Genomic DNA, 115343 nt, shown 5'->3' with positions numbered 1-115343 from the left:
CTGCACCGTTCACGACTTCTACTTTGCAACAGGAAGCCGCACGCAAACTCGGCTTCACTGTAGCACAAACGATGATGGTAGCTCAACGGTTGTATGAATCAGGACGTATTACTTATATGCGTACCGACTCCGTAAACTTATCGGAACTCGCCATCAACGGCAGCAAAGAAGCCATTGCCAATATGATGGGAGACAAATATGTACATCCACGCCACTTCAGCACCAAGACCAAAGGAGCACAAGAAGCGCATGAGGCTATCCGTCCCACATATATGGAGAATGCACAGATAGAAGGTAGTGCACAAGAAAAGAAACTATACGATCTGATCTGGAAACGTACCATTGCTTCTCAAATGGCAGATGCCGAACTGGAAAAGACAACAGCGACCATCAGTATAAGCAATACATCCGAGGCTTTCAGTGCCACGGGAGAAGTTGTGAAATTCGACGGTTTCCTGCGTGTATACAGAGAATCTTATGATGACGATGTGGAACAGGAAGATGAAACTCATCTGCTGCCACCGTTAAAGAAAGGTCAGAAGTTAGAGTATCAGAACATTACTGCCACTGAACGCTTTACACAACATCCACCCCGCTATACAGAAGCAAGCTTGGTGCGCAAACTGGAGGAATTAGGGATAGGTCGTCCTTCTACTTATGCGCCTACGATCTCTACCGTTCAACAACGTGAGTACGTAGAAAAAGGAGATAAAACAGGTGAGGAACGTTCATACAATGTAATTACTCTGAAGAAAGACAAAATCACAGATGCCACCCGTACTGAGATCACCGGAGCAGAAAAAGCAAAACTGCTACCTACAGATACAGGTACAGTAGTGACTGACTTCCTGACACAGTACTTCCCCAGCATCATGGATTACAACTTCACAGCCAGTGTAGAAAAGCAATTTGATGAGATTGCCGAGGGAGATACAAAATGGACGACTATCATGAAGACGTTCTATAAAACCTTCCATCCATCCGTGGAAAGTACTCTCGCTGCCAAAAATGCACACAAGACTGGAGAACGCATATTGGGAGATGATCCTGTTAGCGGCAAGCCTGTAAGCGTCAAAATCGGACGTTTTGGCCCTGTAGTACAAATTGGAAGTGCTGAAGATGAAGAAAAACCCCGCTTCTCTCCTTTAAAGAAAGGTCAATCCATCGAAACAATCACTTTAGAGGAAGCAATGGAGCTGTTTAAGTTACCTCGTACCCTTGGTGAGCATGAAGGCAAAACGGTTACTGTCAATGCCGGACGTTTCGGGCCGTACATTTATTACAGCGGAACTTATACTTCACTTCCCAAAGGCGTAGATCCGATGGAAATAGAATTGGAAGAGGCTTTGGAATTAATAAAAGAAAAAGCGGAAGCAGAAGCAAAGAAGCACCTCAAGAAGTTCGACGAAGAACCTGAGCTGGAAATCATGAACGGAAGATATGGCCCTTACATTGCTTATAAAGGCAGTAATTACAAAATCCCAAAGGATATCGTTCCGGAAGATTTAAACTTGGACGCCTGCATGGAAATCATCAAATTGCAGAGCGAGAAAGCTGCATCAGCTCCAGCTAAACCGAAACGAGGAAAATATACCAAGAAGAAAGCATAAAAGGATTATAAAGCAATCAGCCCCGGCATGACCAATACATTCCGGGGCTGATTATTTTTATAGATAGCTATTTTTACATTCTATCCGGCACTTCAATACCCAGCAAGCCCATGCTGATACGAACTACCTTCGCTACGTTTTCCGACAAAGCGAGACGGAAAACTTTCACAGCCTCATTCTCTTCACGCAGAATACTAAAATCATGATAGAACTGATTGTATTCTTTCACCAGGTCATAAGTATAGTTGGCAATAATAGAGGGACTGTAATCCGTACCTGCCTGCTTCACTACAGCAGCAAAGTCGGCTACCATCTGAATAAGGCCTTCTTCTTTCTCACTCAACTCAATACCAACAGGAATTTCAGCCGGAATTACAATACCGGCTTCAGCAGCCTTACGCATTACAGATTGAATACGCGCATACGTATATTGAATGAACGGACCTGTATTTCCATTAAAGTCAATTGACTCTTTCGGATTGAACGTCATATTCTTACGGGCATCTACCTTGAGGATGAAATATTTCAAGGCGCCCAAACCAACAATACGAGCGATATTGTCAGCTTCTTCCTGAGACAAGCCATCCAGCTTGCCCAATTCATTAGAAGTTTCTTTGGCAGTACTAATCATTTCTTCCATCAAATCATCAGCATCTACCACTGTGCCTTCGCGGCTTTTCATCTTACCTTCGGGCAATTCTACCATACCATAAGAGAAATGTACGAGACTCTTTCCCCACTCAAATCCAAGCTTGTCAAGCAGAATGGAAAGCACCTGGAAATGATAGTTCTGTTCGTTGCCTACTACATAAATCATCTTGTCAATAGGATAATCAGCAAAACGTAATTTAGCTGTACCTATATCCTGAGTCATATAAACAGAAGTCCCGTCAGCACGTAGTAACAACTTATGATCCAAACCTTCAGCAGTAAGGTCAGCCCATACGGAACCATCTTCTTTTTTATAGAAGAACCCCTTTTCAAGACCTTCCATCACCTTCTCTTTCCCTTCAAGATAGGTATTTGACTCATAATATATTTTGTCAAAACTCACACCCATTTTACGGTAAGTTTCATCAAAACCTTCATACACCCAGTTGTTCATTTTAGCCCAAAGCGCACGCACTTCCGGATCATTAGCTTCCCACTTCACCAGCATTTCGCGGGCTTCATTCATTAGAGGAGAAGCGGCTTCAGCCTTTGCTTTAGCTTCTTCTTCCGTCGCACCTTCAGACTGAAATTTAGCCATCAATTCCTTCACTTCAGCTTTATAGTGCTTATCAAAAGCTACGTAATAATCGCCTACCAAGTGGTCCCCCTTCTTTCCGGATGATTCGGGTGTTTCACCGTTACCATATTTGGACCAGGCCAGCATGGACTTACAAATATGAATACCACGATCGTTGACAATATTTGTTTTTACCACTTTATTGCCATTTGCCATCACAATGTTGGCTAAAGCATTACCCAGAAGATTATTACGTACATGTCCCAGGTGAAGTGGTTTGTTGGTATTGGGTGAAGAGTATTCGATCATCACCAACGGAGAATTATCCGTGGCAGCAACAATACCGTATTGCTTATCAACATGAATGTCATTCAACAATTCAATCCAGGCGGAAGAAGCGATAGTCAGGTTCAGGAAACCTTTGATCACATTGAATGCAGCTATCGAAGGCTCGTTAGCTTTCAGGTATTCGCCAATCTCCTGTGCTGTCTGCTCCGGTCCTTTCTTCGACATGCGCAGGAAAGGAAAAACTACCAGCGTGAGGTGTCCCTCAAATTCTTTCTTGGTTTTTTGCAGTTGCACCTGTGCGGCAGGCACGTCCTGTCCATACAGCGCTTTCAGTCCGTTGATGACGGACGCTACCAGTTTATCTTCTATATTCATGATTTAAAAGTATTTTCCGGGTGCAAAGATACTATATTTTGGCGAATTACGCGTTGCATCTGTACGGATAATAAAAAAGGAGACACCTCATAGCGCCTCCTTTTCTATTTTTCATTCATAGCCTTCCTTTATTCGATGGCCAAAGTCAACTCCATACCAGGTTTAAACTTAGCAACTCTCTTTGCAGGAATCGTAATGCTCTGTTTGGTAGAAGGATTAATGCCCAGACGTGCTGCTCTCTCTGCTACAACGAACGTACCGAAGCCAACCAATGATACTTTGTCACCAGCCTTTAGGGCTTTCGTGATTGCTGCCATGAAAGCATCTAATGCTTTCTTAGAATCCGTTTTTGTCAAACCGGACTCTGCCGCCATAGCGTTGATAAGTTCTGACTTATTCATAATACTAAAATTAAATAATTAATATGTTACACAAAAGATATCCGCATTAGTCATTCACAAACCTCTACAAAAATAGAGCAATATTTCTGAATATCAAATAAAAACATTAAAAAAAGATTGGATTTTGGCGAAAAATAAAGAATAGAAAGGCCTTTTTCTGTTATAGAACAGAATTTATTCGTATTTTTGCGACTCATTGAACGAAATAACAGATTATGAATGCTATACCAACAGTTACTAAGAACCTATTAATCATTAATGTACTGGTCTTTCTTGCGACCATTGTTGCTCAAAGTTATCATCTTGATTTAGCCCGTTATCTGGGACTTCATTTCTTTCTTGCCGATGACTTTAACGTAGCGCAACTTATCACATACATGTTCATGCATGGAGGTTTCACACATCTTTTCTTTAACATGTTTGCCGTGTGGATGTTTGGTCGCATACTCGAACAAGTATGGGGACCCAAACGTTTTTTATCTTACTATATGATATGTGGTATAGGTGCAGGCTTAATCAGCATGCTGGTAACCTACATACGCATTCAGGCTGCAAAGACCGGAATGAGTCCGGAAATGATTAACACCGTATATCAGGAAGGCGCTCAAATCATACGGGATAATATGAATTACACCTATCCGCCCATGGCAAATCTGAATGCTCTCTTAAACGGAGTTACCGTAGGAGCTTCAGGAGCCGTGTATGCCATTTTGCTGGGCTTCGGAATGCTGTTCCCCAACCAGCCGCTATTCATATTTCCGTTGCCGTTTCCGATAAAAGCCAAATACTTTGTTATCGGATATGCACTGATTGAACTGTACGCTGGTTTTGCCAACAATCCTAACGACAATGTAGCGCACTTCGCACACTTGGGTGGTATGATATTCGGTTTTATACTGATAATGTACTGGAGAAAAAAAGATAGAGGAAATGGGTACTATTATAACTGACCTTAAAGAAGCTTTTCGCAGAGGGAATATTTATATCCAGCTGATTTATATCAACGTAGCTGTTTTTGTAGTCACTACGCTGACGGAGGTAATTCTGCAATTATTCAATCGCAGCCTCGGCGGTGTGTTTGAATGGTTGGAATTGCCTGCTTCACTCACACAGTTCATCATACAGCCATGGTCACTGTTCACATATATGTTTATGCATGCAGGATTTTTACATATCCTGTTCAACATGTTGTGGCTATACTGGTTCGGAGCACTATTCCTAATGTTCTTCTCGGCCAAACATCTGCGCGGGGCGTATATCTTAGGAGGTATTTGCGGTGGATTATTGTACATGGCAGCCTTTAATATCTTCCCGTATTTCCGCCCGATGGTCGATTATTCATTCATGTTGGGGGCATCCGCTTCCGTGCTTGCTATCGTAGCTGCTACAGCGTACCGCGAACCTAACTACCCCATCCGGCTGTTCCTCTTTGGTACGATACGGTTGAAATATCTGGCACTGATTGTCATCGGTACGGATTTACTGTTCATTACATCCAGCAATGCGGGCGGACATATTGCCCACCTGGGTGGTGCATTGGCCGGACTCTGGTTTGCTGCCGGACTCAGTAAAGGAAAAGATATCACTGCCTGGATTAACAAAATTCTAGATGCTATCGTTTCACTGTTCAGCTTCAAGCCCCGCAAACCGAAGATGAAAGTTCACTATGGTAACAGCCGTCAGAAAGACTATGACTACAACGCCCGCAAGAAATCTCAATCCGAAGAAATAGACCGTATCCTCGATAAACTGAAAAAATCAGGATATGAAAGCCTGACCACAGAAGAAAAGAAAAGTCTTTTCGATGCGAGCAAACGATAGTACAGAAAAATGGGAATAAAGCATATTGGTAAATTCGTAGCCTATCTGATTTTAGCGGTTAATATTTTCTTTATAAGCTTGCTGCTTCTCACCGCTTACAGCCCGCACATCAAGCCGGTTGCTCACCCCGTAGAGTCCTGCTTCGGGCTGACATTTCCTATTTTCCTGGTGATAAACATCTGCTTTTTCATTTTTTGGCTTATTATCCAAAAGTATAAGTTTGCACTTTTTCCACTGGTAGCATTTCTTTTATGCTATTCACAAATACGAACTTATTTCCCGCTCAATTTCCACACAAGCAAATTACCTGAAAACAGTTTCAAGGTTTTGTCATATAACATCATGGGCTTCGACGGAGCCGTCAAAAAAGATGGCGAGAATCTCATTCTGAATTATCTGAAGAACAGCGGAGCAGATATCTTATGCCTGCAAGAATACCAAACGATAGAATCTCCCCGGTATCTCAGCCAGAAAGATGTGGAAAAGGCTTTAAAAGATTATCCCTATCATAACATCCAGATAGTGGGAAGAGGAAGCGGAAAAGGCCACACCAACCGGATAGCCTGCTACTCTAAATTCCCTATTCTTTCATCCCGTACACTGGACTATGCCAGTGAATACAATGGTTCAGTGGTTTATGAACTGAAAATGGGAGAAGATACCGTAATGCTCATCAACAATCATCTGGAATCTAACAAGCTGACTAAAGAAGACAAAGTAGTCTACGAAAGTATGCTCAAATCTCCTGAAACGGAAAAAGTTAAAAGCGGTGCACGCCTGCTCATCCGCAAGCTGGCAGAAGCATCCGCCATTCGTGCCCCACAAGCGGACAGTATCGCTCAGGAAATCGCAGCGTCACGATACCCTTATATCATTGTCTGCGGCGACTTTAACGATACTCCCATTTCTTATGCACACCGGGTCATTGAAAAAGGATTAAATGATGCTTTTACCAAGTCCGGCCGCGGGCTGGGTATCTCTTATAATCAAAATAAATTCTATTTCCGGATAGACAATATTCTGGCAAGCAAAAACCTTAAACCTTATAACTGTACGGTGGACCGTTCTATAAAAGAATCCGACCATTATCCAATCTGGTGTTATCTGAAGAAAAAAGATTGAAAACGAATCAATAATTAATACTTTATACCTAATACTTAAAACTTATGTTTAAGAAGTGTATTTTTATTTTAGCTACAAGTTGTATGATGTACTCCTGTACCACACAGACGGAAACTAATCCGTTCCTGACTGAGTTCCAAACCGAACATGGCGTACCGCCTTTCGATAAAATCAAACTGGAACATTATGAACCTGCCTTTCTGAAAGGCATTGAAGAGCAAAATGCAAATATCGATGCAATAGTGAACAACTCCGAAGCGCCAACCTTTGAAAATGTAATTGTTGCTCTTGACAATAGTTCCCCGATACTGGACCGGGTTAGCGCCATCTTTTATAACATGACGGAAGCAGAAACAACAGATGATCTGAAAGAATTATCTATTAAACTCGCCCCGACATTGTCCGAACATAGTGATAATATCTCACTGAATCAGGATCTTTTCAAGAAGGTTGATGCTGTATACCAACAGAAAGATGCATTGGGACTGACTACCGAACAACAACGCCTGCTGGAAGAAACCTACAAAGGTTTTGTCCGTTCCGGTGCAAACTTATCCCCTGAGAAACAGGCACGCTTGCGCGAAGTCAACAAAGAACTGTCTACATTAGGTATCAAATTCAGTGATAACGTGCTGAATGAGAACAACGCTTTCAAACTTTATATAGACAAGGAAGAAGATCTAGCCGGACTGCCCGACTGGTTCCGTCAAAGCGCCGCTGAAAAAGCAAAAGAAGACGGACAAGAAGGCAAATGGCTGTTCACATTGGGTAATGCCAGTCGTCTTCCATTCCTGCAATACTCTGAAAATCGTCCGTTACGCGAACAAATGTACAAGGCCTACATCAACCGCGGCAACAACAATGATAAAAACGACAACAAGAAGAATATTACAGACATCGTAAAACTGCGTCTGGAAAAAGCACAATTACTGGGCTTCGACTGTTATTCTAATTTTGTTTTGGATAATACGATGGCTAAAAATTCCACAGCTGTTATGGACTTCTTAAACAACCTGTGGAGCTATTCATTGCCAAAAGCAAAAGCCGAAGCTGTTGAATTGCAGAAAATAATGGATAAAGAAGGCAAAGGTGAAAAACTGGAAGCGTGGGACTGGTGGTTCTATACAGAAAAACTCCGCAAAGAGAAATACAATCTGGAAGAAGACGAAATCAAACCTTACTTTAAGTTAGAAAATGTACGCGAAGGCGCTTTCGCTGTAGCTAATAAGCTTTATGGGATCACTTTAACGAAATTGGAAGGTATCCCCGTATACCACCCTGATGTAGAAGTTTTCGAAGTGAAAGATGCAGATGGCTCACACTTGGGTGTTTTCTACGTAGATTATTTCCCCCGTCCGGGTAAGAGCGGCGGTGCATGGATGAGCAACTATCGCGAACAACAAGGTGCCATCCGCCCGTTGGTATGCAATGTATGCAGCTTCACACAGCCCGTAGGCGATATGCCTTCATTGCTGACTATTGACGAAGTGGAAACACTGTTCCATGAATTTGGTCATGCCCTGCACGGATTGCTGACAAAATGCAACTATAAAGGTATTTCCGGCACAAACGTAGCACGCGACTTCGTTGAGTTACCTTCGCAAATCAATGAGCATTGGGCTACCGAACCTGAAGTATTGAAAATGTATGCCAAACATTATCAAACCGGTGAAACTATCCCCGACAGCCTTATTGAAAAGATTCTGAATCAGAAAACCTTCAACCAAGGTTTCATGACCACCGAATTACTGGCTGCTGCCATTCTGGATATGAATCTGCATAATCTGACAGATACCCAGAACCTGGACGTATTGGCATATGAGAAAGAGGCCATGGACAAACTGGGGCTTATTCCGGAGATAGCTCCACGCTATCGTACCACCTACTTCAACCATATCATTGGCGGTTATGCTGCCGGCTATTACAGCTATTTGTGGGCAAATGTATTGGACAACGATGCTTTCGAAGCTTTCAAGGAACACGGCATCTTTGACAAAAAGACAGCCGACCTCTTCCGGAATAACGTTTTGGAAAAGGGCAACAGCGAAGATCCGATGACTCTTTACAAGAACTTCCGCGGAACGGAGCCACAACTGGAACCGATGTTAAAAAATCGCGGAATGAAGTAAAAACATTCCTATACGGAGGGAGTTAATTCTTTATCATGTGCAAATATTTGAGTTCCTTTTACTTCCGAATGTGAAAAAAAAACTATATTTGCAGCCTTGTACGCAACAGAAATTAATTAAAAAAGTAATCATAATAAACTAAAAGTAACATGCAAAACAAAGGATTTGTAAAGGTTTTTGCGGTATTGCTCACACTGGTGTGTGTGTTCTATCTCTCCTTTTCTTTTGTGACTCGCCATTATACCAATAAGGCTAAAGAGTTTGCAAAAGGCGATGTGAAAGTAGAGCAGGACTACCTGGATTCTCTGGCTAATGAGAAAGTATTCTTCGGCAATTGGACACTGAAACAGTGCCGAGAGATGGAAATCAGTTTAGGTTTGGACTTAAAGGGTGGTATGAACGTCATCCTCGAAGTTTCCGTTCCCGATGTAATCAAAGCATTGGCGGACAACAAACCCGACGAAGCATTCAATCAAGCATTGGCTAATGCTGCCAAACAGGCTATTAGCAGCCAGGACGACGTCATTACGTTGTTTGTGAGAGAGTATCACAAAATTGCTCCGGACGCACGTCTTTCCGAGCTTTTCGCCACTCAACAGTTAAAAGACAAAGTTAATCAAAAGACCTCCGACGCGGAAGTAGAAAAAGTACTGCGCACGGAAGTAAAAGCCGCCGTTGACAACTCATACAACGTACTCCGTACTCGTATCGACCGTTTTGGTGTGGTTCAGCCCAACATCCAAAGTCTGGAAGACAAGATGGGACGTATCATGGTGGAGCTTCCGGGTATCAAGGAACCGGAACGTGTAAGAAAATTACTTCAAGGTTCCGCTAATCTGGAGTTTTGGGAAACATACAATGCAAAGGATGTTGCACCTTATCTGCAAGCTGCTGATAACAAACTGCGTAGCATTCTAGCCAATGAAGCACCTGCTGACAGTGCAGCTGTTGACAGCACCGCTGCTCCGGTTGTAGCACAAGCTACCAGCACCGCCGACAGTCTTGCCGCTGCATTGAAAGGTGAAAACAAAGCACAATCCGTCGATCTTGCACAAATCAAGAAAGAACATCCGTTGCTGGCTGTACTGCAGGTTAATTCCAGCGGACAAGGTCCTGTTGTAGCTTATGCTAATTACAAGGATACTGCCGACATCAACAAATATCTTTCCATGAAAGAAATTCAAGCCGAACTCCCGAAAGACCTTCGTCTGAAATGGGGTGTTTCCGCTTACGAATATGATCCGAAAGGACAAACTTTCGAACTTTACGCTATCCGCTCAACCGAACGTAACGGACGCGCTCCGCTGGAAGGTGATGTTGTTGTAAGCGCTAAAGATGAATACGATCAGTTCGGTAAACCTGCCGTAAGTATGTCAATGAATACAGACGGTTCACGCCGCTGGGCACAGTTGACTAAACAAAACATTGGTAAGAGCATCGCTATCGTATTGGACGGCTATGTATATTCTGCACCGAATGTAAATACTGAAATTACAGGTGGTAACTCACAAATCACGGGTCACTTTACTCCCGAACAGGCAAAGGACTTAGCAAACGTACTGAAATCCGGTAAGATGCCGGCTCCCGCACGTATCGTTCAGGAAGATATCGTAGGTCCGTCTTTGGGACAGGCTTCTATCAACGCCGGTGTATTCTCATTCATCGTAGCATTGATACTATTGATGATTTATATGTGCTCCATGTACGGTTTCATTCCGGGTATGGTTGCCAACGGCGCATTGGTACTGAACATGTTCTTTACAATGGGGATCCTTTCATCCTTCCAGGCGGCCCTGACAATGTCCGGTATTGCCGGTATGGTGTTAGCTCTGGGTATGGCTGTGGATGCGAACGTGTTGATCTATGAACGTACAAAAGAAGAGTTACGCGCAGGTAAGGGTGTGAAAAAAGCCCTCGCAGACGGTTATTCTAATGCATTCTCCGCTATCTTCGACTCAAACTTAACGTCTATCATCACGGGTGTTATCCTGTTTAACTTCGGTACAGGTCCTATCCGTGGTTTTGCCACGACCTTGATTATAGGTATCTTGATTTCATTCTTTACCGCTGTGTTCATGACACGTCTGGTATATGAATACTTCATGAATAAAGATAAATGGCTGAACCTGACTTTCTCTTCCAAGATCTCTAAGAACCTGATGACGAATGTACATTTCGACTTCATGGGTAGAAATAAGCAATGGTTTACAATTACAGGCATTATCCTTGTTATCTGTATCGGTTCACTGTTCGTACGTGGCTTGAGCCAGAGTATCGACTTCACCGGTGGACGCAACTTCAAGGTACAGTTTGAAAACGCCGTAGAACCGGAACAAGTACGTGAGTTAATCGCCAGCAAGTTCGGTGATTCTAATGTAAGTGTAATTGCTATCGGTACCGATAAGAAGACTGTACGTATCAGTACAAACTACCGTATCGAAGAAGAAGGTAACAATGTCGATTCAGAAATCGAAGCATATCTGTATGAAACGCTGAAACCGGTATTGACGCAGAACATCACGCTGGAGACATTCATCGACCGTGAAAATCACACAGGTGGCAGTATCGTCAGCTCACAGAAAGTAGGTCCGAGTATCGCAGATGATATCAAGACTTCGGCCATGTGGTCTGTAGTTCTCGCTCTTATCGCCATCGGTCTCTACATCTTGATCCGTTTCCGCAACATTGCATATAGTGTGGGTTCCGTAGTTGCACTGACCAGTGATACATTAATGATTCTTGGCGCTTATTCATTGTGTTGGGGTTGGATGCCGTTCTCTCTTGAAATTGACCAGACATTTATCGGTGCTATCCTTACGGCTATCGGTTACTCTATCAATGACAAAGTGGTAATCTTCGACCGTGTACGTGAATTCTTCGGCTTGTATCCGAAACGTGACAGAAAGCAATTATTCAATGATTCGTTGAATACGACTCTGGCACGTACAATAAATACTTCATTGAGTACATTAATCGTGCTGCTGTGTATCTTCATCCTTGGTGGTGACTCTATTCGCAGTTTCGCATTTGCAATGATTCTCGGTGTTGTAATCGGTACATTATCTTCTCTGTTCGTTGCATCTCCTATCGCATATATGATGATGAAGAACAAAAAGATTGTTGAGCCTGCTGTTGAAGTAGCAAAATAAGAACTATATAGTAACAAAACAAAAAGGGAAGCCGAATAAATGGCTTCCCTTTTTTGTTTTGTAGTCCCGAGGGGAATCGAACCCCTATCTAAAGTTTAGGAAACTTCTATTCTATCCGTTGAACTACAGGACCAAAAACATTTGCGGTTGCAAAGATAAAGCATTCTCCCGATTTAACAAAGGCGAACGAATCTTTTATCGAGAAGTTAAAGAAATACAGTCTACACAAGATTTTATCAAAGTGTCAACCTAAATCAGCTACAAACAGTAGTATATTGGTGATCCAATCTTACATTTAGTCAACAGTTAGGCAACTAAAAATAAATGATAATATGCAACTTTTATTCGTTCAAGTCAGACACATAGTCAGAGTTTTGTTCACTCCAAATATCAAAAAACACTCATTTATCAATTCTTTTAGTACACAATCACAGATTAATTCGAAAAGATTTTGCCAAGTCGCATAACTTTCCGACATTTGCAAACGCATCTTTAAAAGCGTAGTACTTTTTGTAAGTACCCCAACCAACATAAGAACAGATTTTAAGTGATCCTATAAATTAATCATAGTAATACGAAATTATGGCAAACGACATGATGGTAAAAGAACTGGATCAAGTGGTAGTCCGCTTTTCCGGAGACTCCGGCGATGGTATGCAGCTCGCCGGCAACATCTTTTCAACAGTATCGGCTACGGTGGGAAATGACATCAGTACTTTCCCCGACTATCCCGCAGATATCCGCGCCCCGCAAGGTTCTCTGACCGGCGTATCAGGTTTCCAGGTACACATCGGCGCCAGCAAAGTATTCACCCCGGGTGATAAATGCGACGTATTGGTAGCTATGAACGCTGCCGCATTGAAAACACAGTATAAGTTTGCTAAGTCTACTGCTTGTATCATCATCGACACAGACTGTTTCCAGGCTTCCGATCTACAGAAAGCCGCTTTCAAGACTGACAATCCTATCGAAGAAATGGGTATCAAGCAAGACGTGATTGCTGCTCCTATCTCTCAAATGGTGAAAGATTGCCTGGCAGAAACAGGTATGGACAACAAAGCAATGCTGAAATGCCGCAACATGTTCGCTCTCGGTTTGGTATGCTGGTTGTTCAATCGTGACCTGAAGATTGCAGAAGATTTCCTTAGAGAGAAATTTGCAAAAAAGCCGGAAATAGCAGAAGCCAACATCAAGGTGATTCACGCCGGCTACGACTATGGTCACAATACACATGCTTCTGTAGCGCATACTTATAAGATAGAAAGTAAGATAAAAACACCCGGAATATACATGGATATCATGGGTAACAAAGCTACAGCCTACGGTTTCATTGCTGCTGCTGAAAAAGCAGGTCTGAAGTTGTTCCTGGGTTCTTATCCCATCACTCCTGCTACGGACGTATTACATGAACTTTCCAAACATAAATCTTTAGGTGTCATTACCGTTCAATGCGAAGATGAGATTTCCGGCTGTGCTACAGCTATCGGTGCATCTTTTGCAGGTGCATTGGCTGTAACTACCACTTCCGGTCCGGGTGTCTGCCTGAAATCAGAGGCTATGAACCTGGCAGTGATTACAGAACTTCCTCTGGTTGTTCTGAACGTACAGCGCGGTGGCCCTTCCACAGGTTTGCCGACTAAATCGGAACAAACTGACTTATTGCAGGCTTTGTTTGGCCGTAACGGCGAAAGCCCGATGCCGGTTATTGCCGCCACCTCACCGACAAACTGCTTCGATGCAGCCTATGCAGCTTGTAAAATGGCTTTGGAGCACATGACTCCGGTGGTTCTGTTGACAGACGGTTTCGTAGCCAACGGTTCCGGTTCATGGAAACTGCCGAATCTGGATACATATCCTGAAATCAAACCTCAGTATGTTACTCCTGAGATGAAGGATAACTATACTCCTTATAAACGCAACCCTGAGAACCAGGTACGTTACTGGGCCATTCCGGGACAAGAAGGCTATACTCATATCCTCGGTGGTCTGGAAAAAGACAGCAACACTGGTGCGATTTCTACCGATCCTGAAAACCACAATCTGATGTGCCACCTGCGTGCAGAAAAAGTTGCAAAGATTGCTGTGCCCGATGTAGAAGTACAAGGCTGTGCAGATGATGCAGACCTGCTGATTGTAGGTTTTGGCGGTACTTACGGACACTTGTATTCTGCTATGGAAGAGATGAACAAAGCCGGACAAAAAGTAGCCTTAGCTCACTTCTCTTATATCAACCCACTGCCTAAAAATACGGCTGAGGTATTGAAGAAATATAAGAAAGTGGTAGTTGCCGAACAAAATCTGGGACAATTTGCCGGTTATCTCCGCATGAAGGTAGATAATTTCACTCCGTATCAATTTAATGAAGTCAAGGGACAGCCGTTCGTAGTAAGCGAATTGGTGGCTGCCTTCACCGAGATACTGAAGAAGTGACAAGCTACAGGCTACGAGTAACAAGTACTGCCCTGAACAGACTTGTAGCTTGTAGCTCGTAACTCGTAGCTACTAAAAAACTTATCAACTTAAAACTTAAGAACATCATGAGCGAATATACAGCTAAAGATTTCAAAAAAGGACAACCTCGTTGGTGTCCGGGTTGCGGTGACCACTTCTTCTTGAACTCACTGCACAAAGCGTTGGCAGAAATCGGTGTTAAGCCTTGGGAAACTGCCGTTATTTCGGGTATCGGTTGCTCTAGCCGTCTACCTTATTATATGAATACGTATGCGATGCAGACTATCCACGGACGTGCTGCCGCCATCTCTACCGGATGTAAAGTAACCAATCCTAACCTGAGCGTTTGGCAGGTTTCAGGTGACGGTGACGGTCTGGCTATCGGTGGTAACCACTTTATCCATGCTATCCGTCGCAATATAGATATCAACATTCTGTTGCTGAACAACCGCATCTACGGTTTGACAAAAGGACAATATTCTCCGACGTCTCCCCGTGGCTTCGTCAGCAAATCCTCTCCTTATGGTACGGTAGAAGATCCGTTCCACCCAGCTGAACTCTGCTTCGGTGCCCGTGGACGTTTCTTTGCACGCTGTGTAGCTACAGATGGTCCTGGCACAGGAGAAGTTCTGAAGGCTGCCGCTAACCATAAAGGAGCCGCTGTGTGTGAGATTCTGCAACACTGCGTTATCTTCAATGACGGCACCTACGACTCTGTATACAACAAGGACGGACGTGCCAAGAATGCTATCTATCTGGAACACGGTAAGCCGATGCTTTTCGGTGAGAACAAAGAGTTTGGATTGATGCAGGAAGGCTTCGGACTGAAAGTTGTGAAGTTGGGCGAGAACGGTATCACAGAAAAGGATATCCTCGTTCATGATGCACACTGCATGGATAATACATTGCAACTGAAATTGGCTCTGATGGAAGGTCCTGACTTCCCGGTTGCTCTCGGTGTGATCCGCGATGTAGAAGCTCCGACTTATGACGATGCTGTAATGGAACAGATTGAAGAAGTATCAGCAAAGAAGAAGTATCACAACTTCAAAGAACTGCTGATGACAAATGATATTTGGGAAGTGAAGTAAGCAAATACAATATTCTTTTTCAGTAAAAGCCTCATTACCGCTGCTATTATATAGTACGGTAATGAGGCTTTTTGCGAAGGACGAATCTGCTTATTAGAGGGATTAATTCATTACTATAAGGTTATGAATATAATTTTAGGCGCGGATTACGCGGATTCTTTTCCTGTAATATAGTGTGATAGCGCAGCCATTAATCCGTGTAATCCGCGTAATCCGCGCCTAAATCATTATCAGCATTTAGTTCATTACTGTACCATTCTTAATTAATCCCGCCAACAGGTAATCCCAAATATCATATATAATTTTGGGATTATAATCCTAAATATCATATATAATTTTGGGATTTAAGTATTAAAAGCCTATATTTGCCTTGAAATAAAGTAAGATGAAAGAGATGATACAAAGAAGACTTCAGCCGGTAATTGAGAGTAAGCTATTCAAAGGAAAGGCGATTATCCTGATCGGTGCAAGACAAGTAGGAAAAAGTACACTATTTAATCAAATCACTCAAGGACGAAAAGAAGCAGTACTGACATTGAACTGCGACGAACCGGAAGTGAAAGAGATGTTAGCCAACATCAATACCTCCGAACTGAAAATGCTGATCGGCAACAACAGAATTATCGTAATAGACGAGGCACAACGTGTATCAGAAATAGGTTTAACCCTAAAACGCATTACAGACAATTTCACCAACGTGCAGCTTCTCGTCACCGGTTCTTCATCGTTTGAATTACAAAGTAATCTGAACGAACCTCTCACAGGACGAAAATATGAATATCACCTCTATCCCATCTCTACGGCAGAATTATATGACAGCCAAGGTTTATTGCCAGTCAAACAAATGTTTGAATCCCGGCTTATATACGGTTCTTATCCGGACATTATCAATCATACTGATGAGGCTAAAGAATTATTAATGAACATAGCCAACAGCTACCTGTATAAAGACCTGTTGGCAATGAACGAGATACGCCGCCCCATACTGCTGGAAAAGTTACTTATCGCCCTTGCCCTGCAAGTAGGCAGTGAAGTATCCTATAACGAAGTAGCGCAAACCATCGGGACCGACAACAAAACCGTAGAAAAATACATCGACTTATTAGAGAAATGCTATGTCATTTTCCGCCTGAATGCTTTCAACCGTAACTTACGAACAGAACTCAAAAAGAGCAAGAAAATATACTTTTATGATAATGGCATCCGCAATGCCGTCATCCAGAATTTTGCACCGCTATCTCTCCGCCAAGACACAGGCGCTTTATGGGAGAACTTCTTCATCAGCGAACGCATCAAAGCAAATCATTACAACGGGAATTATGCAAAAAGCTTCTTCTGGAGAACCACTCAACAACAAGAAATAGACTATATAGAAGAAGCAGACGGCAACTTCACCGCTTTTGAAATGAAGTGGAATCCTAATAAACGTCCAATCACCTTTCCATCTCCTTTCTTGAATAATTATCCGGTCAAAGAGACTGTAGTCATTACGCCAGAGAATTATCTGGAATGGGTTATGTAAGTACAGAGTCATTACCTTGAATAAAATAAGGGAAAAGAGGTATAGTAGACACCTCTTCAGTTATAGAACAAAAAGATAAGTCAATACAGCACAGTTCCATTAAAGGGAACGAGCGTTTCCACAAGAGGAAAACGGAGTTCCCATTAGGAGAAAACAAGAAACAACAGAACTGACTGACATTATCGGAACTTCAATTTGATCCCTGCAATTCCAGAAGGAGTATTAGAATAACTGTGCTTTCTAAGTTTTCCTGTCCTTTCCCTTTGATAATAAAAGAATTAATGTATATCTGCATCAGGCATACATTAACCTTTAGCATCACTGTTCTATGGGTAGAAGATTAATCTTTGACCGGTTTTCCCAGCAAGCTCTCCAGACCTTGCACCGGTATCGTGCCGTAATGTTCAGTCCCACCTGTAGAATAACAATTTAAAAGAACGTGATCCGGCTTGTCTGTAAAAAAATAGACAGGCCCGGTCACGCTCATATACGACAAGAGAATATCAATCCTCCGGATTAGCCTCTTCGTTCTCCGCCGGCAACGGCAAAGAAACAGTAAATTCGCTATATTTCCCTTCTATACTCTCCACACTGACATACCCTCCATGCTCCCGGGCTACATTCATCACATAGTTCAGTCCCAAACCGAAACCAGATACTTTCTTCTTCTCATCCTCATTCCGGGTAATGACGCGTTCAAACTTATCAAATACAATCCGTTGAGCCGCAAGCGGGATACCGATTCCATTATCCCGCACCCTGATCTGAATATACTGTCCGGAAAGGCAGGAAGTAATCTGTATATCTATTGTATCCTTAGAATACTTCACAGCATTATCTACCAGGTTACTTAAAGCCTCTTTCAGATACTCCTCATCAGCATAAGCTCCCTCTGCCTGCAAATCAACCTGAAATGTGATAGACTTTTCTGCCTTAGCCGTGAACGTGTGTACCAACTCATCCACCATAGGACGGAGTTGAATCCAATTCTTATCCAACAGTAATTGTCCATGTTCCAGTTTAGAGATAGTCAGTACTTTATTGGCCAGTGCAAGCAAATGTTGAGCTTCCGCCTCCAGTATATCGAAGTGTTTTTCTTTCTTCTCAGGCTTACTATCTACCTTTCCACTACGAAGCACTTTAAGCCCAATCAGGATGGAACTGATCGGATTCTTCATGTCGTGAACCATAGCAGAAGAGAAATCTTCACGCATTCGTGCCAACTCATCCTGCCGGCGGATAATATCCACCTGCTTACGTATGGCAAATAATAGAAGTCCCAAAGCCACTATCGTTCCGAAGAACATATAAAGCAGTTTGCCGATGAACCCGGCACGAAGATTCTGGATATAAGCATGTACTCCCTGAGCGTCATTCACAGGACATACAAAGGTATAGTGTTGCTCCAACAGTTTCCGATAATCAGAAAAATATCGTAAATCCTGTTTCAATACGATAGAATCACCGTATAAAGGTACCGTATCCAGGCGAAACTTGATCCGCTTCAAATCCACTTCATCCAGTTCATTACGGAAAAAAGCAGCCAGATCCTTAGTTTGTCCGGCTTCAAATGCATCCGTCGCACGGCCGTAAGCTTCGTGGATATTACGTATCACTTGCTGCCGGTTCAGTCCGAAACTTCGTCCTACCCAATTTCCAAGCAAGTACAGGACAGCTGCTGTTGCAGTTATTGTAAGAAGTATATAATACGACTTTTTCATCAAGCATTCTATATTTCAGGCAAATATAGATAAACTTTTCTTTCCACCTTAACATAAAGATAACATTCTGATAACCTAAATTAATTTCATACTCTTGTTATCTTTGCAGCGTAGAAATCAGTAAAAAGGAATTATGGAAAAGAAAGAAGCAAATAAGGAACCATTCAACCGCCCGGATGGAGTGGAAGTGAAACTCACAGCAAAGTCTATCAACATAAGAGGATTTCTGTTTTTCTTCATTCTGTTCCTGATAGGTAGCTATCTGTTTGTTTATGTATGGGATGAACCTTCATCCTATAGTGCCGGTCGTTTATTGGGTACCTCTGTAAAAGGAATCAGTAGTCCCCAAGTTATGCTTTGCATATTTTTACTCCTCGTGTTTTATATACTAATCCAGGCAGGGATTCTTTACTGGTTTAGCGGAAAGGATAAAAAGCTCCTACACTGGCATTTTGACTGGACTGGAGTAGGATTTTCTCTGACTCGTCCTATTCCATTGAAGTTCTATCGGGTATCCTTATTATTACCGGGCATCTTATTGGGAGTGATGCCTACAATCCATGGATTCTGTACAGGAGAGGCCAATATATTCTTCCTGGGACTATTCGGTATTCTGGGTGGTACGGGAGATTTTCTTTTTTGGTACAGCCTTCGTGCCTTTGATGACGAAGACCTGCTACTGGCCGGTAAAAAAGCCTTTCAGGCCACTATTATAAAGCGCAATTACGGAAAGAATGACTAAAGATTCCAAATCACCATTGTAATAAAAATCATCTCCATACCTTCTGCAACCAAACCATTAGGAAGCATTCCTAAACAAACAGGCAATCATCTGTCTTTACCCTAGATCTTTTTGCATTCCACACTAAGCCTTATTGGGTATTAACCTTGATCAAGCGGCCGGTTAACCTTGGTTGACGAGCCTATTAATCAAGGTTAATCGGCCGGTTAACCAAGGTCAACACCTGATTATTCCTAAGCTAAATGAGATATTTCACTGATTATAAACAGAATAACAGCTGATGTAAAACAAATGAATGCCCCATTCCGTTAAGGGCTGATTATAGACCAAAACCAGGACGAAACACACAGTGAGAGTAACCCACTTACCCTCACACAGGATTTTTTACTACCACCACACTTAACATCCTAATTATTATTGATCTATCCCCAAAGTGAGGGTAGTGAGGGTAGATTGGGGAAACTTTTTATTGGTATCTATTCCTTTTCGCCGAATGCCAAATCTCCTGCATCTCCCAGTCCCGGAACAATATACGAATGCTCATTTATCTCCGGATCAATGGCTGCACACCAGATTGTAGTCTTGTCTTCGGGGAGTGTTTCAGCAATGTGTTCCACAGCCTGACGGCTGGCAATGATAGAAGCGACATGTATCTCCGCCGGATGCCCCTTCGTCAGCATAGCCTGGTAACTCAACTCCATACTGCTACCAGTTGCTAACATTGGGTCTGTAATAATCAGCGTCTTTCCGTCGATGCGCGGTGAAGCAATATATTCAATATGAATATCAAACTTCAGCGTATCCTTATATTTCCGGTAAGCGGAAACGAAAGCATTTTCCGCACCGTCAAAGTAGCTCAGAAAGCCCTGATGGAAAGGCAACCCGGCACGCAAAATGGTGCTTAATACCAATTGATTATCCGGAGTTTGCACGGGTGCTATCCCCAGCGGAGTCTGGATATTCTTCTGAGAATAAGCAAAGTCCTTACTCATTTCATAGGCCATAATTTCCCCGATGCGTTCAATGTTTCGGCGGAAGCGAAGGCGGTCGCTTTGTACTTGTACATCCCGGATCTCGGCAATATACTGGTTCAGGATGGAGTTTGTCTCGGCAAAATTGATAATTTTCATGATGTGATTTGAATTAATATGCGCAAAGTAAACGATTTCTTGTGCAATTTGCAACATTCAGTTTGCAGATATTGTTATGGAGTTATAAAAGACTTCTCATTAAAGAAAAATTTCTCTAATCAGGTGATTGTTTCGAAAGAAAATACTACTTTTGTACGCGAAAAACAAGGGACTGTTCGGAATATGGCTTAATTCATACCGGTTTCCTTCCCCCTTGAGATAGATAAAGGTAAAAAGAATTAGCAAGAGATAAATAAACCAAATACCAAAATTTTAAATCATTAAAAGAAATGGCAAATTTAGATTTAAGCAAGTACGGTATCAAAGACGTGAAGGAAATCATCCACAACCCGTCTTATGATGTACTGTTCGCAGAAGAAACCAAACCAAGTTTGGAAGGTTTTGAAAAAGGTCAGGTAACTGAACTGGGTGCTGTAAACGTAATGACAGGTATCTATACCGGTCGTTCTCCTAAAGATAAATTCTTCGTTATGAATGAAGCCAGCAAAGATTCTGTATGGTGGACTTCAGACGAATACAAAAACGACAACAAACCTTGCTCTGAAGAAGCTTGGGCTGACCTGAAGGCTAAAGCTGTAAAAGAATTGAGCGGCAAACGTCTGTTCGTTGTTGATACATTCTGTGGTGCTAACGAAAGTACTCGTATGAAAGTACGTTTCATCATGGAAGTAGCATGGCAGGCTCACTTCGTAACTAACATGTTCATCCGCCCGACTGCTGAAGAACTCGCTAACTACGGAGAACCCGATTTCGTATCTTTCAACGCTTCTAAAGCAAAAGTTGACAACTACAAGGAACTGGGTCTGAACTCTGAAACAGCTACTGTATTCAACTTGAAGACTAACGAACAAGTTATCTTGAATACTTGGTACGGTGGTGAAATGAAGAAGGGTATGTTCTCTATCATGAACTACAAGAACCCGCTTCGTGGCATCGCTTCTATGCACTGTTCAGCCAACACCAACATGGAAGGTACTGACTCTGCTATCTTCTTTGGTCTGTCTGGTACAGGTAAAACTACCTTGTCTACTGACCCGAAACGTCTGCTGATCGGTGATGACGAACACGGATGGGATGACGAAGGTGTATTCAACTACGAAGGTGGTTGCTATGCTAAGGTTATCAACTTGGACAAAGACAGCGAACCCGATATCTACAACGCTATCAAACGTGACGCTTTGTTGGAAAACGTAACTGTTGCTGCTGATGGTAAGATTGACTTCACTGACAAGAGCGTTACAGAAAACACTCGTGTTTCTTATCCTATCTATCACATCAATAACATCGTTAAACCGGTATCTAAAGGTCCTCACGCTCACCAGGTAATCTTCCTGTCAGCTGATGCCTTCGGTGTATTGCCTCCGGTATCTATCCTGAACCCGGAACAAGCTCAGTACTACTTCCTGTCTGGTTTCACCGCTAAGTTGGCTGGTACAGAACGTGGTATCACTGAACCGACTCCGACATTCTCTGCTTGCTTCGGCGCTGCTTTCTTGTCATTGCACCCGACTAAATATGCAGAAGAACTGGTTAAGAAGATGAATAAGGTAGGTGCTAAGGCATACTTGGTAAACACTGGCTGGAACGGTAGCGGCAAGCGTATCTCTATCAAAGATACTCGTGGTATCATCGACGCTATCCTTGACGGTTCTATCGACAAGGCTCCTACTAAGGTTATTCCTTTCTTTGACTTCGTTGTTCCGACTGAATTGCCGAACGTTGATCCGAAGATCCTTGATCCTCGCGACACTTACGAATGTGCTTGCAAGTGGGAAGAAAAAGCAAAAGACCTGGCTGGCCGTTTCATCAAGAACTTTGCTAAGTTCACTGGTAACGAAGCTGGTAAAGCACTGGTTGCTGCTGGTCCGAAGCTCTAATCTGAATAAAACCAGTTTAGATATATATGCGAAAGCGGCTCTTGATATCAAGAGCCGCTTTCCTTGTTTTTATCTGTTTCGTTTGTTCTTCCTAATTATTTTCCTACTTTTGCGCTATACGTAATACCTAAGAATATGACTTATCTGGATACGGACAAGCAAACGCAGGCAGATTTGAGCATTACAGAAGGAATATATGACGAATATCCCCTCTACTCTTTATTCTCCGGAACGGAGACTAAAAACGGAAAACGCATGATGCTCGATTGGATTACCTCTCCCCTGAACGATATATCTGCCATACGAAAAAGACAAGAAGCGATAGCCTGGAAAGAGTTACCCGAACTTCCTTTGGATGAAGAAGAGCTCGACTTTATCGAATATTATCTGGAATATCGTGATCAGATCAGAAGACCTAATATTTTAGTGTCGCTGACTTCAGCGTTCGACCGTTTATTAAGACACGACGCTCAACGCTATATCATCAGACGAGGTGTAACCTTAATTATCCTGTTATTGAACCGATTGGATACATTGCGAAAAAACACCCTGGAAAATGCTCCTTTACTATTGAAAGAATTAGCACAAAGCATTCAGGACACTATACATGGCAGCGAACTGAAAGAAGTTATCGGCCTCTATAAAGATAAAGAGAAATCTCCCTCCAACTATACCACCGACAAATACGATTACCTGTTTCGTTGTATCCATTTTGAACTGATCAGAGGGTTACTTTCTCAAATTTATATGCTGGACGTATGCCGCACAGCACAGCATGTAGCAATCAACAGAGGTTTCTGTTGCTGTCCGGAAATGACAGATACGATGGATTTATCTATTACTGGCTTTGTACACCCGTTCACCAAAGAGGGACGAAGTAACGACTGGAAGATGTCAAACGGCAATATATGCATTCTTACAGGCTCCAATATGGCCGGTAAATCAACAACCCTCAAAGCCATCACAATCGCTGTATGGCTGGCACACTGCGGATTACCGGTTCCAGCCCGTTCAATGATCTGTCCTGTTTTTGATGGAATCTATACTTCAATCAACCTCCCGGACTCCCTGCGCGATGGCAGAAGTCATTTTATGGCAGAAATTCTACGAATCAAAGAAGTTCTTCAAAAAGCGACATCCGGTAAGCGATGTCTGATAATACTGGATGAAATGTTTCGCGGAACAAACGCACAGGATGCCTTTGAAGCTTCTGTCGCAGTAAACGAATTACTCAAAAAGTATTTGCATTGCTCATTCCTTATATCGACCCACATTCTGGAATATGCCAAACATTTTGAGAAAGACAGTGCATGTTCTTTCTATTATATGGATTCAAGAATTCAGAACGATCAATTTATATGTCCTTATCAACTGATTGAAGGCATATCCGAAGCACAGGTTGGATACTGGTTGGTAAGAAAAGAATTGGAATCACTTCATTACTAAATCTTTTTTGTTAGCTTTGCGAAAACCAATATTAAACAAAGCAATATGAAAAGTATCAAATTGATGTTAGCAGGTGCCTGCCTGTTGCTGTGCTGCGGATGCGGCATGCAAGTAAAAGAGAGTACAACTGTGACTGAGAAAGCAAGCAATGAAAATGCAGTAATTGAGAATATGATGTCACGCCGCAGTATTCGTAAATACAAGCCGCAAGCAGTGAACCGCGATACTATGCAGATTATACTGAACTGCGGTATCAATGCCCCCAACGGTCAGAACAAGCAGTCCTGGGCAATCCGAGTAGTGGATAATCCGGATTTTATCAATGGTATCACCGAAGTTTACAAGAAACAGAATCCGAAAGCTGCCGAAGATCCTAACTTCAAGAATATGTTCCGCAATGCTCCTACAATAGTATTTATCGCCAATGACAAGTCTTATGATCTGTCACAGATAGACTGTGGTTTATTGGGTGAGAACATGATTCTCTCAGCTTGGTCTATGGGTATAGGTTCCTGTTGTTTAGGAGGACCGACACGATTTATAAACTCCACACCGGATGCAGCAGAATATTTGAAGAGACTCGATATTCCGGAAGGATATGAGTTGCTCTATTGCATCGCATTCGGTTATCCGGATGAAACTCCGGCAGCTAAACCGAGAAATGCGGAGAAGATTAAATTCATAGATTAAAGATTTTTTAAAGATTCTGCATTGTCATCTCCATTTGCATAAGATTATTTACTACATTTGTAGGATAATCACTTGAAATGTATGAAAATAGCAGATACACATAGCTTATTTATAGCTCTTATCTGGATGATATTATTCTCATCGTGCTCTGATGAGAATAATACTCCTGATATCAATGGAAAAGAAATCTGGATAGGCCTACAAATCGGGCCTTCTCTGGAATATGATTCACAACCTTTAAGCAGAGCTACAGTTCAGGAAGCCGGAATTTATGCAGTGAATGTTTTCTGGAAAAAGGGTTCTACCTTTCAGCCTTATGCAACCGGACTTTTTGAAGATATTTCAGATATAAGCATCGGACTGATTGAAGGATATATTTATCGGTTCGACTGCACCTTTCTGAAAAAGAATGAACTTCCTTATAACAACAATGGATATTTCGGACTCCCATTTTCTATCACAACAGATAAACGGGTAGATGCCGCTGTCACCAATAAGCTGGTTATTTCCATCAATCCTCTAAACGAAAACCAGAATTTCCACCAACACATTTATAAAGGAGCGATGCACTTGGAAGCCAATGAGATCAGTGAACGTCCTACGGACACACATCGCTTTTATGGCAGCGCAACACTTGACTTGATCAATGCCGATCCCGTAACCGAAGGTAATCGTCCGGCAAAGTTTGTTTCTATTGAACTGAAAAGAGCATATTATACTCTGCGATTTGCAGCTGAGAACTTATCTATAGGAGATTCCATCAAAGTAGAAACCAGCAATGCCAAAGCATTTCTCATAGAATGTACCGATGCCACTACTTCCCTTTCCATGTCGGAAGAGAGGCTATTTTCTCTACAAAATGTCGCCAACATCGGAAACGGCAATATCAACGCCACAGAAAATCTGCCTATCAACGTCTATTACCGCCCAAAGAACGCTGAAGAATGGACCAGTATCATCTCAAACCAATCCATTACTATTCAACGAAATAAAAAGAATCTGATAAAGATTATAAATATAGATAAGCATTACGATGCAAATACTTCTATCTCATTTGAAGGAGATAACACCGATTTGGACCCCACAGAAGAAGAACATCAAAACATTGGATAATCAAACAAACAGATATATGAAAACAAAACATTTAATTTTAGCGGGATTAGTCGTCCTGAGTCAGATTCTGCAATCTTGCCTTAAAGGAGAAGATGTTTATAAAGAGAAAGAGCCTACTTACACTGAGCTGGACCTTAATATAGGTGGCGAGTGTTCCCTCACAGAAAAACCAATGAGCCGTGCCGATGCTTCGAAAGAGATTTTCGGTATAAATGTAGCCATGCTCATACAGAGTCCCAACGGGTCAGTCACTCAAAAGCCTTATGCTTATGGCATCTTTGACAATATCAAAGCCGGGAATCTGAAGTTGAATGTCCTCGACGGATATCAATACCGCATCTCGTGTACGATGATAAAAGAAGGAAAGGACTCTTTATTGACTAAAGATGGGACACTTTATCCACTGACACTCAGCAAAGGAAACGATCCAAAGTTAGGTACAATCACGAATAAATTCATTACAGCCGAACGACCGGATGGCACACAAGAATATCTTTTCGATCTTGAAAACTCCAAAATAGGAACCAAGGGACAGAGCAATTATACCCGTCCTTTTATTCAAAGATACCATGGTATCATCGACAAATTGACCGTAGCACCCGACCAGACAAATACACTGGAAGTTTATCGCCGGTACTTCGGTGTACAATTCAAACAGAACGGATTACAAGCTGATTGCAAACTGGAAATCCAAATAGATGGTGCACCGACTGTATGGTTGACTCCTGATAAGAAAGAATCACCCGAGCTTATGGTTTCCATGAGAACCTTGACGACTCTTGTTGAAACAGGAAAGATTCTGACCGATAATGCCCGTGTTAAAGTCACCGTGCACCGGACAAGAAAAGAAGCCGAGGATATCTTGAACTATAACATCAGCTTCAAGAGAAATTATATGCATACGATTGTCATTTCCGATATCGATCATTTTGGTACAGGAAGCAATGTCAGCATCCATGTAGAAGAAACCGAACTGGAAAACAGTGCCCAGGAAGATTTACCCTGGCAAGGAGGAAACTAAAATAAAAAAGTAAAGGTGGGCTTTCAAATCGAATGCCCACCTTTACTTTTTTCGTTAGATTTGATGAGTTTAACTCATCTCCACTATTCTTTAATTCTTATTTGCACGTTTACGTTCTATCTCGTCCAGAATCACTTTACGCATACGCATTGCCTTCGGTGTAACCTCTACGTACTCATCTTCCTTGATATATTCCAAAGCCTCTTCCAAAGAGAACTGTACAGGCGGAATCAGACGAACTTTATCATCCGAACCGGAAGCACGCATATTCGTCAACTTCTTGGATTTCGTAACATTAATCACGAGGTCGTTATCATGAGAGTGTTCACCTACCACCTGTCCGGCATACACGTCCTCCTGTGGGAAAATAAAGAACTTACCACGATCCTGCAATTTATCAATGGCATAAGCAAAAGCTGTTCCCGTCTCCATGGCAATCATAGAGCCGTTGGTACGACGTTCGATTTCACCTTTGTGCGGTTGGTATTCTTTGAAACGGTGTGCCATGATAGCTTCACCGGCAGAAGCAGTCAGTACATTCGTACGCAAACCGATGATACCACGCGAAGGCATATTAAATTCCAGGTTTACACGTTCGCCTGCACTCTCCATCTTCACCATCTCACCCTTACGACGGGTTACCATATCAATAATCTTACTGGAATATTCTTCGGGAACATTTACTGTCAGTTCTTCAATCGGCTCACACTTCACACCGTCAATCTCCTTGAAGATAACCTGTGGCTGACCAACCTGAAGCTCATAACCTTCGCGACGCATGGTTTCAATCAATACAGAAAGATGAAGTACACCACGACCGGAAACTACCCATTTACCATCTTCTTCACTTTTACGTACGCGTAAGGCAAGGTTCTTATCCAATTCCTTCATCAAACGGTCATGGATATGACGAGAAGTCACAAACTTACCATCACGACCGAAGAAAGGAGAATCATTAATGGCGAACAACATACTCATAGTCGGTTCGTCAATAGCGATAGGCGGCAATGCTTCCGGATTTTCAAAGTCACAGATCGTATCACCGATTTCAAAGCCTTCGATACCTACCAACGCACAGATGTCACCGGAAGAAACTTCCGATACCTTCGCGCGTCCCATACCTTCAAATGTATGCAGTTCCTTGATTTTTGATTTCACAAAACTTCCGTCGCGCTTAGCCAAAGATACATTCATCCCCTCTCTAAGAGTACCACGATGTACACGACCTACGGCAATACGTCCGGTATAAGAAGAATAATCCAAAGAAGTCACCAACATCTGCGGAGTACCTTCCAACTGCGTGGGAGCCGGTATATTCTCTACAATACAGTCCAGTAATGCGAAGATATTATCAGTAGGAGTCTTCCAGTCCGTACTCATCCAGTTGTTCTTCGCAGAACCATAAATAACGGGGAAGTCCAACTGATCTTCCGTAGCTTCAAGGCTGAACATCAGGTCGAACACCATTTCATATACTTCTTCCGGACGACAGTTCGGTTTGTCTACCTTGTTCACCACAACGATGGGTTTCAGACCAATCTGCAGAGCTTTCTGCAACACGAAACGCGTCTGGGGCATCGGACCTTCGAAAGCATCCACCAACAGGATACATCCGTCTGCCATGTTCAATACACGCTCCACTTCACCTCCGAAGTCACTGTGTCCCGGAGTATCAATGATATTGATTTTAGTTCCTTTGTAATTGATAGAAACGTTTTTAGAAAGGATCGTTATCCCTCGTTCACGTTCCAAGTCGTTGTTATCCAGCATTAATTCACCTGTGCTCTGGTTGCTGCGGAACAGATTTCCCGCCAAGAGCATCTTATCGACAAGCGTCGTTTTCCCATGGTCAACATGGGCAATGATTGCAATGTTTCTAATATTTTGCATACAATACCTATATATTTGGGTGCAAAGGTACGAATTTTGCATTAGATATAGTTGCAGCAAGAGAAAAATTTCATTGAATATCATTGCAGTATAAAAGATTATCTCTATCTTTGCAGCCTCGTAAGAGAAAATTTATATATCAATTTAATTAAAAGTTATGTATTTAGACGCTGCTAAAAAGCAAGAAATCTTTGGCAAGTACGGAAAGTCTAACACTGATACTGGCTCAGCTGAGGCCCAGATAGCTTTGTTTTCATACCGTATTTCCCACCTGACTGAGCACCTTAAGCTCAACAGAAAAGATTATAGTACTGAAAGAGCCTTGACAATGTTGGTAGGAAAACGCCGTGCGTTGCTGAACTACCTGAAGGATCGCGACATCACCAGATATCGTGCCATCATTAAAGAGCTCGGTCTGCGTAAGTAATCCGTTACTTGCAGCAAAAGCATTAAAAAAGGGAAGCCGTTAAAAAGCTTCCCTTTTTTGTTTCCTTCTATCCACCATTTATTGCTATATTTGTTTCCTGAAGATTTCAATGTATAAACAACAAAGTCAGCACTATGAGAAATACACTGTTTTGTTTATTAATGGTTGGTTACATTTCGACATTCGCTCAAAACGGGACCACGTTCAAAGTTGAAAACCTCTCAAAGCCTGAGAAGTTGCTTTTCATAAAATCTTATGAAGATATTTATAAAGGTCTTATACTGTCCGACCTTAAAATATACCCTTACGAAATAAAAGAAAAGAATATAAATGTTCCTTTCAATATTATCGCCAAAAGCGAAGCGCCTGACAGTTTGGTAAACTACAACTATAATTCTTTCTTCTACGGTATGTATCAGGCCTATGCCAATCACCGACCGTTTGTTTTATCTCCCGACATGATCTGGCTGTTAATCAACCAGGGATTTGCACGACACGTAAATGCAAACCAAGAATCTATGAGAGATCTTTTTGTCGACTTTTCCGGAAAGCAATCTTTAATCGTCAAAGCAAATAAGAAACTGGAAGACCCCACCCTTTCATGGGAAGAGATTTTTCCCCAATTTACCAACCAGATAAGTAACCATACAGGAAGCAACTTAGTTGAAACACTTACCTGCAATTTTTCTACAACCACTTCTCTGGAAAAGGTAGCTTCCGAAATAACAATCATGGAAGCTATGAAACCCTATTTTGAATTTATCGTGATGTATATCGTTTGCGGAATCCCAGAAATAACACTTGAAGGGACCCCGGAAGATTGGGAAAAGGTTTTAGACAAAGCCCGGAGATTGAAGGAATATAAACTTGAATGGTGGATTTCAGAACTGGAACCTCTTTTGGAGGAGTTCGTAAAAGCATCAAAAGGTGAAGTAAACAAAGACTTCTGGCGTAATATGTTCAAGTATCACTCACAAAAGAAATACGGAGCCCCCGACATCATTGACGGATGGATCGTAAAATTCTTCCCATACGACAAAAATGGAAGAAGAAATAATCTGAAGCAGCTTGAAGGCGGTAACAGCCTGCCCGATGAGATTGTGAAAGTTGACTTGAAATATCTGGAAGTACGCAATGATACGATTATAGAAACGCCATTAGAACTATGGTCCGGCTTCATTGGCTTGCAACAGAACAAAGATAACTTTGCCCTAAGACCTCAGATCAGCTGGATGATTAGAAAAAAAGATATTGGAAATAAAGGACTGTTAAGCAAATTAAGAGTAGAAGCCCAAGAGGAAGGCATTGGCAGTGGTATATCAATCAAAGTAAAAGAATTCCCTCCCGTTCTGTTGGAACTGAAAGAGATTAAGAGCTTGAAGATAGAATTCACGAATGAGATTGATATCCCCTATGAACTCTCAGAAGTGAAAATCGGGAAATTAGAATTATCCGGAAAGATTGCAGGAAAAGGAATAGAGCGCATAAAAGAGTTATTTCCTAATACTGAAATTAAAATAAACGGAGCGCGGATAAGTAAATGATAAATCGGGCAAAAGTAACCGTTGCCATAATCATAGATATACGGGAACTTTATCACCAAAATGATTCTATATTCGTCATTTCTACAACATACACCTTTTTAAAAAGTCACAATCCAGAATGTTTTATGGATAGATAAAGAATAAAAATACGCTATATTTGCATATTCTTTCACTTATCTATGCTTCTTATGCAGAAAAGGGTTACTACTTAGAGGTGATATCATTACTACTTAGAGACAAAAGGGTTACTACTTATGGAGAAAAGGGTTACTATTTACAGAGAATACACTTATTTATGTCAGGTTCCGTACCTATTAGTACACTTTTAAGGAAGATTTCAATCTAAATAAAATGTAAATATTTCGATACCACGCTAATAGTCTATCCCTTGCAGATTTTAATTTGAATACTTTTGTATTTATGAGTGTCCGGACGAATATAACGCATCCTCAGCAGATAAAAAATACAAAATGTCAAAAAGACAATAAGGTAAAGCATCGCCAAATTTTCCGTTGAAGCGAGTCATACTTACAAAAAAATCTTTCAATGTATGTATTCCAGGCGAATCCGCAAATAGAAGGTAGTCTTGTTAATAGAATCGTAAACTGATAAAATCAATAAAAGCTTCTTTTTTTCCGCACGGATTGTTGCACCAAGTAAAAGTTTGTTTTATTTTTGTGCCTTAACAATACAATTTATAACCTAATAGGCGAAAAACATTATCAATTATGGATACAAGCAAGATTGTCGGAGAAAAGATAAAGTCACTCCGTGAAAGCCAGTCAATCAGCATTGAGCAATTGGCTGAACGTTCCGGTTTAGCCGTAGAACAGATTGAACGCATTGAAAATAACATTGACTTGCCATCACTGGCTCCACTTATCAAAATAGCACGTGTTCTGGGTGTACGCCTGGGAACTTTCCTTGACGATCAGGATGAAACGGGTCCGGCCATCTGCCGCAAGACGGAAGCCAAAGACAGCATCAGCTTCTCCAATAATGCAATCCAGAGCCGTAAGCACATGGAATATCATTCCCTGTCCAAGTCGAAAGCGGACCGCCACATGGAGCCGTTTATTATCGATGTAGCTGCTACGGAAGACAGTGATTTCGTACTCTCCTCTCACGAAGGTGAAGAGTTTATAATGGTCATGGAAGGTATCATGGAAATAAGTTACGGCAAAAATACATATCTGCTTGAAGAAGGAGATAGCATCTATTACGACTCCATCGTTCCCCACCACGTGCATGCTTACGAAGGACAGGCAGCCAAAATTCTTGCAGTAATCTATACACCCATTTAGTGATAAATGATCAGTGGTTAGTGACAAGCATTGTGCCTATCACTAACCTGACACTAATTATCCCAGTACTAATCATTATATCACTAAACACCTAATCACTATTTTCATGTTATACGAAAGAACGCTCGGCCAATGGCTGGAGCACTGGGCAGAAACCACGCCCGACAAAGAATATATCGTTTATTCCGACCGTAACCTGCGCTTCACCTGGAGCCAGTTCAACCGCCGGGTAGACGACATGGCAAAAGGACTAATTTCTATCGGAGTGGAACGCGGCACCCATGTGGGTATATGGGCCGCTAATGTACCCGACTGGCTTACTCTTTTGTATGCCTGCGCCAAAATAGGTGCCGTTTATGTCACCGTAAACACCAACTATAAACAGGCAGAACTGGAATACTTGTGCGAAAACTCAGATATGCACACCCTTTGCATTGTGAATGGTGAAAAAGACAGCGACTTCGTGCAAATGACTTACACCATGCTGCCGGAACTGAAAACCTGCGAACGCGGACATCTGAAGAGCCAACGTTTCCCGCACATGCGCAACGTTGTTTATGTAGGCCAGGAGAAACATCGCGGTATGTACAATACAGCCGAAATCCTCTTATTGGGTAACAATGTGGAAGACGAATGTCTGAATAATCTAAAAAGTCAGGTAACCTGTCATGATGTAGTGAATATGCAATACACATCCGGCACCACCGGATTCCCGAAAGGTGTTATGCTCACCCACTATAACATAGCTAACAACGGCTATCTGACAGGAGAACACATGAAGTTCACCAGCGACGATAAGTTATGCGTTTGTGTCCCCCTCTTCCACTGCTTCGGTGTAGTACTTGCCACCATGAACTGTCTGACACATGGCTGTACGGAAGTAATGGTGGAACGCTTCAACCCACTGGTAGTTCTCGCCTCCATACATAAGGAACGTTGCACGGCTCTGTACGGTGTACCCACGATGTTCATTGCCGAGTTACACCATCCGATGTTCGATATGTTCGACATGTCCAGCCTGCGCACCGGCATCATGGCCGGCTCACTCTGTCCGGTGGAATTGATGAAGCAGGTGGAAGAAAAGATGTATATGAAAGTTACGAGTGTGTATGGTCTGACAGAAACATCGCCGGGCATGACAGCTTCACGCATTGACGACCCGTTTGATGTTCGTTGCAATACCGTAGGACACGATTTCGAACACACAGAAGTCATGGTGATTGATCCCGAAACCGGAGAAGAATGTCCGGTGGGCGTGCAAGGCGAAATGTGCAACCGGGGCTATAACAACATGAAGGGTTACTATAAAAATCCGCAAGCCACAGCCGAAGTAATCGACAAGAACGGTTTCCTTCACTCCGGTGACCTTGGCGTGAAAGATGAAGACGGCAATTACCGCATCACCGGACGTATCAAAGATATGATTATCCGTGGTGGCGAAAATATCTATCCGCGAGAGATTGAAGAGTTCCTCTACAAACTGGAAGGTGTGAAGGATGTGCAAGTGGCAGGCATTCCATCGAAGAAATATGGCGAAGAAGTAGGTGCTTTCATTATATTGAAGGAAGGAGCGGATATACACGAATCAGATGTACGTGACTTCTGTACCGGTAAAATTTCACGTTACAAGATACCGAAATATGTATTCTTTATTGACGAATTCCCTATGACGGGCAGCGGTAAAATACAGAAATTCAAACTGAAAGATGTAGGGCTACAGCTTTGTAAGGAACAGGGGATAGAGATCATCTGATCTTAATCTCTGGCAGCCCTTCAAAGAACAAAGAACCTGCTCTCTAAAGTATGCAAGAGAGCAGGTTCTTTGGTTCATAATATCTTTAAGTCATCGGCAGCGTAAAGTAGAACGTCGTCCCTATTCCTTCTCCTGAACGTACCCAAATACGTCCACCCATCCGTTCCACCAGCATACGAGAAACAGTCAGTCCCAGTCCGGTCCCTTGCGCAAAGTTATTAATCTTACCGAAACGTTCAAATATCTTAGCCACCCGATTGGCCGGAATACCGATACCCGTATCTTTGACATAGAATTGTACGACATTCCCCCGAAGCTGATAACCGAAATGAATCTCTCCGGACGGAGTAAATTTAGCTGCATTACTTAACAGGTTCATCAGCACCTGCATGATTCGCATCCTATCTCCGATAACATACAGATTCTTGTCAACATCATCCAACGCCATTTTCACACCCTTATTAACTTTCATTCGGTGCCTTTCATATTCTTCAAGACAGGCTGCATACACATTTACTTTCTCCTTAACAAACCCCAAAGAACCCGCCTCCATAGCAGACAAGTCCAGAATATCATTAAACAGACACAACAGCAATTCCGAATTCTGCTCGATAATGTTGCAGTAATCATCCTTGTCTCCATCATGCCCCGGATCAATAACCAATCTTGAAAATCCTACAATCGCATTCAGAGGCGTGCGGATCTCATGACTCATATTTGCAAGGAATGCCGATTTCAAGCGGTCGGATTCTTCAGCTTTTACACGGGCAGCAGCTAACTCACGCTGTGCATTTTCCCGGCTCGTCACGTCCCGGCACATACACAACAAGTATTTATCTCCCAGTGGACATACCAGATTCTCGTAATGATGCATCTCACCTTCAAACTGTAACGAATGCTCTCCTATACTGGGGAAACCGGTACGCACCACCTTTTCCATATTAGCACGAATCTTACGATATTCTGATTCCGGCACTATATCCTTCAAGTTAGGATGCGACTTATCTTTACCGGACAGACCTTCCACGTGATTCGTATCAGGAGAAGAAAGTAGCTCTATGTAGTCCAGGTTACGATCAAAAACCGTCAACATATCAGGGATAGCCTCCAGTATTTCCTTGCCATATTTCTCACGGAAGCGTTCTGGCTCTTCATCCGGACAAGGATCGGTCGGCAGGGAGCGGCTTGCCAGCTGTTCTTCCAGTTCCCGGATTATCTCCAGCAGTTCTTCTTTCGTTTTATCTTTATAATCCCTCATTTCAAGGCAGATATGTTGTAGAGTGTCATTTTCGGGGAGCAAATATAGCATATCTTTTCAATTATATCAACACATATTGCAGGCTTTTATTTAAAAAAAACCAATAGCTTTTGTCCTACTAATCAGAATGTTCTATCTTTGCATCACTTTTTATTTTAAATCATTGATAGATATGTCTAAAGAATTATTCTCTACTCTGCCCTACAAGGTGGCAGACATTACGCTTGCCGACTTCGGTCGCAAGGAAATCGATCTGGCAGAACAAGAAATGCCCGGCCTTATGGCTCTTCGCGAAAAGTATGGAGAAACAAAACCGTTGAAAGGCGCTCGTATCATGGGTTCTCTGCACATGACCATCCAGACAGCGGTACTGATTGAAACCCTCGTGGCACTGGGTGCCGAAGTACGCTGGTGCTCATGCAACATATATTCGACTCAAGACCATGCCGCAGCTGCTATTGCCGCAAGTGGAGTACCTGTATTTGCCTGGAAAGGCGAAACGTTGGCCGACTACTGGTGGTGTACGCTTCAGGCACTGAACTTCCCCGGCGGTAAAGGTCCTACGGTAATCGTTGACGATGGCGGTGACGCTACCATGATGATACATGTGGGATATGAAGCCGAAAGCAATGCTTCTATCCTGGACAAAGAAGTCCATGCAGAAGATGAAATAGAACTGAATACAATTCTGAAGTGCGTACTGGCTGCAGATCCTACTCGCTGGCAACGTGTAGCAGCCGAAGTACGTGGTGTTTCTGAAGAAACGACTACAGGCGTACATCGTCTGTATCAGATGCAGGAAGAAGGTAAATTGCTGTTCCCGGCATTCAATGTAAACGACTCTGTAACGAAATCCAAATTCGATAACCTTTACGGCTGCCGCGAATCTTTAGCCGATGGTATCAAGCGTGCTACGGATGTAATGATTGCCGGTAAGGTAGTGGTAGTCTGCGGATATGGTGATGTAGGTAAGGGGTGTTCACATTCCATGCGTTCATACGGTGCCCGAGTACTGGTTACGGAAGTAGACCCGATTTGTGCTCTGCAAGCCGCTATGGAAGGCTTTGAGGTAGTAACCATGGAAGAAGCCTGCACACAAGGCAATATCTTTGTTACCACAACAGGCAACATCGACATTATCCGTATCGACCACATGACGCAGATGAAGGACCAAGCTATTGTCTGCAACATCGGTCACTTCGACAATGAAATCCAGGTGGATGCGCTTAAACATTATCCTGGTATCAAATGCGTTAACATCAAGCCACAAGTAGACCGCTATTATTTCCCTGACGGACACAGCATTATTCTGTTAGCTGATGGTCGTCTGGTAAACTTGGGTTGTGCCACCGGACATCCGTCATTCGTTATGAGTAACTCATTCACCAACCAGACATTGGCTCAGATCGAGTTGTTCAACAAGAAATACGAAACCGGTGTTTACCGCCTGCCTAAGCACCTCGATGAAGAAGTAGCACGCCTGCACCTTGAGAAAATCGGCGTAAAGCTAACAAAGCTTACTCCCGAACAAGCTGCCTATATAGGTGTGAATGTAGACGGACCGTATAAGGCCGAACACTATCGTTATTAACGAAGTTGAGAGTTGAGAGTTGAGAGTTACTATGCAGCATTATAGTGCAGTAAACTCTCAACTCTCAACTCTCAACTTCATAAAAACTCCGTTTTTATGAAAAAGCTCCTCCCTGACCTCCTGGTCATCTTTATGTTTGCAGTACTTTCATTCGCCTATTTCTTCCCGGCGGATATAGAAAACCGCATTCTTTTTCAACATGACACGGCTGCCGGTGCAGGTGCCGGACAAGAAGCGACTCAATATCGCGAAGAAACTGGTGAGTATACACGCTGGACTAACTCTCTGTTCGGTGGTATGCCGACTTATCAGATAGCCCCCAGCTACGAGTCAACCCAACCGTTGACCTGGGTACAGAAGGTCTACCAACTATTTTTGCCTACGTATGTCAACCTGACATTTATCCTGATGCTGGGTTTTTTCATCTTATTGCGTGCATTCGGTATACCTACATGGTTGGCAGGATTAGGTGGATTAATGTGGGCATTCTCATCCTACTTCTTCATTCTGATATCTGCCGGACACATCTGGAAGTTTATCACGCTGGCTTATATACCACCTACAATAGCAGGTATCGTACTGGCTTACCGGGGTAAATATCTGGCAGGAGGCATTATTACAGCACTGTTCATTGCCCTGCAAATTCTGTCGAACCATGTACAGATGAGTTATTACTTCCTATTTGTCATCCTCTTCATTGTAGGAGCCTACTTTGAAGATGCATGGCGCAACAAGACCTTACCGCAATTCTTCAAGGCAAGCGGTGTGCTTGTTGTAGCTGCGCTGATTGGTATATCCGTCAATCTGTCGAACCTGTATCACACTTATGAATACAGCAAAGAAACCATGCGCGGCAAAAGCGAGCTCGTCGAAACCGGTGACGCCGCCAAACAGACCAGTAGCGGACTGGACCGTGACTATATCACCCAATGGAGTTATGGTATCGGCGAAACCTGGACCTTATTAGTACCCAACTTTAAAGGTGGTGCTTCCGTTCCCCTCGCCCTGAATGAAACAGCCATGGAAAAAGCCAATCCGACCTATGCCGGACTCTACCAGCAACTGTCCCAATACTTTGGTAACCAGCCTATGACGTCAGGTCCTGTATATGTAGGTGCTTTTGTACTATTCCTTTTCATTCTAGGCTGCTTCATCGTCAAAGGTCCATTGAAATGGGCATTAATCGGAGCCACATTCTTCTCCATTGTTCTTTCATGGGGTAAGAACTTCATGCCACTGACAGATTTCTTCATTGATTATATACCCATGTATAGTAAATTCCGTGCAGTATCATCTATCCTAGTTATTGCTGAATTTACAATTCCACTACTGGCTATCTTTGCTCTGAAAAAGATTCTGGACGAACCGGAGGTATTGAAAAAGAAGATAAAGTTCGTTGGTATCAGTCTGGCACTGACTGCCGGTGTAGCTTTGATATTAGCCGTGATTCCAGGAGCTTTCAGTTCAACTTTCGTCCCCGCACAGGAAGCGCAGATGTTGCAGAATGCAGTCAATCAGCAAATGATTCCTGCAAACGAGCTATCCGGTATCCTTTCCAATCTGGCAGAAATGCGTGCTGCAATGGTAAGCGCCGACGCACTGCGTAGCTTCATTATCATTGTAATTGGCTGTGTGTTGCTGTGGCTTTACTATAACGGAAAACTAAGAAAGTCATTCGTAATTGCCGGCATCGCTATTCTCTGTGTAGTAGATATGTGGAGTGTCAACAAGCGTTATCTGCACGATGATCAATTCGTTCCCCGTTCTGCCCAGGTTGACACCTTTAAGAAAACGCAAGCTGATGAAATCATCCTCCAAGACACTGACCTGAATTACCGCGTATTAAGCTTTTCCGGAGATGCATTCAGCGAGAATAAAACTTCTTACTGGCACAAGAGCGTAGGTGGATATCATGCAGCCAAACTGAGACGTTATCAGGAAATGATAGATCGTCATATTTCCCCCGAAATGCAGGCCGCCTATCGGGCTATCGCTACCGCAGGTGGTGAGATGGACAGTGTGGATGCTTCCAAGTTCCGCGTTCTGAATATGCTGAACACGAAGTATTTCATCCTCCCTGCTGGACAAGGACAGACAGTTCCTATCGAGAATCCATACGCTTACGGCAATGCCTGGTTCGTCAACAATGTGGAGTATGTGGACAATGCCAACCAGGAAATTGATGCCCTGAACACCATATTGCCAACAGAGACTGCCGTAGTAGATGCTCGTTTCAAAGATATTCTGAAAGGCATTACCACTGCCCATAAAGACAGTCTTTCCAGCGTGCGTCTGACAAGCTACGAACCGAACCGTCTGATTTATGAAACGAATAACTCTAAAGACGGCGTCATCGTATTCTCCGAAATCTATTACCCGGATGGCTGGATAGCCACCATTGACGAAGAGCCTGCCGACATTGCCCGCGCAGACTATATCTTACGTTCTATGTACGTCCCTGCCGGAAAGCATACCATCGAAATGCGCTTTGATCCGAAGAGCTTGCATGTAACGGAAGGCATCGCTTATGCAGCACTGGCTCTGATGGTGATAGGTATTATGATAATGGTGATTGTATATAGAAAGAAGCTGAGTTCACGCTAACTGTCCATAAAAAGGGCACAAGGTTATATCAGAAATCACCACAGATTACACAGATTCACACAGATTAAGGGAAAATGTTTTTCATATAGATAATCTATGCGAATCCGTGTAATCCGTAGTGAAAAATCAGTATTGAGAACTCAAGAAATCAAATCCAATCATAGCTTAACCGATTTCTTCTTCCCACCATATGAAACCGATTTCGTAAATTTCGTCGACTGAATACTCCCTGTTCCATTCTCCTTATCCACTACAACTATATTGAACTTACGTGATTTCAACATACCGGGAAAAGTACCTTCCCGATCTGCGATATTCAACGTCCGGTTTGCATCATCCCAAGTAAACTTAATGGTTGAATAAGCACCTTTTTCATAGTCATAATTATCGTTTTCATCTTCATACAGCACAAATTCGCCATCAGCTCCGGGATAAATGCGTATCTCCAGATTATTCCATTTCTTCTCCGTAGAATACTGTACTTTCGGCCCAAAAGGAACAATGGAACCCGCACGTACATACAATGGAATAATATCGATAGGAACCTCTTTGGTAACCACCTGTCCACCATTCAATGCTTCTCCCGTCCAGAAGTCAAACCATTTGGTTCCCTTCGGAAGATAAACATCCTGTGTTCCTGTCTTGCTAAAATCTTCATACGGATCTTTCCACTGTTCCTTATCAGAGAATACATACATATTCCTAGTTACAGGAGTCACAAGAAATGCCTTTCCGAACATATACTGATTACTGATAGTGTGTACTTTCTGATCTTCGTTGAAGTCCATGAACAAGGCGCGAAGGAAAGAACCTGCATTATCAGTCACCTGCCATCCTGTTGAATACAGATACGGCAGCAATGCATAGCGCAGATTTATGTATTTCTCTTCCGAATCATACACCCAGTCACCCTTTTTGCCCAGATTGTAGATTTCCTTTTTCACACCACTTCCATGCGAACGCTGCATGGGCAGGAATGTACCATACTGAAACCAACGGGTATACAGTTCATGATAGGCTTTATTTTCAGCTCCACCATGATAAGGCCAGGCAAAGAATCCACCTATATCCGTATTCCAGTAAGGTATTCCCGATAGAGAGAAGTTCAAACCTGTAGGAATCTGCTTACGGAATGTTTCCCAATTACACATTACATCACCCGACCAGGTATTCGCCGCATAACGCTGTTGTCCGGCAAATGCACAACGAGTCAGCAGATACACGCGTTTATTAGAGGTTACGGCACGCTGATGCTCATAAACTCCCTTATTACTCATCAACGGGAAAGCATTTACTACGCTACGATAAGTTCCCATCGCTGTCGGAATATCGAAATCTCTCTCCTGAACATCCAGATGGTCAGGTTCCGTTGAATCTGTCCACCAGGCATCAATTCCTTTACTGAACAGTCCTTTATTCAAGTGCTCCCAATAAATATCACGTGCTTTTTCATTATAAGCATCATAAGCTTTCACTCCCCCGTCCGCAGGCCATGTCTTGAAATTGAATAGAGCATTGATTTTCTCCAAGTCCTTGTACGGATTCGTATCCGGCCCGAATGAAGCCCATATGGAGATCATAATCTTCGCATTTTTCTTCTTCACATGATCAATCATCTTCTGAGGATCAGGGAACTCCGGATTATCGAAATTCATAGAGTTCCAGTTAGAGTTCGGTCCCCAATATTGCCAGTCCTGAACAATTCCATCCAAAGGAATTCCCAGTTCACGGTATTTATCTACAACTTCCATTGTTTCCTGTTGTGATTTGTAACGCTCACGCGATTGCCAGAAACCGAATGTCCACAACGGATACATAGGCGCTTGTCCTGTTAAGTCACGTATCTGCGCTATCACACCATCGGCGTTACCGCCATACATGAAGTAATAGTCCATACATTCTCCCACTTCCGAATCAAAGGACATCTCCTGCGGATTATCTGTATAAGTGGTCGGAGAATAATTATCCCAGAACATTCCATACCCCTTCGTCGACTGAATGATTGGAACACTGGCATGCAATGCACGCTGACGCATGAAATGTTTATGATTGCGCTGATTCAGATCATCAACCTGTTGCTGTCCCAGACCATAGATAGCCTCATCCTTATCCAGCAAAAAGGCCTGACGCACACTAAAAGTCTGATTCCCCGCATCATTGAACGGAGTAAACTGAGCACCATAATCTTTCTCGGTAAACAATGCCTTTCCTTGCTTGTCAAAAAAAGAAATCCGCCCGGTCTCCACATTGAAATCAACGCGTACAGCATTGCTTTTCAGGGAAACGGTTTCTCCTTTCTTCTCGGTCGTTACAGACATGCTTTCAGGACTCTTAACCACAGAAAGGCTTTTCTTTGTAAAGCTACGTCCTTCGGGTGCCTTCACCACACGTACAATTCCAAGGCTGATAAATTGGATCTCAATATCCATTCCCTGCGTAGTACCCGTTATTCCCTGCTTGGTTTGCCGGAAAATCTGTGCCTCGACAGGTAAGATCGACAAGAAAGCCGCAGCCACCAGCATACTACTGATTTTTGAATAAAACTTCATGTTCATGGTTTCTTTTTTACTTGTTTATATTATGAATTACCTAATGAAAATAATCTATCTCAGTTGAGTGACCTCGGAAAATATATAATCATTTCCTTGCCGTGCCTTAACCCCGACTCTTGCATATAAAAATTTAGCAGCATCAGTCACTCCATTATCACTCAGGTCGAAAGTGAATTCATGCTCACCCGGAGTCAGATTGGTGAATGACTTCTCCGCTATCTTCGCAACATTATCCACCAGCTTCGTTTTGGATATATAGATCACCGCCCTGTCAATGGAAGCTGTCTCAACCACCTGGTTTATCTTGCATTTCACTTTTACCACCTTATTCTGAAAATCAATCTCAGTATCCTTGATAAGGAAATAAGGAGTAACCTCAACATCCAATATCTGATTACCTTTGATGTTTACTTCAATCGTATCCTTCCGGGGAATCCAAGGGCCTCTATCCTGCCTCAACACAATCTTATAGAAGCCATTATACATCAAAGAATTAAATTCTCCATCAGAGTTAACAAACAAATTGATGGCTCCCCGATCTTCATACTCAGGTCCTTCCTGATAGGCATACATCATGCAATCATTGTCATAGGCAGTCCCTCTTAATTGTAGTGCTTCACCTTCATAGACAAACCTACCCTTAAACTCACTTTTAGGCTCATCGAAGTTATCCAGCTCGCAACCGGTTACCAGAAACAAGCCAAGGATTAATATAAGGCTATTGATATTCTTCATTTTATTTAATCTAATCGTTAGTTACTATATTACTGTAATGGGTTCTTAACCAGCTTCGGATTCTTGTTAATCCAGCCATCATCAATCGAACCGTAATAACACCGCATGGTGAAGTTCCTTGCATTCGGCGCCATGTAAGATCTGCTTTTCTCGAAAGCCCACTTACCATCATATGGCGAACCGGGTGCATACACCTTATAGGGGAAAAGGGAATACATCTGCGCAGTCGGACTGTCAATGACTCCATTCCATAGAGTATGGGCAAGCCTCCAACGTCTCAAGTCCCACCAACGATGATCTTCAAAAGCAAACTCAACCCTATACTCATTCACTATGTGCTCAAAAGTGATCGTGGATTCCGTCAATTCTTTAATTCCACCACGAGCACGAACTCTGTTTATATATTCGACGGCCTTCACCTTGTTTGTTCCCCCTAATTCATAAGCTGCTTCCGCTGCAATCAGTAAAGCCTCTGCGAAGCGGAAACGGGGATACCACATCTCACTATTCTGCGTATCCGATCCTGCATTGGCGGCTTCATCCAGGAATTTGCGTACCAAGAAACCGGTCTTATTAAACCTGTCGCCTGCCGTTGCCAATGGTCCGTCCAGTGCAGTGATTAGCTGCCCGTCTTCAGTGGTTGCACCTAAAGAGCTGATCTTTGTTTTCCATTGACTCGGATTCTCTGTATCTTTAATCAACAAACCAGCTTGTAGAGCCACCGGCTCACTTCTGTAAAGTGCATTAGGCCATATCACAGTTCCCCACAATCGGGCATCTTTCATTTCGAAAGGCTCTCCCGGATTATCATAGAACACAAAGTTACCATTAGCATCATGCGTCTTTATCTCGGCGTTGCTTCCATCCCTGTTTTCAAAAGATTCCACTAAATTGAGAAGTGCTCCCAGGGCATTTCCCTGTATTCCATCTTTCAAAGAGAAAGGCATACACCAGGCTGTGAAGTTAGTCGTCACCTTATCCGTCACAGATCTGTCCAAAGCCCAAATAACTTCTTTATTATTCGATTTCTGGCATACAGCCTTATAAAAGCTCAATCCTAAATCCTGAGGATCGGAAATCTGCAATTCATAAGGACTGTTTTCTATAACTTCCTCAGCAGCAGCCAATGCAGTCTCATAGTATTTAGTAGCCAAATCAGCCGGAATACCGACTTCTCCATTGTCTGTCTTCAGAGTCGGAGTAATCTTATTACCATAATTTGCAATGGATCCTGCATACACGGCAGCACGTGCCTTCAACATTAAAGCCGCCCATTTATTGGCCCGGGCAGAATTTATAGTCGTTTGTTCGGTCAGCTGGCGGGCAATTTCATCACATTCGCTGATTACATAATCATAGATTCCCGCCTCTGTGGAACGTGGCACCTGATAGGTTTCCACATCTATTCCCGATTCATAATTAAACACCTGGTCTCCAACAAGCGGCATACCGCCCAAAGTACGGGCCATATGGAAATAATGCCAGGCACGCAGGAAACGAGCCTCTCCTTCAAAAGCCTTTTTTTCACTTTCCTGAAGTGCACTACTGCCCCTGACACCCTGTAAAAACAAGTTTACTCGGCGGACAAAGTCATAATCACGGACTCTCCATGAGTTCCGGTCATACTCCGTAAATATCACCCACGGACTTCCATAGCATTTATTAGCTTCGTCCAACTGGTCGTAACTCCCAAAATCCCCATTATTCTGTCCCCAGTTTACTTTGCCATACAAATTTGAAAGTACAGATAATACAAGCTCCTTATCTTCATAAATCATACTCTCAGGTATCACATTTTCAGGTTCCTGATCCAAAAAGGATTCCGAACAACCGGCAGCCCCCATTAAGAAAAGGGCGGATATGATTATCAATTTTATTTTTGTCATCTTGATGCGTATAAAGGTAATTAAAAATCAACGGAAAAACCAAAGTTCACTACTTTCATATTCGGATAGGCCATACCGTTCTCCGCCGTAATTTCAGGATCGATATCAATATCAATATTCTTCAGAGCGAACAGGTTTTGCCCTGAAACATAGAAACGGCAACGGGAAATCCCGACTTTTGAAGTCCACTTTTGAGGTAGAGTATAACCTATCTCCACATTTCTCATCTTCAGATAAGTCATATTGGTATACCAGAAATCACTGGGCCAATGTGTGCAGTCACTATTATTCCGGGTACGTAGAGCCAACGGGTATTTGCCGATATTAAAACCACTGTCAGCATCCCAGATATCCACAAGTCTGGTTGAGTTATCCCAAAGGTATTGAGAGAGATTCTTATTAGGATCGAAATATCTCAGGAATCCCTGTTGAACATATGTATAGGCTGTTGCTCCTACAAAATCTGCACGGAAATCAATTCCCTTCCAATCCAGAGCCAGATTAAATGCAAAGTTCACCCACGGTGTTCCTCCTTTACGATAGCCTATCGGACGCCAGTCGGCATCATTAATCAAACCGTCACCATTCATATCCTTATATTTGGCATCACCCGGTTTCAACGTAATATTTCCCTGATGGTCCTGGTCAACAGGATGGTTTGCAATCTCCTCCCAACTCTGGAATTGTCCATCCGAAACGAGTGAGAACTCCACATCCGTATAACGTCCCTTTATATTTCCTGCCTGATAACGGAACTTTTGCCATTCACTGGAGAATCTAGGCTTGTATCGGTCTCCCACATACCAGCGTGAATAAGTAACGTTACCTCCTACCGTATAATTCACATCTCCGATTCGGTCCCTCCAATTCACAGAGGCGTCGAATCCCCTGGCATAATTAGAGTTCAGGTTTTCCTGAGGCAGTGAGAATCCCACTTCTTCCGGAATCTGCACATCATAACGGCTTGCCAGCAATCCGGTCTGATCTCTGTTGAAATAGTCAAAAGAAGCATTCAGGCGATTATCCAGGAACCCCAGGTCAATGCCGATATTCAGTATCTTAGATTTACCCCATGTAATATTATCGGTAGCCAATCCTGTAACAGTACTGCCTGTAACCAGTCCTCCATCGATCACAGCACCACCGCTATTATAATTATAGCCTACAATATGACTTAAGGCCGTACCCAATTCTTCACCTAACACACCATACGAAGCACGGATTTTCAGATTGGTGATATTGTCTTTCAGGAAATCGACATCCTGCCAGAACTTCTCTTCCGTAACCCGGTAACCGATAGAAGCCGACGGGAAGAATCCCCAACGTTTACCCCGTTTATAACGATAAGAGCCATCATATCTGCCGGATAATTCTATGATGTACTTATTTGCGTAGTCGTAGTTCAGGCGACCTATATATCCCATACGTGTCTGCGGGTTACCAATGCCATCGGTAAAATTAGACAGACTGGTTTTATCGATATAAGGGATTCCGTTTGCCGGAGGATTTCCCAATGCATACATTCTTGGATAAGTGCCTTTCTTTGCCTCAAAGCCCACAACGGCATTTACATGATGGAGTGCAAACGTATTTTCATACGACAGCTGAATATTGGAAGTCAGTTCTTCTTTCATCTCCATACTTCTTTCTGTATAACGTGCCGTACCTGTTTCCACTACATTGTAGACATCACTCTCTTTATCATACTCATAGAATTTATAGGAGTATTCCCGGTTCGACTGTCTTCTGTTTGCCAGCCAATAGCTGAACAGTCCTCTTGCCTTCAGGCCTTTCAGTATTTCATATTCGGCAGTACCGTTAATCTGAATAACCTTCCACTGATCCTTATAACTTCCTGCATGTTCGTAATTCATCCATCCGAAACTGTCTTGTGCCCAAGGTGCCGATATAGCCGGATACTTAGGATTATTATTGGCATAAGGCTTTTTAGTCGGCAAGTTATTATAAGCTCCATAGATAGGCAGATTGTAGTCGTCACCCGGCAACCCCGGATTATCGGTAGTCTCTATGCGTCCGTTGATTGCTACACCGACTTTGAACCTGTTCGTAATATCAATGTCGATATTAGACTGCATATTGGTTCTGTTGAAGCCCTTAAAACCTCTGATATTCCCTTCCTGATCGATATGTCCCAAGCTCAGATAATATCTGACTTTCTCCGTGCCACCGGATACATTTGCATTTACATAAGACTGCGGCGCACTCACCCAAATGTACTTATACCAGTCGAAAGAAGTATGGTCTTCGTCAACCTTATCCACCCATTTCTGGTACTCTTCTTTCGTAACGGTTCTCGGAGTTCCATTTATAGTTTCAGTCTGTATGATAGCCGCCAGATAATCTTCTGCCGAAGCGGGTTTTGGATAGTTGGAAGGTAACTGCCATCCATAATACCCATTCACATTGACCTTTAACTTTTGATTCTTCTGTCCTCTTTTGGTAGTAATTACCACTACACCATTAGCGGCCTGCATACCATAAATAGCCGCCGAAGCATCTTTCAGTACGGAAACAGATTCGATATCATTGAAGTCCAGGTTATTCAGGTTACCGGAATCTTTCTGCACACCGTCAATAATGATTAAGGGTGTTCCCATGTTTCTGATCTGGATATTGGGAGCGGCACCCGGACGTCCGTTATCCTGACGGAAGTTTACACCGGGGAGCTTACCTACCAGTGCACCTGTAGCCGTTACCGACTTTGCATGTGCCAATTCCTGTGCACCCACAGAAGAAATTGCACCCGTAACGGAAGCCCTCTTCTGGGCAAGTCCAAAACCGGTGACTACCACTTCATCCAGCAACATACTATTTTCTTTCAGCGTCACAACAATATTGTTTTTGCCGGACACCGGAACTGTTTGGGTGATATATCCTATAAAAGAGATAGTCAGGACATCATTAGAACGAACCGACAGTTTAAAATTACCTTCCACATCGGTTATTGTACCATTCTTACTTTTCTGAGCAACTACACTGGCTCCTATCACAGCTTCCCCCTGATCATCCACAACAGTTCCGCTGATATTTATATTATTCTGTGCAGCCACATGAACAAAACTCAGAAGGACAATCAGTGAAAGTATCAGCTTCTTAAGATTCGATTCCGGTAAACGATACCGGTAGTTTGGTGTTAAAAACAGATTATGATTTTTCATGCATTAAATGATTCATAAAACGGTTAATTAATTGAAGTTAGAAATAAAGGTAAAAAACATGATACGACTTTTAAGGTGCATTTTCCATGGCAATTGATTTATGGGTTAATACTCGGTTATTTCAATTGCAAAGTACCGGGAAGACGACTCTGAGTAGGGGTCAGCTCGTTGCTTTTTAAGGTACATTTCGTTGTTTTCAAAGGAAAAATGCACAGTAGGCAAGGTTTTTACCTGAATCTTGCCACCATGATGGCAAGGGTTTGCCAACTAACTGGCAAAAACCGGCATGCAATAAGATACGACTAATTACACTAATTGGGATGGAAATGAATCAACTCTCCCCAGTCATATTAGTCTTATATTGGGAAGGCGTTACACCAAACGCCTGTTTGAAGTACTTTGTGAAATATTTAGGAGTATTGAAACCAACCATATCAGCCACTTCACCTACCTGATATCCCTTATTCAGTAATTGAGCAGCATGCTTCAAACGAATGGAACGGATAAAATCAGAAGGAGTCTGGCCGACAATTGCATTCAATTTACGATATAGTACCGTACGCTCCATCCCAACATCAGCACTCAGCTTCTCTACCGAATATTCGGGATTATCTATATTCTTTTGAATCAATGCGCAGACCTTCTCTATAAACTGCTCATCAATAGAAGTGATGGTAACCTCTCCCGGATTAATATTTATTCCCTGTGAAAAAGATTTCTGACGGGCTTTCTCTTCGTTTATCAGTTTCTGTATTCTCAATAGCAGAATATCCAAATTAAACGGCTTGGATATATACTCATCCGCACCTGATTCGTACCCGAACAATTTACTTTCGTCCGTAGAACGGGCAGTCAGTAATATGACAGGGATATGCGACACCTGTATATTGGACTTGATGCGTTTACATAACTCAAGTCCATCCACTTTCGGCATCATAATATCACTGATTATCAAATCGGGAAACTTTGTTGTGGCAATCCGTTCTCCTTCTTCCCCATCACCAGCTTCCAATACATTGTATTTTTTGGAAAGCAGTTCAAACATATAATGCCGGAATTCTTTGTTATCTTCCACCAGAAGTATAGTGTACTCTTTATCTGTTTGCAAGTCCTGATCACTTTCCGCATCAGGGTTCAATTCATCCCCGATGAAAGTATCTTCCACTTCCGGTAACTCCGTATCCACTTCTACATCAGTACGCACAGGTAGATATACAGTGAACAAACTGCCCTTATTTACTTCACTCTCCACTTCTATCTTTCCGGAATGCAACTCTACATACTCTTTCACCAGATGAAGACCAATTCCACTGCCTATTTTATCTTCTTCCTCTTTCACCTGATAGAAACGCTCAAAAATATGGGAAAGATTCTTTCGTGGAATCCCTGTTCCGGTATCTTTCACGCAAAGACGGAAATACTGTACCCCGTCCGATTCCTTACAAGTATCGAAAGTTATCGTCACCCTGCCTCCTGCAGGTGTGAACTTGAATGCATTAGACAATAGATTATTCAGTACCTTTTGTATCTTCTCACGGTCGAAACTTATATATAAATCTTCTGTAATCTTATCATCTATCTCAAAAGAAATCTCCTTTTCCTGAGCCAGATAATCAAAAGAGGACTTTATCGAAGACACAAACTCCGCTATATTCCCCTTAACAAGAAACAGCTTCTCGCCATGAACTTCCAAACGTCTGAAGTCCAGCAATTGATTGACGAGGTTCAGCAGTTCTTTGGAATTACGGTAAATGGATTGTAATCTCTTCTTCAAGGCCATGTCGCCGACTTCCTTAATAAGAGATTCCAATGGGGTTATGATCAGAGTCAGCGGTGTGCGGAATTCATGGCTTATATTGGTAAAGAAGCGGAATTTCATTTGATTCAGTTCTTCTTCCTGAGCTTTTTGCAACTTCCTCTTATTCATTCGCAAATAACTGGAAAGGGCCCAATATATGGAAAGGGCAATCAACAGGCAATAAATGAAATAAGCCAAAGGAGTTTTCCAATACGGGTCCTTTACAATGATTTGTATAGTTGCACAACTGCTTCCCCACTGCTTACTGTTGTTTGCCGCATATACTTCCAGATCATACGTACCCGGAGGAAGATTGGCATAAGAGGCAGTTCCTGTCCCTGTGGGAGAAACTATTTCATGCCACTCCTTATCCAACCCCTTCAGCCGGTAACGATAGTGAGTCTGTGATCTATTGATATAATTCAGTGCAGAGAAATCAAACGATACAAAGTTCTGGTCATAATTCAAGATAATCTTTTGAGTTGCGCTTACAGGCTCGCTCAATAGTATATTGCCATCATAAGCCTTATCCATCTCCACCTTTTTCCCGAAAAGATGAAAGCTCACGAAGAGAGGCTTCATATCCTGTTTTACCGGAGGCAGTTTATTAATTCGGAATTCGTTGAAACCATCAATTCCTCCCATCAGAATCACATCATCCTTCGTTACATATACGGATCTTTCCAGGAATTCCCGTTCTATCACTCCATCACTATGGTTAAAGTTGGAAAAAGAGTATTCTGTTCTTCCTCCTTCCTGAACTACATTCACACAAGATATTCCATAAGAAGTGGTAATCCACATCACGTGGTGACGATCTTCGGATATTGCCTGTATACTATTGTTTACCAGACCATTCTCCATATAAAACATCCTGATCTCTTCATTCTTTGGATTCCAGACTATCAGGCCATCCTGTGTGGCAAGCCAAATCAGGTTACGGCTATCTACGTACAAATCAGAATAACGATGGATATCATAGAAATCTTGCCAAGCCTTTTTATCTTTAAACACCGGTGCAGTCAGAACCTGATTTTTATAATCATAGGTAAACAGTCCTAAATTGCAGATTCCTATCAGCATACCCTCTTTATAATTCCTGATCTGCGAAACGGAGTTGATTTGTCGTCCTTCACTTTCTGCTATCTTCTTAAGTTCTCCGGTATCAGGATTCAAAAGACACAGGCCATCTATATATGAACAGATATACAGGTTCTTATCCGGTGCTTCAAATACCTTCGCCACATCACGTACAGGATAACTTCTGCTCTTTCCATTCTGAATACAGAATAATGCCTCAACCGATGAAAGCCATATCCGCTGCCGGCTATCTTTAGTTAACCCATTGCATCGTAAATTGCGGGGTAATCCTGCCTCAACAGACAATTTGCTCTCAGATAAAGAGTACCGTAAAAGTCCCTGGCGGGTACCTACCAAGATTTCGCCATGAGTATCTTCTACAAAACACGACACACTAACTTCCCCATTCTGATCAATATTAGGGAAGAACACTTTACCTATATTTTTGAATTTAAAGCGGTTAGGATGGTAATAACATATTCCCCTGTCCAAAGTCCCGATCCAAGTTCCTCCCTGATTATCATTAAAGACTGTGCTGACTTCCGTTTTTATCTCTTTACCATCTACAAATTCCAGCGTAGGGATAAATTGTTTGTTTTGCAGCTTTTCATCACATACCCACAGGCCAGCCTGACTGGTGATCCATATATCGTGTTCTTTACCTACAGAAAGCACATTCAGCCTATATTCAGTCTCTAATATCACTTCCCACTTACGCAGTTCAATATCAAACCGTAAAGCTTCAGTCTTTCGCCCATTCATCAAATAGTACAAGTACTTCCCCCGAGGGACAACCAACAGGGTAGCAGACCTATCCTGCTTTTCAACCAGTGCATATTCCCGGTATAATTCTCTGGATGTTTCCAGATCATAACAGACCATGAGGCTTGAATTGTAGAACAAGAAAACTTGCCGGTTTATTACCGCAATATCCAGAAGCCTGTCACGTACATCTCCGTTCGTTGAAACATCCTTCAGAAACTCAACTGTCTTTCCCCCGGCATAATCCCTGTACAAGAGTACATCATCATCCGTCAGCATCCAATAATTACCTGACTCATCTACAAAGAAGTTCACTAGCGTCCCCTTTACACCATAAGACTTAAACAGATCGTCCAAATGCTGTTCAAAGCATTCTTCATTGATGTTGATGGCCATTAGTTTATACCAGTCTTTGATATAAATATAGTCCTCATTCACATAAATGCGATGATGCCCAACATAGTCATTAAGAGGAATTATGTTACTTTTATTATAATGAAAATATTGAAAAGAAGTTCCATCGTAGATGCTAACGATCTCATTGGCATTGATTGCAATGCGCCCATCCCGCAATTGAATGATATTGCGGACTCTGTTACCCGAAAGTCCGTCACTGCAATCAATGGGAGTAAACGCATAGTGATCTTGTGCATGAAGCGAGGAGCTGAGCAGTAATATGATAAACAGCAAATACTTCCCTATTCTTATTTCACAGTTTTTGTTTTTCATATTATTAATGTCGGTAGATTCAATACAAAAGTAGAGAAAAATCTTATAGCACTACTAAAATGATGCAAAAGAAAACCGCCTTATCCCTCAGTGGAATAAAACGGTTTCCTCTACCAACAGCTACATGAAAGTAGCTTTAAACAAACTAATACCTAAATCTATTTACCGGTTAGGAGTATTCCAAGCCTTTGTTTCATCACAATACACCGTCAAAACCTGATCACCGACCTGTACTTTAAAACTTCCCTCTTCCAGTCTCCATTTCCCATCCAGATCTACAAATGCCAGATCTTCTGCTTTTACTTCCATTGTCACGGTTTTCTTTTCTCCCGGAGCCAGTTCCACTTTATGGAATGCCCGCAAACGACGTACATCGGGAGTCAGGGAAGCTATTTCGTCACTGGTAAAAAGCAATATGGACTCTTTACCCCTACGCTCTCCATCATTAGTTATATCAACAGAGAAAGACAATACATCAGCAGGTTTAAAATGACTCTTGTCTACTTTCAGATTGGAGTAAGTAAAAGTTGTGTAGCTCAGCCCGTAACCAAATGCCCATTGCACAGACATTACTGCATTATAATTATAAGCTCCTTCCATAGTATCCATACTTTCACAAGGTTTGTGGTCATAATTAGCCAGTGAGTGTACATAACGAGGATATGTATAAGGCAGCTTACCACTCGGACTTACATCTCCATACAGCACCTTGGCTAAAGCATCCCCTCCATAGTTGCCCGGCAGATAAAGATGTACAACTGCTTTCGCCAAAGGTTCTATCTCTGAAATGATACGGGGACGGCCTTCATTCAAAACCAGTATAACAGGTTTTCCGGTAGCAGTCAAAGCCTTTGCCAACTGCAACTGATTGCGGGAAAGAGTCAGATCCGAAAGATTTCCGGGAGTTTCAGCATACGAGTTTTCACCAATACACAGCAAGATATAATCAACTTTCCGGGCAGCTGCGACCGCCTTCTCTATTTCCGGCTTATTCTCTTCCCAATAAAGGATATCAATAGTGGGCGGATCAGCAGTCTTATAAGTTACTCCCGGTTCATAAGATATCCGGGCATGACCAGCTCGTTGAATCACCGCTTCCAAGATCGTATTGTATTCTCCGGCATATACGTCAGCCTTCTCCCCTTGCCAGGAGAGGGTCCACCCTCCATTAAGTGTACGCATCGAATTAGCATTAGGACCGACTACCAGTACCTTAGCTCCCGTTTGGAGAGGCAAGATACCACCTTCGTTCTTCAGCAAAGTAATGGACTCTTCCGCAGCCTTTCTGGCAACAAGAGCATGTTTGTCACTTCCGAAATCAGGATATTCCGAAGGACTCCAATAAGGACGCTCAAACAAATTCAGCCGAAACTTCATCCGCAGGATACGGCGAACTGCATCGTCAATACGTTCCATAGATACTTCTCCTTCCTCTACCAAATTTTTCAGATCAATGCAAAAGCTCCATTCGTAAGGAGTCATTGCCATATCGATTCCTGCATTGATTGCCAACTTAATAGCCTCTTTAGCCGAACCACAGATTTTATCGCGCTGATAAAGATTATTAATATCCGCCCAGTCAGTAACAATTACTCCGTCCCAATTTAAGTCTTCTTTGAGCCATTCGGTCAGTAAAGTGTAGTTAGCATGAAAAGGAAGACCGTTGTTTAAAGCCGAGTTCACCATAACAGATAACGCACCCGATTGAATCGCATTCAGGAATGGTTGGAAATGCCGTTCGCGTAAATCCTGTTCGGATATACTGGAAGGAGTCCGGTCTTTACCGGAAACCGGAACCCCATATCCCATAAAATGTTTAAGGCACGAGGCTACCTGACTATCCCCTATCTGATTCGGATTATCTCCCTGATATCCCTTTATACATGCCATTCCCATCTGAGATGCCAGATACACATCTTCTCCATACGTCTCATAGATTCTCGACCAGCGGGCATCACGTCCCAGGTCCAATACCGGAGAGAAATTCCAGGGGGCATTCCCCGCCTTGGTTTCGTAGGCTGCTATCTGAGCCCCTTCATACACTAGTTGGGGATTAAAAGTTGCCGCCATACCAATCTCATGCGGAAACATTGTGCCGCCTATTGTGAAAGTGGTACCATGCATCTGATCGATACCGTAAACCAAAGGGATACCGGTTTCCTCAATGGCAACTTTCTGTAACCCCGAGATAATAGACGCCCACTTGTCTACAGTTTGAGGAACGTTGGAAGCAGTATTCAGGATGGAACCCACTTTATATTTCCTCAACACCGTATCTACTACAACCGGATCCAGTTCCAACGGGAAAGTAGTATGATAGACATTATCCCCTTTGGTCACCACGTCAAGTGTCAACTGTGTCATCTGGCCGATTTTCTCTTCCAGCGACAAACTCTTCAGAAGACTGTCCACCTTAGCCTCCAGCTGCTTATCTACCGGAATAGCCGGAGTTGCGTTGTTTTCCGGATGCTTGCAGGAAGTAAATAATAAAGTGGTCAGGGTACAGACTATCAAAGTTGGTCTCAAATATCCTCTCATAACTATTTCACAGTTAAGTTTTCAACAAATTCATTGATTTCCAAATCTTCCCTAACCATCTTCTCACCATTGATTATAACATTTTCAATAGTAACATCCCTGGTCAAACGCTCGCTGTCAAACCCTTTTACAAGCGATTTTCCCACTTTATTGCGCCCGGGATATTCGGGGTTATAGAATATATTACGGATAGTCACATCTTCAATGGTCCTTCCCGGTACCAGATTGTCTTCACCCGTATTCTGCTGTACGGCGAAGTAGAAGAGCTTGCCTTCCTCTATATTTTCCACTCGGAAGTCTTCAAACAACAATTTCCTGACAGTATTATTGTCGCCACACGTCACAGCAAAGCATCCCTGATAAATAGGAGATAATTCATGATGATCCAGGACATCAATATTTGTAAAAGTCAGATTCTCTATTGTATCACCACCGGGGCGTGTAGCATCTCCATGAGTACCGATATTAATAGGATGCGCATTATCGGCCCAAAGAACAGAATTCCGCACACTGATATTACGGCTGTCTCCCAAAGAGCCCTGACGACTGGCATAAATGGCAATGCAATCATCACTATTCCGCATATAGAGATTATCAATAGTGATATCACTGCTGCTGCGCATATTGATACCGTCCCCCCAGATGATACTTGAAAAGCTTTTCAGATTCCTGATAGTAACATCGGTAGTCTGCCCAACCAGAATACTGGCACCATTAGGGTCTACGATGGTGATTCCGTCAATCTCAACATGTTTTGAGTTCTCAACGATGATGGCATGATTCTTCGGCTGCCTGATTTGCCCACGGCCTATGACACGTACATTTTCCACATTGGCAATTTTAAGACTATAAGTCAGGATGGCATCCTTGTCTAAATAGACAGTAGTGTTACCGGGTATCCAGACAATATCATCGTTGGAATTACCATGTTCACCGGGACCCAAATACATGACTCCTTCAGTATCCGGAAAGACTTGTTCCTCCGCTGCCTTGTCCGCAAAAAGTTGCAGGTTACCAAATCGGTCGTCATTGAATTCAATGCTCAGGTAAGCAGGATTATCCAGATTGAAATAAATACTGTTTCCTTCCTGAGTATATGCTATATTCTTATCGGTCGGCCGGATGTTTACTTTCCGTATAGACTTTTCTCCATAAGTCACCATCACTTCCATTGCGGAGGTCATATCGAACTGTACAAAGTAACTGGTACGTACATTATGCTTATCCACGGTGGCGGTTTTGACTTGGAGCGCCTGCCATTCCTGACTGTTTCCTACTTTTCTGACTTTCACTGTATACTTCTCCTGAGAGGGCTGTGGGGACAGCGTCCCAGGGATATCCGGATCGGTGCAAGCGGCACAAGCGGTCAGGATAAATACAAAGGAAAGTACTATAATGGTACTGAATAATTTCATTGGATTATTTAAGTTATAAATTAAAAACTACATGATGTATAAGGAATCATCACAGATTTATTATTTCCAGAACGGATTCTGCACCAAATTAGGATTGATATCCATTTCCGACTGCGGCACCGGGAACCAATAGTTCTTTTTCTGGAACGAACGGGTCTGGTATCTGGTACGCACAAAATAAGCATCCGGATCATTCTTGTCATCGCTCAACTTGGAACCGAAATAATTCATTCCGTAGAAGTCTCTGTTAAGTATTTCTTCACCTATTTTCAAGCGACGGATATCCATATAACGGATACTGGATTCACAACACAATTCCACACGACGTTCCTTATAAATGGACTGACGCACTTCTTCCTGTCCCTGGGGTTCGGTTATCATACCGGCTCCAGTACCATATTCCGGAATACCGGCACGCACACGGATAAGATTGACGTATTTCATTATATCCGGATTGCCGGGATCACATTCGTTCAAAGCCTCAGCATAATTCAGATAGGCTTCCGCCAAACGATAATTTACAGCTGGACGATAAGGAAACGTAACGTTCACATTATCCCTGTCCGGATGCGCCAATTTATTCTGCAAATAGCCATTTCTTGGTGCATCCATAGAGATACCTCCATCCTGTTCTCCCTTCAGGAACATGGTCTGACGACCTCCTTCGGCCGTCTTACTGAACCAGGCACGATTATAAAGAACGGCAATATAGAAACGTGCTTCCCTGTGACAATACATATTGTAAGCACCCGCCATGGTGACCTGCCCCGGATTTACATTTCCCTGACACTCCTGCCACCCGGTATTCCTTACTTCAGGCTCTGTTGAGAATCCGGTTTCAGTATAGCCGGATGCCGGGTTAATGATCGGTTTTGAATAGTCATTATTTTCATAACCCAGGATAGGCGACAATCCGTTTTCCATGAAAAAGGCATCCACCAAGGATTGTGTTACTCCGTAAGAACCTGCACCGGGTACACTGCGAGGAATACTCCAACGGTCGATGGCTCCGTAATCGCCCGGATTGGGGTTTGCAAAAAGTATTTCCGTATTTCCTGCCGATTCCTTTGTCATCAGAATACCCCGGCATGAGAGGAAAGGATCTACCGTTCCGTCCGGATTGTAGACCGTATACAACTTCTTACCGGCGGCATGGGCAGCATCAATCAATTCCTTAGCCGCATTGGCTGCACGTTGCCAACGATTGACATCATATTCAGAATAAAAGAGTTCTTCACCATTGGGATTTTTATGATTCATGTAGTCCTTGTTTCCATTCAGTAAGGGAGACGCAGACAACAAGAGAAGGCGTGAACGCACTGCCAGACACATCAGTGAGGTAGCTCTGCCATACAGAGTAGGATTTGTATAACTTGCCGGCAAACCTTTCGACACTTCCAGTAACTCGTTATCTACCCAGTCTATAACCTGGTGTACAGGTACCTGCTGCATCATAAGTACATCATACGGAGCATCCAGATCAATCGGTTCGGCTGTAAACGGTACGGCTCCATAGAACTCTACCAACAATGCATAATAATAGGCAATCAGGAATCTTGCTTCCAATTTCATACGCTCCGCTTCCTCGACTGTCAGATTCTGGTTCTCAATAGGTTTCACGTTCTGTATAAAGATCTGTGCCTGACGTATTTTCTTAGGTAGTACTCTCCAATAATCATTATTATCTTCCGAACTTGGGTTCCAGTTACCCATTTGCTTACCCACGATGTCATAAGCGAACCAGCCTGTCCACTCGGCATGCGGTGCCATATCATCGCTCAGAGGTCCTTCCTGATGGTAATTGATAAACGTATTCGGGACACTTGAATAGATTGCAGAAAGCCATTCCAACGTATTCTGTCTATTATTGAACACCTTTTCCAACGTCAGCATATCATCCGGTTCCTTATCAAGGAAATCCGTACAGGAACTGAACGTCAACATAGCGATAAATAAAAATGTGATGTATTTCATATTCTTTTTCTGTTTTAATTGTTTTATAATCCAAACTCCAGGTCTTCTTTAGAAAGACAGATTAAATCCGAAAGATACGACTCTCGGGATTGGATATTTAGCTCCCGTACTGGTATCAAGCTCTGGGTCCCACATTTTGAACTTAGAGAATTCAAACGGATTGGAACAGGCTACAAAAAGACGGGCATTACTGATGAAGTGTGGCAAAAGGGACTTCTTGGAAAAACTATAGCCTAATTCAATGCTCTTCACCCTCAGCATACTCATGTTGCGTACCCACCAGGTTGACGGTTGGGTATTATTTTCATTGATAGTACTGGACAAACGTGGCCAAAATACATTTTGACTCGGGTTTTCAGGTGTCCAACGGTCTTGATAGTTGCTATAGATATTTCCCTCCTTAGTATTGGCACCCGTACCGGGGATAAAGGTTTTCACACCCGAACCGATGATGCGGTAAGTCTTGCCATTACCTTGCAGGAAGAAACCAAAATCAATATTCTTATATCTCATATTCAATCCGAAACCGTAAACCAGCATTGGATCCCAGGTACCACCGATGGGCGACTGATCCAGAGCATTGATGATACCATCATTGTTGACATCCTTATATTTAATATCACCCGGACGGATATTATTTGAGAACTGCGGAACCGGAATACCTTCTTTCAGGATGCCATTTGCCACATCTGCAAAATCATCCTCCGTGAACAGACCTTCGTCTATGTAACCGTATATCTGTCCGATGGGGCGTCCTGTTCTTGCACGATTTGTACCAATGACGGTAACAGGTTCGTCTATCTCATCAATCCGGCTTTTAGCATAAGTCATAGTAGCCTGCGCCATTACTTCAAAATCCTTGCTAAAACGCTTGTTCATTTCAAGAGACAGCTCCACACCCTTATTCGTAGTCTTACCATAATTGGCATACGGATTATTGGTGAAACCGGTTGACGAAGGCACATTGACGCGTTGCATAAAGATGTCATAACGTTTATCCTGGAAGAAATCCACCGTCAAATTTATCGTATTCAAAATGCCTACCTCGACTCCGATATTCAGTTTCTTCACCTTTTCCCAAGTCAGATCAGGAGAACCGGCCAAGCCTTCCTGCATACCGCCAATGTATACATTGCCATCCATACCAAAAGTATATCCCGACACTTCATCGATAGTAGTGATATAAGGAAAACGGACAGCTCCACGGGTTGCACCGATACAATCGTTACCAACCAGACCATAAGACCCACGCAATTTTAATTTACTCAATACATTACGTACCGGTTCCATGAATTTTTCTTCGGATACAATCCATCCCAGAGCCACCGACGGAAAGAAACCGTAGCGCTTGCCCTTAGCGAAATTCTCCGAGCCATTGTAACCGAAATTAAATTCAGTCACATAACGGTTATCAAATGTATACGAGAAACGTCCTGCAATACCCATGAAGCGGAAAGGTTGCTTGTCACCAGTGTCGAGGTTACGCATATCGTACATAAACATACCCTGCACACCATGCTTACCAAACGTATTGGCATAGTTTGCCGAAAACTCTGTATAGGTGCTGTTTGTACCGTATTCTCCATACGAAGAATAATCCAGGTACTCATCTCCATTACCCAGCATATGCAAGTTCAATGTTCCATCCGGATTCCTGCCGTTGGCTGGCTGGTAATATGTCGGATTTTTCGATCTGCGCACACCACTTGCCGAATAACGGTCGAAAGAGAAGAGCCCTTTTATTTTCAGTCCTTTAACCAGCATACTCAGATCTTGCTCTATGGAGAACAGCGTCTCAAGGCTACTCTCCTTTCTTGTCTGATATCCGGTCTGTGTCAGCCATGCCCAGGGATTAGCCCGGTTGGCAACCACAGGAATTTCGCCAGTGGAATAGCGTGTAGGGTGAGCAATAGGCGATGTGGTAAAAGCTGTCTGGAAGATTTCATCGAGCGAAGCATAATTACCATCCGTTGACTTCTTACCTGCGGACAAGGTATGATCCTGCAAGAATCCACCGATATTGACGCGCAGTAAAGTAGTAGGCGTAATATTGACATCCACGTTGGAACGCAGGCTGAAGCGGTTCAACCGATCCGAGTTGTCCCATTCATAACTCTTGTCACGATCCATAATACCTCTTGTGTTGTAGTATGATCCAACAAGACTATATCTCAGAATATCACTACCTCCTGTTACATCCAGATTCACTCTTGAATTTGTTCCGAATTTCTTTGTAATAGCGTCAATCCAGTTCACATCCGGATACAGGTCAGGATCTGAACCCGTACGATATTTTTCCAGATCCTCCTGCGAGTAAGGAATCTGGTTTCCCTCTTCCTTCGCAATGGCGTTCACAAGACTTGCATAATCATAAGCACCGATATAGTCGGGTGTCTTACCAAGAAATGTGATACCCTGTTCAAAACGGATATCGACAGATGGTTTTCCAATCTTTCCTCTTTTGGTATTGATAAGAATCACACCGTTAGCCCCCCTCACACCATATACCGCACTCGCCGCAGCATCTTTCAAGATAGAGAATGATTCTATTTCTGCCGGATCGATATTATCCAGACTTCTTTCCACACCATCTACCAATATCAGAGGATTGTTGTTGCCATTGAATGTAGAGATACCTCGAATAAAAAATGAAGCTCCATCATATCCCGGCTCACCTGAACGTTGGCTTCCGATAACACCCGAGAGTTGCCCTATCAGATTGTTACTGAGCGAACGCGAAGTACCTTTCTGCAAACTCGCCGGTCTGATGGTTGAGATAGATCCCACTACCGACTCTTTCTTCTGTGTACCGAATCCTACCACTACCACTTCTTCCAACAGGTTTTCATCTTCCTGCATGATAACATTGATAATCTGGCGCGAGCCTACCCTTTGTTCCTGAGTAGCCATTCCCATGTATATAAATTCCAGTGACACATTCTTCGACGGTACCTGTATGGTATAGTCTCCATTAAGATCTGATACGGTAGCCACACTGTTGTCTCCTTTCAGTATAACATGTACACCCGCCAGCGGTTCCGACTTAGTATCCATGATATTTCCACGGATAGTGATCCTTTGTTGCTGTTGTTGCAGATTTACTCCCATCGTTCCGGTGGTTCCGCCACTTGTCATAGCATGTTCCGGATCAGATGCATAGCCTGCATTCGTGCTTCCTAAGAGGCAAACCAGCAAAACGGAAAAAACTCCTTTTCTTTTCCAGAAATTGTGATCTTTCATCATAAGTGCATTAATTAAAAGGTTATTATTAAATTATTTATTTTAAAAGGATTGTTCATTAACTCCTAATATAAACATTATTGATAAATTCTGGCGGCAAATCCTCCACCGGGTGCCATCCGAACCTTCAGTTTCCTGTCAGCCGGAATCTCGATAAGCTCTTTCTTATAGTCACGGGCATACCGGTAGGCATTCACTCCGTCACGGAATATTTCAGCTTTAAAGTCTCCCGCACCCAGAAAAGAAAGATCGATTTCGATGGTACATTCCTCCCAGTTAGTCATAGCACCGACATACCATATATTTCCCTTCTGACGGGCTGTCGCTATATATTCCGAGACTTTCCCGCAAAGGACGGTTGTATGATCCCACACAGTGGGTATACCGGCAATAAAACTTGTACATTCATGTTCACGTTCATAACTCGAAGGACTGTCACAAAGCATATTCAGCGGTGAATCGAAAACAATATACTCCGCCAGTTGACGACAGCGTGTACCTTGACTCATCGGTTCGTCATGAATGGCCCTGAAGTTCTCCCGCGAAGCATTATGCATAGCTCCTTGCGTATAATCGACCGGACCGGCCATCATGCGGATAAAGGGCATCGTCACATCATACGTCACCTGATCAACAAATGCAGTCGGAAACTTCATCTGTTCCAATCCGTGTACCCCCTCTATATTTACCACATTAGGGTAAGTACACTGTAATCCGGTAGGCTTATATGTTCCATGAAGATCAAGCAGCAGTTTATATTTTGCGGCAACTTCAGCAGCTCTATGATGAAAGTCCACCATCAGTTGGTCATCCCTTTCCATATAATCCACCTTAAAACCTTTGATTCCCATTTCAGAATAATACTTGCATACACTTTCCATATCCCGATCGAAAGGATAGTAGCCTGCCCAAAGAATAAGTCCCACATTCCGTTCTTTTCCATATCTGACAAGTTCCGGCAGATCAAGTTCTGGAACAACCTTAAACAAATCCGCCTCATTTTTAGGAGACCAGCCATCGTCCAGAAGGATATACTCTACACCATACCGGGATGCGAAATCAATGTAGCATTTGTAAGTCTCATTATTAATACCTGTTTTAAAATCAACTCCCAGCAGGTTCCATGCATGCCACCACTCCCATGCCGCTTTTCCGGGTTTCACCCATGAAAAGTCACCCTGCGGTCGGGTAGCCAGTTTAAACACCATATCATTATCCGCCAGTTCCTTATCATTTTCAGAAACGACCATGATACGCCAGGGAAATGAGGTTACACCGCTGACTTTCGCTATATATGGCTCACGAGACTTCACTAATCCCTGCAAATTCAAATAGCCGCCTTGCTCTATCTCCTTAGGATAAGGTGCAAAAACACTCTTCAACGTGTTACTCCCGTCACCATTATACAGATACATACCCGGATAATTTAATAAATCAGCCTCCAGGATGCAGAGTTTCTTTCCATTTCTCCCCTCAACCAGCAACGGAAGAAATGCTATACGTGATGTATCCCATTGAGACATATTCTCATATTTATAAATGTTCTCAAAAGGATTACCGAACTGGCTTTCCAGTGTAGCAACATTATCCCTTACATAAGGTATATATGCTTTAGCATCATGAAGGAAGTTAAACTCCGACAATTCATTTTCAACAATGATATCCCCCTTAATATCCGATTCAAAACGATATGCTATACCTTCATTGTATGCTCTGAAAACAATCCGGTAATTCCCTTTAAATTTCAGTGTCAACTCATTGAAGTTATCCCTTACTTCTTTCTTCTTATATATATCCGCATTCAATATCCGGTCTACAGTCTTAGTCTTTGTTCCGGACAGTTTCGGATTTATGCCGAAAGCCCGTCCCTTATCCAGACTCATATGGATGCGCGAGAAATCGAGCATCAGATCACCATCGTGCTTGATATTATATTTAATATCCGTCGTGCTTATTTTTATTTCCGATTGAAATTTCTCATCGGGCGAACATAGCACAAATGTTTTTTGTGAAAAAGCCGGCGCCGTACAAGTTGCCATTAACAAGGCGAAAGCTATCCGAGTTACATGTTTCATTCTATCCATTGTTTTACTATATATATTACACATTACTTTTTAGTCTGTATCAAAGAGAAAACCTGCTTATTCAGTCTACGATTTCTCGTTTTCCCCGAGACAAATATATAGGGATAATGCATCACGCATTTTATCTATTCGTTTAGAAATGGTGCATTGTAGATTAGGTAAAAATGTAAATGGAAGAAATGAATATATGTATATAGGTTCTGAACAAATATGCACAATTATTCCCTTGCAAAAAGTGCATATTTGTCTTACCAACATATATAATACGTTGAAGAGGAATGAAATCGAGTTCGTTTTTACAACGTTCTTAATTACTGTTTACGGAATTTACCCGGCGTAGTATTATAGTATTCTTTAAACTGACGACTGAAATGATTGGAGTTGCAATAGCCTAACTGATCCGCAATTTCGGAAGAGGTCATACTGGTAGTCAATAACATCTTTTTAGCCTGAGACATTTTTATATTAAGGATGAAGTTTGAAGGAGTTTGGTCCGTGATTCGCTTAACATTCATGTATAGCAGGGTACGGCTGATATTAAAATGTTTAGTGATGAGGTTGACCGACATTTCAGGATCACTCAAGTGCTGGAGAACAAAATCTGTCAGATTCTTCAGAAAGACTTCATCCGCATTGTTCATATTCTGCTCCGTAACGTTTGCCTGATCGAAATTAGAATAGTAAGACCGAAGTGCATTTTTATTCTTCAACATATTATTCATACGAAGAAGCAATTCCTGTATATGGATCGGTTTCTGCATAAACGCATCGGTTCCCGCCTGGAATGCCGCAATTTTACTTTCGGGCGATAAATCCGAAGAAATCAGTAATACAAGTATGCGATTGGTCTTTTCATTATCTTTAATGGTCTTGCACAACCCCAGTCCATCGACCTGAGGAGCCGTATTACTGATCACCATATCCACATTCTGAGATTTCAGTACCAATAAAGCCTCATCAGAATCTGAAGCTAACAACACATGGAAGTTCTTCTGTAACTTCTTCTTCAATATTTTCTTCGTATCCGCATCGTCCTCCACAATCAACACCTGGAAGAGATTCCTTTCATCCATATCTTCATTTGAAGACTGAGCCTGCTCTTCCACATAGATGGTATTATCAATAATCTGATTGACAACCTTAATCCGGGGACTGATGAGTTCAAGATTGTCATCTTTATGCAACGGCATCTCTATTCTGAAAATATTCCCTTCGTTTTCGACGGATATAACAGACAGGTGTATATTCAACAATTTAACAATACTGTTGGCAATGGACAGTCCGATTCCCCCGTTAGAACGCATATCAGCTATTTGTATACTGTTATAAGGCTGAAAAATGGCAGTCTTCTGTTCCTCAGTCAGGCACGGGCCACTATTGAAAACATCCACCGTCACCACTTCTTCCTTATGAGCTATCTTCAAATAACACTTTCCTCCCTGTCGTGTATGCTTAAACGCATTGCTTAGTAAATTACCAATCAATATTTCCAGTTTATCGGAATCAAACAGAATAGGCAGAGAGGTCGTATCAGATATAAACTCGTGGGATATCTCCTTGTGCCTGAACAATGGGGTAAAGGCTTCATAGATATCATTCAAGAAACAGACAATGTCATATTTATCCATTTTGACCTTCGCATGCTGCGACTCGATATTTCTGAAATCCATCAACTGGTCGATAAGATATTGCAAACGTTTCACGTTACGCTTAAAAATATTAGTCTCGCTATCCTGCTCACTGTCATCAGGTAGCAGATCATTCTGCAAAGTAGATATAATGGCAAGAGGCCGCTGGAACTCATGGGACAGACTCGTGAAGAAATCCAGTTTCAGAGTATTCAATTTTTCCATTTCAGCCTGTTCCCTCTTAGATTGCGCCACCAGTTCTTTAGCTCTCCGCTGTTTCACGATAAAGGAACGTATGGCATAAATTACAATTCCAAGCAACAGAATATACAGCACTATCATATAAGGACTCAGCCAAAGCGGCGGGAGTACTTTTATTTCTATCTTTTTATCGGCAAGCACATCTCCATTATCAGCTTTCAGTTGGATATGCAATACGTAATTGCCGGTAGAAAGTCCCGTAAATGATATCTCATTCGAAGCTGCATTCACATCATACCAATGATTATCATAATTTTCCAGTTGATAGACAATCTTATAGGGAGAGAGCGGTTGATCTGAATTATAATCTATACTTACCACTGCAAAAGAAACAAAGTTCTGGTCATTGTCAAGTACTATACGGTCGGTGTTGTCTATATGATTTTTCAGAATGGACGATCCGGATTCAACAGGTACATTAAACAATTTGAGTGCCGATATATACAGCACAGGCTGTATATGCTTTCGCTCTACCATTCGTTGCGGATCAAACTTCAGAAGTTTTTCGGTAGCACCAAAATAGATACACCCTTCTTTATCGGTATAGCTGGAACGCACATTAAATTCTTTCCCATCCAGCCCCCAGTCCAGATTAAACTGTCTGACTTCTTTTTGAGGCGTCACACGAAACAAGTTATTTCCGGATGAAAGCCATAAGTTTCCTTCTGCATCCCCTTCTATTCCGGCAATCGTATTGATTGCCTTATGTTTGATATAGAGTTGGAACTCTCCGTTCTCAAACGAAAATAATTCGCCCCTTCTGGTACCCAACCATAGGTGACCGTTCTTATCGGCATATCCACATTGAAAAGCAGTAGTAGGATCATCCGCCAACACATATTCTTTTATTTCCTTGGTCAGACGGTCGTAACCAAAAAGGGACATTGAGTTTATCAGATATACCTTATCATGACAAACCATACAATCAAAAAAGTTATAGTCGCTTCTGCCCTGGCTTGTCAGGATCCTTGAGAAAGTCCCCACTTTATGCAAATAAATATCAATTCCTTTATTGGTAGCCACCAACAAACTGTCTTCATTGAGAGCACACAAAGTCTGTACAAAACTTCCGGAAAGAGAAGTCGTATCAACGGATGAAGGCATATAATGGGTGATACGTTCGTCCGGCGCTATCTTATATAATCCCGAAGACAGACCTCCCGCCCAGACATTTCCGTCCAGCCCCATCTCCAGGCAAATAATATTATTGCTGATGACTGAATTCGTATGATCCAGCCGCTTGATGAATTTTCCATTCTCATCCAATATGCTCACTCCCCGACAATTAGTAGCAACCCAAAGCCTCGACAGCCGATCTCTCACGATACCATTGGAAGTGACGCCTCCTATATTATCTTTAGCATCGGTAAGAGTATAGAATTTCTTTGTAGAGTTCAGTTCTTTTATATAGAACAGTCCGGAGAAATAAGAACCGATAACCATGTTATGGGATTTAGTCCGATATATACTGGTTATAGCTACATTTTGCAGACTGTTATGGTTCGTCTCAAAGGCATAATTCCTAAACAAATGATCATTATAATCATATATCGCCAAACCATAATTATATCCAATCCATAGCCGGTTATACTCATCTTCTGCGATACTTGCAATATCTTCCAGATCGTTGACCCTGTATTCCGAAACAATGGTTTCTTTATGAAAATCATCATAAGTCCGGTTATACTTGAACAGTCCGTCTTTGATGGTTCCTATCCATATAATACTCCGTGAATCAGCATAAATACACAATCCTTTTGCAGGAGAGCGGTCCGCACCTTTCAGATTATATGTTTTCAGGATTTCAAAAGTCTTATCCACCTTATATACCTTGTCACCATTCAGTCCCCACAATACGCCATATTTATCACAAACAAGCCTCAGGAATGGTACACTGCTCTTAATGAGAGTCACTTCTTTATCTTTATACTTATATATATTACCATTACTCAATATGATAACATCGTTCTCGTAACGAAAGATAGAGACTGCATACATAAGTTCATTGCCATTGTACGTTATGCGGGAAAACCGACCGGCTTCATAGTCGTATACCTCCAAAAACATTTCCGCAGCTACAAACATCTCCTTTCCCGTATCGAACAAAGAGTTTATCGGCATACCGGAAAACCTGTCGATATGCGTCAGTTTCTTACTGTCATAAACATCCAGCCCATTGAAAGTACCGATCCAGATTGCTCCATAGCAATCATCATGAATAGTCGATATATTATTATGGGATATGCCTTCTTTTTTACTGATATGTATATAATTCTCTATTATGTTACTCTGACTCCACATCGGAAGCATAAAAAGCAGAAATAATATATGGCAGAATAGTGCTTTCATCATATTACGCAGTGTTTTTCGAAAAGACAAATATATTTATATTATTTCAATATCGAAGTGCTTTCATACTTAATTTCATGATAAGGATGGATGATCCTATTAAAAAGAAAACCGTTCCCTCCCCTCACGGGGGTGGAACGGTACAGTCAATAATACATGAAAAAACGCTATTTAGAGAGAGTCTCTACAGATTTGGTTTGTGAGGATGATCCTGTGGATGAGCTGGTTCTTGTGGCTGGCACATTTCCTGCCACTTTGCATATTGTTCCGCCGTCAGGATTTTCTTGATTTTCTTTTCCTTTTTGGCAGCAGCTTTCTGCATCTTCTCCACATTGTCCTTTTCCATTACAGGACGTTCGCCTGGAGCTCCCATTGGCGGACGACCGCCTCCCATACCGGGTCCCATTCCACCTTCCATCGGCGGACGACCACCACCCCTTTCGGGACGACTTCCCATCAAAGGACGCTGACCATTTCCTCTTTCAGTCATAGTCGCAAAATGTTCTTGTTGTTCTTTCAGGTTCAGTTTATATAGTTTATCGTACTGCTTGTCTGTCAGTTGCAGTTCTTCTTTCATCCGGTCCGTCATTTTCCGGGCAGCTTTCTCCGGTGAAGGAACTTCACGGGGCAATTGTTTCTTCTCCTGCTCCTGTGCTTGTGTACAAACCAGCCCACACAACAGACATACAGCTAATAACCATAATCTTCCGGTACTTTTCATTTTGCGTCAGTTTTTTATTACGATGCAAATGTAAGGGAGAGAAAGAAGAGCTGAAAATAAAATCTACGAAAGGGAAGGTTTTGTCGACGGAATAGCCAAATAAGGGATACTCATCCTCCATTTTGCACCTCCACAGTAAGCATTATTAGGCGTTGACCTTGGTTAACAAGCCTGTCGACCAAGGTTAATCGGCTCGTTAACCAAGGTTGATAAGCCTGTTAACCAAGGTCAACACCCGACGATTCCTAAGGCTGAATAGATATATCCCTCGTTCTCAACAGGATAACACCTGATACGAGATAAATAAATGCCTCATCCGGATATGGGTTGAGTGCGAAAGTGAGAGTAACCCACTTACCCTCACACCGGATTTTTTACTACCACCACATTTAATACCCTAACTATCAACGATTCACACTAAAAGTGAGGGTAGTGAGAGTAACTTGATCCAACTTTTTATTGAACAGGCAGGTGAGTTCCGTTTAAAACCCACATTTCACTCCGGCAGAAAAGTAAACCGTCGGATTGAAATACGGATCATCTTTATCACTGAACATATTGTCTACAAACCCTTTAAGCGTACGTTTAGTCAGATCGCCGGACCGGAGCCAATTGCCTCCTATCCCCAAATACAGGCATGACTTCTTACCTATTTTATATTCCGGACAGAGATAGGATCGCATCATAACTGAAGCATAGATCATCGACTTTTCCTCTACATCCATCACGGAAGATATTCCATCCATTTCCATTGCCACGAGCCTCAACTTAAACCGATCTCCCAAACGTACTGCCCCGGACACTTCAACACCGGAAGAGAGATTCACATTAACCTCATAATTACCGGAAAGTTGCCAGTTAAGAAAGAACATCGGCATGGCAATAGGTACTCCAAATGAATTCGTCAATCCAGCCCCAACACCTATATCCAGATTTTTCCTACATTTATACACAAAAATCACTCCCCCATTCACCAATACACTCTGCCAGGTAATTGCATCCGGTGCCGAATAAATACCTGCTCCCAAACTGGCTATCATGTACCACTTTTTCGACAAGGGCCGTACATGCGTCAGATTGAGACTGCCACTTAACACCTCATCCGGATGTATATCCAAGACCATATGTCGATTATTAAGTATCGCGTAAGTTCCTCTTGCCGATGCCGACCACATGATAGGCTGTCCCGATGCATTCTGCTTCAGCGAAAAGGGTAGCGTGTATGCTCCGGTGAATTTCAATAAATCACCCGAACCCAATTTATTCCCCGCTTCATCTCTGAAAGAAGAGGCAGGCATATACTCCGTTTTAATAACTCCTTGTGCAAAACCATCGATTGCTGCCACCAAGAGCAACAGAAATAAAAGATAAGAGAATCTTCTCATTGCTAATAAATTAGATTATTTTATTGCAAAGAAAAGAGATTAGCTTGTCCGGTATAAGTCTTTTCCGACGAACTGCACGAAAGACCTGTTGAATTTCATTATCCCAAAGATGGAACAAAAGGAAAAAAGAAGATTATTCGAGGAAAGGTACTCTCACTACAAATTCTGTAGTACTTTCCACGATATCAATTGCTTTATCATACAAGGCGTATTGTTTTTCCAGGTTCCCTAATCCTACACCACCTCTATCTACTGAACTCCGCAATTGCAGATTATTGGAAACCATAATCCCCTCATCGGTAAAGCCTATCCGAATAATAAGCGGATTCTTTAAAGTAGCTATATTATGCTTAATCGCATTTTCTACCAGCAGTTGCAAGCTAACGGGAATAATCAATCTGGTTCCATACAAATCATATTCGTCTATCTCGATGAACAATGTATCTTCAAAGCGAATCTTCTCCAGAAATACATAACTTTCCAGAAAAGCCAATTCTTCCTTCAAAGTAACCATCGGACGATTGTTTGTCAACAACAGATAACGGTAGACACCTGACAGCTTTTTAGCAAACAGATTGGTCTTTTCCGCATCACTATAGGCCAGTGAGGATAGCACATTCAGACTATTGAACAGGAAATGTGGATTTATCTGGGCTTTCAAGGTTTCATACTGATACTGAATCTTCTCTTTCTCTATAATAGCCAGTTTCTTCTCTGCTTCCATTTGGCTTTGCTGATAAAAGAATATCTCAATCAGAAGAACAATCATGCTATTCCAAAGTACTACCGGCAGAGACATTTTCAGCAGAGCATAATCTTCCGGCCAAGGTTCCTCCAGAATAATGGACAGGATATAATTTGCCGCTATACCGAAGCAACTCACCCATACGGATGCCAGCAATAAATCGATAAAGATTCTCATTGTATTGTTAATGTTGTCCAGCCTCTTATGGACAATAACAATGATGAGAAAATCAACAATCCCCACAAAAATGCAGGCAGGTAAATTGAGCAGATACTGTGTTTCCAAACTTAAGCTCCGGGGAGCGTCAGAAAGAAGCTCCGCCACATACTGGAATGCAAACAAAGAAATTGCAATGAGCACTATAAAAAGCAGGATATACCATTTATTCTTCATCCCCAAATGTATTTTAAAGCACACCATCCACCCACTTCAGAAAATCAGGAACCCGCACACGACTGATTAAAACCTCGTGCGGGCATTCAGGCTGGAAGCTCAACTTCAACCGACTGTTGAAGTACTTGGATATCTTACGGATAGAGTTGATATTAGCAATGCAATTGCGGGAAACACGGAAGAAAGTCCTTTCATCCAGCAGTTGCTCTATCTGTTCCAAAGTATAGTCCACAATATAGCGTTTATCTGAAAAGGTGTGCAGAAAGACTACTTTTTCTTCACTGTAGAAGAAAGCGATATCTGAAGTCTCCACATAATGATACGCATCCCCTTTCTGGATAAGGAAACGGTTCTTTTTACAATTACTCATCAATGCTTCTTCCAGTTTCCTGTAATCGGTAACGGGAGGTTGCACAACCCTGAACTGTTCAAATTTTCTCAATGCCGCCAGCAAATCATCTTCCTCCACAGGCTTCAGCAGATAGTCCACACTATTCACCTTGAATGCCTGTATGGCATGCTCATCATAGGCAGTAGTAAAAATAACAGGTGTCGTGACCTGTATCTGCTCAAAAATGTCGAAACTGTTTCCATCCGTCAACCGGATATCCAGCAACATCAGATCTACCGGGTGGTGTTTCAGAAATTGTACGGTCTGCTCCACAGTGGCTGTCCATGCCTCCAACTGATAATCGGGGCGTAACTTCTCCATCATCCGCTTCATCTCTTCGTAAGCGAAACGTTCGTCTTCTACTAACAGGTATTTCATCATCCGGCACTCAATTTATAGGAATCTGCCGTAAAATTACAGATTATCATCCATATCCGGTTACGAAATGATGTATTTCCGATGAAGTGCAGAAATTGAAGGATGAAGTGCAAGTGCAATTACCTGCCTTCATCCATCACCACCGAGAATCTATAAGTACCTGACTGCAATGCAAGTGATAGAGCATTCCTTTTTTGTGAATACAGGCTGACTCCTTCCGCCTCTTTCCATGCAGTTTCTCCTTCCTTTAAAGTAGCAGGATGAATGCCGGATAATTTCAGGACAGCAGTAGTATTAGCCGGTATGGTGATTTCCATTTTCAGCACACCGGCTTCCAACGTCCAGTCAGAGACTATTTTCCCATACAGCGAGTTGTAGTATGAACGTACTTGCTTTGGACCGCCTTTTGTAATCCAAGGCTCAATGGAAAACTCCTTATAACCAGCCTCCGGACGGCGGATACCTCCTAAAGCCTCAATAAACCAACTACCGATATACAAATAGGAACTATGCAAACCCGAACCACGACATTGCCAATCTTCAAAGAACGTACCGTTGCCATGCTTCAACATATCTCCCCAGCCGGGAAAATCTTCTTTCATAGCCATCTCAAAAATCAAATCATTACGATGATTATCTAATAAAGTATGCAACAGGAACGAACCGGCAGTAATGCCTCCCCAGAAATGCCCTTTACGCTTTACCAGCACTTCCTGCTCAAGACGTTTCCAGACTTTTGCCTGCAAATGCTTCGGAGGTAAATCAACCATCAGTGCAATAGCAAGATAAGAAGGATAGCCATTCACGTAGCTATTATCGTTCGAATTGAAGAAAGTAGCATGCACCGCCTTACGTACTTTGGATGCCCGGTTCCGATAAGCGGAAGCTGCTGCTCTATTTCCCAACACATCGGCAATCTGTGCAGCAGTTTCAAGACTGTAAATCCAGTGACAATTATTAAAGAATAAAGTTTCCCGAGTATCTCCAAGTGCTTTTCCCTGTTTCTCCATAGCCGACCTTTCCGACCATGCATCCGGCCAAAGCCAGTCACCCAGGAAACTCCATTTACCTCCCCAACGTACCAGCATGTCATCCTGCGACTTCGTTTCTACAAAAGAAAGCCAGCGCTGAATAGTGGGAAAACTTTCCGAAAGAATACGTACATCTCCATACTGACGATAAAGCTCCCAAGGCAAGGTAATGCAGAAACCACTCCAGGATGGTCCACCCCCGCCAATGCGGGTAGGAGCGGTATAGGGAACATTCCCTTCGGGATCTTGCACATCACGCCAATCTTCCATCCATTTGCTATAGAAAGCCCCCAATTGATAGTTTCCCAAAGCTGTGCGCGTAGTGGCCAATGCATCTCCCCCGTATCCACAACGTTCACGATGAGGACAATCGACCACATAGTTACCCAGACTGAGATTTTCAAACGTCCACAAGGTAGTACGATAAATGTCATTCAACAAAGGAAGATCACATTCAAATCCACCGCTCCGGCGATAATCCGGACGAATCATCCAACCACGTATCTGGTCTAATTCCGGTTTATACCGAAGGCCGGTAATTTGTACCCAGCGTCCGGTCATATAATTAAAACGGTTACAAAAGACTCCTTTCCGTTTGGAGCCAACTTTATAAATGCTATGTATACCATAGCTGCAAGCATCCTTTTCCCTTTCAGAAAATTGGAATACAATTGAATCACCGGGTTGGCCTTGGAGCTGCATCTCAAACCAACCGGCATAATTGATTCCCATATCAACTCTATAGACTCCGGGACTAACTTCCTGAACAGAAAGTGGTTTAATTTCACCAAGTAACCGATTAGGTTCTGTACGGTCAGATGATACTATAACGTCAGTAGAATAAACCTTTGCCATAGCCCAACCGGAATCATCAAAATCCGGAGTATTCCACCCATCTTTTTCCAAAGCTGCATCATAACATTCTCCTTCAAAGTGATGTGCCTCCCAGTAACCTAACAAGGTATTGGGACTTGCATGGGTCTTCCAGGTATTATCCGAAACAATTCGTAATTTCTTTCCGGAAGATAATGCGATCTCAGCCTGAACCAATGCCATCGGAATAGCCGGTCTATTCTTCTGCTGATAGGCCGGAAAAACAGCCCAGGAAGTACCCAGCCACAAAGCTATAACATTAGTACCTGTTTTCAGATAGCCCTTGATATCATATGTCATGTAACGGGCACGTGATTTATGATCCGTAACCGAAGGTGAAAGGACAGCATCCCCCACTTTCCGCCCATTGACATACAGTTCATGATAACCTATGGAAGCTACATAAATAACAGCATCCTGTGGAATATCCGACATATTAAATGTTTTACGGAACCAGGGATCTGCCATTACATTATTAACCTTCTTACCTCCCACACTCTGAGATTCCATTTCTGCACTGCCTATCCATTGTGCCGCCCAATCAGCAGCAAACAGCCCCATACGCCAATTTGCAGGATTACTCCATGCTGACCAACGATTATGCTCATCGGAGAAACGGACTTTCCAGAAACATCTTTGTCCGGCAGACAAAGGTACTCCTCCATAAACAATATTCACCGACTCTGCAGAGTTAACACGCCCGCTATCCCAAAGATCTCCACGGTCTGCATCAAGTAAATCTCGGGAGCTTGCTACAAGAATCTGATAAGCAGTCTGCTTCCGTCCGCGTGCCGAGGTAGTAGCTCCCATTTTCCAACTCAAACGAGGTTGCAGTATGTCAACACCTAAAGGATTACTAAGATATTCACATTGCAAATCAAAAGGTTGGAGAGTGGCAATATTCGTGAAAGCCGTACTGCCAATCAGTTCACCCTCCGGAAAAGCAATCTGCACTTCTCTATCATTAAGAGTCAGACAAACCTCCCTCTGACTATAAAGCGGATCTGCAACCCAGATATCGTAACCTGTTCCCTTCTGCTCAAGATAGACAATCACTTGTTTATCAGTAGCCAGTGTAAGTCCCTCCCCTAAATCAATTGTTCCCGGATGATAAAAAACAATAGCATACTGCTGATTCAACTTAACAGCCTGCACCACAGAACTATTTTGAATAATCTTATAATTCTGGGTAGCCGTAAATGTCCGGAACTCCTCTAAAGATTTGTCAGGAACAACCATATATGCATATTTCCCTTCCTTAGCCTTTACACCATGACTAATCCAGAGATTAAAGATGTCAGCAGAAATCTTTTTTCCACTCCCACTGATATTAATATCCTTCCAAGCTCCGGTTTGTTTCGGATTGCTAACAATTACATCTCCTCCTGAAGGAAATAAATAACCAACTTTATCATGATATACCCAAGCCGGATTCTTTACAGATACATTTTCTCTGTAAACAGATGTAGTTCCTTCCTCTTCGCCAACTACCATTTCGCCTTTAAAAAGGCACTGATTAACAGTTGTAACTACTTCCTCGGGAGCATCTGATGCAATATCTGTCCCTAAGCACAAAAGTACATCATTCATAAAAAAGTAAGACTTCCTGGCCTTTACTCCCTTATAGCAATGCTCATAAGCAATGACCCCATTCTTGCCGTTACTTACCCCACCTCCAAACCGATTTTTTCCGAACAGATATCCTTCAAGACGAGTAGAGTCCTGATGTTGAACAGCCGTAGTCCCCGGTATTTTATTCCAGTTCCATACAGGGAAGATACCTTCATATTCTTTCCCGGAAGTAAGGATATTCGTAGCACCAAGCGGCAGGTTATAACCTTTGAGGTTCTCATTATTAAGCATTTCGGTTCCATTAGTCCGTGTAGAAATCACCTTAGCAGAGAGATAATAGCCGGTACCATGCTGAACCATAATGTCCGATTTCCAGAAATACTTATTACCGGGAGCAGGAAAGGGAGCACCGGAAAGATGTTTCTTCCAAGCCGAGTAATCAGCAGCACGATCAGAATCATTCTGCTCCATGTATTCCAGCGTGACAGGAGAAATATTGCTAAGTCCTTCGGGACGTGATATATTACGACCGATTGCACCAAAATCAAACGTTTCCCGATAGCCCAACAACCGATGACCACCCATCAGAAGATTGATAAATATATCTTTTTTCTCTTGTGTAAAATAAGACTCAAAGGCAGTTCCTTTCACCAATTGCAAATAATATGCAATATCATCTACATACGATAAACCATACCCGCCGGAATATAATTGCGGACGATGCTGATGGAAACTACCATCCACCTTAATACCTTCGTCACCTTGTTCCGGAACAATCTTAATAGTAGAGGCTATGGACTTGATTCCGATTCGTATCAGCTCAATATTATTTTCAATACATCCTTTATGAATGGTAACGGCAGATACCCATGTACGGTTTTTGCCTTTATGACCTTTATTCCCAGTCAAATCTTGTAGATAAGAAGAATAATGCAATAACTTCTTATCACTAATTTTACCTTTCAGCAGAATCAACGGAACCATGTAGTCTTGGGGAGCACCAATATCACCGAACCACCAGTTTCCGGATTTAGGACGTACTCTATACCAATAATCGATACCTGCAACTATTTGTTTCAACAGTCTTCCTGAATTATAATACTTATTTCCAGGTTTCCGATATGCAATAGCCATTAATTTCAAGCGTTTCAAATGAGAGCCGGCCGGATAAGACGAACCTTCATGCACAGTTACATAATCCAGGTCCGGAAAACTTCCATCCGAACGTAACGCACTCGCATAACCCGCTATTATGTCCTCATCTACTTTCGCTTCCAAATAGGAAGCGACCAGTCGTCCGGTCATTTCGTCCACTTCCTTTTGCGCATCTACTTGCACCTCTTTAGCCTCAGCCAAAGAGCAACAAAGATAAAGCAAACAGAATATTAGTTTCAAGCATTTCATAAACATACTCCTATTTATCCAGGTACTTACCATCAGCTACTATCCCTGAGCTATGCACTGTACGAATAAATTTCGCATCAGCAGGAGCGGCACCTTTACATTGATTCAGTTCTGCCCCGACAACATCATCCAAAAAGAATAACGGACGTACATCGGGCTTCATCGCATCAAAACGTACATTATTAAATCTCACATTTCTGGCATGACGTACATAGAAACCGGCGGCCGGTAATGTATTACCAAACATTCGATTCTCAGGATAGCTTTTAGTCATTTCCGGAACAGGTTTACTAACCATGTCCGAGGTTCCGCCCCCCGGATAGCTGATTTGCACGTTATTGATCGAAACATTTTCTACATAGCTTGTCTCCACACCAGTTATTGAACAGGCTATCAGGCTTTCTGCGGTTGCTACAATGTTGCTGATATTTATATTCTTCAATACACCACCCTCTTTCCGGTAAGTGCGGTGTCTGTCTCCCAAACGGATGAATATGGGAGTCTGGACATCGCGCATAGAAATATTGGAAACGGTGATGCCATCAATAATGCCTCCATCAACCATTTCTATGGCAACACCCGAAATAACGGTAACATCGGCCGAAATATGTTCAAGCTGTTTACTCCAATGACGAATATTATCTTCCGCTGCCCGGCGAACGACACAATTGGAAACCGCAATATTCCGGTATCCTCCATGAGAAGCTGTACCGAATTTGATTGCATTACAATTACTTGCTGTGACACAATTCGTAACCGTTATGTTCTCGCAAAATTCCGGATGGTCACTCTTGAAACAAATGGCGTCATCTTCCACATCAATGTAGCAATCAGATATAGTCGCATTCTTGGCATCAATATCAAGCCCGTCATTATTATAATTACAATGGCTGAATACCTTTAAACCACGGATAGTGACATCTTCACATTTTTCATAATGCTGCACCCAATAGGCAGAATTACGGAGAGTGACATCGGTCACAACGATGCCCTTGCACTCTACAAAATAAATTATCTTAGGACGTTTCGGTCCTCCGTCCGCATCATTGCCAAATTGAAAAGTTTTATTTCCACCTTGTCCGTCAATCGTTCCGAATCCGGTAATCGAAATATTCTTTTGTCCACGTGCAAACAAAAGTCCGGAAGACTGATTCATACTACCATCCTTGAAGGGAAAGGCATTATCATAATCCGACAAACGTGTACTTCCCAACAATAAAGTGCCAAAATCCAGATGAAGGTTCACATTTGATTTCAGTTCAATGGGACGTATCAAATAAGATCCGGATGGTATCAAAACGGTTCCGCCTCCTTTCTTCGAACATTCATCTACGGCTTTCTGTATAATGATTGTATTATCCGTTACCCCATCTCCTTTAGCTCCACGCTTAGTCACATCAATTGTTCCGGCTATAAGGGAAGAGGAAAATAGCAAAGATATTGCAAACAAGACTATATTACATCTATTCATCATGGCATCATTAATTTTAGGGTTTATCATTTAAGGATTTGTATCGGCACAACGCCTCTACATAGTAATAATCAGCATAGGTCAAAGGCATATCTACTTCTGTACCGGAAGGAATATTACCTACCGAATGTTTCAGAATGAATCCTCCGTTAGTACCTTCCTCTGCCGTATATGCCGGTGAGGATAATGTCTGGAGCATTTTCTCGGCTGCCTTATAATATTTCTTAGCCCGTTCTTCGGATACATACTGAGATAGTTCCAATAATCCCGAACAGTTGATAGCTGCTGCAGAAGCATCACGCAAAGCATCCGGTATACCGGGAGCATTATAGTCCCAGTAAGGAATCAGGTCTTTCGGCATATTAGGATGATTCAGCGTAAATTCTGCTATCTTTATGGCTTGCTCAAGGTATTTCCGCTCTTTCGTAAAACGGTACATCAGTGTATAGCCATATAATCCCCAGGCTTGTCCACGAGCCCAAGCTGACTTTTCGGAAAAGCCCTGTCCACCTTGGTAGTGCTTTATTTCACCGGTTTCCGGGTTATAATTCAGTCCATGATAAAGACTATTGTCTGCCCGGAAATGATTCTTCAAAGTTGTATCGGCATGTTTCACAGCAATATCATAGAATGTGCTGTCTCCTGTGGCCTGAGTAGCCCAAAAAAGCAATTCCAGATTCATCATATTATCAATAATAACAACATAATCATCCGGTTTGCGATTATGGGATTTAATGCAGCCTACCACCGGGCTGAAACGGGAAATCAACGAACGGGCACTGTTCACCATAATATCTTTATACTCAGGTTTCGGAGCAATGCGGTTTGCATTGCCATAACTGCAATACATCATAAAACCGACATCATGCGTATTCACGTTGTATTGTTCCGGTTCCAGCAGCTTCAACATACGCACTCCTTCAGCATATAGCTCCTTGTCTCCTGTATCCTCGTACAGATAGAATAAAGTTCCGGGATAAAAGCCGCTGCACCACCATTCCGAGTTGCTGGTTTTCAGGCGTTGCATATGTTTGTCATACGTTTTAGGAAACTGGTTACTTCCTTGCAATTCACTCCTCATATAGAGATACTGACGAGCAGCATGCTCTAACGCTTTATCAACTTTTACCTTACCCTTGGCGAATAAGTCACCGAAGGGAAAAAAACTAATTAGAATAGTAACAAACAATAATGTACTCTTTTTCATGGTTATATCTTAAATTTATATTCTATTGTTCCACTGCATCCGAAAAAGAAACGACCTGTAGCCTTTCGGCAAACTGCAACGAAGGTAGTTCAGTAGTCACTTTAACCGTAACCGTTTCACCAGGCAAAATATCCATATAATTGTCGGATATGAAATTGTCAATATCCCCTTGGAGCGACAAGAAAACGCCTCTTGCAAACACATCACAAGACAGAGTTACCTCATACCCTCCTTCAGTCGGTACAAAGTCTTTATTAATCCGAGCTGCCGCATAATGCATATCTTTTTGCTTCGCCAAAAAATAATTATTAGTATACTTTTTTCCTGTCTTATCCTCATAAAGAACGTGTACGACGACGTCTTCTTTTTTCTCTCCATTCAATAACCCATCCACAGCTTCCTTCCATACAACTGTACTTGTATTAGCCGGAACAGTTATCTGTTTCTTGAATTCTTTCACCACTCCGTTACCATCCAATCTGAGCACACAGACTGTTAATTTACCAGAAGTACTCTTTAGCCTGTCTGATACCATATATATCTGCAACGTGTTCTCCTTTTCTATTGGCGATACCAGTAAATCAGCGAAAGACTTTACCGTAAAATAATGCTGCGCCTTCCAACGTCCGTAATAGTCGCGACTAGACCAAGATGCCACCGGCCAGCAGTCATTATGCTGCCATACCAACGATCCCATACAATAGGGCATATCCCTCCGATGTGCCTCCATAGCCATTTTCATAGCATCAGCCTGCAAAAGCTGGCTCATATAGGTAAACGAACGGAAATCTTTAGGCTGACGATATTCCGACAAAAGGAAATCATTGATACGCTTATTAGCCGCTGTTCCCCCTCGCTGATGCGACATCATTACCTCCGAAGTCAGATTCCAATCCTCTGATAAAGGTGCATACCGTTTGATCGACTCGAATTCCGGGAATGACTGAAAACCATACTCACTGAAAAAACGGCTTCGCTCATGATTAAATTCGGAAAGGGGTTTCAGCCCTTGCCAAACTGCCCAGTAGTGCATATCGCCCACCGTATGATTGCGCATCCCTTTGTCATCAGAATAAGGAGATGATTTACGGTAACAAGCACCCGGATGGAATTCTTCTACCACAGCCGGCAACGTCACAAAATACTGATTCTTGAACTGTTTCCATATAATATCCGAATAAGCAGGATTCTGTTTGTCATATGTCTTTTTCCAATTCCAGTTGAACCAAGCATCCAAACATTCATTATTCCCACACCAAAGGGCTATACAACTATGGTTACGCAAGCGTCGTACATTATCAATGGCTTCCCTGCGAATGTTTTCCAGCAATTCGCCTTCAGCAGGAAATACGCTGCACGCAAACATAAAGTCCTGCCAGATTAAAATGCCGTATTTATCACACAAATCATAAAAGATATCTTTCTCATAAACTCCACCACCCCACACTCGTAGCATATTCATATTTGCACTGACTGCATCCCGGATCGTTTTTTCATAAATGGAGTCGGTAACACGAGTCAGAAAGTTATCACAAGGAATATAATTCGCACCTTTGGCAAACAAGGGTTTTCCATTTAGTTCAAAATAAAAGCTTTCACCATATTCGTCAGGAGCCGTTACCACTTTCAATGAACGGATACCCAGTTTTTTCTCTGTTACATCTACTTGCTTACCATTCAGTTCCAGTGTTGCTACAAAGTCGTATAAAAAAGGTTCGCCCAAACCATTAGTCCACCATAACCGTGGCTTCTTCATGGTAAAAGATACCGGAATTTTATTCAAACCTTTATTCAAACGAATCAATTTCCGGCACTCGGTACGCTTATCCGTACGATTAATCACAGCTACCTTTGCTTCTGTCTCCTTATCTGCCAATACTTCCACCGTGACATTCACTGTGGCCCGTTGGGCTGTCACCGACTGCTGGTTATAAAAAACATCATTTATACGAGCCTCATCCCATGCTTCCAGACTAACGGTCCTCCAGATACCCGAAGTAACCAAACGAGGTCCCCAGTCCCAACCAAAATGATAACCCGCTTTACGAACAAACACTCCGATCTTGCGGTTGAGCAAACCTCCATTCTCAGACTGGTCATTCGAACTGCGATACTGGAAAGGAACAGCTTCCCATTTCGGCATAGCTATCTTAATAGGAGAATGCAAATAAACCTGCAATTCATTACCATGCTCTTTTAAGAGAGAACGGACATCCACCTGCCATTCACAAAACATATTATCAGCAGAAAGAATCTTCTTTCCGTTCAATGTTACATCAGCATAAGTATCCAATCCCTCAAAATGCAGCACAATATTCTTCTTTGCCAGCAACTCAGGGGTTACATCAAACGTCGTCCGGTAAATCCAGTCTTCTTTATCCACCCACTGCACACCGCGCTCATTGAGCCTGTAAAAAGGATCATCTATCAGTTTGTTATCCATCAAGTCTGTATGAACTGTTCCAGGAACAGTGGCTTCATACCAGTTAGTACCCCTCGCCTGCCGAAAATTCCATCCTTCATGCAAGTGCTGACGAACAGGCTGCGCATTGATTGCTGTAAACAGAAAGAGCAGATTCAATAAGGCTATCCAAGTTCTTGTCTTTACTTTTGTATTCATTTGTTTATTTGTTTACGGTCTACATTCCATCCTTTCACCACTATCACCGGTTTTTCAATTATCTTTTCTGCATTCGTTTCGATAACTACAAATTTACTCTCACCCGGCATCAAAGAAAAGAAATTATCTGTATAAAAAGAAGGGCGAATAGGTTTCAAATCCTGATTGAGGAATTGCAACTGGTTGAAAAAGGCGATAGAACCGGACACATTTTTCACTGTAACATCCACGAAATACTTACCTTCGCTCTTTCTTATCTTATAAGTAGTCTTCAATTTGGCTTTTTTCAATTGAGACAATGTTTCAAAACCTGAAGAAGTAGGTCCGGTCAGCGTTTCCTTACCTTCATACTTATCATTGGAACGCCAGTAAAAATTGGATGAGACTTCCTTGCCTTTCTCATCTTTCAATCTCAACTTAATAAAATGTACCTGTGAAATATCTTCTGGAAAGCGAATAGTCAATACATCATTTGCCACACCATCCAAGGGAAGGTCAACCTTTACTGACTTTTCGAATACCTTTTTACTATTGATATCATAAACCTGCGCCACAACCGTATAACCTTCAAATTCCTGATAATAATCATTCACCACCGATACCGTATTCTTCAGATAATCAAATTGTGCATGCAAAGGTTCCAAAGCATTAGCTGTATGATAAAGTGAAGCCGTTGGTTCCAACGACCAATCCCACATACGGGCACAGACCTGACGAACCGGGCAATTATGATACCAGAAAAGTAAACCGGAACAGAAACGGTCACCATAATCAAGTTTATTATAATTCCATACTTCCCAAATACTTTTTGAGTTCATGGCACCCACAAACTGCCCCTTCTGTGCAAACTCATCAATAGAAGAAGATTGCCCATAATTATTAACCAAGTCAGCATACATGGTAGACATCAGATGGAATCCATTCCCATCCAGATAATCCCAAACCTCTTTATTAATAGGCCACAAATCTTTTTCGTCCATCATTTCCCGGAGAATTTCTACCGTAGGAAGTGTCGGAGCACCATATTCGGGATTAAAACCATCCACACGGCTACCTCTCGCAGAAGCCGTGTTTTCATAATGTTGCATCGGATTCACCTGTTTATATGGACTTCCATCATGTACACCTGCACATTCCGATTGCATCTGATAGCCACGTGTCCCATCAAGTAGTTTCAGCAGTTCAGGCGTACCGCTAACTTCAGAACTCTCATTCGACGCTACATAATAAGCCAGAGCCGGATGATTGCGGATACGTTTCACAGTAGAAGCCACGTTGTTTAGGTACACACTCTTATCCTGTGGATGGCGTGTATCTCCCGTCATCCAGAATTCTTGCCAAATCAATAACCCCAGTTCGTCACAAAGCTGGTAAAAGTAATCAGATTCAGCTATACCGCCTCCCCAAAGGCGGATTAAGTTGATACCTGCCTGCCGGGTGTATCTCAACTCAGCATAGGTACGTTCATCCGAAGTTCGTAACATTCCCTCAGGAATCCAGTTTGTACCACGGATAAAAATACGTTTACCGTTCACATAGAATACACGTGATTTATCGGGAGTATTTGTATCAGAAGTTATATCACGAATACCAAACCGGGTTTTAACAGAGTCACAGACAGCGCCTTTTACGCTTACTGTCAGTTTCAGTTCATACAAGTTCTGAGGACCTTTATTGATCGGCCACCACAAGCGTGGATTACGGATAGTAAGTTGAGGGAATTCTTCCGGAGTGAAAGTCACATTTTTTTCCTCACCACGTAATATGCTGAAAGGCTTTTCTACAACAATATTTTCTCCCACTATTTCTCCTCTGACCACTCCGCTAATCGTATCCATCGAATGAAACGGATCAATAACTTCAACGGATATGGTTTCACGAGCGACATCATACCCCGGCTTCTGTAGTTCTGACTTCACAAATGGATGACGCAATGCCAATATCCCTGTGCTATATATAGATATACTTTTCCAAATACCCGTATTGCGGTCACGAATACCATCCATAAAGGTAAAATCCCATCCAATACTCATAAGCATAGTAGTATTCAAACCGATGTTTCCATTACCCCCATTATGATATTCACCTACAGCTCCCCAAGACTTTGGCATAGTAGTCCCCGGCACATCTACCGGATAGACTTTGACAGCAAGAACATTCTTATTGCCTACTTTTACAAAATCTGTTATATTAATGTAGTCATTAACAAACATTCCATTGATCGTACTCAATAAATTACCATTCACCCATACTTCAGCCCGATAGTTGATGCCATCAGGCTGCAACCATATATTTTTTCCTGAGAAAGAAGCCGGAACCTCAAATTCCGTACGGAACCAATAAGTATAAAACTCACGACCTACTTTTGATATATCCGGTATTTTATTGGACTCTATTTTATTGTTCAGTCCATAATAGGGTTCAGGATACTTCTTATTATATACAAGAGAATTAAGCACAGTTCCCGGAACAATAGCTGACAACCAGTCACTCGTATTATATCCAAGCGACGAAACTTCCTCAGCAGATGCTTTCACGTCACTTACTTTCATCATCTTCCAGCTATATTCTCCCTGATGCATTTCATTCGAGTCCAACCAAATTCTATCGGTTGTTCTTGCATAGTTTGTATTACTGCTCTGTACGGAATATGCGACAGATAAAAATAGAAGCAAAAAAATGGATAACTTATTCATGAACGTCCTTATTAATGTTTTTCTGTAATATGTTTTATTACTGAACTACCGGAATAATCACCAGAAGGGAATACTATATTTATTTGTTCTCCATTCATACTTAATTGGAGAGACTGCTCTTTATATAGAGGATCGGCTACAGCTATTTCATATTGTTTGTCTTTCTTCTCAATGTATATTATAACTTTCTTATTGACTGCTACCACTAAATCCTCTGCAAACCGTATTTCACCCGGCTCATAAAAGACGGCAGCATACTGTCTCTTATTCTCATTGGAAATCGCTTGTATCTGTTCAGAGTTAACTATAATCTTAATTTCATTCTCAAACTTCTTATCTGTAAAATAAGAAAGAGGTTTATCAGGCATTATAATATAACAGTAATCCTCATGCTGCGGAGTAGTACCATGCGAAACCCATAAGCTAAAAATCTCTTTTGTTACTGGTTTATCACTTGCTGTTACTTCAAGTTCTCTCCAAGCACCGGTTTGCTTGGCTTTTCTCAACGTTACACTCTCATTTTGCGGGAAAATATACCCTACATTATCATGGTAAGCCCAATCAATATTTTTGTCGGACAAGTTATTCGTTAACCGGTATGTATGTCCTGATAAGCCATATGTAACTTCACCATTTGCCAAACATTGATTTACTGAAGTACGAACTTCCTGAGTACGAGCCGCCTTAATGCCACTTCCCATGCATACCATAGCATCTCCCATAAAAAAGTAAGCTTTCCGAGCTTCCACACCTTGATAAGCATGTTCATAAGCCATTACACCATTATGAGCATTGCTAACACCTCCACCAAATTGATTCGAACCAAACAAATACCAACGGAGATCGGCAGTCGACTGATTAGCAACCGCCGTTGTTCCCGGTACCCGTGTCCAATCCCAAACAACAAAGGCATCATCATATTCATGACCGGTAGTCATTATGTTAGTTGCTCCTAATGGTAGATAATAACCTTTCAAATTCTGCCCGTTCAGCATTTCCGTACCATTTGTTCGTACGGATATGACTTTGGCAGACATATAATAATCAGAACCATGATGGGTCATAATGTTTGATTTCCAAAAATGTGTATTTCCTGGTACCGGAAAGGCTTCGCCACCAATATGCCGCTTCCATGCCTCATAATTTTCCGCATGAACGGGATCAACTTCTTTCATTAAATCTAATGTATGCGTGGACATATTGCTCAAGCAATTCGGGCGACATATCCCCCGCCCAATCGTTCCAAAATCATATGCCATTCTATATCCGAACATCTGTGTCCCTTTCAGAAAAACATCTGATACCAACTTAATCTTATCCGAAGTGAAGAACTTCATAAAAGATGTTTTATTAGCTAAAGTAATATACTCTGCCAAGTCGGACAGTAGTGACATTCCATATCCACCCGAATAAAGTTGAGGACGGTGCTGATGAATACTATTATCTCTTTTCATTCCTTCATCATCTTTCTCTTCTACATATATGGTAGAAGCAATGGAAGAAAATCCTTTGGCAATTAACTCATAATCATCTTCTATACAGCCTTTATGTATCAAGACTGCAGATACCCATGTTCTATTCTTTCCTTTATGGGCCATATTATCTGTCTTATCAACCAGATAAGAAGAAAGTCTCGTCACATCTTCTCTTTTCAACTCTTTCTTCAGCAAAAGAAGAGGAATCATATATTGGGAAGGAGCACCGATGTCCCGGTACCACCAATTTCCAGAATCTGGATTAGCTATCCGGAAATAATCTAACCCAAGAATTATTTTCTTTCGCAATTCCTGCTCATGAAATAATTTATTTCCGGGTTTACTATAAGCCAATGCCATGTTCTTTAATCTCTTGAGATGACGCTCTGCATCGAAATAGAAAGTCACTGTCTTATAATCAATATCTTTCCAGCTACCATCAGTTTGCATAACAGCCAAATCCTTTTCTGCTTGAGAAACGTCTACCGAATCCGACAAATATTCTTCCAACAATCTATTATATAAAATCTCTATATCTTTCTGTTTCTCTACAGCATAGCCGTATTCTCCCCAAAAGCATAGCACCAGACATATAAGTAGTAACCTTTTCATAATCATTCTTTATCTATAATCATCACCGCTGCGCTCATTGCCGGAACGGAGACTTTAACATATTCATTTTGTGGTTGATATTTCTCTCTCATATTTAGTTGAAAACTTCCATCAGCTTCTACTTCGGCATCGGCAAAACGTATTCCAGATGAAGAAATCGGAGACGGTGCTGTAAGTCTAAGCAACTGAACCGAAGCAGGGGTGTCATTCAGCCGAACTGTGAAGGAAATATCATCTTCACTTTTATTTAAAAGTGTAACTTTCAATGTTTTGCCATTGACACAAGCATATACGCTGCTGTTAGGAACAGAAGGTGAAATCACAGAAGGAACAATATTACCACCTTCACTTCCATATTTAAAAGCAAGCATTGCATAATAGATAGGACGAGGAGTAGGAATTCCTTTCTCATCCACTACAATAGGTGCATACTTACTAACACTACCACCATGAAAATTTACTCCCACCCCATTATTCAAAGCCACACTCCACATATAGTCTAACGCCCATAAAGCAGAAGCAAAAACATTGCTCACTCCTATTTTTCCACCTTGAGAGACTGTATTACATTCTGCCATACGATAAGTAATTCCGTGTTTTTGACATAAAAAATTCAATACTTGCAAATAACCTGATAAATGATTATCCGGTTCCAATATAGTTTTCCAATTTACTGTAGCATTCTTACCTGGTGAATTGTAATGATGTCCGGTCATCAAACTTATTCTGGAAGAGTAACTGTTCAAGAAAGACTCAAACCAACGGATATCCCCAGCAACTGCTGGCCCTGCTATAGTAATGTCAGGTAATCTCTCTTTTATCTTCGTATAATGTAGAAACCATTCTTTTTCATAATCGCTTATTGCATAATTTACAGGACGCAGATGTTTGTAATATAAATCAGGTTCATTACCTATCTGAAGAGCATAAAGAGCATTCTTTAATCGTTTTGCTACATATACAGCTTCATCCGAGTTTTTCTCAGGATTATTCTCTCCCAGATTCAGTCCCCAGATAACCTTCCATCCAGTTAAATCTACAAATTTTGAAAAAGTATCTACATCTGTAGTAGTTAAAGAATCCTTCCTCATATAATCAATGCGTGGCATACCTGTCCATGAAATCTTATCACTGCTATTTCCTCCTAATCGTAAGACGCCATTTCCTAAATTCTTCATCATTTGAATCAATACAAGATTATCAGGATGCAGATAACGGGAGTTATCGGTCAACTGAGACATTTCATAGCTAAATCCCAAAAAGTCAGAAGGTATGATGGTATGTAACCGATAATCGGAAAGTACAGTAACAGTAACAGGTACTTCTTTTTCACCTTTTATATCCAGCCCCAATACAACAGGTGTTCGGATAAAAAGTAGTACAACTATAATGAAGTGCAACTTCTTCATATATCTATAATTTTATTATTTTTCGGTAAAAACATCTACAACACTACTTCCTACGTAATCGCCCACAGGCAAAGTAAAAATAATATTGCTACCTTGTTCTGTTATAGTAACCCCGCTCTTCTCTATCATCTTTTTATTTAGAGTTAACGTTACATTTGCTTGTGTATATGTAGGATCTGACACAGCAATAGTATAAGTGTTACCTTTTTTTTCAATAAAGACAATAGAAGGCTTATCAGATGATATCACTAAACCATCGTCCATCTTTGTACTGGCGCTTTTATAAAAAACAAATCCATACTTATTGCCTTCACGTATAGCCTGAACCGAACCATCATTTTGTGCAATATAAAAATCTATCTGCTCAGCTAAATCCCGAAATGCATTTATAGACTTATCCGGTACAACAATATATTGATAACTGGCATTCTCCGGATTAAGTCCGTGATTTATCCAGACACTAAAAACATTCTTATCTATAAGCCCCGATTCTCCTGTAGCATTGATATCTTTCCAAGAACCTGCTTGAGACATATTTTGTATAGTAACATTATCTGTTCCTCTAAAAATATACCCTGTGTTATTATGATATACCCATTTCAATTGCTTCAATTGCATATTACTGTTTGATGACAGTTGCTTTTCTTGCCCATCATTATAAATAACCTCACCATTCAATAAATTCTGTTCTACAGAAGTCAAAACATTATCATTCTGAACATAGGAAATATCACTGCCTATACAGAACATCATATTATCAAAGAAAAAATATGCTTTATTAGCTTGCAATTCATTGTATTTACCCTTATAAGCAATAATTCCATTTACACCATCACTAACGCCTCCACCAAACTCGTTATTACCAATCTGATAACCTTCTAAAGACGTCTTATCCTGATTACCAATAGCAGTTGTACCAGGAATACGAGTCCAATCCCAGACCGGATATATATTATCATACTCCTTACCTGTTGTCATTATATTCGTAGCTCCTAAAGGAAGATTATACCCCTTTATGTTTTCATTATTCAAGGATTCTGTTCCATAAGTACGCTTTGATATTATTTTTGCGGACATATAGAAATTCTCACCATGTTGTGTCATCATATCTGATTTCCAGAAATGTTTGTTCACATTTGCTTTAGGAAAAGCGGTTCCACTATTTATATGATTTATCCATGCTCTATAAATCCCGGCATTGGCAGGATCGCCAACGACCGCCCTTTCCAAGACATCCACAGGAACTGTAGTATACTCAGACGTAGGACGTGATATATTTCGCCCTCTAGTTCCAAAATCGATAGAGTTTCGGAAACTAAGTAAAAGATGTCCCTCTAAAAGTAGTTTCTGAAATATTTCTTTCTTTTCAAGAGTAAATTCATTTGCAAACTGAGTATCAACAGACATTTCCATAAATTTTGAAACGTCATCGGTCAGCGACATTCCATATCCTCCCGAATAAATCTGGGCATGATGTTGATGGAAACTGCCATCTATTTTAATCCCCTCTTTCCCTTGTTCTGAAACAATTGACAATGTGGAAGCAATCGCCTTAAAAGCATGTTGTACTGTTGAATAATTATCCTCAGCACACCCTTTGTGCATTGCGATTTCAGCAATCCACGATAAATTCTTACCACCTCCTATATAACTTTCAATCTTATCTTTCAAATATGCTGCTGCCACAAGCATATTTTCATGTGAAATATGTCCCTTCAACAACAGAAGTGGTATCATATAAGCTTGAGGGGCACCGATATCATTATACCACCAATTATCCGAACAGGAAGGTGCCTTTTTCTTAAAACATAACAACCCCTTTTCTATTTGTTGTAACAATGTAGCATTATTGAAAAATTTGCTTTCAGGATGCTTGTAGTTTAATGCCATAGCTTTTAATCTGTTAAGATGGCCATTCGGTTTCCAGCCATCAGCAGATATTTGATCATTATAGTCAATATCCGTCCATGAACCATCTGCCTGCATTGACTTTGAGAAGCTTTCAATATTCTTATCATCTGGTATATCACTCAAGTAACTAGCAATCAATCGCTCTGTAATTGTATCAAGAGCTTTTTGTTCCTCAGGTGTATTGGTATACTCTATATTATCCTCATTGTAAATTTCGATCTCGGATATTCTATACCCGCCAGTATAGCCTAATCTCCCACGTAAGACCAATTCCACGTAGCGAGCTTCTTCCTTAAAACCCTCAAATGTACTAACTGCTTTTTCTTCTACATCATTCCTGGATATAACACTTACTATTTTATCTTTTTCTTTTCCAAAATTGAGGCTATACGCATTACATCCACGTTCATCAATCCAATGCACTACTATTTTTGATACTTCTTGTACGCTCCCTAAATCAATTAGAATAGAATGTTTATATGAGTCCGCAGATTCCCAATATGTTGTTAAATCACCATCAGTCATTAAATTAGCTTTTTCAGTATTAGAGCCTGAGCCAGTTATGCTATTAATTCTGGTTTCGACGGTCTTTCCTAAAGCCAAATTGATAGATTCTTCCGTATCAGGGTCCTGATTATCTTCTTCTTTTTCAATCACATCATTATCATGACAGGAAATAACAAAAGAGGAAAACAATAAAAGAATTGCACTTCCTTTCAAAAATTTAGTCAAGTTCACGGCATTAAATGTTAGTTTTTTAATTTTCAAAAATAAAAATCTCTTTAATAAGAAGTTAGTTCAATAATGAACTAACTCCTTACATTGCATAACTATTTAGTTATAATTAGAAATATCCAGGATTCTGTTCTTCCTCATCAGAACCACGAGGATTCAGTCGGTCAATATGCTTTTGAGGAATTGGACGCAATTTGTGATACTCTTGAATATTCTTCATTGCATCAGGATTCCATTTTTTTACATACTCAATTAATTTCTCACAACGCACCAGATCCTCCCATCTTGTATATTCACCTAAAAGCTCACGCCCTCTTTCATCCAACATAAAATCTACAAAATTCATCTTCAGGTCATCTGCCGTCACTTTTATATTTTCATAAGTAGATTCTGTATTTTCCATCTCACCACCTTCTTCTAGCCAATATTGAGGTACCTTTTTCTCGCCAGCTTTCCAGGAAGCACGTTCACGAATAATATTAATCAAATCAGCAGCTAAATTATAGTCCCCCTTACGACCTGCCGCTTCCGCAGCAATCAAATAAGTCTCGCCAAGACGCATACGTACCCATTCACGTACACCTTTTTGTTCATTTGCTGTTTCTCTTAATGGATCCTCGTATTTCAGCAAAATAGGATAATATCTGTTATTTTTACTTGGATCATTCTTATTCCATTGAAAATATTTATACTTATATGTTCTATTTTTGGGAGCATTTAAGCTATAATAGATTGCAGTATCTCCTATAGCCAAGGAAGAAGTCGCTTTATTACAATAATAGGTCCATTTAAAACTCTTATAAAAACGGGAATCATTTTTGCGGTCAAACAACTCAAACATCGTTTTATTGGTAGCACGATGAAAACGATAAGGACGACCATTAGCTATATCACGCATCATACCAGGTTGATCTTCATACCATGACCCCCAATATAAGTGAGATTTGTTCCCATCTCCATTATATATCGGATCAAGAGTAAACTGAATAGAAAAGATAACCTCACTATTCCCCATATTGTTAACATCCCACAAATCTGAATAGTTATTTAACAGAGTATATTTAGAACTGTCTATCACTCTTCTAGCATAGTAATAAGCACTATCCATATCAGTTGACAATTGCCCACGCTGATCAGTTATCGCACTACCACGTGTAAGATAAACTTTAGATAATAAATGAGCAGCGGCATATTTAGTAGCCTTACTTTGATCCGTACCTGTAGCTGATTCCCTGAGATGTTCTGCTGCATATCTTAAATCGCTAACAATTAGCTTATAAACATCTGCAACAGAAGAACGTTTAAAGTCTGTCTGAGGTTCTTGTATTGCTTCAGTGACCAAAGGGATCTTACCAAATTGCTGAACTAAATCGAAATAAAAGTATGCACGAAAGAAATTCATTTCAGCACCATAGCTCTCTTTCTCAGCCTCCGATATACTTGCTTCCGGCAGTGCGTCTAAGACAAGATTTGTCACTCCGATAGCTTTATAATGATTTTCCCACAAACTATACAATTTCGATTCTGTTGGTGACAAAGTTGCACTATATAAGTTATACGGATAACTTAATGCTCCCTCTGCACCTGTTATCAGGTCAGTACCTAACTCTGTAAGAACATTAGAGAACTCCCCACCAACTCCAAAACGCATATAAGCATATGTAGCATCAACAGCAGCCAGTATGCCTTGTTCTGTTTTATAAAAATCACTTGTGATACGGGGAACTTCTTTCTCAGAGAGAAAATCATCACAACCAGTATTTGTTAGGGAGGTAAACCCGCAAGCTATCGTAAGAATTATGCCGATACTTTTTCTATATTTTACAGCTTTCATTTTATTCTTATTTTATTAGTTTAAAAAGAAACATTCACACCAAATATCCAACTGCTTACACTCGGTGAAGCATAGGTTGCTGCTCCTTCCGGATCGACTCCTGTATAGTTTGTAAATACAAGAGGATTCTGGGCAGTAACATATAATCGGCAATTAGATAAAGTTGCTTTATTAACTAGATTCTTAGGCAATGTATACCCTAATGTTATCGTTTTTACACGTAAAAAATCCGATTTTTCATAATACAATGAGGACTCATACTCTATATTATCATACAGTCTGTTAGGGCGAGGATAAGCATTAGTCGGATTGTTTGGAGTCCAATAATCAAATTTCACACTATTATTACGATAGGACTGATGATTCACGCGAACTGCATTTTTCAACATTCCGCCTAAGGTTCCATAAAGAACAATATTCAGATCAAAGCCTTTATAAACAAATGTATTGCTAAGATTAAAAATATGTTTGGGACGTTTTTGTCCAAGGATCATACGATCATTGTCCGCGGTAATTTTATGATCTCCATCGATATCCAACAATTTAATCATTCCTGGTGCAAATTTGTGACCATTCTTATTATATTTTTCAATTTCAGCAAGATCTTCCGGAGAATCCTGCCAGATGCCTATTTTCTTATAATCATAATATACTCCAAGCGCTTCACCTATAAACCAGCTATTACCTATATCATCTACTTTTCCATTATACAATTCTACAATTTCTTCCTTATTAGTTGAATACATAAAATCTGTAGACCATGTGAAATCTTTATTTTGTATATTTACCGTAGACAAACTAACCTCAATACCTTTATTTCTTGTTTTACCAACATTAGTAAGTACACTCGTATAGCCAGAGATAGCAGGTAACTGACGGTCAAGCAGCAAATCATGTGTATTTTGCAGATAAGCATCAACTGTTCCACTCAAACGTCCACGGAAAAAACTGAAATCAACCCCTACATTCCATTGCCCGGTAGTTTCCCAAGTCAATGTTTTATCCGGTAAACTAGAGGAAGTGTAACCAATAACCATATTTTCTCCATAATTATAGTACTTCTTTGATAACAATCCTTTTGTTTGATAAGGATTAATAGAAGTGTTGGCAGTTACACCATATCCAAAACGCAATTTCAAATTATCAAGTTTATCAAAATTCTTAAGAAAGTTTTCCTCATTTACTCTCCATGCTAACGAAAAAGCAGGGAAAGAAACCCATTTGTGTCCATCAGCTAGACGCGAAGAGCCATCATAACGCATTGAGAATGTAGCATAATACCTGCTTTTATAATTATAATTCAAGCGTCCCATGAAAGAAGCAAGGCTCCATACTTGATTATTACTATCATACCCTGTTATATCCAATGCTGATGCAATATCATTAAAAAGCAGATCATCCGAAGGTAAATCCTGAACAGTAGCACTTAAACTTTCGGTTCTATTACGCTGAATAGATTGCAATAAAGTAACTCCGATAGAGTGTTTTCCAAACTGCTTATCGTAAAATAACAGATTTTCAAAGGTATAAGCATAAGTTTGTTGAGTAGCATTTTTTGCCTGATTAGGATTGCCCTGTCTTGCATTTGAAGATAAGAAGGAATAATCCTGACGAGAATGAAAATCAATTCCAATATTTGCACGATACTTAAGCCCATCTAATGGAAGCTTGATTTCCCCATAATAGCTACCTAAGAAACGGTTAATTTTCAAAGGATTAACCACTGCGTTAGGTTCTAAGTATTGAAGAGGATTCCACCATTGAGAATCACCTCCTGAAGTCATCAATGTAGGAACTCCATCATCATCATACAATCGTCCAAGTGGATTCACACGCCAACAATCCTGGAAGTTAGAACCTCTATTCTGTAATGAATGACTGAAGTGCGACTGTCCGCCTATCTTCAACCAATTAGTCACTTCTGCATCAACACTCAACTTTACTGTATAGCGTGAGTAATCTTGATTCTTATAAATACCTTCATTCTTGAAGTATGTAGTATTAAAAGCAAACTGCATTTTATCACCTCCTCCTCTAATGCCGAGTTGGTGATCAGTCACTATACCTGTACGTTCTACTTCGTTCCACCACAAAGCACCGGAACGTACTTTGCTGGAATCATAATTACCGTTTTCATCATAAGCCATTGCAATAGATTGCCAAGTATAATCATCACCAGTAAACGAGGGTAATGTTTTATCCAGTTCCATATTAGGCAGTGCTGAATCGTATTGTCCAGCTGCTCTATAAGCTTCACGCACATACTCCGCATATTCTGCTCCATCCATTAATTCCAACTTGTTTTGAATGGTCTGAATACCATAATAGCCATTATAGTCAACCTGCACTTTCCCTTTCTTACCTTTCTTCGTTGAGATTATGATAACTCCATTAGCACCTCTGGATCCATAAATAGCAGTAGCTGAGGCATCCTTAAGCACCTCTATTGATTCTATATCACCAGGTGCAAACAAATTAGGAGCTGTTGAAATAGGAATACCATCCACAACATACAACGGATCATTGCCTGCTTTGATAGAACGTGTACCACGAATAAGAATAGACGGAGTAGCTCCCGGAGTCCAACTTGTGTTCTGTATCAATACACCCGGAACTTTACCCTGAATAGCCTCCGCTGCAGATAATGCCGGACTCTGCAAGAGTTTTTCAGAATCAACAGAAGTAACAGAGCCTGTCAAATCACGTTTTTTTACAGTTCCATAGCCTACAACTACAACTTCATCCAATTCTGAGGCAGCCTCAGTTAAAACAACATTCATCACCGTTTGCGTACCAATCTTTTTCTCAAGAACATTGTAACCAATATAGCTAAACTTTAAAGTCGAATTTGATGAAACATTTATTTCAAACTTTCCATCTACATCTGTTATTGTACCATTAGAAGTACCAACTTCCACTACACTGACTCCTATTAACGGTTCATTCTTCTCATCAGTGACTAATCCTTTAATATTTTTCTTTCCCTGACCATAAACAGTAAACAGAGATAAACACAACAATAGTAGGATTACAGAAAACCTTTTTCCTCCTATTTTTCGTTCACTTTTGTTTGTTAGCATAAAAATGTTTTTCATATTAATATATTTTAAATTGGTTCTATTTTTAAAAGGCATTTATTAAAAAGATAAATACCATTAAAGTATCAGTATACATAATTCACCAAAACTCAAATTATCAAAAAGTATTCTAATGATATTTTTTTAGCAATACCTCCAAAAATTAAAGAGTGTTTTTCCATATTCATCGTTATTTTTAGAAATTAATAATATAGTATCTTTTCTCAATACCCATAAAAAAAAACTAATACACTATTGAAAACGTTTAATGTTGTTTCTACATGCAAAATTAGCGCATAAGCGATACGCATATATACAAGATCTCGCCAATATCATGCTTATATCCGCAATGCGCAAAGAGAATACATTTATGGCGAAATCGAATACAACTGCCTTTTAACGGGAGTTATCCCCTCAATCATAAAACTTAAGTTTTAACTAAATCTCATCTTATTAAAATAGAAATTCAACCAAATAGAATTTGGGAAAACTCGATCAGAGCACTATCTTTGTTGACCAGTTAAAGTTATTAATGCCAAGAAGACTACTACTCATGAAATATTATATTCAAATATCTTTGTTGCTACTATTTTGTTCTATACAAAATATCAGTTCACATAACCTTAGGCAAATTAGTAATCGTGACGGTCTATCAAACAGTTCCGTAACTTGCTTATTTCAAGATGAGAAACGATTCCTATGGATTGGTACTTATGATGGACTCAACATGTATGATAGTCAAAAAATATATGTCTATAAGCCAGATATCAATAATCAAAATAGCCTTTCAAGCAATGTCATCAGAAAAATCATAGAAACAGATAACTACCTATGGATTAGCACTAAATGGGGATTAAACAAACTATCGCAAAAAAGTAATGCAATAGAGGAATATTATAATGAATTTGGTGAAAATTCATATATTGCCAAAGACAATCAAGACTATTTATATGTATTCAATAGACCAAATACATTATCTCTATATTCGAACTTAGACAATAAATTTATAAACTTCCCTATCTATAAAGAGAAAGAATTAGACAATGTATCAAGTTTTATTGTTGATTCTCAAGATACGATATGGATTAATCATAAAGGTATAATGGAAAGGTATACCATATCCGGGAAAAAAACAAATAATCCTCAAATTGTCAGACATCCGGACTTTACACATCCCCACCTTATAAAATATGCCTTTTACAGTGACGAGAAAATAATTATGGTGGATTCTGAAGGAAACATATTTTACAAAGAAAAAGGAAAACTACATTTTATCAGAAAGCTAAAGCAATTGATTCAGGAAAGTGGTAAAATTGGAGCCATTATTTTTGATGACAACGATGTTCTTATCGGATTTGAGACAAATGGTCTTATACGACTTATGGCTGAACAAAATTACCAAGCAGAGAAGTTCAACATTAATTGTGGTATATTCTCTTTATGGAAAGATAAACAACAAGATATTATTTGGATTGGTACAGATGGGCAGGGGGTATATGCCTGGACAAAAGACGAATATACATTTACTAATATATTGCTCAATGAACTTCCGATCAGCAAGAAAAGGCCGATCCGCGCTGTTTACACTGATAAATATAATACTCTATGGTTAGGAACCAAAGACAATGGTATAATAAAGATCAACCATTATGATACTTCAAAAGAGTATTCAAATGATAATGTCATACACCTTACAACACAAGAAGGACTTACGAATAATGAAGTTTTTGCATTTGCACCAAGTAATGTATATCCAATTTTATGGATCGGTTCAAATGGACCTGGATTAAATTACTACTCTTTTTCAGACAATAAAATTCACTCATTAGCTAACAATACTAATCAAAATATCTCCCATGTACATTCCATGTGTGAAACAAACGACTCACTATTGTGGGTAGGTGCAGGAAATACTTTATTAAAAATAAACATTCAACAACAGAAACAAGGCCTTGAAGCTAAAAAGATTCAAGCATTCAATTTTGATGTTCCTCATAAACAGAAAAACAATCAAATATATTCTATATATCCAGAAAATGACTCCATTATTTGTATTGGAATGCGTGGTAATGGGGTCATCAGATTAAATTCTCGCACTGAAAATTATTCTTTCATTTCTTTTGATAGAAATGGTATAGCCCCCATGAGTGATATATTATGCATATATCAAGACCAACATGAAGATATATGGTTAGGTACAAGTTATGGATTAACCAAACTGAAAATCTCATCTAATGGTAATTATGACTATAAGAATTTTAATGAGAATGAAGGTTTACCCAATAATACAATACACGGAATTATTGAAGACAAAGAAGGACATCTATGGTTAAGCAGCAATACCGGCATTATATTATTTGATTCCCAAAAGAATACGTTCAGGAACTTTAATCATAGAACGGGCTTAGATATAACAGAATTTAGTGATAATGCATATTTTCAAGACAAAATAAACAACAGATACTTTTTTGGAGGAGTAAATGGCGTAGTCTGGATAAAAAAAGAGAAAAAAAAGAAAAACAACTTTGTGCCTGATATTCACTTTACAAAAGTAAGAATATTCAATAAGGAATATAACATTCATGAGTTTGAAAAAAAAGATAGTAATTCTCAAAATATCGTGTTGAACCATAATCAGAATTTCTTTGCAGTTTCTTTTGTAGCCACAGACTTTATTAATGGCGAGAACTGCAGATATTCTTATAAACTTGAAAATTTCAATAATGTATGGATGGATACACGCTCTAATGAAGCGCAATTTACAAATATCCCTCCCGGAGATTATACATTGAAAGTAAAATACAATGATGGAGGAAATAGCAATGACAATTTAATCAAAAGTATCCGTATCATCATTCTTCCCCCTTGGTATCAGAGTATTACAGCCCAGATAATATATGTATTATTGATTATTGGGGTAGGATTGGGATTTTGGCATTATATCCGGCGGAAATACGAACGAAGAAAAGCCGCCATGTCCAAAAAGTTAAATGAAAAATATAAGGAAGAAATGTATGAAGGTAAACTACGTTTCTTTACCAACATCACACATGAATTCTGTACACCACTTACCCTGATTTATGGTCCATGCGAAAGAATTCTGCAGCATGAGAACAGTGATGTTTTCATTAAAAAATATGCCCAGATTATAAAATCAAATACAGAGCGTCTCAATAGCCTGATACAAGAAGTAATAGACTTCCGTCGCATGGAAACCGGCAATCAAATATGCCATATACAAGAACTGAATATCAGCAAATTAGCAAAAGACATTATAGATTCATTTGGTGAGTTGGCAGAACAAAATCAAATCCATCTGGAAACAGATATCAGTCCAGATATTATATGGAAGAGTGATTATAGCGGATTTACTAAGATTCTAAATAATCTTATTTCGAATGCATTTAAATATAGCCCCGAAAATGGAACAATACGTATATCCATAAAAATAGAGGTAGATAAACTAAATATTCAAGTCTATAATACAGGAAAAGGAATTTGTAAAGAGAATATTCCACTTATATTTAACCGGTACAGTGTACTTGATAACATTCAGGAGAATAGCATTAAAGGACTTTCTTCCAGAAATGGTTTAGGACTTGCCATTTGTCAAAGTATGGTAGAACTACTGCAAGGTACTATTGAAGTAAAAAGCGAAATAGACCAATATGCTCAGTTCATAGTGAACCTACCACAGCTTGAAGTAACAGAAGAAGCCGAACATGTATTGAATGAAATTCCTAAATCCGAACCTCTAAGCAACAATACGAATATTGAAACAACTGAAAGAGGTGATTACGAAAAGGAATTCAACCAACCAGAAACAACCATTCTGATGATAGATGACAACAAAGAGTTACTGTGGATGCTAAAAGATATACTATCCGATGAATATTCCATTTTAACGGCAGAAAATGGTGAAGAAGGGCTTGTTTTATTAAAACAAAAGACACCGGATCTTATCATTACAGACATTATGATGCCCAAAATAGATGGAATCACCTTAATCAAACAACTCAAAAGCAACAAACATACAATGCATATTCCATTAATTATCCTCTCTGCAAAAAATACAACCGATGAAAAAATTGAGGGTATAGAATCTGGAGCAGACGCTTACATCCCCAAACCATTCAATACTCAATATCTTAGGAGTATCATCAAACAACTATTAAAAAAGCAGGAAGAATTAAAGCAATACTACAACTCTTCAGCAAGTGCCTTTGAATTTAGTGGTGGACAGTTGTTACAACAGGAAGACAAAAAATTCATGGAAACTGCTGTTGAACTAATCAATGAAAATATGGACAACACTGAATTTGGTCCGGAGGAACTTGCAGAAGCCATGCAAACCAGCAGCAGAAATTTATATCGCAAGTTTAAGAATCTGGATCAACTCCCCCCTAAAGATTTCATCAAAGAACAAAGAATAAATTATGCTGCCAAATTACTATTAACTACAACATTGACTATACAGGAAATCATGTATCGGACAGCTTTCACAAATCGGTCACATTTCTATAAAGAGTTTGGCAAACGATACAATCAAACTCCCAAGGAATACAGAGAGAGCAATAAATATAAAGACGATTCTCTCAACTAAAAAGAGCCTGTATATACACCAAAAACTTAAGGCAGGAATGAAAATAATATTCATTCTTGCCTCAAATTTATATTCAGTGAGCACCTCATATATTCAGACTCTCTATTTTCCCAACTGTTAAGGTGACTGGTCCTAATAAACCAGATTCAACAAGAGGTGAAGTCTTATCATAATGTTTCCAAGTTGTAAATGCAATTCTACCTCCTGCAGGCTTTGGTTTACCCTGTAGATACCATTCAGGAAATTTCTTGATACCACCGTTGCGCAATGTAGAATATTTATTTGGAATATCCTGATAATTATAAACATTCTCTTCAGGCAGATACTCATCACCAATCAATCGGTTAACCCATAAATTTGTTACACGAATTTCTATCAGATTATCTCCTTCGTGCAATAGCTGCTGTATATCAATGGCATAAGGAGGTGCCCAACAAATACTAGCACGTTTTCCATTCACCAACACTTCAGCAAGTACTTCTACTCGACCTAGATCCAAGCGCAAACAAATATCGTCCTGCAAATAGATATTATTTATAGATAACGAATAGAGATAAGTCATCGTTCCCGAAAAATGACGAACCCCAAAATCCTCTTCTAAATGTAATGAATGCAATCTGGCTAAAGTTATTTCCTCAGATGCTCCCATATTTTGAGGGAATCGAACAGTCCAAGGGCCTTTTAACGGAATACATGTAGGAAGAGTATCAACATGCTTACGGATACTTGTACGTTCTGCAATAAACTCATAAACACCAGCCTGCCATGCAACAAACCGATGACTGGGTAACCATGAAAGTACCTGCTCACTTGGATGAAACGGAGCAGGTATCCCTTTTTGATAAAGGTTTGTTATTTCTGTTTTGTCAATACTGGAAGGATGGATACACAGATTGCAGAGTCCTCCTTCATAAGCATCCGCTTTACACAACAAATCCGAATGAGATGTTTCAAGATGCACGATTGTGTCTGAAGTTGTTCCTGCTCCGGCATATACTCCATTTATCCAAAGATGCGGTGTGTTATCCTGATAAACTAAAGCAAAATGGGTCCATCCCGATAATGGTCTGGGATTTCGGTATACAGCTTTATTATGTATAGTCCGTTCATAGACAACGACTCCATTCCGACCTACTGACAACCCAAGGGAACTATGTCCTTTTCCATGCCGTCGCTCTCCTTCCAAAGGATAAATAGCAAAAAAACGGGCACGCATATCACCGAGTTCCTGTTCTTCCGTCATGGCTATATCCACCTCAGGCTTTATCCAACAAGTAATACCAAAATTTGCAGACAAAGAATCCTGTTTCACTACATTTCCAATAGTCGGAAACAAAGAAACACCATTGTATTTCACATCTGTGTACTTCCGTTGTTTCTCAACTTTACGAAAAACAACAAACATGGATCCTGCAGGAGTTAGATTAAGAGGTATTTCTACGCCCTCGTTATCAGTGCGATAGACCGGGCACTGTAGAATTTCAGTTGTATAAGGATCCCATAACTCCGGAATATAACCTTTTATCCGGAAATGAGCCGTTCCTTTCTCGTGCGCTCGCTTACGATTTGCAACGAAGTATATCTCGGCTCCTTCTTGTTGATAATGGATAGCATGAACAGATGAATTTCCTGCTTCAGAATGATAAACAAAGTCGGGAGACACACCTAACCGATTAAAAATGGTTTGCAAATCTTTTCCTTCATGCACGTTCGGGTGCTGCCAAACTCTTTGCACCAGTGCAGCAAACTCATTCTCTTTCTCTCCATCACATAAACCTAAGGTATGCAGTGGCCTTTGCCCAACCAATACCATTCCCTCACCTACCAATCGGGCCAGTATCCGCAACGTATGTAATGACATTGTTTCCGATTTAAGCAACACTAAGAGCTTATAGCCATCAAAACGTGTAGCGGGAAAAAGAATCTTTCCATCCTTGATATGTGCTTTGTCCAGCATTTCAGTATTTACCATATCATAATCATATCCTTCCGGAGGGGCCAGTAGGGTTTGTTCCGGTTCAATAGTGCTACCAAAACTATCATCACCATTATGATAAAGAATATCACCATAGAAAGTTGAACTCTGGAAAATGTACTGGCAACGGTTCAAATACTCAATCCATGCTTTTCCCGGTTTCCACCATGTATTGGTACGGTCAAAGTGTAGCCCCCACGCCCCCATCGTCATTCCCGGAGCAGCAGTAGGGTGTGGTTGGTGGGCAAATCTATGAAAATAAATTCTACTAAGCCCTCGGGTAAACATATAATCACCTAATGACTTTAGAGCATATGGATACTGCAACCATTTATCCGCATCCGGTTCAGAAGTAAAAGCCTCGGCACCAACTACCTTTCCACCAAGCGTATGTGCTATTGAAGCTACTTGTTTGACGGTACGATTATACTTATAATTTGCCCAAAGTACAGTCTGACCACACCAGAATTCCCCCATATTAATGTCAAGCTGTTGTGCCACCTGTAATTCTTCCATCATATTGCCTCCATAAGGCTCAGTATAAGTTATTATACCCTTCTCTTTACATCGCTTTTGAAAATGACCATAGTAACGTTCAGCAAACATATCAGCTCTAACTCGACGAAAGTCAAACAGGAAACGCTTTGTACTTTCCTCGCTCTCAACTATTTTATTGGCTAATACGGGTAAAAATGGATACAGTTCATACCCATGACTTTGTTCAAAATAGGCAGGCATGTCGGAAGTCCAATCCTGGTCACCCGTTTCATAACTATCTATTAGCAAACCGATCTTAGAATGTTTGGCTATTTTCTCCATTGCAGGCATCAGCCTTTTAAACATACAATTCAAATGATAATCCAGTGCTTCTGTACTGAATTTGTCACAATCTAATCCGGTTGATTTAGAGGGGGCTGACTTATTCTTCTGATCTTTGGCTGTTTGTCCAAAACGCATAATCAGCCACTCACCAGTAGGAACATCCCAAGTTAAAACACCATCCTTATCAAGCCTATTTGATAATTCAAGAATTGACAACCTAGGTATTACTTTCATATTTGCCGGAATAGCCAAACAATATGTATCTATGTAATAATCAAACATATGTTTGGGAGTGGGTAACTGAATCCTGACTTGTTTTCCACCCGTTATTTTAGTTTCGCTCCACGTTATTATTTGCATAGCTTTATCTGGAGTGATCCACGGACCACCACTGGATGACCAACCGGGGCAGTTGTGCATTGCAAACTCCAAACCCAACCTTTCTGATTCTTTGAGCGTATGCAGAATAAGATCTACCCATTCATCACTAAGCGATTCTACCGGACCAATAGGGATGCCACTTCCTGCTTCAAACAATTGATACCCCGCAATACCATTTGCCTTCATGGCTTCAAGATCACGGGTTATACCATCTTTAGTTATATTACCATTCATCCAATGCCACCATGTATAAACTCCGGAAGAGAAAGGCGGATTACGAAAAGCTGATTCGAGAAGAGCTGAAGAAGATTTAGACACCTTGTTTTTACAAACTTCCATAGCAAAAGTCGGACTAACCAAGCTAACGATACCTGCTGATGACAAAATTTTAAGAAAGGTGCGTCGTTCCATAAATAAAAAGATTTTTAGGTGAATTCTATTAATCATTGCATTTCTTTGCAGCAAAGAGAACAAAACCTTTTAATTCCCTTTGCCACATTCCATATTGAAAACAATTCTCAAATTGTCTCTACATGCAAATATAGGAACTCAACAACAGATACATATATGTGTTCTTGCCAGAATGATATCTAAACCCACAAAATACAAAATGAATACACTAATGGCTAGATTGAGTACAAAACCAGTGGTTCGACACTTGCGTCAACAGACATTATTTCTTCAGTAACCGCCGCGTCAAATAGTGCACCGGATACCACACCGAAAGGAATCCGACAGTAATCACCGTAATAAATATCAGTACTACATCCGTTACATGCACACTAACAGGATAAGCATCCACAATAAAGCTGCCATTACCACCACCTAAGGAAATAATGCCGAAACGCTGCTGGATATAGCAAAGCAACAGACCAAGAACAATACCGGAAAGTGCACCGAACAGGGAAATAAGCCGACCTTCAAACAAAAATATACGGGCTATCAAGCGGTCATCAGCTCCAAGATTACGCAGAGTCTCCACGTCTTCGCGTTTATCCAGGATCAACATGGAAAGAGAACCAATCACATTGAAACAGGCTATCGCAAGAATAAATGTGAGAAAAAGATAAGATATGAATTTCTCTATCTCCATAATACGGAACACATCAGCCTGCTGCTCATAACGGTCTAGTACTACAAATTCATCACCTAGGATACGAGCAATCTTTCTCTGCACAGCCGTAACATCCGTCCCCGGCTTCAACTTCAATTCAACAGCCGACACCTCCGTGTCATAATTAAAAAGATTACGAGCAAAGCTAAGAGAAGTAAGAATGTAGCGTGCATCATACTTCTGCTGATTGACAACAAACACTACACCGGGAGAAAATAGGTAATCACGATTGAAAGAAGCGGAAGGATTAGCCATATTCACGCGTACATTCCGTTTGGGAGCATACACCTGAAGGGGATCAACAAACTGAAGTCCTGTTCCCAACTCAGATATCAATTCCACACCCAATACGCCATAATCTACGATAGAGTCATGCAGGATAAACTCACCTGCACCGTACAGCAAACTATCAATAGACGTAAGCTCCTCGAAGTTATCTTCCACCCCTTTAATAATAGCCATAGCCTGACGGTCCTTATATTGCACCATGGCATTCTCCTCCAGCGTCTCTGTCCAGACAGCAATTTCTGGCAAAGAGCGCACTTCCTGAAATGCTGCCCCCTGCGGTTCAAAGACTTTTCCCTCACGAATCGTAATTTTCAATTCCGGATCAAAGGCTGTAAAGAACCCTGCTACCATATCCTGAAAACCATTGAATACGGACAGTGTACAGACCAGCGCCAACGTAGCCAATGCCACTCCGCACACCGAAATGCCGGAAATGATATTGATAGCATTGTGTTTCTTCTTGGAGAAGAGATAACGCCGGGCTATGTAGAAGGGAAGGTTCACTTCAACAATTCATCTATTTTTTCAAGATAATCCAGTGAATCATCCACAAAGAACTTCAGTTCCGGAATGATGCGAAGCTGATGACGCACACGGGTCCCCAACTCATAACGGATAGACTTCATATTATCATTGACATTCTTTATTATCTCTTCCGCCTTTTCCGAAGGGAAGATACTCAGATAAGCACGTGCGACACTCAAGTCCGGGCTGATACGCACAGCACTGACAGAGATCAGTACTCCCGGCATGGATTTAGTTTGCAACAGGAAAATGTCACTCAATTCCTTCTGAAGCAAACGGGCTATTTTATTCTGACGAGTTGTTTCCATAAATCAATTATCTATATTTAAAGGCAAAGTTACGCAAATATCTCGTTAGACTCATGATTTATACTTTTTTTAGCACCAAAACGTAGCTTTTCATTAATTAAAAACTACATTTGCAACAACATCACAAAATAGCTTACTTTATGAAAGTACACGTTTGGATAATACTACTATTTTTCTCATCCATTGCCTATGCAGAAGAGGATATCCGCTGGAAAGATGCAGATGAAAAAATGCAGGAACAGCAGTATGAAGAAGCTGCAAAATTGTATAAAGAATTAAGTCATAAATCAGATACCGTTTATGAGGAGATCAATTCCCGTGGAGTAAAGGATATGCGGAAAATCTACTCAATCGATGAGCTGGAACTTGCCAACAGCCAGCAACAGAACCGTTTGCTCTCATTAGCTCTCATCATCCTTCCGTTTTTTATTGCCATTGCCATAGGCTGCGTTGTATATTTAAGAAAACAACGTAGAAAGCTAATACAATCGCAACTGAAGCTTCAGCAGGCACAAGAGGAAGTAGAGAAATCCACGCGAAATAAAAGCCTGTTCATTTCGAACATGAGTCATGAAATCCGCACCCCCTTAAATGCCTTGTCCGGTTTCTCTGAAGTACTGACCACCCCCGGTATTGATGAAGATACCCGGAAACAATGTTATGAAATCATTCAGTTAAATTCCCGCCTACTGATCAATCTGCTCAACGATGTAGTGGATATTTCCTGCCTGGACGTAAAGAACATGAAGTTCGACCTAAAGGTATGCGACGCTGTTCCTCTTTGCGAAGGAATCATTCAAACCGTAGAAGGGATTAAACAAACACAGGCTGCATTATCTTTCGAAACAACACTGCCTTCTTTGGAAATAGAAACAGACATATTCCGCCTACCCCAGGTACTGATCAACATTTTAGTCAACGCCACCAAATTCACCAAAGAAGGCAGTATTATCCTGCGGTTAGAGCAAAATGAAGAGGGTATGGCGCAATTCTCAGTTACAGACACCGGTTGTGGCATTCCATTGGAAAAACAGCCTACAATATTCAACCGCTTCGAACGGGTAGACGAGAAATCCCAGGGAACAGGTATCGGTTTATCTATCTGCCAGTTTATTATTGACCAACTTGGTGGAAATATCTGGATAGACCCGGAATATACGAACGGTTCACGTTTCATCTTCACTCACCCATTAAAACAAGCAGGCAAAGCATGAAAAAAATAATTCTCTTTATTCTGCTTCTGGCAGACATACCCTTCCTGACAGAAACACATGCATCTACGAAGCAGCAAGCGCGCGACAGCATATTCCAGACAGCCGCTACCATACCCAATGATTCCATCCGCTGCATATTTCTGAGAAATGCATTCCAGCAATACATTGGTCAGGAATCGGCTACCGAATATCTGGATTCTGCAATTGTGCTTGCCCGCCGGAAGCAAATACACGGAGAAGAGTTATGGGCACTTTTTGACTATTGCCGCCAATATGAATATCTTGCAGATATTTTCAATCAGCAAAAAAGGCTTTTAATACTGAAAGAGGCCAGCTACCAGTATAAGGATTATGCATTTTACTATACCATGTGGCTTTCCGTACTTCAGGCACGATGTGCGCTGGGAGATACCGAATATGCCATTATGCAAACCCAAGAGATGAGAGATGAGTCCACCCGCCTCAATTATAAAAAAGGCAACTTCATCGCGGCTCTTGCATTGGCACAAGCCTATGATTTTGCCGGACGGTATGACGAAGCCATCGAAATATACAAACAGGCTTTGGAGAATAATCCTACGGCCAATGAAAATGGACTATTAATAATACACGGAAATCTGGCTAAACTTTATAAAAAACAGGAAAAATATCCGCAAGCCCTCAGTGAATATCAGAAGCAACTGGATGTTCTCACAAAAGTGTCCAAAGGACTTCCCCTATCAGACACATTCAAAACAATATTTCTGGAAATAGAAACATCGTTTTGCAAAATCTATATGATTACTAAAGACCAGGAAAAACTAATCCAGCACCTGAAAAAGGCAGAAGAATATTATAGTGATAATGTGTATCTCGGTGCCTATATAAACTACCATAGCCTATGGGGATTTTATTATAAGCTCACTAAAGAGTGGGACAAATGCTTCCGGGAGCTTGACCTGGCATTGGCCGCCTGTAGGGGAACGGATCCTTTCAACGAAAACGACTTACTCAAATCAAAAGCAGACGCCTTGCTGGAAACCGGACGTTATAAAGATGCTGCCAACCTGTATAAAATGGTAGCCATAAAAGGGGATTCTCTCAATCAGGACATGCTACAACGGCACAAAGAAGCCCATCAAGCCAACTATAAAATCCGAAGAGCTTTACTTGAAAAAGAAGAACTGACCAAACGATATCGTTATATACAGGTAGGTGCAGGTACAATTATATTACTAATATTAGTTTTTGTCATTATACGTGCCTATCATATTCGCTGTCAGTTACGGCATGCAGAGAAGGAAACCCGAAAAGCCTTCGAAAGAATGGAAGCCGCTGACAAGATGAAAGAATGCTTCCTCCATAACATCACCTATGAGATACGTATACCCTTGAACACTGTAGTCGGTTTTTCTGAATTACTATCTTCAGAAAATGACTTAACGGATGAAGAAATAGAAGAGTATTCAATTGCTGTAAAAAGCAACTCAACGAAACTACTAAAACTCATAAACAATATCCTCGACTTATCACGCCTTGAAGCAGGAATGATGCGCTTCACCGTTCAAGAATGCGATGCCGTTCAACTATGTCGGGAAACCAGAATGATTGTGGATATGGAGACTCCCGGCATTGTGAAATCAACCTTCAATACAGAATTGGAAATGTTGCAGATAAAGGCTGACAGTAAATGGTTCCTGAAATTACTTACTTCACTCTTATCAGTCCCTCAAGAATATAAGGGAGAGAAACGCGAAGTGGAATATACTTTAAGCCAGGAAGACAAATACCTGAAAATAATCATCCTGCGAAGTCCTCTTTATCAGTGTTGGGAGGACGAACAGGAACAACATATCCTGCATAATATCAACCGCCTCTATGTGGAAACGTTCAAGGGGAGTTATCAAGTAGAAGAAAAGAGAGAGGAAAAGATTGTCTCTATCACATATCCGATATCCTGAATTACTTCTTATGGATAATTGTTAATCCGTCCCGCAGGGGAAGGATTACTTTTTCTACGCGTGTATCATGTGCTACATGTTCATTGAAAGCCTTGATGCCAATGGTTTGCAAGTCATTATTGCGGGGGTGTTCTTCCAGCACATGGTTATCCCACAAGGTATTATCGGCGATAATATAACCTCCGTCAGAAAGATTGGAAAGCACCATCTCGTAATAATCAACGTATTTCCGCTTATCTCCATCGATAAAAGCCAAATCGAACGTTATGCCCAACTGCGGCACTAATTGCAACGCATCACCAATGTAGAGTTTTATTTTATTCGCATACTCAGAACCTTCCAACCACGGACGGGTAAAGTCTTCCTGCTCATCATTGATCTCAAACGTGTACAACATGCCGTCTTCCGGTAAGCCTTCGGCAAGACAAAGAGCAGAATAACCGCTATATGTCCCTATCTCCAGAATACGATGAGGACGTATCATTTTAACAAACATCTTTAGCATCCGCCCCTGTAAATGGCCCGATGCCATACGCGGATAAAGCAATTTAAGGTGTGTGTCCCGATAAAGAGCCTTCAGATAATCTCCTTCATCGTCAATATGCTGCAAGATATATTCGTCTATGGTCATAGAAATGAAGAATGAAGAATGAAGAATCAGGCTATACTGCACAAAAATTCTTCATTCTTCATTTTTAATTTATTATTTATTAAAGGTATCTGTTTTTATTGGGTAATACACTTTCTTCCGCATACTTCAGAGCATCTCCCACTACATTAATTTCGAGGAAAGAAGTATGTGTTCCGGCTTTACCGCTACTCAGATAACCCACCATATCAGATTCTGATAAACGGCCTTCTTTCAGCAGACGACGCAGAGCTGCGAAATAGTATTCCTGACCGTTAGCAAGTTCCGGCATGTAAATAGCTTCCACACCGTAAGAAAGTGCCAGATGGCGCATTGTCTTTTCCTTATAGCAGATGGCCAGCACCGGATATTTACCACGGAATGCAGCAAGGTTGCGGGCAGTACGTCCACTGTAACTATCAGTGATGATCGCACGTATCTTCAACTTCGAAGTAGCCTTTACAGCTTGTTTCGCCAGGAAGGCAGTCACATCGTTGCTGTTCTCATCCAGTGGAATACGGATATCGTTATCAGCCAATTTATCTTTTTCTGCCTGTGCAGCCACCTTTGTCATAGTCTTCACGGCATCCAACGGATATTTACCATACGCCGTTTCACCGCTCAGCATCAAAGCATCCGTACGGTAATAAATAGCATTCGCAATATCTGTTACCTCTGCACGGGTAGGACGCGGATTGGTAATCATTGTATGAAGCATCTGCGTAGCCACAATTACCGGTTTCTTTGCCAGGATACATTTACGAATCAGCAAACGCTGAATACCCGGAATACGCTCTTGGGGGACTTCGATACCAAGGTCACCACGAGCCACCATCACACCGTCAGCCACTTCCAGGATTTCATCAATGTTATCAACGCCTTCCTGATTCTCTATCTTGGCCACGATACGGATATCACTGTTATGAGCATCCAGAATTTCCTTTATATCCAGAACATCCTGTTTATTACGCACAAAAGAATGAGCAATAAAGTCGATGTCTTTCTCAATGGCATAAAGAATATTGGTACGGTCCTTTTCCGTCAGAGAAGGAAGATTGATACGTACTCCCGGCACATTTACGCTCTTACGACTTCCCAAAGTAGCATCATTCTGTATCTCACATACCAAATAATCTTCCGTTTTATCCACAACAATCATTTCCAGATCACCATCATCAATAAGGATGTGTATGCCAATGGCAACATCGTGCACAAAGTTAGGGTAGGAAACGGAAATACATTCACGGGTAGTTTCCAGATCTGGATCACCTACGACTTTCACTCTGTCACCGACTTTGTAAGCGATAGGATCGGCACAGATGGTAGTACGCACCTCCGGACCTTTAGTATCCATCAGGATAGCTATACGGTTGGACACCGCACGCACATTATTTATCAGCATCTCCGAACCTTCGCGGCCGAGATGTGCCGTGTTCATACGCACCACATTCATACCGGCTTCAAACAAGCCTTTTATAAAATCAACATCGCAACGCTTATCAGAAATGGTTGCAACGATTTTTGTCTGTTTCAATAACATAATCTTATACCTATTTTTGTTTAATTACAAATCATGAATTACGAATTACTCGTCGCCGGTCAAGGCTTCGAGCGCCAGGCGGTAAGAGTTCAATCCGAAACCGCAGATAACGCCTTTGCAGGCGCAAGCTATCATAGATACATGACGGAAAGCCTCACGAGCATGCACATTAGAAATATGTACCTCGATAACCGGAGAAGTCACTGAACGGATAGCATCCTGCAAAGCAATGGAAGTATGGGTGTAAGCACCTGCATTCAGGATAATTCCGTCTACATCAAAACCGGTTTGCTGAATCTTGTCTATCAGCTCTCCCTCGATGTTCGACTGGAAATAGTCTATTTGTATATCAGTATACTTCTTACGAAGTTCGACAAGGTAATCTTCAAAAGTAACACTGCCGTAAATGGAAGGTTCACGTTTGCCCAGCAGATTGATATTCGGGCCATTAATAATTTGTATCCTCATAACACAATTTTTTATACCTTTGTTCCGGAACTATAGCTCCGCAGCAACTCCGTAAGAAGTCCGTACCTGCTCCGTAGTAAGTCCGTAGCAGCTCCGTATCAGGTCCGTAGTAAGTCCAAGCCTATAGACACGGAGCAGATACGGGGCAGATACGGATCGGATACGTTCCGGAAAACATTCAAATTCAGGGAACAAAGGTAGAAAAAAGAAATGAAATTAGACGAAAAAACAATAAATAAGGAGAAAGAAGCACTGATTATCAGGAAGTATCAGCAGTATCTAAAGTTAGAAAAAGCACTTTCTGCCAATACGCTTGATGCCTATCTGACCGATCTTGATAAATTGCTGCGTTTTTTGAAAGCAGAGAATATTGATATGCTGTCAGTCACTCTGGACGACTTGCAACGTTTCGCTGCCGGCTTGCATGACATCGGCATTCATCCCCGCTCCCAGGCACGCATCATGTCCGGAATAAAATCATTCTTCCACTTCCTGATTATGGCAGACTATCGGGAAGATGATCCCAGTGAATTGCTCGAAGGTCCTAAAATAGGTTTTAAACTACCGGAAGTACTAACCGTAGAAGAAATAGACACCATCATAGCTACTGTAGACATGAGTAAAAAGGAAGGCCAGCGCAACCGGGCCATTCTGGAAACTCTATACAGCTGCGGACTGCGCGTCTCGGAACTTTGTAATCTGAAGCTGTCCGAGCTCTATTTCGATGAAGGTTTTATTAAGGTGGAAGGAAAAGGCAGCAAACAACGATTAGTCCCTATTTCCCCACGTGCCATCAAAGAAATAAAATACTGGTTGCTCGACCGTAATGTTGGTAAAATAAAGAAAGGATTTGAAGATTATGTATTCCTTGCCCGCTGGGGAAACAGTATCTCCCGCATCATGGTTTTTCACCTAATAAAGGAGTTGGCGGAGAAAGCCGGTATCACCAAAAATATCAGCCCGCACACCTTCCGTCATTCCTTCGCTACCCACTTGCTGGAAGGAGGCGCGAACCTGCGTGCCATACAATGTATGCTGGGACACGAGTCCATCGCAACAACCGAAATTTATACCCATATCGACCGGAATATGTTGCGGAGTGAGATCATTGAACACCATCCAAGGAACATCAAGTACAGAAAAGAGACAGGATTTCATTAAATTATAATAAAATTGGCTATTCCTTTCAGATTGTGCCGGGAGATTTAATATCTTTGCGAGGCTATTATCATGTGGTAATAGGCACTAAGAGAAACCAATAGACTAATTTCAATTACAAACAATTAATTTATACCTAAAATGACTAAGAGATTGTATCTGCCTTTGTTAATGGCACTGGTTGTTGCACTTTCATCTTGTAGCAGCAAAATGGGTGAATTATCTTCTGATTATTTCACCGTGACCCCTCAGGTTCTTGAAGCTGTTGGTGGCAAAGTTCCCGCCACTATCAACGGAAAATTCCCTGAAAAGTATTTTAACAAGAAAGCTGTAGTAGAAGTAACTCCGGTTCTGAAATGGAACGGTGGAGAAGCTAAAGGACAGTCAGCCGTATTCCAAGGAGAAAAAGTAGAAGGTAACGACCAGACCATCTCATACAAGATGGGTGGTAACTACACTATGAAGACTTCTTTCGATTATGTTCCCGAAATGGCAAAATCAGAGTTATATCTGGAATTTAAAGCCACAATCGGTAACAAAACAGTAACTATTCCTGCTGTGAAAGTAGCTGATGGTGTGATTTCTACCTCTGAAATGGTTGAGCAGACGCTGAGCAGCGCTACTCCTGCCAACGGTGACGACGCTTTCCAACGTATCATCAAGGAGAAACACGATGCTAACATCATGTTCTTGATTCAGCAAGCTAACGTCCGTGCCGGTGAATTGAAGACCGCTAAGGAATTCAACGAAGAAGTGAAGAACGTAGACGGTGCTGTTAACAAGAAGATCAGCAACATCGAAGTTTCTGCTTATGCATCTCCTGATGGCGGTGTAAGCTTGAACACTAAGTTGGCCGAAAACCGTCAGGACAACACTGCAAAGGTTATCAACCAGAACTTGAAGAAAGCAAAAATTGACGCTGCAATCGATACAAAATATACTGCTCAGGACTGGGAAGGTTTCCAGGAATTGGTATCTAAATCTAATATCCAAGATAAAGAACTGATCCTTCGCGTTCTGTCTATGTATTCTGATCCTGAACAAAGAGAGCAGGAAATCAAGAACATTTCTTCTGTTTACAAGAACTTAGCTGACGAAATCTTGCCGCAATTGCGTCGTTCTCGTCTGACTTTGAATTATGAAATCATTGGTAAGTCTGATGATGAAATCGCTAATCTGGCTAACACAGATGCTAAGCAGCTGAGTCTGGAAGAATTGCTGTACGCAGCTACTCTGACTAATGATCCGGCTAAACAAGAAGTAATCTTCACTAAAGCTACTCAGATTTATCCGAACGACTATCGTGCTTACAATAACTTAGGTAAACTGGCTTACCAGTCAGGTAACCTTGACAAGGCTGAAAGCTACTTCAAGAAAGCTGCTTCTATCAAGGATGCTCCTGAAGTTAACATGAACCTTGGTTTGATCGCTTTGACGAAAGGTGATAAAGCCGCTGCTGAAACTTACCTGAGCAAAGCTTCCGGTGCAAAAGAACTGAACGAAGCTCTGGGTAACCTGTACATCGCTCAAGGTCAATATGACAGAGCTGTAAGCGCATTCGGCAACACGAAATCTAACAGTGCCGCTTTGGCTCAGATCCTGGCTAAGGACTACAACAAAGCTAAAAATACTTTGGCAAGTGTAGAAAAGCCAGACGCTTATACTGAGTACCTGATGGCTGTATTAGGTGCAAGAACTAACAATTCTTCTATGGTTACCAGCAGCTTGAAGAGCGCTGTAGCTAAAGATTCTTCATTAGCTAAGAAAGCAGCTTCTGATCTGGAATTTGCTAAGTACTTCACGAATGCAGATTTCATGAGCATCATTCAGTAAGAAGCTCTTCACTAATTACGATTAGTGATTTTAAGTAGTAAATAAATAAATATCTGTAGAATGCCCGGCGTTGAGAAATGTCGGGCATTTCTTTTTTATTATCTGCAAAAGCCGTACTTTCGCAAAAAAGTATTTAGAGATGAAGAACGTCTGTCTATTATATCTTCTATTAATCGGCCTCTCTGCCTGTGGTGGAAAGAAGACCGATAGTATCAGCCTCAGTGGAGAAATCAAAGGATTGGGGAATGATACCATCTATTTATATGGTGCGGACAGAATGCATGACCGCATGGATACACTGATTGCCGAAAAAGATAAATTCTCCGCGACACTTTCTGCTGATACGTTAGTCACCACAATCTTATTATTCAGTGATGGAACGGAGTACCCGCTTTTCCTGAATAAAGGAGATAAAATACAAATAAAAGGCTCCATGGCCGAACTATCCTCTTTACAAATCAGCGGCAATGCCCCTAATAAAGAATTAACAGACTTCAACCAGGACCTGAAAGGCTTGGGTACCCCGTCCGGAAAAGCTTTGGAAGAAAAAGCAGAGAATTTCATTACTGAACATCCTGCTTCATTAGTCAGTATCTATCTGCTTGATAAATACTTTGTGCAAAACCCTCAACCCGATTTGACACAAATCCAGAAACTGGCCGACCGGATGACCGGAGAACTGAAGGACCGTCCCTTTATGGATGCATTGCTGAAGCGGATTGAAGAAGAAGAAAAGGTAGCTGTAGGGAAATCGGCGCCCTACTTCCGACTACGCAATGCGGAAGAAAAAGATATAAGTCGCTCCAACTTTAAAGATCAGTACCTGCTCATACAGTTCTGGGCTTCGTGGGATACGGTCAGCCGTGCAAACAATGCCATGTTCCGCCGTATTTATAAGAAAGAGCAGAAGAATAAGAACTTCGCGTTGCTGGGCGTTTCTCTCGATCTTGATAAAAAGAAATGGCAGGAAACCATCAAAGCAGATACGCTGAAATGGGAACAAGTCTGTGATTTCTCCGGCTGGAGCGGAGAGATTATCAAACAATTTGCCATACAGACGCTTCCTACCAATATACT

Annotated in this window: 64 protein-coding genes and 1 tRNA gene (2 of these 65 only partly in view); 27 read left to right on the top strand and 38 right to left on the bottom strand. The window is 41.4% G+C overall.

All coding sequences use genetic code 11. The annotated features are described in order from the left end of the window. On the top strand, positions 1 to 1610 hold the 3' portion of the coding sequence (gene topA, locus K429_RS0112545; RefSeq protein ID WP_022210546.1) for a type I DNA topoisomerase. The gene continues 748 nt to the left of window position 1, outside the view; the window shows 1610 of its 2358 coding nt (coding positions 749-2358); its start codon lies off the left edge, out of view; the stop codon is at positions 1608 to 1610. Positions 1611 to 1683: 73 nt separating this feature from the next. Here topA and argS read toward each other — a convergent pair whose 3' ends face one another. Next, on the bottom strand, positions 1684 to 3501 hold the full coding sequence (gene argS, locus K429_RS0112540; RefSeq protein ID WP_007219375.1) for an arginine--tRNA ligase: 1818 nt from the start codon (positions 3499 to 3501) through the stop codon (positions 1684 to 1686). Positions 3502 to 3629: 128 nt separating this feature from the next. Then, a complete protein-coding gene (locus tag K429_RS0112535) occupies positions 3630 to 3902 on the bottom strand; it encodes an HU family DNA-binding protein (RefSeq protein ID WP_007211844.1) in 273 nt (90 codons plus the stop codon). A gap of 215 nt (positions 3903 to 4117) precedes the next feature. Between K429_RS0112535 and K429_RS0112530 the strand changes: the two genes are divergently transcribed. From K429_RS0112530 to secDF, 5 genes are all read left to right on the top strand, one after another. Next, positions 4118 to 4852 carry a rhomboid family intramembrane serine protease gene (locus K429_RS0112530; protein WP_007211842.1) on the top strand — a complete coding sequence of 245 codons (735 nt, stop codon included), beginning with the start codon at positions 4118 to 4120 and terminating at the stop codon, positions 4850 to 4852. Further along, a complete protein-coding gene (locus K429_RS0112525) occupies positions 4833 to 5723 on the top strand; it encodes a rhomboid family intramembrane serine protease (protein WP_007211841.1) in 891 nt (296 codons plus the stop codon). The genes K429_RS0112530 and K429_RS0112525 overlap by 20 nt, the downstream gene beginning before the upstream one ends. Positions 5724 to 5738: 15 nt before the next feature. Beyond that, positions 5739 to 6845 (top strand): endonuclease/exonuclease/phosphatase family protein, encoded by a 1107-nt coding sequence (locus K429_RS0112520; protein WP_026367139.1) that lies wholly within the window; start codon positions 5739 to 5741, stop codon positions 6843 to 6845. A 44-nt stretch (positions 6846 to 6889) separates the two neighbouring features. Then, positions 6890 to 8974: a M3 family metallopeptidase gene (locus tag K429_RS0112515; protein WP_007219374.1), complete on the top strand. Its 2085-nt coding sequence runs from the start codon at positions 6890 to 6892 to the stop codon at positions 8972 to 8974. 149 nt (positions 8975 to 9123) lie between these two features. Further along, entirely contained in the window at positions 9124 to 12123 is a 3000-nt protein-coding gene (secDF, locus tag K429_RS0112510; RefSeq protein ID WP_007219373.1) for a protein translocase subunit SecDF, read from the top strand. A gap of 61 nt (positions 12124 to 12184) precedes the next feature. Here secDF and K429_RS0112505 read toward each other — a convergent pair. Then, positions 12185 to 12256, bottom strand: a tRNA-Arg gene (locus tag K429_RS0112505). A gap of 449 nt (positions 12257 to 12705) precedes the next feature. Between K429_RS0112505 and K429_RS0112500 the strand changes: the two genes are divergently transcribed. The 3 genes from K429_RS0112500 to K429_RS0112490 all read left to right on the top strand — a co-directional run bounded on the left by K429_RS0112500 (position 12706) and on the right by K429_RS0112490 (position 17187). After that, the gene (locus K429_RS0112500; RefSeq protein WP_022210541.1) at positions 12706 to 14553 is read left to right on the top strand and encodes a 2-oxoacid:acceptor oxidoreductase subunit alpha; all 1848 of its coding nucleotides are present in this window, start codon (positions 12706 to 12708) and stop codon (positions 14551 to 14553) included. A 107-nt stretch (positions 14554 to 14660) separates the two neighbouring features. Beyond that, positions 14661 to 15665, top strand: coding sequence for a 2-oxoacid:ferredoxin oxidoreductase subunit beta (locus K429_RS0112495; RefSeq protein WP_007211835.1), 1005 nt, complete (start codon positions 14661 to 14663; stop codon positions 15663 to 15665). 394 nt (positions 15666 to 16059) lie between these two features. Continuing rightward, on the top strand, positions 16060 to 17187 hold the full coding sequence (locus K429_RS0112490; RefSeq protein WP_026367138.1) for an ATP-binding protein: 1128 nt from the start codon (positions 16060 to 16062) through the stop codon (positions 17185 to 17187). A gap of 503 nt (positions 17188 to 17690) precedes the next feature. Here the strand turns inward: K429_RS0112490 and K429_RS0112480 are convergent. Beyond that, positions 17691 to 18908, bottom strand: a complete 1218-nt coding sequence (locus K429_RS0112480; protein WP_026367137.1) for a sensor histidine kinase KdpD — start codon at positions 18906 to 18908, stop codon at positions 17691 to 17693. A gap of 133 nt (positions 18909 to 19041) precedes the next feature. Between K429_RS0112480 and K429_RS0112475 the strand changes: the two genes are divergently transcribed. Further along, positions 19042 to 19650, top strand: a complete 609-nt coding sequence (locus K429_RS0112475; protein ID WP_026367136.1) for a hypothetical protein — start codon at positions 19042 to 19044, stop codon at positions 19648 to 19650. Positions 19651 to 20126: 476 nt separating this feature from the next. Here K429_RS0112475 and upp read toward each other — a convergent pair whose 3' ends face one another. Next, the gene (gene upp / locus K429_RS0112470; protein WP_026367135.1) at positions 20127 to 20780 is read right to left on the bottom strand and encodes a uracil phosphoribosyltransferase; all 654 of its coding nucleotides are present in this window, start codon (positions 20778 to 20780) and stop codon (positions 20127 to 20129) included. A 290-nt stretch (positions 20781 to 21070) separates the two neighbouring features. Here upp and pckA point away from each other — a divergent pair, with 290 nt between their 5' ends. The 5 genes from pckA to K429_RS0112445 all read left to right on the top strand — a co-directional run bounded on the left by pckA (position 21071) and on the right by K429_RS0112445 (position 26948). Next, complete coding sequence (gene pckA, locus K429_RS0112465; RefSeq protein ID WP_007211828.1) at positions 21071 to 22678, top strand: phosphoenolpyruvate carboxykinase (ATP); 1608 nt, start codon at positions 21071 to 21073, stop codon at positions 22676 to 22678. A 135-nt stretch (positions 22679 to 22813) separates the two neighbouring features. Next, positions 22814 to 24124, top strand: a complete 1311-nt coding sequence (locus tag K429_RS0112460) for a hypothetical protein (protein WP_026367134.1) — start codon at positions 22814 to 22816, stop codon at positions 24122 to 24124. Positions 24125 to 24169: 45 nt separating this feature from the next. Beyond that, entirely contained in the window at positions 24170 to 24814 is a 645-nt protein-coding gene (locus tag K429_RS0112455; RefSeq protein WP_026367133.1) for a nitroreductase, read from the top strand. An 81-nt stretch (positions 24815 to 24895) separates the two neighbouring features. Beyond that, complete coding sequence (locus tag K429_RS0112450; protein ID WP_026367132.1) at positions 24896 to 25927, top strand: hypothetical protein; 1032 nt, start codon at positions 24896 to 24898, stop codon at positions 25925 to 25927. A gap of 16 nt (positions 25928 to 25943) precedes the next feature. Further along, positions 25944 to 26948 carry a hypothetical protein gene (locus K429_RS0112445; protein ID WP_026367131.1) on the top strand — a complete coding sequence of 335 codons (1005 nt, stop codon included), beginning with the start codon at positions 25944 to 25946 and terminating at the stop codon, positions 26946 to 26948. 90 nt (positions 26949 to 27038) lie between these two features. On the opposite strand, the gene typA is transcribed toward K429_RS0112445, so the two are convergent. Next, positions 27039 to 28838: a translational GTPase TypA gene (gene typA, locus K429_RS0112440; RefSeq protein ID WP_007211823.1), complete on the bottom strand. Its 1800-nt coding sequence runs from the start codon at positions 28836 to 28838 to the stop codon at positions 27039 to 27041. A 157-nt stretch (positions 28839 to 28995) separates the two neighbouring features. On the opposite strand from typA, the gene rpsO reads away from it, so the two are divergent. From rpsO to K429_RS0112420, 4 genes are all read left to right on the top strand, one after another. Continuing rightward, the gene (gene rpsO, locus K429_RS0112435) at positions 28996 to 29265 is read left to right on the top strand and encodes a 30S ribosomal protein S15 (RefSeq protein WP_007211822.1); all 270 of its coding nucleotides are present in this window, start codon (positions 28996 to 28998) and stop codon (positions 29263 to 29265) included. Positions 29266 to 29399: 134 nt separating this feature from the next. Beyond that, entirely contained in the window at positions 29400 to 30809 is a 1410-nt protein-coding gene (locus K429_RS0112430; RefSeq protein WP_026367130.1) for a DUF4419 domain-containing protein, read from the top strand. Positions 30810 to 31537: 728 nt separating this feature from the next. Further along, on the top strand, positions 31538 to 32113 hold the full coding sequence (locus K429_RS0112425; RefSeq protein WP_007211819.1) for a helix-turn-helix domain-containing protein: 576 nt from the start codon (positions 31538 to 31540) through the stop codon (positions 32111 to 32113). Between the two features lie 106 nt (positions 32114 to 32219). Then, positions 32220 to 33866 carry an AMP-binding protein gene (locus K429_RS0112420; RefSeq protein ID WP_007219290.1) on the top strand — a complete coding sequence of 549 codons (1647 nt, stop codon included), beginning with the start codon at positions 32220 to 32222 and terminating at the stop codon, positions 33864 to 33866. A gap of 85 nt (positions 33867 to 33951) precedes the next feature. Here the strand turns inward: K429_RS0112420 and K429_RS0112415 are convergent, their stop codons facing one another. Continuing rightward, entirely contained in the window at positions 33952 to 35124 is a 1173-nt protein-coding gene (locus K429_RS0112415) for a PAS domain-containing sensor histidine kinase (RefSeq protein WP_026367129.1), read from the bottom strand. A gap of 172 nt (positions 35125 to 35296) precedes the next feature. Here K429_RS0112415 and ahcY point away from each other — a divergent pair, with 172 nt between their 5' ends. Together ahcY and K429_RS0112405 are read left to right on the top strand one after the other, a co-directional pair. Continuing rightward, positions 35297 to 36715, top strand: a complete 1419-nt coding sequence (gene ahcY, locus K429_RS0112410) for an adenosylhomocysteinase (RefSeq protein ID WP_026367128.1) — start codon at positions 35297 to 35299, stop codon at positions 36713 to 36715. Between the two features lie 96 nt (positions 36716 to 36811). Then, positions 36812 to 39319, top strand: a complete 2508-nt coding sequence (locus tag K429_RS0112405; protein WP_026367127.1) for a YfhO family protein — start codon at positions 36812 to 36814, stop codon at positions 39317 to 39319. Positions 39320 to 39477: 158 nt separating this feature from the next. Here K429_RS0112405 and K429_RS0112400 read toward each other — a convergent pair whose 3' ends face one another. The 25 genes from K429_RS0112400 to K429_RS0112280 form a co-directional block, all read right to left on the bottom strand. Then, the gene (locus K429_RS0112400) at positions 39478 to 41874 is read right to left on the bottom strand and encodes a TIM-barrel domain-containing protein (RefSeq protein WP_081750875.1); all 2397 of its coding nucleotides are present in this window, start codon (positions 41872 to 41874) and stop codon (positions 39478 to 39480) included. Positions 41875 to 41922: 48 nt separating this feature from the next. Beyond that, entirely contained in the window at positions 41923 to 42606 is a 684-nt protein-coding gene (locus K429_RS0112395) for a DUF3823 domain-containing protein (protein WP_007211804.1), read from the bottom strand. Between the two features lie 29 nt (positions 42607 to 42635). Then, complete coding sequence (locus tag K429_RS0112390) at positions 42636 to 44492, bottom strand: RagB/SusD family nutrient uptake outer membrane protein (RefSeq protein WP_026367125.1); 1857 nt, start codon at positions 44490 to 44492, stop codon at positions 42636 to 42638. A gap of 20 nt (positions 44493 to 44512) precedes the next feature. Next, positions 44513 to 47671, bottom strand: a complete 3159-nt coding sequence (locus tag K429_RS0112385; protein WP_026367124.1) for a TonB-dependent receptor — start codon at positions 47669 to 47671, stop codon at positions 44513 to 44515. Positions 47672 to 48002: 331 nt separating this feature from the next. Beyond that, positions 48003 to 52040 (bottom strand): ATP-binding protein, encoded by a 4038-nt coding sequence (locus K429_RS0112380; RefSeq protein WP_026367123.1) that lies wholly within the window; start codon positions 52038 to 52040, stop codon positions 48003 to 48005. 162 nt (positions 52041 to 52202) lie between these two features. Then, positions 52203 to 54578: a glycoside hydrolase family 3 N-terminal domain-containing protein gene (locus K429_RS0112375; protein WP_026367122.1), complete on the bottom strand. Its 2376-nt coding sequence runs from the start codon at positions 54576 to 54578 to the stop codon at positions 52203 to 52205. A gap of 2 nt (positions 54579 to 54580) precedes the next feature. Beyond that, positions 54581 to 55993 (bottom strand): glycosyl hydrolase family 28 protein, encoded by a 1413-nt coding sequence (locus tag K429_RS0112370; protein WP_026367121.1) that lies wholly within the window; start codon positions 55991 to 55993, stop codon positions 54581 to 54583. A 60-nt stretch (positions 55994 to 56053) separates the two neighbouring features. Then, the gene (locus K429_RS0112365) at positions 56054 to 57967 is read right to left on the bottom strand and encodes a RagB/SusD family nutrient uptake outer membrane protein (protein WP_026367120.1); all 1914 of its coding nucleotides are present in this window, start codon (positions 57965 to 57967) and stop codon (positions 56054 to 56056) included. A gap of 48 nt (positions 57968 to 58015) precedes the next feature. Then, on the bottom strand, positions 58016 to 61210 hold the full coding sequence (locus K429_RS0112360) for a TonB-dependent receptor (RefSeq protein ID WP_007211797.1): 3195 nt from the start codon (positions 61208 to 61210) through the stop codon (positions 58016 to 58018). Between the two features lie 74 nt (positions 61211 to 61284). Next, positions 61285 to 63282 carry a glycoside hydrolase family 97 protein gene (locus K429_RS0112355; protein WP_026367119.1) on the bottom strand — a complete coding sequence of 666 codons (1998 nt, stop codon included), beginning with the start codon at positions 63280 to 63282 and terminating at the stop codon, positions 61285 to 61287. 320 nt (positions 63283 to 63602) lie between these two features. After that, the gene (locus tag K429_RS0112350) at positions 63603 to 67532 is read right to left on the bottom strand and encodes a helix-turn-helix domain-containing protein (protein WP_026367118.1); all 3930 of its coding nucleotides are present in this window, start codon (positions 67530 to 67532) and stop codon (positions 63603 to 63605) included. 181 nt (positions 67533 to 67713) lie between these two features. Continuing rightward, entirely contained in the window at positions 67714 to 68250 is a 537-nt protein-coding gene (locus K429_RS0112345) for a DUF4890 domain-containing protein (RefSeq protein WP_026367117.1), read from the bottom strand. A gap of 482 nt (positions 68251 to 68732) precedes the next feature. Next, on the bottom strand, positions 68733 to 69635 hold the full coding sequence (locus K429_RS0112340) for a DUF6268 family outer membrane beta-barrel protein (protein WP_026367116.1): 903 nt from the start codon (positions 69633 to 69635) through the stop codon (positions 68733 to 68735). A gap of 133 nt (positions 69636 to 69768) precedes the next feature. Continuing rightward, positions 69769 to 70773, bottom strand: coding sequence for a sensor histidine kinase (locus K429_RS0112335; RefSeq protein ID WP_007219269.1), 1005 nt, complete (start codon positions 70771 to 70773; stop codon positions 69769 to 69771). 13 nt (positions 70774 to 70786) lie between these two features. Next, positions 70787 to 71545, bottom strand: coding sequence for a LytTR family DNA-binding domain-containing protein (locus K429_RS0112330; RefSeq protein WP_026367115.1), 759 nt, complete (start codon positions 71543 to 71545; stop codon positions 70787 to 70789). Between the two features lie 116 nt (positions 71546 to 71661). Next, positions 71662 to 76422, bottom strand: coding sequence for a family 78 glycoside hydrolase catalytic domain (locus K429_RS29860; RefSeq protein ID WP_026367114.1), 4761 nt, complete (start codon positions 76420 to 76422; stop codon positions 71662 to 71664). A 10-nt stretch (positions 76423 to 76432) separates the two neighbouring features. After that, positions 76433 to 77896 (bottom strand): glycoside hydrolase family 28 protein, encoded by a 1464-nt coding sequence (locus K429_RS0112320; RefSeq protein ID WP_007219267.1) that lies wholly within the window; start codon positions 77894 to 77896, stop codon positions 76433 to 76435. A 13-nt stretch (positions 77897 to 77909) separates the two neighbouring features. After that, positions 77910 to 79100, bottom strand: a complete 1191-nt coding sequence (locus K429_RS0112315) for a glycoside hydrolase family 88 protein (RefSeq protein WP_007211788.1) — start codon at positions 79098 to 79100, stop codon at positions 77910 to 77912. 22 nt (positions 79101 to 79122) lie between these two features. Beyond that, the gene (locus tag K429_RS0112310; protein WP_026367113.1) at positions 79123 to 81720 is read right to left on the bottom strand and encodes a glycoside hydrolase family 2 protein; all 2598 of its coding nucleotides are present in this window, start codon (positions 81718 to 81720) and stop codon (positions 79123 to 79125) included. Beyond that, the gene (locus tag K429_RS0112305; RefSeq protein ID WP_026367112.1) at positions 81717 to 84416 is read right to left on the bottom strand and encodes a glycoside hydrolase family 2; all 2700 of its coding nucleotides are present in this window, start codon (positions 84414 to 84416) and stop codon (positions 81717 to 81719) included. The genes K429_RS0112310 and K429_RS0112305 overlap by 4 nt, the downstream gene beginning before the upstream one ends. 11 nt (positions 84417 to 84427) lie before the next feature. Further along, a complete protein-coding gene (locus tag K429_RS0112300; protein ID WP_022209440.1) occupies positions 84428 to 86503 on the bottom strand; it encodes a polysaccharide lyase family 8 super-sandwich domain-containing protein in 2076 nt (691 codons plus the stop codon). Between the two features lie 2 nt (positions 86504 to 86505). Then, on the bottom strand, positions 86506 to 87912 hold the full coding sequence (locus K429_RS0112295; RefSeq protein ID WP_007211784.1) for a glycosyl hydrolase family 79 C-terminal domain-containing protein: 1407 nt from the start codon (positions 87910 to 87912) through the stop codon (positions 86506 to 86508). Positions 87913 to 87927: 15 nt separating this feature from the next. Continuing rightward, positions 87928 to 90591, bottom strand: coding sequence for a polysaccharide lyase family 8 super-sandwich domain-containing protein (locus tag K429_RS0112290; protein WP_052340651.1), 2664 nt, complete (start codon positions 90589 to 90591; stop codon positions 87928 to 87930). A gap of 76 nt (positions 90592 to 90667) precedes the next feature. Beyond that, on the bottom strand, positions 90668 to 92392 hold the full coding sequence (locus K429_RS0112285; RefSeq protein ID WP_026367110.1) for a RagB/SusD family nutrient uptake outer membrane protein: 1725 nt from the start codon (positions 92390 to 92392) through the stop codon (positions 90668 to 90670). A gap of 20 nt (positions 92393 to 92412) precedes the next feature. Then, complete coding sequence (locus K429_RS0112280; protein ID WP_026367109.1) at positions 92413 to 95487, bottom strand: TonB-dependent receptor; 3075 nt, start codon at positions 95485 to 95487, stop codon at positions 92413 to 92415. Positions 95488 to 96022: 535 nt separating this feature from the next. On the opposite strand from K429_RS0112280, the gene K429_RS0112270 reads away from it, so the two are divergent. Then, positions 96023 to 100072 (top strand): response regulator, encoded by a 4050-nt coding sequence (locus tag K429_RS0112270; RefSeq protein WP_026367108.1) that lies wholly within the window; start codon positions 96023 to 96025, stop codon positions 100070 to 100072. A gap of 85 nt (positions 100073 to 100157) precedes the next feature. Here K429_RS0112270 and K429_RS0112265 read toward each other — a convergent pair whose 3' ends face one another. The 3 genes from K429_RS0112265 to rbfA all read right to left on the bottom strand — a co-directional run bounded on the left by K429_RS0112265 (position 100158) and on the right by rbfA (position 105485). Further along, entirely contained in the window at positions 100158 to 103661 is a 3504-nt protein-coding gene (locus tag K429_RS0112265) for a glycosyl hydrolase (RefSeq protein WP_026367107.1), read from the bottom strand. A gap of 262 nt (positions 103662 to 103923) precedes the next feature. Further along, the gene (locus tag K429_RS0112260; protein WP_026367106.1) at positions 103924 to 105156 is read right to left on the bottom strand and encodes an FtsX-like permease family protein; all 1233 of its coding nucleotides are present in this window, start codon (positions 105154 to 105156) and stop codon (positions 103924 to 103926) included. Then, positions 105153 to 105485, bottom strand: coding sequence for a 30S ribosome-binding factor RbfA (rbfA, locus tag K429_RS0112255; protein WP_007211776.1), 333 nt, complete (start codon positions 105483 to 105485; stop codon positions 105153 to 105155). Before rbfA ends, K429_RS0112260 begins: the two co-directional genes overlap by 4 nt. Positions 105486 to 105625: 140 nt before the next feature. Here rbfA and K429_RS0112250 point away from each other — a divergent pair, with 140 nt between their 5' ends. Continuing rightward, the gene (locus K429_RS0112250; protein WP_007211775.1) at positions 105626 to 106699 is read left to right on the top strand and encodes a sensor histidine kinase KdpD; all 1074 of its coding nucleotides are present in this window, start codon (positions 105626 to 105628) and stop codon (positions 106697 to 106699) included. Next, positions 106696 to 108639, top strand: a complete 1944-nt coding sequence (locus tag K429_RS0112245; protein WP_026367105.1) for a histidine kinase dimerization/phospho-acceptor domain-containing protein — start codon at positions 106696 to 106698, stop codon at positions 108637 to 108639. The genes K429_RS0112250 and K429_RS0112245 overlap by 4 nt, the downstream gene beginning before the upstream one ends. 1 nt (position 108640) lies before the next feature. Here K429_RS0112245 and K429_RS0112240 read toward each other — a convergent pair whose 3' ends face one another. The 3 genes from K429_RS0112240 to aroQ all read right to left on the bottom strand — a co-directional run bounded on the left by K429_RS0112240 (position 108641) and on the right by aroQ (position 111275). Beyond that, positions 108641 to 109270, bottom strand: a complete 630-nt coding sequence (locus K429_RS0112240) for an O-methyltransferase (RefSeq protein ID WP_007211773.1) — start codon at positions 109268 to 109270, stop codon at positions 108641 to 108643. 79 nt (positions 109271 to 109349) lie between these two features. Next, positions 109350 to 110807, bottom strand: a complete 1458-nt coding sequence (gene pyk, locus K429_RS0112235; protein ID WP_007211772.1) for a pyruvate kinase — start codon at positions 110805 to 110807, stop codon at positions 109350 to 109352. A 45-nt stretch (positions 110808 to 110852) separates the two neighbouring features. Continuing rightward, positions 110853 to 111275, bottom strand: a complete 423-nt coding sequence (aroQ, locus tag K429_RS0112230; RefSeq protein WP_026367104.1) for a type II 3-dehydroquinate dehydratase — start codon at positions 111273 to 111275, stop codon at positions 110853 to 110855. Between the two features lie 210 nt (positions 111276 to 111485). Here aroQ and xerD point away from each other — a divergent pair, with 210 nt between their 5' ends. From xerD to K429_RS0112215, 3 genes are all read left to right on the top strand, one after another. Beyond that, positions 111486 to 112436 (top strand): site-specific tyrosine recombinase XerD, encoded by a 951-nt coding sequence (gene xerD / locus K429_RS0112225; RefSeq protein ID WP_022209448.1) that lies wholly within the window; start codon positions 111486 to 111488, stop codon positions 112434 to 112436. Positions 112437 to 112574: 138 nt separating this feature from the next. Then, on the top strand, positions 112575 to 114266 hold the full coding sequence (locus K429_RS0112220; protein ID WP_007219254.1) for a tetratricopeptide repeat protein: 1692 nt from the start codon (positions 112575 to 112577) through the stop codon (positions 114264 to 114266). Between the two features lie 139 nt (positions 114267 to 114405). Then, positions 114406 to 115343, top strand: the 5' portion of a protein-coding gene (locus tag K429_RS0112215) for a TlpA disulfide reductase family protein (RefSeq protein ID WP_026367103.1). It continues 115 nt past the right edge of the window; 938 of the gene's 1053 nt are visible here — the first part of the coding sequence; the start codon lies at positions 114406 to 114408; its stop codon lies beyond the right edge, outside the window.

This window comes from Bacteroides sp. 14(A) (assembly GCF_000526555.1).
Taxonomy (GTDB): Bacteria; Bacteroidota; Bacteroidia; order Bacteroidales; family Bacteroidaceae; genus Bacteroides; species Bacteroides cellulosilyticus.
This window is presented reverse-complemented; position numbering and strand designations above follow the sequence as displayed.

Coding starts and splice junctions, on each gene's coding strand:
- argS (WP_007219375.1), bottom strand. CDS start 3,501: ATGAATATAGAAGATAAACTGGTAGCGTCCGTCATCAACGGACTGAAA.
- K429_RS0112535 (WP_007211844.1), bottom strand. CDS start 3,902: ATGAATAAGTCAGAACTTATCAACGCTATGGCGGCAGAGTCCGGTTTG.
- K429_RS0112530 (WP_007211842.1), top strand. CDS start 4,118: ATGAATGCTATACCAACAGTTACTAAGAACCTATTAATCATTAATGTA.
- K429_RS0112525 (WP_007211841.1), top strand. CDS start 4,833: ATGGGTACTATTATAACTGACCTTAAAGAAGCTTTTCGCAGAGGGAAT.
- K429_RS0112515 (WP_007219374.1), top strand. CDS start 6,890: ATGTTTAAGAAGTGTATTTTTATTTTAGCTACAAGTTGTATGATGTAC.
- secDF (WP_007219373.1), top strand. CDS start 9,124: ATGCAAAACAAAGGATTTGTAAAGGTTTTTGCGGTATTGCTCACACTG.
- K429_RS0112500 (WP_022210541.1), top strand. CDS start 12,706: ATGGCAAACGACATGATGGTAAAAGAACTGGATCAAGTGGTAGTCCGC.
- K429_RS0112495 (WP_007211835.1), top strand. CDS start 14,661: ATGAGCGAATATACAGCTAAAGATTTCAAAAAAGGACAACCTCGTTGG.
- K429_RS0112490 (WP_026367138.1), top strand. CDS start 16,060: ATGATACAAAGAAGACTTCAGCCGGTAATTGAGAGTAAGCTATTCAAA.
- K429_RS0112480 (WP_026367137.1), bottom strand. CDS start 18,908: ATGAAAAAGTCGTATTATATACTTCTTACAATAACTGCAACAGCAGCT.
- K429_RS0112475 (WP_026367136.1), top strand. CDS start 19,042: ATGGAAAAGAAAGAAGCAAATAAGGAACCATTCAACCGCCCGGATGGA.
- upp (WP_026367135.1), bottom strand. CDS start 20,780: ATGAAAATTATCAATTTTGCCGAGACAAACTCCATCCTGAACCAGTAT.
- pckA (WP_007211828.1), top strand. CDS start 21,071: ATGGCAAATTTAGATTTAAGCAAGTACGGTATCAAAGACGTGAAGGAA.
- K429_RS0112460 (WP_026367134.1), top strand. CDS start 22,814: ATGACTTATCTGGATACGGACAAGCAAACGCAGGCAGATTTGAGCATT.
- K429_RS0112455 (WP_026367133.1), top strand. CDS start 24,170: ATGAAAAGTATCAAATTGATGTTAGCAGGTGCCTGCCTGTTGCTGTGC.
- K429_RS0112450 (WP_026367132.1), top strand. CDS start 24,896: ATGAAAATAGCAGATACACATAGCTTATTTATAGCTCTTATCTGGATG.
- K429_RS0112445 (WP_026367131.1), top strand. CDS start 25,944: ATGAAAACAAAACATTTAATTTTAGCGGGATTAGTCGTCCTGAGTCAG.
- typA (WP_007211823.1), bottom strand. CDS start 28,838: ATGCAAAATATTAGAAACATTGCAATCATTGCCCATGTTGACCATGGG.
- rpsO (WP_007211822.1), top strand. CDS start 28,996: ATGTATTTAGACGCTGCTAAAAAGCAAGAAATCTTTGGCAAGTACGGA.
- K429_RS0112430 (WP_026367130.1), top strand. CDS start 29,400: ATGAGAAATACACTGTTTTGTTTATTAATGGTTGGTTACATTTCGACA.
- K429_RS0112425 (WP_007211819.1), top strand. CDS start 31,538: ATGGATACAAGCAAGATTGTCGGAGAAAAGATAAAGTCACTCCGTGAA.
- K429_RS0112420 (WP_007219290.1), top strand. CDS start 32,220: ATGTTATACGAAAGAACGCTCGGCCAATGGCTGGAGCACTGGGCAGAA.
- K429_RS0112415 (WP_026367129.1), bottom strand. CDS start 35,124: ATGAGGGATTATAAAGATAAAACGAAAGAAGAACTGCTGGAGATAATC.
- ahcY (WP_026367128.1), top strand. CDS start 35,297: ATGTCTAAAGAATTATTCTCTACTCTGCCCTACAAGGTGGCAGACATT.
- K429_RS0112405 (WP_026367127.1), top strand. CDS start 36,812: ATGAAAAAGCTCCTCCCTGACCTCCTGGTCATCTTTATGTTTGCAGTA.
- K429_RS0112400 (WP_081750875.1), bottom strand. CDS start 41,874: ATGAACATGAAGTTTTATTCAAAAATCAGTAGTATGCTGGTGGCTGCG.
- K429_RS0112395 (WP_007211804.1), bottom strand. CDS start 42,606: ATGAAGAATATCAATAGCCTTATATTAATCCTTGGCTTGTTTCTGGTA.
- K429_RS0112390 (WP_026367125.1), bottom strand. CDS start 44,492: ATGACAAAAATAAAATTGATAATCATATCCGCCCTTTTCTTAATGGGG.
- K429_RS0112385 (WP_026367124.1), bottom strand. CDS start 47,671: ATGAAAAATCATAATCTGTTTTTAACACCAAACTACCGGTATCGTTTA.
- K429_RS0112380 (WP_026367123.1), bottom strand. CDS start 52,040: ATGAAAAACAAAAACTGTGAAATAAGAATAGGGAAGTATTTGCTGTTT.
- K429_RS0112375 (WP_026367122.1), bottom strand. CDS start 54,578: ATGAGAGGATATTTGAGACCAACTTTGATAGTCTGTACCCTGACCACT.
- K429_RS0112370 (WP_026367121.1), bottom strand. CDS start 55,993: ATGAAATTATTCAGTACCATTATAGTACTTTCCTTTGTATTTATCCTG.
- K429_RS0112365 (WP_026367120.1), bottom strand. CDS start 57,967: ATGAAATACATCACATTTTTATTTATCGCTATGTTGACGTTCAGTTCC.
- K429_RS0112360 (WP_007211797.1), bottom strand. CDS start 61,210: ATGATGAAAGATCACAATTTCTGGAAAAGAAAAGGAGTTTTTTCCGTT.
- K429_RS0112355 (WP_026367119.1), bottom strand. CDS start 63,282: ATGAAACATGTAACTCGGATAGCTTTCGCCTTGTTAATGGCAACTTGT.
- K429_RS0112350 (WP_026367118.1), bottom strand. CDS start 67,532: ATGATGAAAGCACTATTCTGCCATATATTATTTCTGCTTTTTATGCTT.
- K429_RS0112345 (WP_026367117.1), bottom strand. CDS start 68,250: ATGAAAAGTACCGGAAGATTATGGTTATTAGCTGTATGTCTGTTGTGT.
- K429_RS0112340 (WP_026367116.1), bottom strand. CDS start 69,635: ATGAGAAGATTCTCTTATCTTTTATTTCTGTTGCTCTTGGTGGCAGCA.
- K429_RS0112335 (WP_007219269.1), bottom strand. CDS start 70,773: ATGAAGAATAAATGGTATATCCTGCTTTTTATAGTGCTCATTGCAATT.
- K429_RS0112330 (WP_026367115.1), bottom strand. CDS start 71,545: ATGATGAAATACCTGTTAGTAGAAGACGAACGTTTCGCTTACGAAGAG.
- K429_RS29860 (WP_026367114.1), bottom strand. CDS start 76,422: ATGAAATGCTTGAAACTAATATTCTGTTTGCTTTATCTTTGTTGCTCT.
- K429_RS0112320 (WP_007219267.1), bottom strand. CDS start 77,896: ATGATGAATAGATGTAATATAGTCTTGTTTGCAATATCTTTGCTATTT.
- K429_RS0112315 (WP_007211788.1), bottom strand. CDS start 79,100: ATGAAAAAGAGTACATTATTGTTTGTTACTATTCTAATTAGTTTTTTT.
- K429_RS0112310 (WP_026367113.1), bottom strand. CDS start 81,720: ATGAATACAAAAGTAAAGACAAGAACTTGGATAGCCTTATTGAATCTG.
- K429_RS0112305 (WP_026367112.1), bottom strand. CDS start 84,416: ATGAATAAGTTATCCATTTTTTTGCTTCTATTTTTATCTGTCGCATAT.
- K429_RS0112300 (WP_022209440.1), bottom strand. CDS start 86,503: ATGAAAAGGTTACTACTTATATGTCTGGTGCTATGCTTTTGGGGAGAA.
- K429_RS0112295 (WP_007211784.1), bottom strand. CDS start 87,912: ATGAAGAAGTTGCACTTCATTATAGTTGTACTACTTTTTATCCGAACA.
- K429_RS0112285 (WP_026367110.1), bottom strand. CDS start 92,392: ATGAAAGCTGTAAAATATAGAAAAAGTATCGGCATAATTCTTACGATA.
- K429_RS0112280 (WP_026367109.1), bottom strand. CDS start 95,487: ATGAAAAACATTTTTATGCTAACAAACAAAAGTGAACGAAAAATAGGA.
- K429_RS0112270 (WP_026367108.1), top strand. CDS start 96,023: ATGAAATATTATATTCAAATATCTTTGTTGCTACTATTTTGTTCTATA.
- K429_RS0112265 (WP_026367107.1), bottom strand. CDS start 103,661: ATGGAACGACGCACCTTTCTTAAAATTTTGTCATCAGCAGGTATCGTT.
- rbfA (WP_007211776.1), bottom strand. CDS start 105,485: ATGGAAACAACTCGTCAGAATAAAATAGCCCGTTTGCTTCAGAAGGAA.
- K429_RS0112250 (WP_007211775.1), top strand. CDS start 105,626: ATGAAAGTACACGTTTGGATAATACTACTATTTTTCTCATCCATTGCC.
- K429_RS0112245 (WP_026367105.1), top strand. CDS start 106,696: ATGAAAAAAATAATTCTCTTTATTCTGCTTCTGGCAGACATACCCTTC.
- K429_RS0112240 (WP_007211773.1), bottom strand. CDS start 109,270: ATGACCATAGACGAATATATCTTGCAGCATATTGACGATGAAGGAGAT.
- pyk (WP_007211772.1), bottom strand. CDS start 110,807: ATGTTATTGAAACAGACAAAAATCGTTGCAACCATTTCTGATAAGCGT.
- aroQ (WP_026367104.1), bottom strand. CDS start 111,275: ATGAGGATACAAATTATTAATGGCCCGAATATCAATCTGCTGGGCAAA.
- xerD (WP_022209448.1), top strand. CDS start 111,486: ATGAAATTAGACGAAAAAACAATAAATAAGGAGAAAGAAGCACTGATT.
- K429_RS0112220 (WP_007219254.1), top strand. CDS start 112,575: ATGACTAAGAGATTGTATCTGCCTTTGTTAATGGCACTGGTTGTTGCA.